Source organism: Mycobacterium riyadhense (genome assembly GCF_963853645.1).
Classification (GTDB): domain Bacteria; phylum Actinomycetota; class Actinomycetes; order Mycobacteriales; family Mycobacteriaceae; genus Mycobacterium; species Mycobacterium riyadhense.
On the sequence record NZ_OY970456.1, the window covers coordinates 2235714 to 2351056 of the forward strand.

At 67.1% G+C, this 115343-nt stretch carries 93 protein-coding genes and 7 pseudogenes (2 of these 100 cut by a window edge); 60 read left to right on the forward strand and 40 right to left on the reverse strand.

Going from position 1 to position 115343, the window contains the following annotated elements; genetic code table 11:
* Both car and AADZ78_RS10275 read right to left on the reverse strand, forming a co-directional pair.
* On the reverse strand, nt 1–3234 hold the 5' portion of the coding sequence (gene car, locus AADZ78_RS10270) for a carboxylic acid reductase (protein ID WP_085248868.1). 267 nt of this gene lie to the left of the window's left edge; the window shows 3234 of its 3501 coding nt (coding positions 1–3234); the start codon lies at nt 3232–3234; its stop codon lies off the left edge, out of view.
* Between the two features lie 122 nt (nt 3235–3356).
* Nucleotides 3357–3824 (reverse strand): MarR family winged helix-turn-helix transcriptional regulator, encoded by a 468-nt coding sequence (locus tag AADZ78_RS10275; protein ID WP_085248869.1) that lies wholly within the window; start codon nt 3822–3824, stop codon nt 3357–3359.
* 64 nt (nt 3825–3888) lie between these two features.
* Between AADZ78_RS10275 and AADZ78_RS10280 the strand changes: the two genes are divergently transcribed.
* Nucleotides 3889–4077: an alpha/beta fold hydrolase gene (locus tag AADZ78_RS10280; RefSeq protein WP_239656760.1), complete on the forward strand. Its 189-nt coding sequence runs from the start codon at nt 3889–3891 to the stop codon at nt 4075–4077.
* Between the two features lie 6 nt (nt 4078–4083).
* Entirely contained in the window at nt 4084–4707 is a 624-nt protein-coding gene (locus tag AADZ78_RS10285) for an alpha/beta fold hydrolase (RefSeq protein WP_239656759.1), read from the forward strand.
* 57 nt (nt 4708–4764) lie between these two features.
* Here the strand turns inward: AADZ78_RS10285 and gabT are convergent, their stop codons facing one another.
* Nucleotides 4765–6105: a 4-aminobutyrate--2-oxoglutarate transaminase gene (gene gabT, locus AADZ78_RS10290; RefSeq protein WP_085248870.1), complete on the reverse strand. Its 1341-nt coding sequence runs from the start codon at nt 6103–6105 to the stop codon at nt 4765–4767.
* 136 nt (nt 6106–6241) lie between these two features.
* On the opposite strand from gabT, the gene yajC reads away from it, so the two are divergent.
* The 6 genes from yajC to AADZ78_RS10320 all read left to right on the forward strand — a co-directional run bounded on the left by yajC (nt 6242) and on the right by AADZ78_RS10320 (nt 14367).
* A complete protein-coding gene (yajC, locus tag AADZ78_RS10295; protein ID WP_085248871.1) occupies nt 6242–6583 on the forward strand; it encodes a preprotein translocase subunit YajC in 342 nt (113 codons plus the stop codon).
* A 75-nt stretch (nt 6584–6658) separates the two neighbouring features.
* Nucleotides 6659–8434, forward strand: coding sequence for a protein translocase subunit SecD (secD, locus tag AADZ78_RS10300; protein ID WP_085248872.1), 1776 nt, complete (start codon nt 6659–6661; stop codon nt 8432–8434).
* Between the two features lie 4 nt (nt 8435–8438).
* The gene (secF, locus tag AADZ78_RS10305) at nt 8439–9716 is read left to right on the forward strand and encodes a protein translocase subunit SecF (RefSeq protein ID WP_085248873.1); all 1278 of its coding nucleotides are present in this window, start codon (nt 8439–8441) and stop codon (nt 9714–9716) included.
* Between the two features lie 5 nt (nt 9717–9721).
* Nucleotides 9722–11395: an ABC transporter substrate-binding protein gene (locus tag AADZ78_RS10310; protein ID WP_085248874.1), complete on the forward strand. Its 1674-nt coding sequence runs from the start codon at nt 9722–9724 to the stop codon at nt 11393–11395.
* A gap of 7 nt (nt 11396–11402) precedes the next feature.
* A complete protein-coding gene (locus AADZ78_RS10315; protein ID WP_085248875.1) occupies nt 11403–11945 on the forward strand; it encodes an adenine phosphoribosyltransferase in 543 nt (180 codons plus the stop codon).
* 43 nt (nt 11946–11988) lie between these two features.
* A complete protein-coding gene (locus AADZ78_RS10320; RefSeq protein WP_085248904.1) occupies nt 11989–14367 on the forward strand; it encodes a RelA/SpoT family protein in 2379 nt (792 codons plus the stop codon).
* Between the two features lie 83 nt (nt 14368–14450).
* On the opposite strand, the gene AADZ78_RS10325 is transcribed toward AADZ78_RS10320, so the two are convergent.
* Together AADZ78_RS10325 and AADZ78_RS10330 are read right to left on the reverse strand one after the other, a co-directional pair.
* A complete protein-coding gene (locus AADZ78_RS10325; RefSeq protein ID WP_239656758.1) occupies nt 14451–18383 on the reverse strand; it encodes a PE family protein in 3933 nt (1310 codons plus the stop codon).
* A 204-nt stretch (nt 18384–18587) separates the two neighbouring features.
* On the reverse strand, nt 18588–19466 hold the full coding sequence (locus AADZ78_RS10330) for a peptidylprolyl isomerase (protein WP_085248962.1): 879 nt from the start codon (nt 19464–19466) through the stop codon (nt 18588–18590).
* A gap of 65 nt (nt 19467–19531) precedes the next feature.
* On the opposite strand from AADZ78_RS10330, the gene AADZ78_RS10335 reads away from it, so the two are divergent.
* Nucleotides 19532–20206 (forward strand): MBL fold metallo-hydrolase, encoded by a 675-nt coding sequence (locus AADZ78_RS10335; RefSeq protein ID WP_085248984.1) that lies wholly within the window; start codon nt 19532–19534, stop codon nt 20204–20206.
* Nucleotides 20203–21474, forward strand: coding sequence for a histidine--tRNA ligase (hisS, locus tag AADZ78_RS10340; protein ID WP_085248963.1), 1272 nt, complete (start codon nt 20203–20205; stop codon nt 21472–21474). Before AADZ78_RS10335 ends, hisS begins: the two co-directional genes overlap by 4 nt.
* 250 nt (nt 21475–21724) lie before the next feature.
* Here hisS and AADZ78_RS10345 read toward each other — a convergent pair whose 3' ends face one another.
* Complete coding sequence (locus tag AADZ78_RS10345) at nt 21725–22069, reverse strand: alcohol dehydrogenase catalytic domain-containing protein (RefSeq protein ID WP_239656757.1); 345 nt, start codon at nt 22067–22069, stop codon at nt 21725–21727.
* 211 nt (nt 22070–22280) lie between these two features.
* Here AADZ78_RS10345 and AADZ78_RS10350 point away from each other — a divergent pair.
* The 4 genes and pseudogenes from AADZ78_RS10350 to AADZ78_RS10365 all read left to right on the forward strand — a co-directional run.
* Nucleotides 22281–23060, forward strand: a pseudogene (locus tag AADZ78_RS10350) (PE family protein); the annotation flags it as partial.
* Nucleotides 23061–23531: 471 nt separating this feature from the next.
* Nucleotides 23532–23618, forward strand: a pseudogene (locus AADZ78_RS10355) (hypothetical protein); the annotation flags it as partial.
* A 347-nt stretch (nt 23619–23965) separates the two neighbouring features.
* Nucleotides 23966–25318 (forward strand): HNH endonuclease signature motif containing protein, encoded by a 1353-nt coding sequence (locus AADZ78_RS10360; RefSeq protein ID WP_085248966.1) that lies wholly within the window; start codon nt 23966–23968, stop codon nt 25316–25318.
* 50 nt (nt 25319–25368) lie between these two features.
* Nucleotides 25369–26391 (forward strand): Rv2578c family radical SAM protein, encoded by a 1023-nt coding sequence (locus AADZ78_RS10365; protein ID WP_085248967.1) that lies wholly within the window; start codon nt 25369–25371, stop codon nt 26389–26391.
* 22 nt (nt 26392–26413) lie between these two features.
* Here AADZ78_RS10365 and AADZ78_RS10370 read toward each other — a convergent pair.
* The 7 genes and pseudogenes from AADZ78_RS10370 to AADZ78_RS10400 form a co-directional block, all read right to left on the reverse strand.
* A pseudogene (locus tag AADZ78_RS10370) lies at nt 26414–29269 on the reverse strand (RND family transporter); the annotation flags it as partial.
* On the reverse strand, nt 29256–30077 hold the full coding sequence (locus AADZ78_RS10375; RefSeq protein WP_085248985.1) for a methyltransferase family protein: 822 nt from the start codon (nt 30075–30077) through the stop codon (nt 29256–29258). The gene AADZ78_RS10375 and the pseudogene AADZ78_RS10370, both read right to left, overlap by 14 nt.
* Complete coding sequence (locus AADZ78_RS10380; RefSeq protein ID WP_085248968.1) at nt 30068–31093, reverse strand: fatty acid desaturase family protein; 1026 nt, start codon at nt 31091–31093, stop codon at nt 30068–30070. Before AADZ78_RS10380 ends, AADZ78_RS10375 begins: the two co-directional genes overlap by 10 nt.
* Nucleotides 31090–32358: a hypothetical protein gene (locus AADZ78_RS10385; protein ID WP_085248969.1), complete on the reverse strand. Its 1269-nt coding sequence runs from the start codon at nt 32356–32358 to the stop codon at nt 31090–31092. Before AADZ78_RS10385 ends, AADZ78_RS10380 begins: the two co-directional genes overlap by 4 nt.
* Nucleotides 32355–33395, reverse strand: a complete 1041-nt coding sequence (locus AADZ78_RS10390) for a polyprenyl synthetase family protein (protein ID WP_085248970.1) — start codon at nt 33393–33395, stop codon at nt 32355–32357. The genes AADZ78_RS10385 and AADZ78_RS10390 overlap by 4 nt, the downstream gene beginning before the upstream one ends.
* A gap of 265 nt (nt 33396–33660) precedes the next feature.
* Nucleotides 33661–35235, reverse strand: coding sequence for a purple acid phosphatase family protein (locus AADZ78_RS10395; RefSeq protein WP_239655204.1), 1575 nt, complete (start codon nt 35233–35235; stop codon nt 33661–33663).
* A 43-nt stretch (nt 35236–35278) separates the two neighbouring features.
* Nucleotides 35279–36124 carry a patatin-like phospholipase family protein gene (locus AADZ78_RS10400; protein ID WP_085248972.1) on the reverse strand — a complete coding sequence of 282 codons (846 nt, stop codon included), beginning with the start codon at nt 36122–36124 and terminating at the stop codon, nt 35279–35281.
* A gap of 63 nt (nt 36125–36187) precedes the next feature.
* Here AADZ78_RS10400 and AADZ78_RS10405 point away from each other — a divergent pair, with 63 nt between their 5' ends.
* Nucleotides 36188–36619, forward strand: a complete 432-nt coding sequence (locus AADZ78_RS10405) for a hypothetical protein (RefSeq protein ID WP_085248973.1) — start codon at nt 36188–36190, stop codon at nt 36617–36619.
* 26 nt (nt 36620–36645) lie between these two features.
* On the opposite strand, the gene AADZ78_RS10410 is transcribed toward AADZ78_RS10405, so the two are convergent.
* The 5 genes from AADZ78_RS10410 to AADZ78_RS10430 all read right to left on the reverse strand — a co-directional run bounded on the left by AADZ78_RS10410 (nt 36646) and on the right by AADZ78_RS10430 (nt 41243).
* Entirely contained in the window at nt 36646–37344 is a 699-nt protein-coding gene (locus AADZ78_RS10410) for a class I SAM-dependent methyltransferase (RefSeq protein ID WP_341343636.1), read from the reverse strand.
* A 337-nt stretch (nt 37345–37681) separates the two neighbouring features.
* The gene (locus AADZ78_RS10415) at nt 37682–38911 is read right to left on the reverse strand and encodes a cytochrome P450 family protein (protein WP_085248974.1); all 1230 of its coding nucleotides are present in this window, start codon (nt 38909–38911) and stop codon (nt 37682–37684) included.
* A gap of 23 nt (nt 38912–38934) precedes the next feature.
* Nucleotides 38935–39816 (reverse strand): KPN_02809 family neutral zinc metallopeptidase, encoded by an 882-nt coding sequence (gene ypfJ / locus AADZ78_RS10420; protein ID WP_085248975.1) that lies wholly within the window; start codon nt 39814–39816, stop codon nt 38935–38937.
* Between the two features lie 42 nt (nt 39817–39858).
* Nucleotides 39859–40362 carry an SRPBCC family protein gene (locus AADZ78_RS10425; RefSeq protein ID WP_085248976.1) on the reverse strand — a complete coding sequence of 168 codons (504 nt, stop codon included), beginning with the start codon at nt 40360–40362 and terminating at the stop codon, nt 39859–39861.
* 11 nt (nt 40363–40373) lie between these two features.
* On the reverse strand, nt 40374–41243 hold the full coding sequence (locus tag AADZ78_RS10430; protein ID WP_085248977.1) for an oxidoreductase: 870 nt from the start codon (nt 41241–41243) through the stop codon (nt 40374–40376).
* 83 nt (nt 41244–41326) lie between these two features.
* Between AADZ78_RS10430 and aspS the strand changes: the two genes are divergently transcribed.
* The 4 genes and pseudogenes from aspS (at nt 41327) to AADZ78_RS10450 (ending at nt 46021) form a co-directional block, all read left to right on the forward strand.
* Nucleotides 41327–43108, forward strand: coding sequence for an aspartate--tRNA ligase (gene aspS, locus AADZ78_RS10435; RefSeq protein WP_139828504.1), 1782 nt, complete (start codon nt 41327–41329; stop codon nt 43106–43108).
* Nucleotides 43105–43521, forward strand: coding sequence for a nitroreductase family deazaflavin-dependent oxidoreductase (locus AADZ78_RS10440; protein WP_085248978.1), 417 nt, complete (start codon nt 43105–43107; stop codon nt 43519–43521). Before aspS ends, AADZ78_RS10440 begins: the two co-directional genes overlap by 4 nt.
* Before the next feature lie 157 nt (nt 43522–43678).
* Nucleotides 43679–44921, forward strand: a pseudogene (locus tag AADZ78_RS10445) (PE family protein); the annotation flags it as partial.
* A gap of 41 nt (nt 44922–44962) precedes the next feature.
* On the forward strand, nt 44963–46021 hold the full coding sequence (locus AADZ78_RS10450) for an FUSC family protein (RefSeq protein WP_085248979.1): 1059 nt from the start codon (nt 44963–44965) through the stop codon (nt 46019–46021).
* Nucleotides 46022–46074: 53 nt separating this feature from the next.
* Here AADZ78_RS10450 and AADZ78_RS10455 read toward each other — a convergent pair whose 3' ends face one another.
* Nucleotides 46075–46464, reverse strand: a complete 390-nt coding sequence (locus tag AADZ78_RS10455; RefSeq protein ID WP_085248988.1) for an MmcQ/YjbR family DNA-binding protein — start codon at nt 46462–46464, stop codon at nt 46075–46077.
* A 96-nt stretch (nt 46465–46560) separates the two neighbouring features.
* On the opposite strand from AADZ78_RS10455, the gene AADZ78_RS10460 reads away from it, so the two are divergent.
* Entirely contained in the window at nt 46561–47508 is a 948-nt protein-coding gene (locus AADZ78_RS10460) for a transglutaminase family protein (protein WP_085248980.1), read from the forward strand.
* Nucleotides 47501–48556 (forward strand): zinc-binding metallopeptidase family protein, encoded by a 1056-nt coding sequence (locus AADZ78_RS10465; RefSeq protein ID WP_085248981.1) that lies wholly within the window; start codon nt 47501–47503, stop codon nt 48554–48556. The genes AADZ78_RS10460 and AADZ78_RS10465 overlap by 8 nt, the downstream gene beginning before the upstream one ends.
* Here the strand turns inward: AADZ78_RS10465 and AADZ78_RS10470 are convergent.
* Entirely contained in the window at nt 48504–48995 is a 492-nt protein-coding gene (locus AADZ78_RS10470; RefSeq protein WP_085248982.1) for a hypothetical protein, read from the reverse strand. The two genes, AADZ78_RS10465 and AADZ78_RS10470, sit on opposite strands and share 53 nt — an antisense overlap.
* Nucleotides 48996–49100: 105 nt before the next feature.
* A complete protein-coding gene (locus tag AADZ78_RS10475) occupies nt 49101–49727 on the reverse strand; it encodes a hypothetical protein (RefSeq protein ID WP_139828506.1) in 627 nt (208 codons plus the stop codon).
* Between the two features lie 80 nt (nt 49728–49807).
* On the opposite strand from AADZ78_RS10475, the pseudogene AADZ78_RS10480 reads away from it, so the two are divergent.
* Together AADZ78_RS10480 and AADZ78_RS10485 are read left to right on the forward strand one after the other, a co-directional pair.
* Nucleotides 49808–50275 (forward strand): annotated as a pseudogene (locus tag AADZ78_RS10480) (putative zinc-binding metallopeptidase); the annotation flags it as partial.
* Nucleotides 50276–50458: 183 nt separating this feature from the next.
* Entirely contained in the window at nt 50459–52630 is a 2172-nt protein-coding gene (locus tag AADZ78_RS10485) for a PE family protein (RefSeq protein WP_204803310.1), read from the forward strand.
* A gap of 80 nt (nt 52631–52710) precedes the next feature.
* Here the strand turns inward: AADZ78_RS10485 and AADZ78_RS10490 are convergent, their stop codons facing one another.
* The 5 genes from AADZ78_RS10490 to AADZ78_RS10510 all read right to left on the reverse strand — a co-directional run bounded on the left by AADZ78_RS10490 (nt 52711) and on the right by AADZ78_RS10510 (nt 62507).
* The gene (locus AADZ78_RS10490; protein ID WP_139828510.1) at nt 52711–55341 is read right to left on the reverse strand and encodes a circularly permuted type 2 ATP-grasp protein; all 2631 of its coding nucleotides are present in this window, start codon (nt 55339–55341) and stop codon (nt 52711–52713) included.
* Nucleotides 55342–55367: 26 nt separating this feature from the next.
* Nucleotides 55368–58694 carry a DUF2126 domain-containing protein gene (locus AADZ78_RS10495; protein WP_085248996.1) on the reverse strand — a complete coding sequence of 1109 codons (3327 nt, stop codon included), beginning with the start codon at nt 58692–58694 and terminating at the stop codon, nt 55368–55370.
* Between the two features lie 44 nt (nt 58695–58738).
* The gene (locus AADZ78_RS10500; protein ID WP_085248997.1) at nt 58739–60496 is read right to left on the reverse strand and encodes a patatin-like phospholipase family protein; all 1758 of its coding nucleotides are present in this window, start codon (nt 60494–60496) and stop codon (nt 58739–58741) included.
* Between the two features lie 162 nt (nt 60497–60658).
* Nucleotides 60659–61396, reverse strand: coding sequence for a DUF2652 domain-containing protein (locus AADZ78_RS10505; protein ID WP_085248998.1), 738 nt, complete (start codon nt 61394–61396; stop codon nt 60659–60661).
* A gap of 58 nt (nt 61397–61454) precedes the next feature.
* Entirely contained in the window at nt 61455–62507 is a 1053-nt protein-coding gene (locus tag AADZ78_RS10510) for a hypothetical protein (protein ID WP_239656754.1), read from the reverse strand.
* 137 nt (nt 62508–62644) lie between these two features.
* Between AADZ78_RS10510 and AADZ78_RS10515 the strand changes: the two genes are divergently transcribed.
* Entirely contained in the window at nt 62645–64000 is a 1356-nt protein-coding gene (locus AADZ78_RS10515; RefSeq protein ID WP_085249000.1) for a replication-associated recombination protein A, read from the forward strand.
* Nucleotides 64001–64059: 59 nt separating this feature from the next.
* On the opposite strand, the gene AADZ78_RS10520 is transcribed toward AADZ78_RS10515, so the two are convergent.
* From AADZ78_RS10520 to AADZ78_RS10530, 3 genes are all read right to left on the reverse strand, one after another.
* Nucleotides 64060–64680 carry a hypothetical protein gene (locus AADZ78_RS10520; RefSeq protein WP_085249001.1) on the reverse strand — a complete coding sequence of 207 codons (621 nt, stop codon included), beginning with the start codon at nt 64678–64680 and terminating at the stop codon, nt 64060–64062.
* A gap of 138 nt (nt 64681–64818) precedes the next feature.
* A complete protein-coding gene (locus tag AADZ78_RS10525; protein WP_085249002.1) occupies nt 64819–65442 on the reverse strand; it encodes a hypothetical protein in 624 nt (207 codons plus the stop codon).
* Nucleotides 65443–65637: 195 nt separating this feature from the next.
* Nucleotides 65638–68403 (reverse strand): PE family protein, encoded by a 2766-nt coding sequence (locus tag AADZ78_RS10530; RefSeq protein WP_204903424.1) that lies wholly within the window; start codon nt 68401–68403, stop codon nt 65638–65640.
* A 240-nt stretch (nt 68404–68643) separates the two neighbouring features.
* Between AADZ78_RS10530 and AADZ78_RS10535 the strand changes: the two genes are divergently transcribed.
* From AADZ78_RS10535 to AADZ78_RS10570, 8 genes are all read left to right on the forward strand, one after another.
* Complete coding sequence (locus tag AADZ78_RS10535; protein WP_169726368.1) at nt 68644–69033, forward strand: secondary thiamine-phosphate synthase enzyme YjbQ; 390 nt, start codon at nt 68644–68646, stop codon at nt 69031–69033.
* Between the two features lie 48 nt (nt 69034–69081).
* On the forward strand, nt 69082–71796 hold the full coding sequence (alaS, locus tag AADZ78_RS10540) for an alanine--tRNA ligase (protein ID WP_085252043.1): 2715 nt from the start codon (nt 69082–69084) through the stop codon (nt 71794–71796).
* Nucleotides 71797–72261: a Holliday junction resolvase RuvX gene (ruvX, locus tag AADZ78_RS10545; RefSeq protein ID WP_085252044.1), complete on the forward strand. Its 465-nt coding sequence runs from the start codon at nt 71797–71799 to the stop codon at nt 72259–72261. It abuts the gene before it with no gap.
* Nucleotides 72254–73498 (forward strand): endolytic transglycosylase MltG, encoded by a 1245-nt coding sequence (locus tag AADZ78_RS10550; protein WP_085252045.1) that lies wholly within the window; start codon nt 72254–72256, stop codon nt 73496–73498. Before ruvX ends, AADZ78_RS10550 begins: the two co-directional genes overlap by 8 nt.
* Entirely contained in the window at nt 73485–74291 is an 807-nt protein-coding gene (locus tag AADZ78_RS10555; RefSeq protein ID WP_085252084.1) for a shikimate dehydrogenase, read from the forward strand. Before AADZ78_RS10550 ends, AADZ78_RS10555 begins: the two co-directional genes overlap by 14 nt.
* Before the next feature lie 10 nt (nt 74292–74301).
* Nucleotides 74302–74733 (forward strand): prepilin peptidase, encoded by a 432-nt coding sequence (locus tag AADZ78_RS10560; RefSeq protein ID WP_085252046.1) that lies wholly within the window; start codon nt 74302–74304, stop codon nt 74731–74733.
* A 95-nt stretch (nt 74734–74828) separates the two neighbouring features.
* Complete coding sequence (locus tag AADZ78_RS10565) at nt 74829–75068, forward strand: CopG family transcriptional regulator (protein WP_085252047.1); 240 nt, start codon at nt 74829–74831, stop codon at nt 75066–75068.
* A complete protein-coding gene (locus tag AADZ78_RS10570) occupies nt 75065–75460 on the forward strand; it encodes a PIN domain-containing protein (protein ID WP_085252048.1) in 396 nt (131 codons plus the stop codon). The genes AADZ78_RS10565 and AADZ78_RS10570 overlap by 4 nt, the downstream gene beginning before the upstream one ends.
* An 83-nt stretch (nt 75461–75543) precedes the next feature.
* Here the strand turns inward: AADZ78_RS10570 and AADZ78_RS10575 are convergent, their stop codons facing one another.
* The 3 genes and pseudogenes from AADZ78_RS10575 to AADZ78_RS10585 form a co-directional block, all read right to left on the reverse strand.
* Nucleotides 75544–75921, reverse strand: a complete 378-nt coding sequence (locus AADZ78_RS10575; RefSeq protein ID WP_085252049.1) for a type II toxin-antitoxin system VapC family toxin — start codon at nt 75919–75921, stop codon at nt 75544–75546.
* Complete coding sequence (locus tag AADZ78_RS10580; RefSeq protein ID WP_085252050.1) at nt 75918–76175, reverse strand: ribbon-helix-helix protein, CopG family; 258 nt, start codon at nt 76173–76175, stop codon at nt 75918–75920. Before AADZ78_RS10580 ends, AADZ78_RS10575 begins: the two co-directional genes overlap by 4 nt.
* Before the next feature lie 45 nt (nt 76176–76220).
* Nucleotides 76221–76312: pseudogene (locus AADZ78_RS10585) on the reverse strand (VapC toxin family PIN domain ribonuclease); the annotation flags it as partial.
* Between the two features lie 100 nt (nt 76313–76412).
* Between AADZ78_RS10585 and aroC the strand changes: the two are divergent.
* Genes aroC through aroQ form a run of 4 tightly spaced genes read left to right on the forward strand, consistent with a single transcriptional unit; the run spans nt 76413 to nt 79674 of the window.
* Nucleotides 76413–77618 (forward strand): chorismate synthase, encoded by a 1206-nt coding sequence (gene aroC / locus AADZ78_RS10590; RefSeq protein ID WP_085252051.1) that lies wholly within the window; start codon nt 76413–76415, stop codon nt 77616–77618.
* Between the two features lie 3 nt (nt 77619–77621).
* Nucleotides 77622–78152: a shikimate kinase gene (locus AADZ78_RS10595; protein WP_085252052.1), complete on the forward strand. Its 531-nt coding sequence runs from the start codon at nt 77622–77624 to the stop codon at nt 78150–78152.
* Nucleotides 78149–79237, forward strand: coding sequence for a 3-dehydroquinate synthase (gene aroB / locus AADZ78_RS10600; protein ID WP_085252053.1), 1089 nt, complete (start codon nt 78149–78151; stop codon nt 79235–79237). Before AADZ78_RS10595 ends, aroB begins: the two co-directional genes overlap by 4 nt.
* Nucleotides 79225–79674: a type II 3-dehydroquinate dehydratase gene (aroQ, locus tag AADZ78_RS10605; protein WP_139828912.1), complete on the forward strand. Its 450-nt coding sequence runs from the start codon at nt 79225–79227 to the stop codon at nt 79672–79674. The genes aroB and aroQ overlap by 13 nt, the downstream gene beginning before the upstream one ends.
* Here the strand turns inward: aroQ and AADZ78_RS10610 are convergent.
* Nucleotides 79671–80390, reverse strand: coding sequence for a B-4DMT family transporter (locus tag AADZ78_RS10610; protein ID WP_085252055.1), 720 nt, complete (start codon nt 80388–80390; stop codon nt 79671–79673). The genes aroQ and AADZ78_RS10610 overlap by 4 nt on opposite strands.
* Before the next feature lie 33 nt (nt 80391–80423).
* On the opposite strand from AADZ78_RS10610, the gene AADZ78_RS10615 reads away from it, so the two are divergent.
* The 7 genes and pseudogenes from AADZ78_RS10615 to AADZ78_RS10645 all read left to right on the forward strand — a co-directional run bounded on the left by AADZ78_RS10615 (nt 80424) and on the right by AADZ78_RS10645 (nt 86613).
* Nucleotides 80424–81542 carry a M24 family metallopeptidase gene (locus tag AADZ78_RS10615; RefSeq protein WP_085252056.1) on the forward strand — a complete coding sequence of 373 codons (1119 nt, stop codon included), beginning with the start codon at nt 80424–80426 and terminating at the stop codon, nt 81540–81542.
* Nucleotides 81543–81557: 15 nt separating this feature from the next.
* Nucleotides 81558–82121 carry an elongation factor P gene (gene efp, locus AADZ78_RS10620; protein ID WP_085252057.1) on the forward strand — a complete coding sequence of 188 codons (564 nt, stop codon included), beginning with the start codon at nt 81558–81560 and terminating at the stop codon, nt 82119–82121.
* A gap of 2 nt (nt 82122–82123) precedes the next feature.
* Nucleotides 82124–82597: a transcription antitermination factor NusB gene (gene nusB, locus AADZ78_RS10625; protein WP_085252058.1), complete on the forward strand. Its 474-nt coding sequence runs from the start codon at nt 82124–82126 to the stop codon at nt 82595–82597.
* A complete protein-coding gene (locus AADZ78_RS10630; RefSeq protein ID WP_085252059.1) occupies nt 82594–83010 on the forward strand; it encodes an antitermination protein NusB in 417 nt (138 codons plus the stop codon). Before nusB ends, AADZ78_RS10630 begins: the two co-directional genes overlap by 4 nt.
* 82 nt (nt 83011–83092) lie before the next feature.
* Nucleotides 83093–85927, forward strand: a complete 2835-nt coding sequence (locus tag AADZ78_RS10635; protein ID WP_085252060.1) for an aminotransferase class I/II-fold pyridoxal phosphate-dependent enzyme — start codon at nt 83093–83095, stop codon at nt 85925–85927.
* A 45-nt stretch (nt 85928–85972) separates the two neighbouring features.
* Nucleotides 85973–86197: a ribbon-helix-helix domain-containing protein gene (locus tag AADZ78_RS10640; RefSeq protein ID WP_085252061.1), complete on the forward strand. Its 225-nt coding sequence runs from the start codon at nt 85973–85975 to the stop codon at nt 86195–86197.
* Nucleotides 86194–86613 (forward strand): annotated as a pseudogene (locus AADZ78_RS10645) (type II toxin-antitoxin system VapC family toxin). Before AADZ78_RS10640 ends, AADZ78_RS10645 begins: the two are co-directional and overlap by 4 nt.
* A 1-nt stretch (nt 86614) precedes the next feature.
* Here the strand turns inward: AADZ78_RS10645 and AADZ78_RS10650 are convergent.
* Together AADZ78_RS10650 and AADZ78_RS10655 are read right to left on the reverse strand one after the other, a co-directional pair.
* Nucleotides 86615–87565, reverse strand: coding sequence for an ERCC4 domain-containing protein (locus tag AADZ78_RS10650; protein ID WP_085252062.1), 951 nt, complete (start codon nt 87563–87565; stop codon nt 86615–86617).
* Nucleotides 87566–88059: 494 nt separating this feature from the next.
* Nucleotides 88060–88674, reverse strand: coding sequence for a TetR/AcrR family transcriptional regulator (locus AADZ78_RS10655; RefSeq protein WP_085252085.1), 615 nt, complete (start codon nt 88672–88674; stop codon nt 88060–88062).
* A gap of 80 nt (nt 88675–88754) precedes the next feature.
* Between AADZ78_RS10655 and AADZ78_RS10660 the strand changes: the two genes are divergently transcribed.
* Nucleotides 88755–90239, forward strand: a complete 1485-nt coding sequence (locus AADZ78_RS10660; protein ID WP_085252063.1) for an FAD-dependent oxidoreductase — start codon at nt 88755–88757, stop codon at nt 90237–90239.
* 268 nt (nt 90240–90507) lie between these two features.
* Here the strand turns inward: AADZ78_RS10660 and AADZ78_RS10665 are convergent, their stop codons facing one another.
* Genes AADZ78_RS10665 through AADZ78_RS10680 form a run of 4 tightly spaced genes read right to left on the reverse strand, consistent with a single transcriptional unit; the run spans nt 90508 to nt 96742 of the window.
* Entirely contained in the window at nt 90508–91023 is a 516-nt protein-coding gene (locus tag AADZ78_RS10665) for a GNAT family N-acetyltransferase (protein ID WP_204079693.1), read from the reverse strand.
* A 41-nt stretch (nt 91024–91064) separates the two neighbouring features.
* Nucleotides 91065–94235 (reverse strand): ATP-binding protein, encoded by a 3171-nt coding sequence (locus AADZ78_RS10670; RefSeq protein ID WP_085252065.1) that lies wholly within the window; start codon nt 94233–94235, stop codon nt 91065–91067.
* 53 nt (nt 94236–94288) lie between these two features.
* Nucleotides 94289–95506, reverse strand: coding sequence for an FAD-dependent monooxygenase (locus AADZ78_RS10675; RefSeq protein WP_085252066.1), 1218 nt, complete (start codon nt 95504–95506; stop codon nt 94289–94291).
* Between the two features lie 30 nt (nt 95507–95536).
* On the reverse strand, nt 95537–96742 hold the full coding sequence (locus tag AADZ78_RS10680) for a serine hydrolase domain-containing protein (protein WP_085252067.1): 1206 nt from the start codon (nt 96740–96742) through the stop codon (nt 95537–95539).
* Nucleotides 96743–96978: 236 nt separating this feature from the next.
* Here AADZ78_RS10680 and AADZ78_RS10685 point away from each other — a divergent pair, with 236 nt between their 5' ends.
* The 4 genes from AADZ78_RS10685 to AADZ78_RS10700 all read left to right on the forward strand — a co-directional run bounded on the left by AADZ78_RS10685 (nt 96979) and on the right by AADZ78_RS10700 (nt 101632).
* Nucleotides 96979–97800, forward strand: coding sequence for an LppX_LprAFG lipoprotein (locus AADZ78_RS10685; RefSeq protein WP_085252068.1), 822 nt, complete (start codon nt 96979–96981; stop codon nt 97798–97800).
* A 186-nt stretch (nt 97801–97986) separates the two neighbouring features.
* Nucleotides 97987–99459 (forward strand): fatty acid desaturase, encoded by a 1473-nt coding sequence (locus AADZ78_RS10690; protein ID WP_139828913.1) that lies wholly within the window; start codon nt 97987–97989, stop codon nt 99457–99459.
* The gene (locus tag AADZ78_RS10695; protein WP_085252070.1) at nt 99456–100637 is read left to right on the forward strand and encodes a type III polyketide synthase; all 1182 of its coding nucleotides are present in this window, start codon (nt 99456–99458) and stop codon (nt 100635–100637) included. Before AADZ78_RS10690 ends, AADZ78_RS10695 begins: the two co-directional genes overlap by 4 nt.
* A 5-nt stretch (nt 100638–100642) precedes the next feature.
* Entirely contained in the window at nt 100643–101632 is a 990-nt protein-coding gene (locus AADZ78_RS10700; protein ID WP_085252086.1) for a sulfotransferase domain-containing protein, read from the forward strand.
* Here AADZ78_RS10700 and AADZ78_RS10705 read toward each other — a convergent pair.
* Nucleotides 101629–102282, reverse strand: coding sequence for a class I SAM-dependent methyltransferase (locus AADZ78_RS10705; RefSeq protein WP_085252071.1), 654 nt, complete (start codon nt 102280–102282; stop codon nt 101629–101631). The two genes, AADZ78_RS10700 and AADZ78_RS10705, sit on opposite strands and share 4 nt — an antisense overlap.
* A 187-nt stretch (nt 102283–102469) precedes the next feature.
* On the opposite strand from AADZ78_RS10705, the gene pyrR reads away from it, so the two are divergent.
* The 12 genes from pyrR to metK all read left to right on the forward strand — a co-directional run.
* Nucleotides 102470–103018: a bifunctional pyr operon transcriptional regulator/uracil phosphoribosyltransferase PyrR gene (pyrR, locus tag AADZ78_RS10710; RefSeq protein WP_085252072.1), complete on the forward strand. Its 549-nt coding sequence runs from the start codon at nt 102470–102472 to the stop codon at nt 103016–103018.
* Nucleotides 103015–103962 carry an aspartate carbamoyltransferase catalytic subunit gene (locus tag AADZ78_RS10715; RefSeq protein WP_085252073.1) on the forward strand — a complete coding sequence of 316 codons (948 nt, stop codon included), beginning with the start codon at nt 103015–103017 and terminating at the stop codon, nt 103960–103962. The genes pyrR and AADZ78_RS10715 overlap by 4 nt, the downstream gene beginning before the upstream one ends.
* Complete coding sequence (locus tag AADZ78_RS10720; protein WP_085252074.1) at nt 103959–105263, forward strand: dihydroorotase; 1305 nt, start codon at nt 103959–103961, stop codon at nt 105261–105263. Before AADZ78_RS10715 ends, AADZ78_RS10720 begins: the two co-directional genes overlap by 4 nt.
* A gap of 138 nt (nt 105264–105401) precedes the next feature.
* Nucleotides 105402–105905, forward strand: coding sequence for a transporter (locus AADZ78_RS10730; protein ID WP_085252075.1), 504 nt, complete (start codon nt 105402–105404; stop codon nt 105903–105905).
* 126 nt (nt 105906–106031) lie between these two features.
* Nucleotides 106032–107150, forward strand: coding sequence for a glutamine-hydrolyzing carbamoyl-phosphate synthase small subunit (carA, locus tag AADZ78_RS10735; protein WP_085252076.1), 1119 nt, complete (start codon nt 106032–106034; stop codon nt 107148–107150).
* 82 nt (nt 107151–107232) lie between these two features.
* A complete protein-coding gene (gene carB / locus AADZ78_RS10740; protein WP_085252077.1) occupies nt 107233–110595 on the forward strand; it encodes a carbamoyl-phosphate synthase large subunit in 3363 nt (1120 codons plus the stop codon).
* Entirely contained in the window at nt 110592–111425 is an 834-nt protein-coding gene (pyrF, locus tag AADZ78_RS10745) for an orotidine-5'-phosphate decarboxylase (RefSeq protein WP_085252078.1), read from the forward strand. The genes carB and pyrF overlap by 4 nt, the downstream gene beginning before the upstream one ends.
* Before the next feature lie 402 nt (nt 111426–111827).
* Entirely contained in the window at nt 111828–112145 is a 318-nt protein-coding gene (gene mihF / locus AADZ78_RS10750) for an integration host factor, actinobacterial type (RefSeq protein ID WP_003407240.1), read from the forward strand.
* Nucleotides 112146–112165: 20 nt separating this feature from the next.
* Nucleotides 112166–112750: a guanylate kinase gene (gene gmk / locus AADZ78_RS10755; RefSeq protein WP_139828916.1), complete on the forward strand. Its 585-nt coding sequence runs from the start codon at nt 112166–112168 to the stop codon at nt 112748–112750.
* Between the two features lie 53 nt (nt 112751–112803).
* The gene (gene rpoZ / locus AADZ78_RS10760; protein ID WP_085252079.1) at nt 112804–113127 is read left to right on the forward strand and encodes a DNA-directed RNA polymerase subunit omega; all 324 of its coding nucleotides are present in this window, start codon (nt 112804–112806) and stop codon (nt 113125–113127) included.
* 20 nt (nt 113128–113147) lie between these two features.
* Nucleotides 113148–114401 (forward strand): bifunctional phosphopantothenoylcysteine decarboxylase/phosphopantothenate--cysteine ligase CoaBC, encoded by a 1254-nt coding sequence (gene coaBC / locus AADZ78_RS10765; RefSeq protein WP_085252080.1) that lies wholly within the window; start codon nt 113148–113150, stop codon nt 114399–114401.
* A 128-nt stretch (nt 114402–114529) separates the two neighbouring features.
* Nucleotides 114530–115343: the 5' portion of a methionine adenosyltransferase gene (gene metK, locus AADZ78_RS10770; protein ID WP_085252081.1), read on the forward strand. It continues 398 nt past the right edge of the window; the window shows 814 of its 1212 coding nt (coding positions 1–814); it begins with the start codon at nt 114530–114532; its stop codon lies beyond the right edge, outside the window.

Sequence of the window (115343 nt, forward strand, 5' to 3'; positions counted from 1 at the left end):
CTGAATCGGGCAGCCCGCCTCGATCAGCCAGTCGACGAACTCGTCGAACCCGATGCCGTCGTCGTAGGGGTTCATCACGTGGTAGGTCTGGAACCCGTCGCCGCGCCGGGCGCCTAGGGTAGCGATCGCTTCGGCGATGAATTCGACGGGCAGACCGTCGTAGTGGGCACGCTGCCGGTTGCCGTTGGCATCGAGCTCGTAGAACGAGCCGGGCGCGACGCCGGTGGTTACCAGGCTGAGCACCATCCGGGTGAACATGTCGGGCACGTTGAGCTGGCCGGCATAGGTGGTGTCGGCCAGGATCATGTCGCAGCGGAACACCGACACCGGCAGACCGCAAAGATCGTGGGCCTCCCGCAGCAACACCTCACCGGCCCACTTGCTGTTGGCGTAGCCATTGGCGTAACCGTCGTCGATTTTGCGGGTTGCGCTGATAACCCGAATGTCGGCGTCCTCGGTGAAAGCACCCGGCTCAAGCCCGCCCCCGACGGCGATCGTCGAGGTGTAGCTGTACGGCTTCTGCTTGCTGGTCAGTGCCAACCGGATCAGCTCGGCGGTGCCCAGCGCGTTGGGGCCGAACAGCTGGCTGTACGGCAGCACGTGGTTGACCAGGGCCGCGGGGTCAACGATCACGTCGACGGTGTCGGCCAGCCGCTGCCAGGTGGCACGGTCCAGACCCAGGTCGGCTTCGCCCTTGTCGCCGGCGAGTACCTCCAGATGATCGGCCAGCTGCCGGTAGTGCCGCAGCAATGCCGGGTCACCGCTGTCGAAGATCTTGTCCAGCCGTGCTCGCGCCTCTTCATCCGACTTGCCCCGCACCAGGCAAATCACCTTGCCGTCGACCAGGTCCATCCGCTCCAGCCAGTCCAAAGCCAAGTAGCGGCCCAGGAAGCCGGTGGCGCCGGTGAGCAGGACGGTGTGCACCTGGTCGTTCGGGGCTGGCAGGTTCGGTGCGGCGGCCAGGGTCGCGGCGTCGATGAACTTATCCAGCGTGAGGTCACTGGCGTGCACCTCGCGGGCTTCGCGACCGTGCACCGAGGCGAAGGTGGGCCGCTTGGCGCCAGGCTCGCGCTCGGCCTCGATGTAGTCGGCCAGCGCCTGCAGGTCGCTTGCCGGGCTGACGATCGCACCGACCGGCACGTCGACGCCGAAGATCTCGTGCAGCAGGTTGGCAAAGGACAGCGCCGACAGCGAGTCACCGCCCAAATCGGTGAAGTGAGCGTCGGGCTGCAGGTCAGCCGCCGCCGCGCCGAGCAGCGCCGCCGCCGCGCGGCACAGTGTTTCGAGTGCCGGTGCCTGCGCACCGCTTTGCCGCAGCGCGCGCAGCTCGTTTGCCTGGCTGTTGGCCAGCTCAACGTAGAGCTGCTCCAGCCGCTCGCCATAATGCTTCTTGGCTTGCGGTCGGGCCAGCTTGCGGATGCCGGTGAGCAAACCGTTCTCCAGGGTCCACGGCGTGGTCTCGATAATGAAGTCGCGCGGGATCTCATACGACTGCAGGCCGGCCGCCTTGGCGACCTCTTGCAGCGACTCGCTGATCAGTGGCTTCAGCTCCGCGACGCTGTGGTGAGCCAGTGCCTCTTCGGTGGGGACGATCACCGCCAGCAGGTAAGCCCGGGCGCTGTTGCCGTAGACGAAGACCTGGCGAACCAGCGGGCTGTCGCCGAAAACGGCCTCCAGCTTTGAAACTGTGACGAACTCACCCTGCGACAGCTTCAACACGTTGTTGCGGCGGTCGAGGTAGACGAACTGCTCGGGCCCGATCTGGGCCATCACGTCGCCGGTGCGGTAGAAGCCGTCGGCATCGAACACCTCGGCAGTCACTTCCGGGCGCTTGTAGTAGCCGGGGAACAGGCTCTGCGTCTTGACCAGCAGCTCGCCCCGCGGATAGGGCTGGTCGGTCAGGAAGTAGCCCAGGTCGGGCACGTCGACGAGCTTGTAGTCGATGACCGAGGGGCGCCGGATCTGGTCATCGATCAAGACCATGCCCGCCTCGGTAGAGCCGTAGCCCTCGACCAGATGCATGTCGAGCAGGGACTCGACCCACGCCTTCATCTCTGCCGAGATCGGCGCGGAACCCGTCAGCGCCGAGACGAAGCGCCCGCCGAGAACGTCGTCGCGCACCTCTCGCTTCACCTGGTCTTCAATGTCGACAGCGGCCGCCCGATCGCTCTCGTCGGGCAAGCGACGGTCGACCTCGCTCTGGAACTGCTGGAACACCATGTCCCAGACGCGTGGCACAAAGCTCAACTCAGTCGGCCGCACCAGCGCGAGGTCTTCGAATAAAGTCGACAGGTCGCTCTTGGCCACGAAATATGCGGTGCCGCCGTTGGACAGCGTCCCGTAGAGCACCTGGCGTCCCATGACGTGGCTCATCGGCATGAAGTTCAGCGTGATCGACGGCTGCACAGTCGGCTCGAACCAGGCGCTTGACCTGCGCCAAAAGTTCACTACGCGGTTTTGGGGATACATGGCGCCCTTGGGTGCGCCGGTGCTGCCGGAGGTGTAGATCAGCAACGCGAGGGCGTCGTCGGACCGATCGGCGGCTGCTGCGCGTGGCAGCGCCTTCCCGCGCTCGATCACCTCGGCAAGGGTAACCACGGTGACGCCGGTGTCGGCCAACCGTGCGCGGGCTGCTTCGAGGACTTCGCGCTGCTCGTCAACCTCGGGGCGGTAATCGAACACGACCAGCCGAGCGGGAGCGTGACCAGTCAGCACCAAGTCGGCGGCGTCCGCCAGGCTGTCGATGCTTGCCGCGATCAGTGTTGGCTCGGTCTCGGCAACGATGGGTCGCAGTTGGGCGGGCGCCGCACTGGTCTGTAATGGAACCGACACCGCGCCGAGCTGTACCAGCGCGATGTCGATCGTTGTGTAGTCAACGCTGTTGAAGCCCAGCACGCACACCCGATCACCGGACCGGACGGTCTGGCGCAACGCCGTGGCGCAGGCGCCGGCGCGGTCGCACAGCTCGCGGTAGGTAAGGGTCTCGAACTTCGGCATGAGCTGAAGCACTGTGCGGCCGGTGTTGGCGGTGGCGAGTTGGACTGCACGCTGGCCGAGCGCCGGGCGATCAGCATAGGCCTCCATGATCGTGCGAATGATCTGCGGTAGCGGGATCCCCGGTTGGCTGATTGCCTGTGCGATCGATTCGTCGGGCTTCGCGGCGGCGAACTGCTCGTCGTTGGTGTAAAGCTCCTCGATGCGGCGTGCGAGCCGCTCCTCACGGGTGGTCGACATGGCAGATCCCTTGAATGACGAAGAATTTAGAACCCGCGCGACGCTGCGCTGATGGGTAAAACGTTAGTAACAGTAACTATCTTCCGGAAGAGAAGCCAGCTGTGAGATGCGTTACGCGCGGGCTAGCGGCGCGAATCCTCCGGATCGAGCATGTCCAGCAGCCGCTGCATGGTGGCGCACATGTGCGCGAAATCCGCAGAGCCCAGCAATTCCGACCATCGCGCCTCGATATCCGCCACCCGGTTGCCTGCGTCGGCGAGCAGGGCACGTCCGCGATCGGTGAGTTCGATGAGCTTGGCGCGCCCATCCTGTGGGTCGGGCCTGCGGGTCAGGTATCCAAGCGCGACCAGGTCGTTCACCAACTCCGAGGTTGCTGCGAGACTGAGCTGCGCCCGTGAGGCGAGCTCGGTCAGCCTGATGCTCCCGGTTCGAATGTTGCCGAAAATTTGCAGATGGGTGTCACGGATGTCGCCGTACCCTCGCTCCGCGCGAGGCGCGGCCAAGTCTCGGCGAAATTCCCTGATAAGTCTCACCAATAACTGACCGACGGCCTGCCGATCCGTCGGCAACTTCATTGACTCCTCTGCCATGGAGAGAGAAGATACTACGGAAGGCGAAGTTTCGGGTTCCGAAGTAATTTCCGAGGAGTTAGTGATGGCCAAGTTGACGGATGAGTTTGTCCCCACCACGTTGGGTCGCCTGCACGTGCTGCGGCGGGGGAGTGGACCGGCCACAATCCTTTGGCACAGCTTGTTCATCGACTCCCGTTCCTGGCTGCCAGTGATTGACGCGCTCGGCGAGCTGGCGTCCGATCGCACGGTGGTTGCGATCGACGGACCGTAGCACGGAATGAGTGACCCGACCACCCGCGACTTCACCTTCGACGAATGCGCTCAGGCCGCTGCCGACGTCTTAGATGGCATCGGCATCGGCGAGCCGGTCGACTGGGTCGGCAACGCCTGGGGCGGACATATCGGCATCCTGCTGGCCGCCACCCAACCGCACCGAATACGCACGCTGACCACGATCGGCACTCCGGTACCCGGGTTGACCATGCGATTCCGCGTGACGAAGGGCTGGCCGCTGGTAGCGCTTTACCGACTGGCCGGACCGACCCAATTTGTGTGCAGTCGGCTTTCCGATGCCCTGATGGGACAGGACGCCTCCGAAGAAGTCATCGACGCCTTCCGACAAGCCGACCGGCGCGGGATGTATCACGCGATGCGCTCGATGATGCTCAAGCGGCCGAGCCTGCAGGACCGGCTGCCGCACATCGGCGCCCCAACCTTGATGCTGGCCGCTCACGACGACGACGAAGGCTGGCCTCTGCACGAGGCCGAGGCTGCCTGCGCCACCATGCACAACGCGCGTGCGGACGCGGTGTTGGGTGGCGGTCGAGTGGCGCCACTGTTGGTGGACGCGAGAGTGGTCGCGCAAACTCTGGTCGACTTCTGGGCTGCACCGCGACATTGACACCAGGCACAAGACTCGCCGCTGGGGGTGTGCGTGGTTTGAGCCTGGGCGTGGGCGTCAGAGTTCGGCCAGAATCCCGGCCAAAACCTCCAGGCCTTCGAGAAGCAGTTCGTCACCGATCGTCAGCGGGGGCAGCAGCCGGATGATGTTGCCGAACATGCCGCACGTCAGCACGATGACGCCGGCGGCGTGAGCCGTATTCGCCAGCTTGAACGTCAGCTCGGGGTCGGGGTCGGCCGTTCCGGACTTCACCAGCTCGATGGCGATCATGGCGCCGCGGCCCCGCACGTCCCCAATGCGGTCGTCGGTGGCCTGCAGCCGCAGCAATGGTTCGGTCAGCAGTCGTTCGATCTGCAGCGCCCGCTCGACTAGACCGTCGCGTTCGATGGTTTCCAGGGCTGCGAGGGCGGCCGCACAGGCCACCGGGTTGCCGCCGAAAGTGCCGCCGAGGCCTCCGACGTGCGGGGCGTCCATAATCTCGGCCCGTCCGGTCACCGCAGAGAGCGGCAATCCGCCGGCGATGCCCTTAGCCGTGCAGATCAGGTCGGGCTCGATCCCTTCGTGGTCGCAGGCGAACATCGATCCGGTGCGGGCGAATCCGGTTTGCACCTCGTCGGCGATGAACACCACGTCGTTGTCGCGGCACCAGCGCAGCAGCGCGGGCAGGAAACCTTGGGCCGGAACGATGAAACCGCCTTCGCCCTGGATCGGCTCGATGATCACGGCGGCGAGGTTTTGCGCGCCTACTTGCTTCTCGATCACGCTGATGGCACGCGCCGCGGCCAGCTCGCCGTCGGTGGCCAGGTCTTTGTCGAGGAAGCCGTCGCGATACGGGTAGGACAGCGGCGCCCGGTAAATCTCCGGGGCGAACGGACCGAAGCCGCTCTTGTAAGGCATGGACTTCGCGGTGAGCGCCATCGTCAGGTTGGTGCGGCCGTGGTATGCGTGGTCGAACGCGACGACGGCGGCCTTGCGGGTGTATGAGCGCGCGACCTTGATAGAGCTCTCGACCGCCTCGGCACCGGAGTTGAACAGCACGGAACGCTTCTCGCCGGAGCCGGGGGTGATCCGATTGAGGTGTTCGGCGACGGCGACATACGGCTCGTAGGGATTCACCATGAAGCAGGTGTGGGTGAATTCGGCGACCTGGGCGCGCACCGCGTCCACCACACGCGGTGCCGAGTTGCCGATGGTGGTAACCGCGATGCCGGACCCCAGGTCGATCAGCCGGTTCCCATCGACGTCTTCGACGATGCCGCCGCCGGCGCGGGCTACGAACACCGGCATGGTGACCCCAACGCCGTGGGACACCGCCGCCGCCCGGCGCTTGTTCAGCTCCACCGACGCGGGACCCGGGATTTCTGTGACCAGGTGGCGACTCTGTTCGAGGCTGGCCACCGATCCTCCTTCCGCTCCGCAGCGGTCACGTCGCGGATAAAGCGTAGCCGGTCGGTTTGCCAGTCGCGGTGCTGGCAGACTGGACCGTTACGAGCAGCGCGATACCGATACGTATGACACACGAAAGACAGTGGTGATGGAGAGCTTCGTCTTGTTCTTGCCGTTCCTGCTCATCATGGGTGGGTTCATGTACTTCGCGTCGCGGCGCCAGCGGCGCGCGATGCAAGCGACGATCGACCTGCACGACTCGCTGCAGCCGGGCGACCAGGTGCACACCACTTCGGGTCTGGAAGCCACCGTGGTCGGTATCGCTGAAGACACCGTCGACCTCGAGATCGCACCGGGCGTCGTAACCACGTGGATGAAGCTGGCGGTACGCGACCGGATCGCTCCGGATGAAGACGAGGATCTGGATGCCGATCTCGACGAGGAGGACGAAGACAGCGACGACGAGAGCCGCGCGACCAAAGATTCCTGACACTAGGCTCTGTCGGGGGCTTCTCGGCGACCTCTGTCGGCAGCACGAACCGATTTTCAAGGAGATATAAGGAACGTGGCATCGTCTTCGGCGCCGGTGCAACCTGCCCGCTACCTGTCGGTGTTCCTGCTCATGCTCGTCGGCGTCTACCTGCTGGTGTTTCTCACCGGGGACAAGAAGGCCGCCCCCAAACTGGGTATCGACCTGCAGGGCGGCACCCGCGTGACGCTGACCGCGCGTACTCCGGACGGCTCGCGGCCAAGCCGCGAGGCGTTGGCGCAAGCACAACAGATCATCAACGCGCGCGTCAACGGGCTGGGGGTTTCGGGTTCCGAGGTCGTCGTGGATGGCGACAACCTGGTCATCACGGTTCCCGGAAGCAGCGGCAATGAGGCCCGCAACCTGGGACAAACCGCACGCCTGTACATCCGGCCGGTACTCAACTCGATGCCGGCGCAGCCCGCCCAGGAGGAACCGAAGCCCACGCCCCAGCCGCCCGCCGAAACACCACCTGGCGCCCCGCCGCCCGCGGGTCCTCCCGGCGCCGAACCGGGCGCGCTGGCGCCTGGCAAGCCGGGCGCCCAACCGCGGCCCTACCCGCAGGAACCCGCGCCGTCACCAAGCCCAGCACCCAGTCCAGCGCCCGCGCCGGCTCCGACGGGGGCGCCGTCGCCAGAGACGCCGCCCACCGAGCAGCCCGCGCCGCCCGACCCGCGCAAGGATCTCGCCGAGCGGATCGCGCAGGAGAAGAAGTGGCGGCAGAGCACCAGCCAGTACATCCAGATGGTGGCCCTGCAATTCGAGGCCACCCGATGCGACAAAGACGACATCCTGGCCGGCAACGACGACCCGAAGCTGCCCCTGGTGACCTGCTCCACCGACCACAAGACCGCCTACCTGCTGGCGCCGTCAATCATCAGCGGTGACCAGATTCAAGACGCCACTTCGGGTATGGATCAGCGCGGCATCGGCTACATCGTCGACCTGCAGTTCAAGAGCGGAGCGGCAACCGTGTGGGCCGACTACACCGCCGCCCACGTCGGCACCCAAACGGCGTTCACGCTGGACTCGCAGATCGTCAGCGCACCCGTCATCAACGAAGCTATCCCCGGCGGGCGGACCCAGATCAGCGGTGGCGACCCGCCGTTCACGGCGGCAACCGCACGCCAGCTCGCCAACGTCCTGAAATACGGGTCGCTGCCGCTGTCCTTCGAATCATCGGAAGCCCAAACTGTTTCGGCGACTTTGGGTTTGACCTCGCTACGGGCCGGGTTGATCGCCGGGTCCATCGGTCTGGCCCTGGTGCTGGTGTATTCGTTGCTGTACTACCGGGTGCTGGGACTGCTCACGGCGTTGTCGTTAGTCGCTTCCGGCGCAATGGTTTTCGCGATCCTGGTGCTGCTGGGACGATATATCAACTACACCCTGGACCTGGCGGGTATCGCGGGTCTAATCATCGGTATCGGCACCACCGCCGACTCGTTCGTGGTGTTCTTCGAACGCATCAAAGACGAGATCCGCGAAGGCCGTTCGTTCCGTTCGGCGGTGCCGCGCGGGTGGGTACGGGCGCGCAAGACGATCGTGTCGGGTAACGCCGTCACCTTCCTGGCCGCTGCTGTGCTGTACTTCCTGGCGATCGGCCAGGTGAAGGGTTTTGCGTTCACCTTGGGGCTGACCACGATCCTGGACCTCGTGGTGGTGTTCCTGGTGACGTGGCCGCTGGTATACCTGGCGTCCAAGTCTGCGAGGCTCGCGAAGCCGGCCTACAACGGCCTGGGAGCTGTTCAGCAAGTAGCACGCGAACGCCGCGCCGTGGCTCGTGCGGGGGCAGCAAAGACGGGACAGGGATAACGCGATGGCGTCGAAGGCTAAAACCGACAAAGCCACCCAGGCGGTCGAACCGACCGAAACCGCGGTGCAGCTGACCGACAGCGACACCTCCACGGACACCGCCGTGACGCTGCCGCACCACAGCTTCCTCTCGCGGCTCTACACCGGCACGGGCGCGTTCGAGGTGGTGGGGCGTCGCAAGCTCTGGTTCGGCATCAGCGGTGCGATCATCGCGATCGCCATCCTGTCGATCGTCATTCGCGGCTTCAGCTTCGGGATCGACTTCAAGGGCGGCACTACGGTGCAGTTCCCGCACGGCGATATTGGGGTCGCGCAGGTCGAAGACGTTTTCAAGAAGACCATCGGCAGCGAACCCGAATCGGTGGTCATCGTCGGTGCGGGCGCCTCGTCAACGGTGCAGATTCGTTCGGAAACCCTGTCCAACGACGAGACGGCGAAACTGCGCAACGCCTTGTTCGACGCGTTTCAGCCCAAAGGCACTGACGGCAAGCCCAGCAAGCAGGCCATCAGCGATTCGGCGGTTTCGGAGACCTGGGGCGGCCAGATCACCAAGAAGGCGGTCATCGCGCTGGTGGTGTTCCTGGTGCTTGTCGCGCTCTACATCACCGTGCGCTACGAGCGGTATATGACCATGGCCGCGCTCGCGGCCATGGTCTTCGATCTGACGGTCACCGCGGGCGTGTATTCGCTGGTGGGCTTCGAGGTCTCCCCGGCCACGGTCATCGGATTGCTGACCATCCTCGGTTTCTCCCTTTACGACACCGTGATCGTCTTCGACAAGGTCGAGGAGAACACCAACGGCTTCCAGCACACCACCCGGCGCACCTTCGCCGAGTGGGCCAACCTGGCGGTCAACCAGACGTTCATGCGCTCCATCAACACCAGCCTGATCTCGGTGCTGCCGGTGCTGTCGCTGATGGTGGTTGCGGTGTGGCTGCTGGGCGTGGGCACCCTGAAGGACTTGGCCCTGGTGCAGTTGATCGGCATCATCGTGGGCACCTATTCATCGATCTTCTTCGCGACGCCGCTACTGGTCACGCTGCGGGAGCGCACGGATCTGGTACGCGCGCATAACCGCCGGGTAGTCAGGCGGCGCAAGACGGGTTCGTCGGCCTCCGATGCCACCACCGAGGAGCCGGAGGCCGCCGCCGGGGCGGCCCCCCAGACCGAAACGCCGCCCAGCAAGCCGGCGGCGACGAACAAGCCCGCGCCGGGTGCGCGGCCGGTGCGACCCACCGGCACCCGCCGTCCGACCGGCAAACGAAACGCCGGCCGCCGGTAGTCGCGATGGCCACCCGGTGTCGGTTGCGGGGTGCCCCGCAAGCCCTGGCGGGTGTTGGTCTGGCGGCGACGCTGGCGGTATCCATGCTGACCGCATGTTCGGGTAGCGCCGCGGGCCAGATCGACTACGTGGTCGACGGCACGTTGTCCACTTACAACACCAACACCGTCATCGGGGCCGCATCTGCCGGAGCGCAGGCATTTGCGCGCACGCTCAGCGGGTTCGGTTACCACGGACCAGATGGCCAGGTGGTCGCCGACCACGATTTCGGAACCATCTCGGTGGTGGGCGGGGCGCCCTTGGTGCTCGACTATCAAATCGCCGACAACGCAATTTATTCCGACGGCAAGCAGGTGACCTGCGACGACCTGGTGCTAACCTGGGCCGCCCAGTCCGGGCGCTTTCCCGGCTTCGACGCCGCGACACAGGCCGGCTACATCGACATCGCCAACATCGAATGCATGCCGGGGCAGAAGAAGGCCCGAGTGTCGTTCATCCCGGACCGCAGCGTCGTCGACTACACCCAATTGTTCACCGCGACATCGCTGATGCCGTCGCACGTGATCGCAGACACGCTGGGCATCGATGTCACCACGGCGCTGCTGACCAACAAGGCGCCCTTGGTGGAACAGATTGCGCGACTGTGGAATACCACCTGGGACCTCAAGCCGGGCCTCAAACCCGACGAAGTCCGCAAACGCTTTCCCTCGTCGGGCCCGTACCGGATCGACTCCGTGTTGGACGGAGGTGCGGTGGTGCTCGTCGCCAACGACCGTTGGTGGGGCGCAAGGGCGATCACCAAACGGATCACCGTATGGCCGCAGGGAGCCGATATCCAAGATCGGGTCAACAACCGCAAAGTGGACGTGGTCGACGTCGCCGCGGGGTCGTCGGGGGCGCTGGCCACGCCGGATAACTATCAGCGCAGTGACTCGCCCTCGGCGGGAATCGAGCAGCTGATCTTCGCTCCGCGGGGACCGCTGGCCGATGTCCGCAACCGCCGCGCGCTCGCGCTGTGCACGCCACGGGACGCGATCGCGCGGGACGCCGGGGTGGCAATCGCCAACTCGCGGTTGAGCCCGGCCACCGAGGACGCCGTCGCCTCCGCGGACGGCGTGACCGAGGCCGGTCCATTCAACAAGGCCGATCCGGCCGCCGCCCGCGATGCACTGGGCGGCGCGCCCCTGACGGTGCGCATGGGCTACCGGGGGCCCAACGCGCGCTTGGCGGCCACCATCGGGGCCATCGCCAAGTCGTGCGCCCCGGCCGGAATCACCGTTTCCGATGTGACTCTGGATACATCGGGACCCCAGGCGATCAGGGACGGCAAGATCGACGTCCTGATTGCCAGCACCGGCGGAGCCGCCGGTAGCGGATCCACCGGATCGTCGGCGATGGATGCCTATGACCTGCACAGCGGCAACGGAAACAACCTGTCGGGCTATGCGAACCCTCAGGTGGACAGCATCATTGGCGCGCTGGCGGTGTCCGCCGACCCCGCTGAGCGTGTCAGGTTGCTTGCCGATGCCGCGCCGGTACTCTGGGCGGAGATGCCAACGTTGCCGTTGTACCGGCAGCAGCGGACGTTGCTGACGTCGAAAAAGATGTATGCCGTGAGCAGGAACCCGACTCGTTGGGGAGCGGGTTGGAACATGGACCGATGGGCGCTAATGCAATGAGGTTGCAGTGACAACAGTCAGGGGGAGCGCCCCCGTTGCCGACGTGATCGCGTCGCTGACCCGGGATGTCGCCGATTTCCCCAAGCCCGGTATCCAGTTCAAAGACCTCACCCCGCTGTTCGCCGACCGCGAAGCGATGTCGGCGGTAATCGACGCGCTGGCCGACGTCGCATCCGGTGCCGATCTGGTAGCCGGCATCGACTCTCGCGGTCTGTTGGTGGCGGCGGCCATTGCCGCGCGGCTCGGCACCGGCATGGTGGCCATCCGCAAGAGCGGCAAGCTGCCTCCGCCGGTGCTCAGCGAGGACTACGACATGGAATATGGCTCCGCCACCATGGAGATTCCCGCAGACAGTCTCGAGTTGCGCGACCGCAGGGTCGTGATCGTTGACGACGTGTTAGCCACCGGAGGCACTCTCGGCGCCGCCACCAGGTTGTTGGAACGCACCGGTGCCAACGTGACCGCCGCAGCCGTGATCATGGAATTCACCGCGCTGGGTGGTCGCGAGGCAATCGCGCCGCTGCCGCTGCACAGCCTGAGCAAGGTCTAGCTCGCGGGCTTTCGCGATATCCTCGAGGCCGGAGGTGACGAGCGTGGCGGATGATCAGAGTTCGACGCAAGCCGTTGCGCCGCCACCTAGTGAAGCCGCCCCAGTGCCCGTCGAGCCGGTTATCGAAACGCCCGAGCCGCCGGTAGAGACCCTCAAGACCACCAGCAGCGCGTCTCGCCGCGTCCGGGCCCGGCTGGCCCGGCGGATGACCGCCCGGAGCGGAGCCATCAATCCGGTGCTCGAGCCGCTGGTGGCGGTGCACCGGGAGATCTATCCCAAGGCCGACCTTTCGATGGTGCAGCGCGCCTTCGAGGTCGCCGACCAACGGCACGCCAGCCAATTGCGACACTCCGGTGACCCCTACATCACCCATCCGCTGGCGGTGGCCAACATTCTCGCCGAGTTGGGCATGGACACTACGACTTTGGTGGCCGCGTTGCTGCACGACACGGTCGAGGACACCGGTTACACGCTGGAGGCGTTGTCCGAGGAATTCGGCGAGGAAGTCGGCCATCTCGTCGACGGGGTGACCAAGCTGGACCGAGTGGTGCTGGGCAGCGCCGCCGAGGGCGAGACGATCCGCAAGATGATCACCGCGATGGCCCGCGATCCACGAGTGCTGGTGATCAAGGTGGCCGACCGACTGCACAACATGCGCACCATGCGCTTCCTGCCGCCGGAGAAGCAGGCCCGCAAGGCCCGCGAGACGTTGGAAGTCATTGCGCCCCTTGCGCATCGGCTGGGCATGGCCAGCGTCAAGTGGGAGCTGGAAGACCTGTCGTTCGCGATCCTGCACCCCAAGAAGTATGAGGAGATCGTGCGCCTGGTCGCCGGCCGCGCGCCGTCCCGCGACACCTATCTGGCCAAGGTCCGCGCCGAGATCATTGCCACCCTGAGCGCGTCGAAAATCAAAGCGACCGTGGAGGGTCGGCCCAAGCACTACTGGTCGATCTATCAGAAGATGATCGTCAAGGGGCGCGATTTCGACGACATCCACGACCTGGTCGGCATTCGCATCCTGTGCGACGAGATCCGGGACTGCTATGCCGCTGTAGGGGTGGTGCATTCGCTGTGGCAGCCGATGGCCGGGCGGTTCAAGGACTACATCGCCCAGCCCAGATACGGTGTGTACCAGTCACTGCACACCACGGTGGTGGGGCCGGAGGGCAAGCCGCTGGAGGTGCAGATCCGTACCCGGGACATGCACCGCACCGCGGAATACGGCATCGCCGCGCACTGGCGCTACAAAGAAGCCAAGGGCCGCAACGGCGTTCTGCATCCGCATGCCGCCGCCGAGATCGACGACATGGCGTGGATGCGTCAGCTGCTCGACTGGCAACGGGAGGCCGCCGACCCCGGCGAGTTCCTGGAATCGTTGCGTTACGACCTCGCAGTGCAAGAGATTTTCGTGTTCACGCCCAAGGGTGACGTGATCACGCTGCCGACAGGTTCGACGCCGGTGGACTTCGCCTACGCGGTGCACACCGAAGTCGGCCACCGCTGCATCGGCGCCAGGGTCAACGGGCGTCTGGTGGCGCTGGAACGCAAGCTCGAAAACGGGGAAGTTGTCGAGGTTTTCACCTCCAAGGCGCCCAATGCCGGGCCGTCCCGCGACTGGCAGCAGTTCGTGGTGTCGCCGCGGGCCAAGACGAAGATCCGGCAGTGGTTCGCCAAGGAGCGGCGTGAGGAGGCGCTGGAGACCGGCAAGGACGCGATGGCCCGCGAAGTCCGGCGCGGCGGACTTCCGTTGCAGCGCTTGGTGAATGGCGAATCCATGGCGGCGGTGGCCCGCGAGCTGCACTACGCCGACGTGTCTGCGCTGTACACCGCGATCGGTGAGGGCCATGTTTCCGCCCGTCATGCCGTGCAGCGGCTGCTGGCCGAACTCGGTGGCATCGACCAGGCCGAGGAGGAACTCGCCGAGCGGTCCACGCCGACGACGATGCTGCGCCGCACCCGCAGCACCGACGACGTCGGGGTGTCGGTCCCCGGCGCCCCTGGCGTGCTGACCAAGCTGGCCAAGTGCTGCACGCCGGTGCCCGGCGACGCGATCATGGGGTTCGTCACCCGCGGCGGCGGGGTCAGTGTGCACCGCACCGACTGCACCAACGCCGCCTCCCTGCAGCAGCAGGCCGAGCGCATCATCGAGGTGCTGTGGGCGCCGTCGCCGTCGTCGGTGTTCCTGGTGGCGATCCAGGTGGAGGCGCTGGACCGACACCGGCTGCTGTCGGACGTGACGCGGGTGCTGGCCGACGAGAAGGTCAACATCCTGTCCGCATCCGTCACCACCTCGGGGGACCGGGTGGCGATCAGCCGGTTCACCTTCGAGATGGGTGACCCCAAGCACCTGGGGCATCTGCTCAACGTGGTGCGCAACGTCGAAGGCGTCTACGACGTCTACCGCGTGACGTCGGCGGCATAACGTTCCCGACTTTCCCGGCGAGCAGACGCGAAAGTCCCCATTTTCGTGCCGAAAATGGGGCTTTCGCGTCTGCTCGGCCGGGCCTACGAGGCGCCGATTCCGCCAGTTCCGGCGGTGCCGCCGGTGCCGCCAAAGATGCCGTCGGGGGGGCCGCCGCTGCCACCGCCGCCGCCGATGCCACCGGGGATGATCAGGTCCCCGGAGAATTTGGTGCCGCCGTCTCCGCCGCTGCCACCGGTGCCTCCGGTGCCGCCGGGGCCGCCGAAAGGCGGTACGTTGGCGCCGATGCCTCCGGTGCCTCCGGTGCCGCCATTGCCTCCGTTGCCGCCGCCGGCGTTTCCGCCGCCGCCGTCACCGCCGACGCCGCCCAGGCCGCCTTTACCCCCACCCGATAGGGGGTTGGCACCGCCGGTGCCCCCGGCACCGCCGTTGCCGCCGTTGCCGCCCTTGCCGAAGCCGCCGTAGCCGCCTTGGCCGCCGGGACCGCCCCAGCCGCCGTCGCCGCCAGTTACGTTGATGGCCGAGGTGCCGCCGGCACCGCCGTTGCCGCCGTTGCCGCCAGTGCTGCCCCAGCCGCCGGCGCCGGCGGCCCCGCCGGTGCCGCCAGTCGGGTATTCGATGATCGCCTTGCCGCCGTTGCCGCCGTGGCCGCCGTTGCCGCCGACGCCGCTGGATGCGCTGGCGCCGGTAGCGCCGGTGGTGGAGCCGGCGCCGCCCGCGCCGCCATCACCGCCCCAGCCGGCCCAGCCGCCGTCGCCGCCGAAGCCGCCCCGACCAGGGGGCTGATTCGGGTGAGCGGCGCCGCCATGGCCGCCGTGGCCGCCGTCGCCGCCGTTGCCGCCGACTCCACCAGTGCCGCCGTCCCCACCAGCGCCTTGACCGCCGGCCTTGCCCGCCGGCGCGGCGCCGCCGGCCCCACCGGCGCCGCCGGTGCCGCCGGTCCCGCCCTTGCCACCGTCCTCGCCGCGCTGGGCGTCGCCGCCGTCGCCAACGCCAGGCGACGCCCCGTTGCCGCCGTTGGCACCGGTGGCGCCCTTGCCGCCGGTGCCGCCGGTGCCGCCGGCCCCGCCGTCCCCACCGTCGCCGGCGAAGATTCCGCCCGTGCCGCCGGTCCCGCCGACCCCACCTTGTCCGCCGGTGTCGGCGGGCGTGGTAGGTGAAGCTGGGGTGGCGCCGGTGCCGCCGGTGCCGCCGGTGCCGCCCTTGCCGCCGTTGCCAACCCAGCCGCCGTCTCCGCCGTTGCCGCCAGCCCCACCGGTGCCGCTCGCGGTGGCGGCGTCAGCGCCCTTGCCACCGTTGCCGCCGTTGCCGCCGGAGCCGACGATGTCGCCGGCCGCGCCGGTCGCGCCGGTGCTAGACCCGCCGCCGCCGAGCCCGCCGGCGCCACCCGTGCCCGGGTTGCCGCCGCTGCCTCCGTTGCCGCCGGCGCCATCGTTGAGACTCATCGTTCCGGTTGCGCCGTTGCCGCCGTTGCCGGCGACTCCGCCGGTTCCGCCTTTGCCACCGGCCCCGCCGGCGCCGTCACTAGCTTGCACGCCGGCGCCAGCCTTCGAAAAACCGCCGGCCCCACCGTTGCCGCCGGTCCCGCCCGGGCCGCCTTCGCCGCCGTCGCCGCCGGCGTGGCCGTCGGCGCCCAGCGTCGAGGCGGGGGCGCCGTCGGCGCCTTTGCCGCCAGTGCCGCCGATGCCGCCGGTGCCGCCCGTCCCGCCCACCCCGCCGTTGCCGGCCAGGGCTCCGCCCGACCCACCGGCCCCGCCGTTACCGCCGGGAGCGCCGATGTCGCCGACCTGACCGGGCGCGCCCGGTTGGTCACCGGCCTCGCCTGTGACGCCGGTGCTGCCAGTTCCGCCCATACCACCGGCGCCGCCGTTGCCGACCAGGCCGCCGTTGCCGCCCTTGCCGCCGTCCCCGCCTTCCTGCTCGTCGAAGAAGCCGTCGCCGCCCTTGCCGCCGTCGCCGCCATTGCCGCCGCTGATCGGGGTGTCTCCGGCGGCGCCGGTCGCGCCGGTGCTGGAGCCGGAACCTCCGACGCCACCGGCGCCACCCTTACCGGGGTTGCCGCCATTGCCGCCGTCACCGCCGACGCCGCCGAGGATATTGTCGCCGCCTCGGCCGCCGTCACCGCCGACGCCACCGGCCCCGCCATCACCGCCGTCGCCGCCGGCGCCTTGGCTGCCGGCCTTGCCCGCTGACGCGGCGCCGCCGGCCCCGCCGTTACCGCCCTTACCGCCGGCCCCACCGTCCCGACCGTCGCCGCCGTCGCCGCCGTTGCCACCGAGGAAGCCGTTAGTGCCGGTGGTTCCCTTATCGCCCGGCCCGCCTTCGCCGCCGGTGCCGCCGGCGCCGCCGGCCCCTCCGTTGCCGGCCTGGGCTCCGCCGGACCCGCCAGCGCCGCCGGCTCCACCCGCTCCGCCGTCCTGGCCGGCCTTGCCGAATGTGCCAGCCGAGCCGAGGCCGCCGTCGCCGCCTTCGCCGCCGGCGCCGCCGTTGCCGACCAGACCGCCGTTGCCGCCGTTGCCGCCGGCCCCACCGTCGCGGCCCAACCAGATGCCGGGGTTGCCTTCGGCGCCGTTGCCGCCGTTGCCGCCGCTGTTGGGTGTGTTGCCGGTCGCACCGGTCGCGCCGGTGATCAAGCCGGCACCGCCGACCCCGCCGGCCCCACCCGCGCCGGGGTTCCCGCCGTTGCCGCCATCGCCACCGTTACCGCCAACAGCTGCCGATATCGCGCCGTTGCCGCCGTCGCCGGGGGCTCCGGCGGCCCCGCCCGCTCCACCAACCCCACCGATGCCGAACAGTCCGCCGGCCCCGCCGTTGCCACCGGTCCCGCCCGCACCGCCGTTCCCGCCGTCGCCGCCGGCCGCGCCGCTGAGGAAGGCAGCGTCCAGGCCGTGTGCACCGGCCCCGCCAACTCCGCCCAAGCCGCCGGCCCCGCCGCCGCCGGTTAGCAGGCCGGCGGCGCCGCCGTTGCCGCCGGCGCCGCCGGCTCCGCCGTGGCCCCCGCCCGCGGCACCGGCGAGGCCGTTGCCCCCGGCCCCGCCGAGTCCGCCGTTACCAATCAATCCCACGGCTCCGCCGTGGCCACCAACGCCGCCAGCCCCGCCCGCGGCGCCGGACGATCCGCCGCTGCCGCCGTTACCTCCTTGACCCAATACCAACCCGCCGTGGCCGCCTCCACCGCCGGCCCCGCCGTTGCCGCCGGCGCCCCCGGCCCCACCAGCCCCACCTTTGCCCCAGAGCCCGGCATCACCACCGGGCCCGCCGGCGCCGCCGGTCGCTCCGCCGTTGCCGCCGTCACCCCCGTTGCCCCCGTTTCCGAACACCCCGCCGGTGCCGGCCGCGCCACCCGCCCCGCCGCCGACGCCGGCGCCACCGGCTCCGCCGTTGCCCCAGAGCCAGGCGCGACCCCCGATGCCGCCGGCGCCGCCGGCCGCCCCGTCGCCGCCGTTACCCCCGCTGCCGAACAACAACCCGCCGCTGCCACCCGCACCACCGGCCGCACCCGCTCCACCCGCACCGCCCCGGCCGCCGGTCCCGATCAGGCCCGCAGCGCCGCCGGCGCCGCCGGTCACCCCCGGATTGATACCGGCCATTCCATTGCCACCATTGCCGTACAGCAACCCGCCGGCCCCGCCGGCCTGCCCGGGCGAGGTTCCGTCAGCGCCGTTGCCGATCAGCGGTCGGCCAAACAACGTCAACGTGGGCGCGTTGACCGCATTCAGTAGCACCTGTTCTGCATTGGCCGCTTCGGCCTGGCCATAGGCACCCGCGCTGTCGGTCAAGGTCCGCACAAACTCGTCGTGATAGGCAGCCGCCCGGGTGCTGAGCAGCTGGTACTCCCAGGCGTGCGCCTCAAACAGTGCCGCGATGGTGGTCGACACCTCGTCGGCGGCCGCCGGCAGCAAGCCTGCGGTGCGGGTGGCTGCCGCGGCATTCGCCGCATTCATCGTCGAACCGATTCCTGCAACATCCGTTGCCGCCGCCACCAGCAGCTCGGGTACCACGTTCAGCAATGACACCAGCCACCTGCCGTTTCGTGCCGACGCTGTGTGCGATGGCGAGGAAGTCGAGGGTCCGTGCCAGTAAAGGCGAGGGTCCGTGCCAGTAAAGGTAGGTATTGGGAGCCTGCGACGGGCGCGGAATGCCCAACTTTCCCGGCGAGCAGACGCGAAAGCCGCCATTTTCGTGCCGAAAAGGGGGCTTTCGCGTCTGCTCGGCCGAACTCAGTCGAGCAGCACCGACTTGATGATGACTTCGGCGGCGGGTGGGCCGTCCTCGCCGCCGCCGGCGACGCCCGCCTGGGCGATCTTGTCCAGGGTGGCCAAACCGTCGGCCTGGATGGTGCCGAACACCGTGTACTGCGGCGGCAGCTGCGAGTCCCGGTAGACCATGAAGAACTGGCTGCTATTGGTGTTCGGCCCGGCGTTGGCCATCGCCAGTGTGCCGCGCGGATACAGGACCGGCTCGTTCAGCTTGGGATCGTTGGGCGGGTACTGATCGGTCGGGTACTCGTTGGCGAACTGGTAGCCGGGGCCGCCGGTGCCGTCGCCCTTGGGGTCGCCACATTGCAATACCGCCAGCGTGGGCGAGGTGGTCAGCCGGTGACATTTGGTGTCGTTGAAAAACCCTTGGTTCGCCAGGCTGGCGAAACTGTTTACCGTGCAAGGAGATTCGTTGTTGGCCAGCATGATGCCGACCTTGCCCTGGTTGGTCACCATGCTGACGCTCACCTGAGCGGGTTCGGTAGGCACCTTGCCGGTCCGCGGCGGCTTGACCGGTTTGACGGCCTTGTCCGGCGACGGCGGGTATTGGCAGTTGGCGCCCACGTTGGCCGACGGCTGGAAGGGCGGCATCGGCTGAACGGGCGGGGTTTGCGGGGGAGTGGTCGAGGCCGAGCTGCTGGGGGACGCCGCGGGCTTGTTCTTGTGGTCGTCCTTGTTGATGACCACGGTGACCACCACCGCGACGATCACGGCTACGGCAGCGACCGCGCCGCCGACGATCGTCAAGATGCGACGACGTTTGGCTTGCTTGGCGCGGCGCTCCAGTTGCCGCTCGAGTTTGCGTTTGGCTGTGGCACGTCGCTGAGCATTGGTCGGCACGGCCGATATCTTCCCATGGCCGCCCGGTGCGGCGAGCCGGGTGGGCAGCTGGGAAACTGGGAACCGTGTTGATCACCGGATTTCCCGCCGGGTTGCTGCAGTGCAACTGCTATGTGCTCGCCGAACGGCCTGGCAGCGACGCCATCATCGTCGACCCGGGCCAGCGTGCGATGGGCCCGCTGCGACAGATCTTGGACAAGAACCGGCTGACTCCGGCGGCGGTGCTGATCACGCATGGGCACATCGACCACATGTGGTCGGCGCAGAAGGTCTCGGACACCTTCGGCTGCCCCACCTACATCCATCCCGAGGATCGGTTCATGCTGAAAGACCCGATCTACGGCATGGGCCCGCGAGTGGCGCAGCTGGTCGCGGGCGCGTTCTTCCGCGAGCCCAAACAGGTCGTCGAGCTGGATCGTGACGGCGACAAGATCGACCTCGGCGGCATTTCCGTCAACGTCGACCACACACCGGGACACACGCGCGGGTCGGTGTGCTTCCGGATTCTTCAGGCCGCCAAGAACGACGCCGACGTCGTGTTCTCCGGTGACACCCTGTTCGAGCGCTCGATTGGCCGTTCCGACCTTTTCGGCGGCAGCGGCCGGGATCTGCTGCGCTCTATCGTCGATAAATTGTTGGTGCTCGACGACAAGACCGTGGTACTACCCGGGCATGGCGACTCCACCACCATCGGCGCCGAACGCCGGTTCAACCCGTTCCTCGAGGGCTTGAGCCCGTGACGCAGTTCAGCGCACCCAAGGGCGTCCCGGACTACGTGCCGCCCGACTCGGAGCAGTTTGTTGCGGTGCGTGACGGGCTGCTCGGGGCGGCCCGCCGGGCCGGTTATGGCCAGATCGAGCTGCCCATCTTCGAGGACACCGCCCTGTTCGCCCGCGGCGTGGGCGAATCCACCGACGTGGTGTCCAAGGAGATGTACACGTTCACCGACCGCGGTGACCGCTCGGTGACGCTTCGTCCCGAGGGCACCGCCGGGGTGGTGCGCGCGGTGATCGAGCATGGCCTGGACCGCGGCGCGCTGCCGGTGAAGCTGTGCTATTCGGGCCCGTTTTTCCGCTACGAGCGCCCGCAGGCCGGTCGGTATCGCCAGTTGCAGCAGGTCGGTGTCGAGGCAATCGGCGTGGACGACCCGGCGCTGGACGCCGAGGTGATCGCCGTCGCCGACGCCGGATTTCGGTCTTTGGGGCTCAACGGGTTTCGTTTGGAAATCACCTCGCTAGGCGACGACAGCTGCCGGCCGCAGTATCGGGAACTGTTGCAGGAGTTCCTATTTGGGCTCTCGCTTGATGACGAGACGCGGCGGCGCGCGGAGATCAACCCGCTGCGGGTGCTTGACGACAAGCGCTCGGAGGTGCGCGCGCTGACGGCCGAAGCGCCGGTATTGCTGGATCACCTCTCCGATAGCGCCAAGCAGCATTTCGACACGGTGCTGGCCCACCTGGATGCACTCGGGGTGCCGTATGTAATCAACCCGCGGATGGTGCGCGGACTTGATTACTACACCAAGACCACATTTGAGTTCGTGCACGACGGGTTGGGCGCGCAGTCGGGGATTGGCGGTGGCGGCCGGTACGACGGTCTGATGCGTCAGCTTGGCGGGCAAGACCTTTCAGGAATTGGGTTTGGGTTGGGAGTGGACCGAACCCTGCTCGCGCTGCGGGCCGAGGGCAAGAGCGTGGGGGAGACCACCCGCTGCGACGTGTTCGGGGTGCCGCTGAGCGAGGCGGCCAAGCTGCGGCTCGCGGTGCTGGCGGGGCAGCTGCGGGCCGCGGGTGTGCGGGTTGACCTCGCCTATGGTGACCGCGGGCTCAAAGGGGCGATGCGGGCCGCCGATCGATCCGGGGCCCGGCTGGCGCTGGTCGCGGGCGATCGCGACCTCGAGGCCGGCAGTGTTGGCGTCAAGAATCTCGCGACCGGCGAGCAGGTGTCGGTGGCGTTGGATTCGGTTGTTGCTGAGGTGCTTTCGCAACTGGGTCCGCCCCGTATTTGAACACGGAATGTCGCTCTTGGGGTTTGCACCAGCCGAAGACCGTGCCCCGCAAGGTCTTGTATATCAAGATGAAGTCCTGGGATTGGACGGCGATTGAGTCGGCCGCCGGCGATGGCAGGCCGGTAAGCACACAGGTGCCGCCCTTGCGCGTGAGCGTCAGTGCCGTCCCGACATCGGCCGCGCCGACCATGGCGGGGGGAGAGGACCGCAACGTCGGCCATCGCGTCAAGGGTCAGATCCCGCACCATTGCTAATGCGTCTGGTGCCGTTGCCGCGGTGCGGGTGGCGCCGAAGCCCTGCGCGGAGTATGTCCGGCGAACGCCCCAATCTTAGCTAGGTGCCCAAGGTTTCGACGGTCCACGGCCTGGCGAACGGTGCCGTAGGTCGGCATTCCGGGTGTGAGCGTCCCGGATCCTTTGTCGCACAGGTATTCCATCCCCGAGGCGCACCACCGGCACTGCCCGCAGGCCGCGACGAAGGACGCCACGACGTGATCGCCGGACGCGAAACGGCTGACCCCGGCCGACCTCGACCACGAGGCCGGAGCCCTGGTTTCCGCAGATCGTCGGTGACATCGCCCGCAGCCCGAGAGCATAGGCCATCTGCCGGCGGGTCCACGGACGGCCGTACCGGTAGAGGATCGCCGTGCGGCTTCTCATCGGTGCTTTGCCTGTTCGGGCATGGTCGCCGAATCGATGTCGCCGGAAACGGCCTAACACCTGTCGAGACAGGTGTACTGTCAGCCGATTGATGTGGCTTGACTTTCAACTGATTGGTGCGCTGAGCGCTTGGCGGAAGGACTGGCAATGTCGTATGTGGTAGCGGTTCCGGAGTGGGTGTCGGCGGCGGCGAGGGACGTGGCGGGCATCGGTTCGGCGCTGAATGCCGCCAACGCGGCCGCGGCGCTTCCGACTACCGAGGTGCTGGCCGCCGCCGCGGACGACGTGTCGGCGGCGGTGGCGTCGCTGTTCGCCGGGCACGCCGCCGAGTACCAAGCGCTGAGCAGCCAGGTGGAGGCGTTTCACCAACAGTTCGTGCGGTCGCTGACGGCGAGTGCAGCGTCGTATGCGGCCGCCGAGGGGGGCAACGCCGGCCCGCTGCAACAAGCGCTCGACCAGATCAATGCGGTCTCCCTGGCATTTACGCCGCGCCCAATTATCGGCGACGGCAGGGACGGCAAGCCCGGGACCGGCGAGGCCGGCGGCCCTGGTGGGTGGCTTATGGGCAACGGTGGGAACGGCGGGTCGGGCGGTCCCGGACAGAACGGCGGTGCCGGTGGTAGCGCCGGGACATTCGGCAACGGCGGCAAGGGCGGGGACGGCGGCGCCGCCGTGACCGCCAACTTCGCCCCCGCCGGTGGTCGCGGCGGCGACGGCGGGTTCTACTACGGCTCCGGCGGTGCCGGCGGGCGGGGCGGGGCCGGTGTGACGGGCGGCGTGGGTGGCGTCGGTGGCGCCGGCGGCGCGGCCCTGATCATCGGCGACGGCGGCAGCGGCGGTGACGGCGGGTCCGGCGCCATTCCCGGTGCCGGCGGGGCCGGTGGCGCCGGCGGGTCACTGTACGGTCATGCCGGTTCGAACGGGGCAACCGGCCCGGTGGTCACTGCTCCTGGCGATCCCGGCGACCCGGTCGATCCCGAGGATCCGGCCGGCCCGACCGAACCCGGCTAGAATGCGGTTGATGCCGCCCGGGACGGCGACATCGTTTCGTCGAACGGCGGAAGACTCACTAACAGCGCGCTTCATGAGATTTCGGGCATCGATGCCGGCATCAGAAATCCGAATGTTTATTGGGTCCGCAATGATTCGGGCGACTCGGAGCGTAACTTCGCGGTCGACGCCAAGACCGGCCAGATGCTGGGCACGTAATACTGAGCGGCGAACGGCCATCGATTGGGAGGGCATCGAGGTCACTCCCGGACTGGTGGCAAGTCCTGCAGCTAGGTCGGCGATATCGGCGACAACGGGCTCTTACGGAGCTCGGATACCGTCTACCGCGTGCCCGAGCCGGTTCTGAGGGGCACTGCGCGCAGTCCCGTGAAGGCACGCTGCGGGTCGCTCATGCTGTACCACACCAAACGATCGGCCTCTCCTGGGCAGCGAATTGTGTTGTACGCCAAGGACCGACGCTGGACAGTGCCCAATGCCGTTAAGTTTGGGGGAGGATGAGCCGGAGTTCCGGTGGTCCGTGATGGTTGATGTTGTTGTTGTGGTCGGGGGTTTTTCGTGGGAATTTTTCGGCAGGAGCGTTTGGTGACGCGTGGGCAGGTACGGTGGCGTCTGGCAGGGTTGGGCCGTTGGAGAATCTCGGCGATGGCGTGGCTGAGACGGTGGCACCAGATCCTGAAACTGGCCGCTTCCCACGCCGCGTCGTGATTGCAGATCGCGGCCACAGCAAGAGCCGGTCTTAGTGCCGAAATCACTTGTGTAACTGCAGTTTCAGCAGTATCAGGGTGGGGATTCTTGTCGGTGGGTGCTCATAGCATTTGGGTATGGGTTCGAGCACGCGTGAGGAGATCGTGGGGGTCTTCGATGCGCTCGATGCCGAGCTGGACCGGTTGTGCGGGTTGACGTTTGAGGTGTTGACCACCCCGGAGCGGTTAGCGTTTCTGGAGCGCTTGGAGCGGGCGGCGCGGCGGTTGCCGGTGCCCGGGCACGCGTTGATCAATCAACTCGCCGAACAATCCAGCGAGCAAGAGCTGGGCGGAAGGTTGTCTGCCGTGCTGGCCGATCGGCTGCGCATCACCCGCGCCGAGGCCGGCCGGCGGGTGGCCGAAGCGCAGGATCTGGGGCAGCGTCGGGCGTTGACCGGTGAGCCGTTGCCGGCGCGGCTAAGCGCCACCGCTAAAGCGCAGCGGGATGGCCTGCTCGGCGGGAACCATGTGCACCAGATCCGCGGGTTCTTTAAGCGGTTGCCCGACGCGGTGGACCTGTTCACCCGCGAGGCCGCCGAAGCCGACCTGGCACACAAGGCCACCCAGTACCGGCCCGACCAGGTGGCCAAATACGCCCAGGTGCTCATGGATTGCCTCAATCCCGATGGCACCTACACCGACGACGAGCGGGCCCGCCGGCGCGGGATCAGCATCGGTAACCAGGGATTCGACGGCATGTCGCGCCTCAGCGGGCTGCTCACTCCGGAGCTGCGGGCCACCCTGGAAGCGGTGTTGGCCAAGCTGGCCGCCCCGGGCATGTGCAACCCGACCGACGAAAACCCTGTGGTCGACGGGGAAGCCCCGGAGGAGGCGGTGCGCCGCGATATCCGCAGCCAGGCCCAACGCAACCATGACGGGTTGCTGGCCGGGCTGCGCGGGCTGCTGGCCTCAGGGGAGTTGGGTCAGCACAACGGGTTACCGGCCAGCATTATCGCGACCACCACGCTGCAAGAGTTGCAGGCCGCCGCCGGCCGGGGCCTGACCGGTGGGGGCACCATCTTGCCGATGTCCGATGTCATACGTTTGGCCCGCCACGCGAATCACTACCTCGCGATTTTCGACCACGGTCAAGCCGTTGCGCTGTACCACACGAAGCGGCTGGCCTCGCCCGGGCAGCGAATTGTGTTGTACGCCAAGGAGCATGGCTGCTCGTCACCGGGATGCGACGTCAAGGGCTACTACTGCGAAGTGCACCACTGCATCCCCTACGCCCAGTGCGCTACCACCGACGTCAACGACTTGACCTTCGCCTGCGGCGGCCATCACCCGCTCGCCGAAAAGGGCTGGACCACCCGAAAGAACGCCAACGGCGACACCGAATGGATACCGCCTCCGCACCTGGACCACGGACAACCGCGAACGAACACTTTCCACCATCCCGAGGATCTGCTAGCAGGCGACGACCCCTGAGCCGTCGCGCCCGCTTGACACGCTATCGAACTATTGTTCGAATAGAAGGTATGCGCTGGGCTGGTCAGGCCGTCGCAGTCGACGGGGTCCCCGTCGACGACGGAGCGCTTCCCGGACTGCAGCGGGTCGGCTTCGCCCGCAGCCTGCGCGTCCCGCATTTCGAGGGCATCACCTTCCACGAGGTGCTGTGCAGGTCTGCGCTGAACAAGATTCCCGAGGCTGCCGCCTTGCCGTTCCGCTACACGGTCAACGGCTATCGCGGCTGCTCGCACGCCTGCCGCTACTGCTTCGCCCGTCCCACCCACGAATACCTGGACTTCAATCCAGGCCACGACTTCGACACCCAGATCGTCGTCAAGACCAATGTCGCGGAAGTCCTGCGCCGCGAGCTGCGGCGCCCGTCGTGGCAGCGCGAAACCGTGGCGCTGGGCACCAACACCGATCCCTACCAGCGCGCCGAGGGCCGCTACGCACTGATGCCGGGCATCATCGGCGCCCTCGCCGGATCCGGTACGCCATTCTCCATCCTGACCAAGGGCACGCTGCTGCGCCGCGACCTACCACTCATTGCCGAAGCGGCTCAACAGGTCTCGGTGTCGGTGGCCGTATCGCTGGCAGTAGCTGACCCGCACCTGCATAGGGACGTCGAGCCCGGCACGCCGACACCCCAGGCGCGTCTCGGACTGATCAAGGCAATCCGCAACGCCGGCCTGGATTGTCACGTGATGGTCGCGCCGGTGCTGCCATATCTCACTGACTCAGTCGAGCACCTCGATCGGCTGATTGGCCAGATCGCCGCCGCCGGTGCCACCGGGGTGACGGTGTTCGGCTTGCACCTGCGTGGTTCGACGCGCGGCTGGTTCATGTCCTGGCTGGCGCGCGCGCATCCCGAACTCGTTGGCAAATACCGCGAAATGTACCGGCGCGGAGCATATCTGCCGCCCAGCTACCGCGAGATGTTGCGGCAGCGGGTGGCGCCGCTGATTGCAAACTATCGGTTGGCAGGCGATCGTCGTCCGGCGCCGCCGGCGACCGAAGCGATGGCAACGTCCAGCCAGCCCACCTTGTTTTGAGTGGTAGTGCGCCGGCGCGCCGCCTGGCTAACGGTCCCAGCAGGAAGGCCGGCGGCGACCACCAGAACCATCGGCCCAGGAGCCCTGCGATGCCGGGCACCACGAAGGTGCGCACCACCAGGGTGTCGATGATGAGCCCGACCCCGATTGTGGAACCGACCTGCTCGATTGCGAGCACATCGCTGGACAGCATCGCTAACATGGTGATTCCGAAGACGATTCCCGCCGTGGTGACCACACCACCGGTACCGCCGAACGCGCGGATCATCGCAGTGCGTAGTCCCGTCCCGCCGCGCGCGCCGCAGAATGCCTCCTCGCGCATGCGCATAGTCAGCAGGAGGTTGTAGTCGGCGCCCACCGCCACCAGCGCGATCAGCGCCATCGACGGCACCGCCCAATGCAGATCTCGGCCCAACATGTCACGCCAGATGAGAGTGCTGATACCCAACGCCGATAGGTACGAGGCGACGACCGTTCCGATCACCGCCGCCGCGGCAACCGGACTTCGCAGCATCACGAGCACGATGAGGAACACCAACGCGAGCGCCACCGCGGCGAGTGACAGGAAGTCGTTGTTGACGTACCCGCGCAACTCGGCGGTCCCGGTCCCAAAACCGGTGATATCCACCGTGCTTCGCGCGAGGGTTCCTTCCTTTGTTGCCTCGTGCACGGCCGCAACGATCTGCGGTGACCTGCGGGCGCCGTCGGTACCGAAAACCTTTCCGTCCCCATAGACCAAGATCCGTGTCACCTGGCCACCCGGGGCAAAGTACAGGTCGGCCGCTCGTCGGAAGCCGGGGTCATCCCAGGCGCGTTGCGGCAGGTAGTAACCGCCCTCGCCGCTGCCCTGGAAGTCGCGCCGCACGTCCTGGAGGTATTCGATGAGACCGGAGAACGTGGTGCGAGTGTCGCCAACGGCGTCGGTGAGTTGTGCGGTCATCGAGCTGAGCTGCGCCACGAGGGTACGCATTGTTCCTACGGACTGGTCGGCATCGGCCAGCGCTTTGGCCATGCCAGACGTGCTCACGCTCAATCGCGATGCGCCCTGGGTGAGTGAATCCGTTGCCGCTACAAGGGAATCCATCGGCTCGACGATCTTGAGCACCAGTGAGCAGATCGGATCGTTGTGGCAATTGGGATTGCCGTTGGTGAAGTTCCGTAGCGGATCCAGGTTGCTGGACACCTGCACCAAAGTGTCCTGCAGCTGCCGCATTCCGGAGCCCATGAGGTCAGCATCGGAATTGAGATCGCCGAGTCCGTTCACGCCACCCGATAGCCCCGCCTGCAGCCGCGATAGCGCCGTCGAGAACTGAGCCAGAATCGGTCCGAGCCGGTTGACCGCGGTAAGGCGCTGGTCCAGTTTGGCAATCCCGTCGTCGAGCTGGTCACCGATTGCGCCCACCTGGCTGCTGAACGTGGCCTCTTCGGGGACCGAACCCGCCGGGCGGGAAGCGGACTCGACCATCGTGACCCCCGGGATCTCCATGAGCTTGCGGGTCACTCGCTCGATGGCGATGACGCCACCGGGATTGCGCAGATCGTGGTCGGTCGTGATGGACACCACCTCCGGCAGCAGCCGATTCGGCGGGAAGTGGCGGTCCATCGCTTGATATCCCCGGTTGGCGTGCGTCGAATCCGGTTGCGCGGCAAGCTCGTCGAACCCGAGTCGCAACCCGGCGAGGGGTAACGCACAGATCGCCAACACGAGAGCCGAGGCCACGAGCACGGGGCCTGGCCATCGCGCCACCATTGTGCCCACACGCCGCCAGCGGCGCCCGGCCCGCGGGTTCAGTCGGCGCGGTTGCGCGAGGCCGTGGCGCCCCGCGAGGGCAATCAGGGCCGGCAGCAAGGTAAGTGATGCCAGCATCCCGGTGAGAATGCCTATGGCACAAGGCAACCCGGCGCTGCGCAACATCCCGACTTTCGCAAAAGTCAGGCACGACAGCGCTGCGGCGACGGTGAGTGCCGAGGCCACGATAACCGGCGCGACGTTGCGGTTGGCGGCGCACAGCGCCCCTTCGTGGCTAGCGCCGCGGCGCCGTGCCTCGTGGTAGCGCCCGATCAGAAAGATTCCATAGTCGGTGGCTCCGCCGAGCACCACGGCGCCCAGCAGGGCCACCGAGAAGATGGACACTTCGAAGACGTCGCGCGCGCCGAGCAGGGACACTATCGATCGCGCGACCCCAAGGGCGAGTCCCACGGTCAGCAGGGGAATCGCGGCGGTGGTCACCGACCGGTACACCGCGATGAGCAGTAGCGCGATGAGAATGACTGTCACGCAGGTCATCAGGAGCATTTGCCGGTCAACCGCACCAAGCTCGTCGGCGATGGTGGCACCCGGCCCGGTGACGTAGGCGCGCAGCCCGGGCGGGGCGGGCTGGCTCGCGACGATCCGCCGCACCGAGGCCAGAGCGGCGTTCGCCGGTCCGGCCCCAAGATCCCCGGTGAGCCGCAGCATGGTGTAGGCGGCCTTGCCGTCGGCGCTGAGCGCGGCCCGCGCGGTCACCGGGTCTGACCACAGGTCCGTCGCCGACTCCACATGCGCACGATCGGCGCGAAGTTTGGCTAACAGCTGATCGTGGAAGGCGCGCTCGGGCGGGCCGAGCTTGTGGTCGCTTTCCAGCACCAGGTAGTTGACGTTGCCCCCCGCTCCGTCACGGAACTGTGCGCCCATTCGGTCGCCCGCGATATTCACCGGCGCGTCGGCGGGAAGGAACCCTCGGGCATGCGCGCGGGCCGTGCTCTCCACCTGCGGCACCAAGAGAGTGCCCAGCCCGGCGGCGACGATCCAGAATCCAATGACGACCAGCGCGTAGCGGCTCGCGAACCGGGCGACGGCGTCCCACGGACCGCGACGCTCCTGGTTAAGCGCGACCATCGTGGACCAGCCAAACTGGGCGACGGCGTAATACTCGGAGCACCGACGGGACGAAGGCCGGCACCTGGGTGGCGTAGCTGCGGTAGGCCGCGCCAAACCGAGCGACGAGGTCACGTTCCTCCAGGACAGTGCCCAGCAGGATGTAGCCCGTCAGTCCCGCCGCCCACAGCAGATGTCCGGCCGTGAACGTGCTCGCGCACCAGAAGCACAGCAAGAGGCCGGTCATCAGCGGATGGCGCACCAAGCGGTAGGGCCCGTGTACTTGCAGCCGGTCAACGGAGGTGTCCGCGGACCCGATCACGTAGTGGCGGTAGGCCTGACTGATGCCGAGTAAGCGGAAGTGATTCAGCAACAAGGTGGCCACGTAGACCAATACGAAGCCCAACCAGAACCCGGCGTCGAGAACCGCTGCCAAGGCGTCGTCAGCCGACCAGATCCGCTGCGGCAGTGGCTGCCAGCCCAGACACAGTACCCAAACAACCAGGCAGGTCATGACGATGTAGACCGTGCGCTCCAGAGTTTGGGGCACCGCGCGGGTGATGAAAGCCTTGACCGAGGGCCGCGCCATGCCGGAGTGCTGCAGGCCGAACAGCGCCAGTAGCAAGACGTCGACCACAACCGAAGGCCCGGTCGGCAGATGGCTACCCACGTCGACCGACTTGGGCAGCCACCACCCCCCGGCAAACAGCAGCAACAGCGGCACGGTTACCCCGGCGAAGGCGTATCCGGCGAAGGCCAGCAGGAACGGCACGAGCCGGCGACGGTCCGACAGCACGTCCCGCACCTGGTGTGAGGTGATCAGATCCATGCGAACCACGGGAGGTAGCGGGAGCGGACGGTACCTTGCTCAATTCGCTTCTCTAGCTTGGCCTTCCATCGCTCGCCGTAGGGGGCGTCGAGGAATCCTCCCGGCACGAACAAGCGCCAGGACGAGGTGAGGGTCATCCAGTAGGGCACGATGACGTCGGGCTCGACTTGCCGCATGAGGTCCAGCTTGTCGGGGATCTGGCTCCAGTGGATGCCCGGATAGCGGTGGTGCACGCTGTGATAGCCCTGGTTGAAGATGAAGAAGTTGAGCCAGTTGCCCACCGTGTTCAGCGATTTGCTCGGGTCATTGTCGAAGACCCGGGCCGGGGCGTGGGTCAGCCAGGCGAAGTACCCGGAGGTCGCCTGGGTCACCAGGAAGGGAATCCAGTAGAAGAGCGTGAACCGGACCGGGTCGGTGGTGAAAAAGGTGGTCCAGATCAGCGCGCAGATCAGCGTGAAGTCGAATACGAATTGGTGACGCCGCTTTCGCCGACTCGCCGACGGATTGGCTGCGAAAACCGTTCGCGCGGTGTGGTTCTTGACGATGGAGCTGTACCGCATCCAGTACCAGACGGCGCGCAGCCCCCGGTCGCGGCCCGCGGTGGAGGTAACGTCTCCCGGCCCGTCGTCGAATCGATGGTGGTTGATGACGTGCACTTCGTACATGTCGGCGGCCGTCAGCGCGGCGGGCATGCAGCACAGCAGGTCGACCACGCGGTTGGCCCGCCGCGATACGAACAGCGGTCGATGGGTGTGCATGTGCAGGACGCCGATGGTGACCGAGAAGTTGAGCAGTGACAGCGTGGCGATCAGCGGCGCCGCCAGGTACCAGTCGGTGGCGGCCGGCACGAACAGCCCGAAGGCCAACAACGCGATCCAGCACGCGATGTGCAGCAGTGGACCGACATTCGCCGGGTGCTCAAGCTTGAGTACCCGGCGGCTCAAGGGCACTTGGTGGGCGGACGCGGCGGGTGTCGTGGTGCCGGGGACACCGGGGACAGTTGAAACGGTTGTCATGGGTTGATTCCGGGGTTAGTGGTGTCGAGGGCGGCGAGTTGGAATTGTGTGGCGAGCGCGTTCATCGCGTCGGTGTCACGGGGGCGCAATCGCTCTACGGCGCCGAAGGCGAGATGATCGGCGATCATCATCCGGCGCTTGTCATGGCCGGGCAGCTTGCCGCACAGCGGTTCTGCCGGCAGGGCCGCTACCAGGGCGAAGGCCCGGTCGACGACCAGCGGCGCAATCGAAGGCGTCGGCGAGCGAGAGGCGCCCAGACCGAGTACCTGCGCAGCCGATCCGGTTGCAGCGAGATCCGACGACGCATCGAGCAGCCGGTGGACCGCCCCGTCGGCGGCACGCCGCACACGCTGCAGCATCGCGGTCCAGTGCACGGGTGAGCGGGCGGCCAGCACGGCCGCACCGAGCCGCAGCCGGCGACGGTAGGGGACGGGTGCCCCGACCGCGTGGCACAAGAAGGCGGTCGTTGTGATGGTCATGTAGGCCATCGCCGTCCGGGCGCCGCGGCTGGGGGTGCGCGGGCCGAGACGGGCCAGCAGGGCGAAGCTGCCCAGCGCGGGGACCAACAGCCGCAGCATTACCGCGCGCGTCAATTCCGCACGGTCGCCGGCGTCGTAGAGTGCCAGCTCGCCGTCGCGCAAGTCGTTGGCCAGTTGGGCGGTGACACCGACGCATCCGGCCAGCTCGGCCAGGTCTGCCTCGGTGAACGCACCTTCGGCGACCAGCGAGCAGGCGTAGCGTGTCACCCGCCCGAGCACGCCCTCGCCGTAGCCGGTCCGCGGCAGCGGTTTATCGAGGTTGCCGGCCATCACGCGGCCGAGGTCGACCAGCAGCTGGCCTACCCGTTGCTGTCCTTCCCGGGGCAGCGCCGACAGTAGCGCCCGAACGTCGTGGATGCGCGCGGCCAGCACCAGGTCGACAGCTTCGCTGTCGCGAACGGTGACCGCGTGCAGCGGCGGAGGAGGGGAGTCGGTGGCTCCGCTCAGATACCCCGCCGCGGACTGCACGGCGTATTTCGCGCGCCGGCGGTCGATGAGGTCTTCGTAGGCGTCGAGCACCCGGCAGGCCAGCAGGGCGGCGGTGGCCTCCGCCCGCAGGTGCGCGGGCAGGAAACCGATCGCGATGCCCAGGTTGCGGGCCGCCGGGACCAGTGCCCGTCGCGCCAGCTGCTCAGGTGAGGTTGCCGCCCGCATCGCGGCAAGGTCTGGTCCGCGACGCAGCCGCCACAGCCCGGAGGCCAGGGCGCCGACCCGCCCGCCGCTCATCGGGAGACCACCCGCACCGACAGTTCGCGCAGGTGCTCACGCGCGGCGGAGGGCGGAAACACGTCCAACGTCCGGCCGGCGGTCTCGGCGGCGTGGACGGCGACGGCACGGGCCGCCCGGGTGGCGCCGCTGTGCACCAGGTCGGCCTGCAGTGCGGCGCTAGATGTCTGCCCCGAGAGCCACATCTCACGAGCACCGGGTCGCATGGCCAGCCATTCGATCACCGGCCAGGTCGGGATCCGACGCTCGAGGTCGCCGCAGGCCTTCTTGCCGAGCACGGCGCCGCCCTCGACGTCGCGCACGTCGTCCATGATCTGGAATGCCAAGGCGAGTTGGTCGGCGTACCGCATCAGAGCGCGCAACCGATCCGGGTCGACGCCGCCCGCTGTGCCGCCGTACGAGCAGGCCAACCGGAACAGGGTGCCGGTCTTCGCGCCGGCCACGAGTTGATAGTGCCGGCGCAGGGCGGACGCGTTGATCGCCGGTGGCAGGGTCTCGACGAGCTGGCCGAAGGACAGGTCCGAGAGCCGATCGAGGTAGCTGACGCCGGGCACCTCGCCGAGACGCGCGAATACCGCCGGGTTGTCGTCTAACACCCGCGCGAGTATTTGTAAAGCGGTGCCCGCCAGATGAAATCCGGCCCGCGCGGCGACCCGGACGCCGAACCCGGCGGGCACCGACGCCGCGTCGCGCCGTTGCAGCGACCCGTCGCAGACGTCGTCGTGCATCAGCGATGCCTCATGGAACATCTCGATCGCGCAGGCCAGGTCGACGGCGTCGCGCAGCGGCACCGCGGCGGCCATTGGCAGCAGGCGGGTACAGGCCAGCCCCAAGCCGGCCCGGATCCGCTTGCCGGGGGCGGCGAGGAGATGGCGGTAGACAGCGTCGAAAGTGCCACCAGTGATGAGGATTTCGTGTAGGCGATCGGTGACTAGAGCCAATTGATCGGTGACCGAGTCGGGCGCCAACGTGGTTGGGGCCAACGTGACTGGATCCAACGTGGCTGCGTGGGCTTGCTGTCTGGCTGTCGTGTACATGATGGTTAACGCTTGGGCGCCCGCTGGCGCAGTCTGGGCACGGCCACCGACGAAAGCGTGTTCTCCTCCCCCGATTAGAAACAGAACCTGATGTGCTACGCGCCGTTCACCAGCAGCGTTGTGCAACATTGGGTATGCGTTCCATGGTGCATGTGGCCCGGAGCAGTCGCCATCCCACGATCGGGCAGAAGCATTGTCCACCAATGGGAGTAACCCCGTCGTCCCCCTGTCGGGGCCGAGGATCCGTCAGCGAGCCTCTTGCGGCCTAACCAGACGCACCGCCGCGCGGCTTGGTCAGGGTGAACTGATCGACCATCGTCACTCCGCCAAACGGCCCAGTCACCGCATAATACGTAGCCTTGATCGACGTGTTGCCGCCTGGCGGACCCGGGTCGACGTCGAAAACCACGAAGCCGTACGGATTATCGCGGTCGCGGAACGCCGACCACGGTGCATCCTCGACCACACGGATCGGCGGCCTGCGTCCGGTTGCGGGGTCGACATCGCCGACTCCGGTGATCACGCGGCATCGAGGCTGGGCGAACAGCACGGCGTTGCTGGGATTGGCTGTCCCGCCACCACCGATCACGAGGTGGACCGTTCCCCGGGTGGCGTCGATAAGGTCGGTGCGGGTGTCGGCGGGTACCGGCGTTCGGGTTGCGGTATCCAGCGTGCCACGCAATGGATGTGATCGTTCATAGTGGTGTTCGTGGCCGCAAACCACCAGATCGACCCGGTACTGGTCGAACAGCGGCAGCCATTCCTGCCGGATCCCGAGATCGGCACCGTTGGAGCTGCCGCGTTCGGCGGTTGATATTGCCGTTTGATGCATGCAGACGACCACCCAGTCGACCGACGGGTCCCGCCGCGCTTCAGCGAGTTCGGCTTGCAGCCAACGCTTTTGCTCGCCTGCGGAGTACCCATGCACGTAGGAGTTGCCACCGTCCTGGTAGCACACGTCGTCGTTGTTCAGACTGATTATGCGGACCGAGCCGGCGGCAAATGAGTACCAAAGGCCGCGCAGTTCCTGACTCGATCCCGAATCAGGTACCGCGAAGTAGGTCTGGTAGGCGCCGTAACCGATTGGCCCGTTGCCCAATTCGTTCTCGTGATTGCCCGCCGCCGGCATCCACGGCCGATAACGTGCCGAGCGGGTGTTGTTGTCGAACCAGTCCGACCAGGTGCGTATCCGGTCCTGCGCGAGGTTGGCATAGCACAGGTCCCCGTTGACCAGGTTGAACAGCGGGGCCATCCGTTCGATCGCGACCGTGGTATCGCCGGCCGCGGGTGTCCCGTTGCTGTCGGTGACATACGTGCCGTTCACCAACTTGCCTAGCGACGGGGTGCCTTGATCGCCAAAGCTGGTAAATCGCAATGCTTTTCGACCTGACGGCGCGGTCCGTACGGTTCCCAGCTCCGGGTTGGTGCCGTCGTGAACCGCGGCATATACGTAGTCGGTGTCCGGGGTCAGGTTGGTCAGGCGGGCATGGTTAACGCGAATCTCGGTGTTGGACTTCGCATCCCGGTATGTTCGGGTTTCGGCTGCGACGCTCCGGCCAAAGCCCGACGTCGGCGCACCCAGCATCACGCGCGGATTGCGGACGGCTTCTATGGTATGCCATGACACCACGACCTCGGTGCTTGCGTTACGGCCGAATTGCAGATGCAGACCGCCCACCGGCGGCGCGCCACTTCGATCGGGCTGGTACCAGACCAAGGGTCCGCGTGGCCGCGACCACAACAACGAAGCCCCGCCCACTCCGACTCCGCCGAGAACCGCGGAGGCGGCACCCGTCGTCAGCAATCTGCGTCGGCTGATGCCGTGGCTGTCGTCGGTCACGAATGCTTCATACCTGCACCGGATTACTCGCCGGTAAACGCCCCTAATGGCGATGCGGCTCCAGCAAGGCGGCCTGGTCCACCGCCGGAGGGTTGGCGGCCAACCACGAGCTGGTCGCCGCATGCGAGCGCTCGATCAACGATGCCGCGTGCGAGAAGTCCACTCCGGAGATGGCGACCGGACACAGCGGCCGAATAACGCGCAGGTCGACGGCTTGCTCGAAGCGGGCGACGTCGACGGCGAGGCGATGATTGACGGCGATGGTCATGGCATGCAACGCCATGTTCATTGCCGTCTTTGGGGACGCGGGTAGGTCGCACGAGTAACCGGTCGGCAATACCCAGACTCGGTCGGCGCCGAGCGTGACGGCGTGCGACACCGGGGTGTTGTTAACCACGCCGCCGTCCATGAAATCGCGCCCGTCGATGGTCACCGGCGGAAATACGCCGGGGATGGCCGCGCTGGCCGCGATCGCGTCGACCGCGTTTCCTGACGACAGCAAGACGTCGGTGCCCGATACCACGTCGGTGGCCACCACATGCAGCGGGATGGGTGCGTCCTCGAGCCGGGTGAACTGAAGGTTGTCCACCAGCACCCGGCGCAATCCGCTGTTGGGCACCAGGTGCGACCGGCGACCCAACATCCCCAACGCCCCGGCGATCGGGTGGGTGGGGAAGATGTCCTTACGCGACAACGACACCCACAGGTCGGCGAGCCCGCGAATTCCCGCGGCATCGGGCCGTGACGCGATCCAGCCGCCGTTGACCGCACCAACGGACGTGCCGACGATGAGGTCCGGCGTTATCCCTTCATCGGCCAGGGCGAGCAGCATCCCAACGTGAATCGCACCGAGGCTGGCCCCGCCGGACAACACGAATGCAGTGGTCACACGCGCATCGTAAAGACTTTTGCGTCAAATTCCGCGGGTAACAAATCCGGTAGCGTCTTCGACATGACGAACGTGCGAAAAGTGGCAAGCGCAGTCGCGGCTGTTGCAGCAACCCTCGTGCTCACGCCCGCGACCTCACACGCGGACCCGGCCGGGCATCAGGTGACCTACACGATCACCAGCACCGGCAACCTCACCGGCAACGTCCGGTATATGAACAGCGACCCGCCCAGCCAGGCGGCCTTCAACGCCAACTCGTCGCAGTACCTGAGCACCGTGCAGACGGCGTTTACCCCGGACCAGCCATTGGTCTACACCGCCACCCTGGCTAACCCGAACCAGTGGGCGTTCGTCGCCGCCAGCGGTGGGTGCAAGTGGCCCGACTGTAGCTCCGGGGCCATCGCCGAACTGCACTGCGAGATCGCGGTGGACGGCCAGGTGGTGGTGACCCAAAACGCGACCACCGGCGTGACCTGCGCGACGCGGCCCTGGTAAGCCGGTGATGACCTGCTGCGTGCCGGTCAGTGCGCCAGTGATGCTTCGAGCCATTCCTTCGATTCCGGATCGTCGCTGTCCAGACGCATGCCGACCTGTTCGAGGAGGGATTTGAGTTCGTCGCCGCTGACCCGATGCGCTTGAAACTGTTGGGTCAGCTTGCCTTCGTCGTCCTCCATTGTGAATTCGCCGGCGACAAACCCGTCCTCGTTGGTGACGATGGTCATGGTCTGCCGCATCGTGCCTACGGTTCGGTGGTAAGTGCCCGGCGGCCACAGCGTGAACCAATGCGGCGACCTCCACTGGATGATGGCTTTGCCGGTCGGCTTGAGATGGTGTGCGACAGTGGCCAACATGTCGCGGCGCACTTGCGTACCCGGATAGTTGAGCAGGCTGCTGCAGAGCAGGACGGCGTCAAATTTCTCGGCCAGCCGCAACTCCTCGATGCGGGATTGGATGGTGCGGGCGTACTGAACATGGGCGAGCATGTCGGCTGAGTCGTCTACCGCGGTAAGTCGGTGCCCGAGTTCGGCGAGCGGGTCGGCGATCCGTCCGGCGCCGGCTCCCAGGTCCAACACGGTGCTGCTCGGCTCGAGCTGCGCGGCGATGGTTTCGACCTCGGCCGTTACCGGCGCCCGACGATAGATCTCGATCAGGCTGCCATCACTGGCTACCGGGCTGGCTGCCGGGCGCACCGGGTGCTCGTCCATCTTGGTGGGCATCATGCCATCCACCTGCCGTCAATGCGGCTTGGGGAGAACTCCCGTGGCCGCGCGAATCACCCAGGCCGGCGAGGCCGACCCGGGTGATTCGTTCTCAATCGGCGAGGTCGTCGACGATGAACGAGATCAACGAGTACGTCGTTTCCTCTGCGTTGAACAACACCTCGTGGGCCATGTCCCGCCTCCTCAACTCTTTGTTCCACATCGTTCATGTGAATCAATCAAATGATCGTTATGTTTCGCAGCGACGGGTATCCCCCGAGCGGACGGCATTCGCGTCCTCCGATCGGGGGACACGGATGTCCCCCCGGTCGCGCGCGTCGGTCAGCGGCCGCCGGCTTCACCCCAGTACCACGGGGACTGCGTCGTAGCGGTTGAGCAGGGGGAGTGGTGCTAGACGCAGTTCGTTGGGTGCGACAGCGAGTTTGAGATTGGGGAAGCGGGCGATCAGGTTGCCGATCGCGATCCGCGTTTCCAACCGCGCGAGATGCGAGCCCAGGCAGAAGTGACTGCCCCTGCTGAAGGCGAGGTGGTTGTTCGGGCTGCGGGTGATGTCGAAGCGGTTGGGGTTCTCGAACACGGCCGGGTCGCGGTTGGCCGACGTCAATAGCGGCGTCACCATCGCCCCGCGCGGGATGGTGACGCCGTGCAAGGTGATGTCCTCGGCGGCGAACGTGGTCGCCTCGGTGCTTCCGACGGTGCCGGAGTAGCGCAGGATTTCCTCGACGGCGCCTTCGATCAGTTCGGGCCGTTGCCGCAACAGGCCGAGTTGCTCGGGGTAGGTGAGCAGGGTCGCAACGCCATTGGTGATCAAGTTCGGGGTGGTCTGGTAGTCGCCGGTGATCAGCAGAAACACCATTGCAATGACGTCGTCGTCGGACAGGCGCTCGTCATGGGACAGGCCGTCCACGCCGGCGTGGATCAAGCCGCTGATGATGTCGACACCGGTTGCCGGGGCGGGGTCGGCTCGGCGTTGTTCGATCAGGTTTCGTAGATAGTCGACGAAGCCGTCCATCTGCTTCGCGGTGCCCTCGAGGTCTCCCTGGTGGCCCAACATCACCTCGAAGAGCAAGTCGATGTAGTGGTAGAAGGTGGACCGGTCCCGCTCGGGTATGCCGACCATCTCGCTGATCACCGCGGTCGGGATGGGCCGTGCATAGGCCTGTTGCAGATCAATGCGTTGACCCGGTTTCAGCCGGTCGAGCACTCCGCGGGTGATCGTCTCGACTCGATCGGCCAGGCGGGCGATCGCGCGCGGGGTGAACTGCCGGCTGACCAGCCTGCGTAGCCGCATGTGCGCCGGGTCGTCCTGATAGACCATCGTGCCGGTGGTGAGCGTGCGAATCGCCTTCGGCAGCACCGAGGTCTCGCCGTGCGCCCCGTCTTCCGCGACGCGGCAGATCCGCGGATCGGTGACCAGGTTTAGGCAGTCCTGGTAGCGCGAGACGAAATAGACGTCCTGGTCGGGTGGCCTCAGTGCCAGCCGTCCCCGGTAGACCGGTGCGTTTCGACGCATCCAGTCGTAGTAGCGGTGCTGGTCGGCGTTGAACTCCTCAGTCCCGACCGTCATCGGGTGGTCGATGTGCAACCCGCCTACCCCAGGTCGGTTGTGGTGAAGGTGTTGCACTTGTTCGGGTCGCCGGTCTGATACCCAACGGTGAACCACTTCTGTCGCTGCGCGGCCGAACCGTGCGTCCAGGATTCGGGGTTGATGCGCCCGGTCACCTGCTGCTGGATGCGATCATCGCCCACTGACGCCGCGGCCGAGAGGGCGTCTTGAATATCCTTGTCGCTCAACGGTTCCAAGTAGGGAACTCCGGTGCTTTCCTGCTTGACCGTCGACGCGTAGTGTGCCCAGACCCCCGCGTAGCAGTCGGCCTGCAATTCGGTGCGCACGCCGTTGCCGCCGGCCCCCTGCGCACCCTGCTGGGCGCGGCCGAGTACCCCCATCAGGTCCTGCACGTGGTGGCCGTATTCATGAGCCACCACATACTCTTCTGCGAATGGTCCACCGCTGGAACCGAATTGGGTGACCAGCACGTGGAAGAAGTCGGTGTCGAAGTATGCGGTCTTGTCCACTGGGCAGTAGAACGGCCCGACCTCGCTGCTGGCCGGTCCGCATCCGGTGCTCACCTGGCCGCTGAACAGCCGCATGTGCGGCCGTGTGTAACGGTTGGGCATTAGTTGCTTCCACACCGCATCCACGGAGTTTCCGGTGGCTACCACCCGGCACTGGACGTACTTGTTGGCGTCGGCCCCGGTCTTGCACTGGTTCAGGTCGAAGCCCGGTGCCACATCGTCGCGGGTGTCGACCGGCGCCTGACTAATAATGCCCCCCGGATCGACCCCGAGAAACATCGCGACCACCACCACCAAGAGCCCGCCGAGCCCACCGCCGATGGCGATGCGCCGGCCGCCGCCGCCCGACGACGACGCGGTGCTGGTGTCGATTTGCATACCCTCGTTGAAGGTCATCGCATCGCTCCCAAATCGGGCCTGGTACGGGCTGGCACCAGCCTATCGCTGCTGCGTTGCGGCGAACCGGGCGTCGGTGTAGCGGCGCAGATTCGTGAGGAACCGGCGCAGCGCCACGTTCAGCAGCGGCGCGAATACCCGCATCGCCAGCCGCGCCGGGCCGGCGGGCTGCTGCGCCATGGTCCAGGTCAGCCGGCAGCCACCCGGGATGACCTCGACTCGGTAGTCTTCGGCGAACGCGGCGACGGCTCGTGTCGAGCATGCGTTGAACCGAAAAGCCATGTGGGTGAACGGTTCCCATGCCAGGAACTCTTCGTCGCCGACGATACCTCCACGCATCTCGACGGTGCGCGTGGTACCGACCCGGTATGGCTCGGGACTGGTCCAGGTCACCTTGGTGATCACCTTCGCCCAGCGCGGCCAGGCATCGGCGTCGGCAAGCACCTCGAACAATTGCTCGGGCGTGATCGCGAGGTCGACGCTATTGCGGAAGAGGTGAGGCGCGGTTTCGATGAAGCTCAGGTCGACGCGTTCGCAGGGGTGCATGACTGTAGACATTAGCCAGGCCCGTCGCTGGCCGCCGCCAACAGCGGGACCAACACATCGCCGATCGGGGTGCCCAGGCCATGGGTGCGGGCCTTACGGATGATCACGCCGTTGCGAAGATCCCATTCCAGCCGACGCTGGTTTTCTCGGTCCGACAGCATCGAGGTGGTCATATCTTCGGGCGCCGACCGGAAAAGCTGGACCAGTTCGTCGATTACGTCGTCGTCGAGCCGCGCTCCCTCGGCGCGCGCGACCGTCAAGCACTCGGCGAGATAGCGTCGGGACAATTCCGCGATGTCGTCGCGTCGGAACATTCCAGACCGGCGCCCCGACAGCACCATCAACCCGGCCAGCGCGTTGACCACAAGTTTGCGCCAGGTCACGGTGGTGAAGTCGGGATCGCAGTCCACTTGGCAGCCTGCGCCGCGTAGCAGCTCGGCGATTGTCTCGGCGGCCGCCCCGGTGGGCAGAATTACTGCGGGTTCACCGCGCAATCGCACCCAGCCTTCCGGTTGGGTCTCGGCCGAAAACCAGACGCTGGCGGGGACGATCGCCGAGGACGGGCAGTGCGGCTGGACCTGCTCGACCTGTTCGACACCGTTTTGCAGGACCGCTACCACGGTGTGCTCGTCGCACAGCCGGGCCAACCAACCCCGGGTGGCGTTGTTGTGGGTGGCTTTGACCGCAAGTATCAGCACCTCCACCGGGCCGGACACGTCGCTGGGATCGGTATGCACCGGGCCGGGAACCACGATCGGTGCTGCGCCGTCGGGGCGCAGTTCGAGGCCGTCACGGGGGGTGTGGCCGCAGAGCAGCACCTCGTGGCCGGCGGCGTGCAAGAAAGCGGCGACCGTCGTGCCGACGGCGCCGGGACCGACCAGTGCTATGGAGGAGATGCAACCAAAACTACCGGGGCAGAACCGGCCCTCTAGACTGGGCAGTCATTCAAACCGGGTGAAGGGGAGTGTTTGTGCTGCGCAGCCACGCCGCCGGTTCGCTACGGGAAAGCGACGCCGGGCAGCAGGTGACATTGGCGGGCTGGGTTGCTCGCCGCCGAGACCACGGCGGGGTGATCTTCATCGATCTGCGGGACTCCTCGGGCGTCTCGCAGGTGGTGTTTCGCGACCCCGACGTGCTGGCACAAGCGCACCGGTTGCGCGCCGAGTTCTGTATCGCGGTGGCCGGCGTCATCGAAATTCGCCCCGAGGGCAACGCCAACCCGGAGATCGCCACCGGCGAAATCGAGGTCAACGCCGCGTCGCTGACCGTGCTCGGTGAATGTGCGCCGCTGCCATTTCAGCTTGACGAGCCCGCGGGCGAGGAATTGCGGATGAAGTACCGCTACCTCGACCTGCGCCGCGACGGCCCGGCAGCGGCAATTCGGCTGCGTTCCAGGGTCAATGCCGCCGCCCGTGCCGTGCTGGCCCGGCACGAGTTCGTGGAGATCGAGACGCCGACGATCACCCGCTCGACGCCGGAAGGCGCGCGCGACTTCCTTGTCCCCGCCCGCCTGCACCCGGGTTCGTTCTACGCGCTGCCGCAGAGTCCGCAGCTGTTCAAACAGCTGCTGATGGTGGCCGGGATGGAGCGCTACTACCAGATCGCCCGCTGCTACCGCGACGAGGATTTCCGCGCTGACCGCCAACCCGAATTCACCCAGCTCGACATGGAGCTGAGCTTCGTTGACACCGAAGACATCATCGCGATCTCCGAACAGATCCTGACCGCGCTGTGGGCGCTGATCGGCTACCAGATTTCGACGCCGATCCCGCGGATCAGCTACGCCGACGCGATGCGCCGGTTCGGCTCGGACAAGCCGGACATGCGGTTCGGACTGGAGCTGGTTGAGTGCACAAAGTTCTTCAAAGACACCATATTTCGCGTCTTCCAGGCGCCGTATGTCGGTGCCGTCGTGATGCCCGGCGGGGCGTCGCAGCCGCGCCGCACGCTGGACGGCTGGCAGGAGTGGGCCAAACAGCGCGGACACCGCGGGCTGGCCTACGTGCTGGTCGGTGACGACGGCACGCTGGGTGGTCCGGTGGCCAAGAACCTGTCCGATGGTGAGCGCGACGGCCTTGCCGCGCATGTCGGGGCGCAGCCGGGGGATTGCATCTTCTTTTCGGCGGGTCCGGTGAAGTCGTCACGGGCACTGCTGGGTGCGGCCCGCATCGAAATCGCCAACCGGCTGGGCCTGATCGATCCCACGGCGTGGGCGTTCGTTTGGGTGGTCGACCCGCCGCTGTTCGAGCCGGCCGACGAGGCGACCGCCGCCGGCGACGTCGCCGTCGGCTCCGGTGCGTGGACGGCGGTGCACCACGCCTTCACCGCGCCGAAACCGGAGTGGGAGGACCGCATCGAATCCGATCCCGGCAGCGTGTTGGCCGACGCCTACGACATCGTCTGCAACGGCCACGAGATCGGTGGCGGCTCGATTCGTATCCACCGCCGCGATATCCAGGAGCGGGTATTCGCGGTGATGGGTCTGGACAAGGCCGAGGCCGAAGAGAAGTTCGGATTCCTGTTGGAGGCCTTCATGTTTGGTGCACCGCCGCATGGCGGGATCGCGTTCGGCTGGGACCGTATCAACGCGCTGCTGACCGGCATGGACTCGATCCGCGAGGTGATCGCATTCCCCAAGACCGGCGGCGGCGTCGACCCGCTGACCGATGCGCCCGCGCCGATCACCGTCCAGCAGCGCAAGGAGTCCGGAATAGACGCCAGGCCCAAATCGGTTGACGGGGCATGAATCCAGATCTGCAGGGCTTTAACAACAACATCATCGATGAGTTCCGCTCCAATGACGGCAAGGTAGGCGGTCAGTTCGCCAATGCCGACCTGCTGCTGCTCACCACGATCGGAGCCAAGTCCGGGCAATCCCGGGTGTCGCCCCTGGCGTATTTCCGGATCGACGGCAAGCTGATCATCATCGGATCCTTCGCCGGCGCTGACGTGAATCCGGCCTGGGTGCACAATCTGCGCGCCAACCCGCGGGCGCACATCGAGGTCGGCACGGAATCGTTCGATGTCGTTGCCCGCGAGTTGCCGCCGCAGGAACGCGACGAGTTGTTCCCGAGGGTCACCGCCGCGGCCCCCGGCTTCGCTGAGTATCAGGCCAAGACCAGCCGGGTCATTCCGTTGTTTGAGCTGCAGCGCGCCTAGTTACCGCGAGCAGACGCAAAATCCCCCGAAACCCCTGGTTTTGGGGGATTTTGCGTCTGCTCGGCGGAGGCTGCAATCGGCGTTAGAATGCTGCGCACAGGTGGTTCGCGACATTGGTCGAGCCAGGGGGGCGTGCCGACCTGGCGGGAGGTGTCCGATGTCGTTTGTGATCGCGACCCCGGAATCGGTGGCAGCAGCAGCAACGGATTTGGCGAGCATCGGCTCATCGCTGAGCGCCGCTACACAGGCAGCGGCGGCTCCGACGATGGGAATTGTGTCCGCTGGTGCGGACGAGGTGTCGGTGGCCATTGCGGCGTTGTTCGGCGCATGCGCAGAGCTATCAGGCGCTGAGCGCCCGAGCGACGGCGTTTCATGACCAGTTTGTGCAGGCCCTGGCCCGAGGGGCGGGAGCGTATGCGGCCGCTGAGGCTGCCGCCGCGTCGCCGCTGCAGCCGCTGCTAGACGCGGTGAATGCACCCACACAGCTATTGTTGGGGCGCCCGCTGATTGGCGACGGCGCCAACGGGGGCACGGTCGGCGGGGTGGGCCAACCGGGCCAACCGGGAGGACTGTTGTTCGGTAACGGCGAGGCCGGTGGTGCCAGCACCGCCGTCGGGGTCGGCGGCGGCCGCGGCTGAGACGCCGGGCTTATCGGTACCGGCGGTGCCGGCGGGCAGGGCGCATTCAGCGGGAACGGCGGCGCCGGCGGCTCTGGTGGGCTGTTCTTCGGCACCGGCGGTGCCGGCGGGCCGGCCGGAGCAGGCGGGATCGGCGGTGCCGGCGGTGCCGGCGGGTTGTTGTTCAGCGCCGGGGGTGTCGGCGGAACCGGCGGGACCGCGGCGGCTGTAGCCGGTGGTGCCGGCGGCGTCGGCGGCTCTGGTGGGCTGTTCTTCGGCACCGGCGGTGCCGGCGGGCTTGGCGGGGCCGGTGCGACCAGCTTTTTCACCGGTGGTGTCGGCGGTGTCGGCGGTGCGGGCGGTGCCGGCGGGTTGTTCTTCGGCACTGGTGGTGTCGGCGGTACCGGTGGCGTCGGCGGGACCGCGCTAGATCCAGGCATGGGTTTCGGCGGTGCCGGTGGCACTGGTGGTGTCGGCGGCCCGGGCGGGCTATTCGGTAACGGCGGGGTCGGCGGAACCGGTGGGCTGGGTGGGCTCGGTTTCGCCTTCGGCGGTGCCGGTGGCGCCGGTGGCGCCGGCGGTACCGGGGCGCTGATCGGCAACGGCGGCGTGGGGGGGATCGGGGGACTCGGCGCAATCGGCGCCGCTGGCGGCGCCGGTGGTCACGGTGGCAATGCCCAATTTATCGGCAACGGCGGTAACGGCGGGCCCGGCGCCAGCGGAGCGATCGGTGGCGCCGGCGGTACCGGAGGGAAGCTGCTGGGCCTGCCGGGCGCGCACGGGTAGGGCAGCCGCCGACCCGGAGAATGCGGTAAGCAAGCGTGATGAGCGCTTTGCTGTTTGCAGCTGTCCAACGGTTGCGCGCCGTGTTGTGGCCGATCACCCAGACATCGATCGCCGCGGGCCTCGCGTGGTACCTCACCCACGACGTCCTTCACCATCGGCAGCCGTTCTTCGCCCCGATCTCCGCGGTGGTGTGCATGTCGGCGACCAATGTGCTGCGCAGCCGGCGCGCGGCGCAGATGATCATCGGGGTGGCGCTCGGGATCGTCTTGGGCGCGGGTGTTCACGCCGTCCTCGCGTCGACATCGCTCGCCATGGCAGTGGCTGTTTTCGTCGCGCTGAGCGTCGCGGTGCTGATCGGGCGCGGCTTCATCGCTCAGGGGCTGATGTTCGTCAATCAGACCGCTGTTTCTTCGGTTCTCGTCCTGGTGTTCGCCCCCACCGGTGGAGTGGTCGGCGAGCGCCTCTTCGATGCGCTGATCGGCGGTGGTCTGGCGCTGGTGTTCGCCATGCTGCTTTTTCCGGCCGACCCGATGGCGATGCTCTGCGATGCGCGCGCCGTCGTATTAGCGGGTCTGCACGACACCCTCATCGAGGTGTCGAAGATGGTCAAGGATCCCGGCTGCGCCGCCCCCGACTGGCCACTTTCGGCCTTTGATCGAGTGCATAACCAGCTGGGCGCGCTGATCGAGGCCCGGCAGACGGCTCATCTGGTCGTGCGACGGGCGCCGCGCCGGTGGATGGCGCGCAACATAATTCGCGACGTTGATCAACAGTCAGCGCGATTGGGCATGCTGGTCAGTTGCGTGTTGCAGCTGGCTCGCGCTGTCACGCGGCCTCTCGACAAGGAAGTTCCGCAGCCCGTGCGGGACGCGCTTGGCGAACTCGCGGCCGGAATCGCCCTTGCCGACAAGGACGCAGTGGCGGCGGCAGCACGCGCCGCCGCCGCCCGCGGCCTGGCTGTGGAGCTTCAGTCGCGGGCCGATGACAGGACCGAGGTGGTTCTCGCCGACATCGTTTACGCCTGCGCCGACGATCTGCAGCGGGTGATCGAGCTTCCCGCCCGCAAAGCGCCGCGGGGAAGCGCGAGCAGACGCTAAAGCCCCCCAAAACTGCCGTTTTGAGGGGCTTTAGCGTCTGCTCGCCAAACCGCTCACGATGAATTGGCGAGAAACTCCTGGACCAGCTTTTTCGGCGCCTGGACCAGCCATGCCTCGGTGATCAGCTCCTGGAGCTGGATGACGTCGATCTCGGCGAGTCTGACCAGCACGGCCGGATAGCCGTCGAAATGTGGGGTGGTGAAATAGACCGCCGGCTCGTCGGCGATCAGCGCGAACTTGACGCCCTCATCCGATACCCGTACCCCGAGGATGTCGCCGGACGGCGGTTCCACGCCGGCCCTTTCCATCGCTTCCCGATCCGACTTACGCAGCGGGCGTTCCCATGCCATCAGCTTCTTGCCGACCCGCCAGTCATGCGGTGACTGCTCGGAGGTCAGCGGCAACTCACCGACGATGCGGTCGACGTCGTCCCAGGTGGCCACGTCTCGATTGTGCGCCGGATAGGGTGCGCTTGGTGCCACTCTCGTGGATTAACAGGGTGGACGATCGGTCGGCGTCGACGTGTCAGGAGGTATTTCTTGCCTGAAGCTCCGCATGAAGCCTCGACTGACCTTTCAGATCGGCACCGCTTCCGAGTCACCCACCGCACCGAATACCGCTACTCCGACGTCGTAACCAGCTCGTACGGCCGCGGGTTTCTCACCCCGCGGGATTCGCTGCGGCAGCGCTGCGTCGCGCACCGGCTGACCATCGATCCGGCCCCGGCCGACAGCTCCACCAGCCGCGACGGCTACGGCAACATCAGTTCCTATTTCCATGTCACCGAACCGCACAGCACCTTGACGATCACCAGCGATTCCATCGTCGACGTGGCCCCGCCAGCACCTGGGCTGTACACCAGCGGGCCGGCGCTGGAACCGTGGGAGGCCGCCCGTCCGACCGGACTGCAGGGCGCACTCGCGGTCGATTTCACCCTGGACTTGAATCCGCCGGAGATCACCGACGAAGTGCGCGAGTACGCGGCGCCTAGCTTCGTGCCCGAACGCCCATTGGTCGAGGTGTTGCGCGATCTCGCCTCGCGGATCTTCCGTGATTTCACCTACCGTTCCGGGTCGACAACCGTTTCCACCGGTGTCAATGAGGTTCTGGCGGCTCGGGAAGGGGTATGCCAAGACTTCGCGAGGCTGGCGATCGCCTGCCTGCGGGCCAACGGTCTGGCAGCCAGCTACGTGTCCGGGTATCTGGCTACCGACCCGCCTCCCGGAAAGGATCGGATGATCGGCGTCGACGCCACCCATGCCTGGGCGGCGGTGTGGACTCCCCAACGACCCGGCCAGTTTGAATGGTTGGGGCTGGACCCGACCAACGACCAGATGGTCGACCAGCGGTACATCGCCGTCGGGCGCGGCCGGGATTACGCCGATGTGCCGCCGCTGCGCGGCATCATCTACACCAACTCCGAGCACAGCGTGATCGACGTCGCCGTCGACGTCGTGCCCTTCGAAGGTGATGTGCTGGATGCGTGACTTCCACTGTCCCAACTGTGGCCAGCGCCTGACGTTTGAGAACTCCGCGTGCCTGTCGTGCGGGAGCTCACTGGGGTTTTCGCTCGAGCAGATGGCGCTGCTGGTGATCACCACGGACGACGAAGTCGAGCACGCCGGCGCCGTGCCCGCCGGAGACTACCAATTGTGCGCCAATCTTCATCTCGCCGAATGCAATTGGCTGGTACCAGTCGATCACCCCGGCGGGCTCTGCGTGTCGTGCGAGCTGACTACCGAACGCCCCAACGACGCCGACGCGGTTGGCCTGGCCGAGTTCGCCCGGGCCGAGGCGGCCAAGCGCCGGCTGATCGCCGAGCTGCACGAGCTGAAGCTGCCGATCGTCGGACGCGACGCGGACCCCGACTACGGATTGGCCTTCCGGCTGTTGTCCAGTGCGCACGAGGAGGTGTTGACCGGGCACGAAAACGGGGTCGTCACACTGGATTTGGCGGAGGGTGACGACGTCCACCGCGAGCAGCTGCGGGTCGAGATGGACGAGCCGTACCGGACCCTGCTGGGGCATTTCCGGCATGAGGTCGGGCATTACTATTTTTATCGGCTGATCAGCCCGTCACCCGATTACCTGCAGCGCTTCACCGAGCTGTTCGGCGATCCCGACGCCGACTATCAGGCGGCGCTGGACCGCCACTACAGCGACGGCCCACCAGATGGTTGGCCGGAGTCTTTCGTGTCGTCGTATGCGACCATGCACGCCAGCGAGGACTGGGCCGAGACATTCGCGCATTACCTGCACATCCGCGACACCCTGGACACCTGCGCCTGGTGCGGTTTCGCGCCGGCGTCGGCAACGTTCGATCGGCCGGCGTTGGGCCCCAGCGCTTTTCCCGCCATCGTCGAGATGTGGCTGCCGTTGTCATGGTCGCTGAACATGGTCAACCGCTCGATGGGCCACGACGACCTGTACCCCTTCGTGCTGCCCGCGGCGGTGTTGGAGAAGATGCAGTTCATCCACACCGTTATCGACGAGGTGACCTCGGATTCGAAAGGGCCCGCGGCGGTAAACGGCTAGCGACGAGGCTGGTCTGGGTGGAGCCGTGCGGATGCTTGGGTTCGGCGTAGGTACGGCGGCCGCCGTTATCGGGAAACAATGCCGATGCCAGAGGGTAGCGGCGCAGCTTCCGCTGGATTGAACGCAGCAGAGGGGCTGCTTGCTCGTCTCGGTAGCTGGTTCCGAAGTCCAGCCCCGAGCCGATTAGATCGCTTGCCCAGCATGTTTCGGTGAGCAGCTGTGCGCGCGCCCAGTCCAAGGCGGATAGCGGTTCGCTGTGCCAGATCGCTTTTCGGAGCCGGATCAGCAGCTCGTCGAATTCGTCGGCGGTCGATATCCCCAGGATCTTGATCGGGAAAGGTGTATAACTGGCCGGACCCCCAAACTCGCTGAGCACGCCTAGCATGAAATCGCGCTCGTCGTCGGTCAGGTCGATGGAGATGAGCTCTGGCTGGGTCATTGGCTCAGCCTAGCTTGCGAAGCGTATCGACACCGTTGCCTAAAGTAGTGGAAATCCCTTGCCGTGAAGGCCGCCGCCGTCCCAATTCGCTTCGTATCGTCGCAGCTATGGATCTTCGATTTCGTCTGGAATCTCGCCCAATACCGGCAGCCGATGATGGTGGTGTGGCGGGTAGACGGGGTGAGGCCCCGTCGCGGGCGAATCCCAGGGAGTCCCGATACCTAAGGGCAGCCTCGGAAGTCCCGCACCACCGTCTGCGATGCCGGGTGCCGGTCTAGCCGGCGGGGCCGCCTCGACCGGCGCACGGCGGGGACGTTTGGCTGGCCCGGGTTCGACGGCTGGCCTCGGACCGGCAGGTCGCGGTATGTCTTCAAGCCGGCTGGGTGGGAATGCATCGATGCGTTCGGCGATCTTGGGCTTCCAGCCTGTATTTGGGTTGCCCAAGATGTAGTCGATGCCGGGCCCAGGTTTGAATACCGTCCCCGCATCGGAGCCCCTGGCTGCTCCCGTAGCGTCGCGGATCACGACGATGTTGGTTTTCGGGTCGTAGATGACGGGCGCGCCGTCGGACACGCTGTTGCCCAGGGTCAAGTCCTTGGGGTTGTTGATGCTGTCGCGTAACATGGTGTAAATGCGTTCGGCCAGTTGGTCTTTGGTCATCCCGGGGAAGTCGGCCATGTGTCCGCCTGGCCCGCTGGCGTGCCCGTAGGCGATTTTCTGGGCGGCCCGCATCAGTGGATCGCTGCTCCAGCCGCCCGGCGGCGGATCGGGTGCTGGGTTCGGCGCCTCTTTGAAAAGTGTGGTTGTCGACGTTGTCCAGTACGCACGAGGAGGTGTTGACCGGACACGAAAACGGAGTTGTCACATTGGATTTGGCGGGAGGGTGACGATGTCCACCGCGAGCAGCTGCGGGTCGAGATGGACGAGCCGTACCGGACCCTGCTGGGTCATTTCCGTCATGAGATCGGGCATTACTAGTTCTGTCGGCTGATCGGCCCGTCACCCGACTATCTGGAGCGTTTCACCGAGCTGTTCGGCGATCCCGACGCCGACTATCAGGCGGCGCTTATCTGTACATCCGCGACACCCTGGACACCTGCGCGTGGTGCGGTTTCGCGCCGGCGTCGGCAATGTTCGATCGGCCGGCGTTGGGCCCCAGCGCTTTTCCCACCATCGTCGAGATGTGGCTGGCGTTGTCGTGGTCGCTGAACATGGTCAACCGTTCGATGGGCCACGACGACCTGTACCCGTTCGTGCTGCCCGCGGTGGTCGGCACGTAGCTGCGGTTGGCACGGCCCGGACGTGGGCGCAGCGTCGGCGGATTTGACGCACAGCCATTGCGCACGGCGCAAGAGTTCATTCGAAATGTTCTGTTGGACGCCGATGTATGGGCTGCATAGCCTGACTTGGTCGATAAGGGGGTCACGTGCGGCGCGAGTGATCCCCGAGTGATCGGAGCGGAAATGTCGTCATTTGTGATCGCTGCACCTGAGGCTTTGGCGGCAGCGTCGAGGGACTTGACCGGGATTGGGTCGACGATTTCGGCGGCTAACTCGGTGGCGGCTGCCTCGACGACCGAGCTGCTGGCCGCTGGCGGCGACGAGGTGTCGGTGGCCATCGCGCGGCTGTTTGGCAGCTACGCGCGGGACTATCAGGCGCTCACCGCGCAGTCGGCGGTTTTTCATGACCAGTTTGTGCGGGCGTTGGCTGCGGGCGGCGGGGCGTATGCGGCCACCGAGGCCGTGAACGCGTCGCCGCTGCAGGTCCTAGAGCAGGAGATCCTGAACCTGATTAATGCGCCCACCAACATCTTGTTTGGGCGCCCGTTGATCGGCAATGGTGCCGATGGCGCGCCGGGGACTGGGCAGGGGGGCAGGCCCGGCGGGTTTTTGATTGGCAACGGCGGCAATGGTGGGTCCGGTGCGGTCGGTCAGGCTGGCGGACCCGGAGGGGACGCGGGGCTGCTTGGCGCGGGCGGGGTCGGTGGGGCTGGCGGGGTTGGCGCGGCGGGCCGGCCCGGCGGGGCCGGCGGCGCTGGGGGCGCCGGTGGGCTGCTGGGCGGTAATGGCGGGGCCGGCGGGATCGGTGGGACCGGCGGGGCCGGTGCGATCGGCATGGCTGGCGGCGCTGGCGGCGTCGGCGGTACCGGCGGGGTCAGCAGGGCGTTGGTGGGTTGGTCCGGAGGGGCCGGGGGCGCTGGCGGCGATGGTGGCGTGGGGGGCGCGGGTATTGCGGGCAGCACGGGCGTTGCCGGCGGTGCGGGGTTTGCCGGCGGGGCTGCCGGCGCCGGCGGCGCCGGCGGAGCACATGCGGGTCTGTTGGGCGCCGGTGGGTTGCTCGGCGCTGGGGGTGCCGGTGGTAGCGGCGGGGTGGGTGGCGTCGGCGGGCTCGGTGGGACCGGCGGCGCCGGTGAGGCCTTCGGTGGGGAGGGCGCTGCCGGCGGTATGGGCGGTGTGGGTGGTAGCGCCGGTGCTGGCGGGGCCGGCGGGTCTGGCGGGTTGTTTGGGTCCGCCGGGCACGCGGGCGGCATAGGCACGGGTGGGGTCGGCGGCACCGGGGGCACCGGGGGTCAGGGTGGTAACGGCGCTGCTGGTGTCGACGACCCGACCGCGCCCACCGGGGGCGCCTCGGGTGGTGTCGGCGGAGACGGCGGTCGGGGCGGTGCCGGTGGCGCGGGCATCGACGGGGTCGGCGGCGGTGCCGGTGGCCAGGGTGGCGTGGGCGGTCAGGGCGGTACCGGCGGGACCGGGGGCGCCAACACGGGCATCGCGATCGGCCCGGGCAGCGGCGCCGCGGGGGGGCAGGGTGGTACCGGTGGCACTGCCGGTAGCGGTGGTTTGGGAACCGACGGCGGCGCGGTCGGCCGCGCGGGTGTCGGCGGCGTCGGCGGCACCGGGGGGCAAGGTGGCCAAGGTGGTATCGGCGCCGACGCCACGTCACCGTCCGACCCTGGTAGCCAAGGTGGCCAGGGCGGCACCGGCGGCGCCGGCGGCACCGGCGGCGGCGCGGGCGCCGACGGAACCAACGGCAGCGGCGGCCAAGGCGGCCAAGGCGGCACCGGTGGCGCGGGCGGCGCCGGTTATAGCGACGACGGCATCAACGGCGCCGGCAACGGTCGTTTCGGTGGCGTCGGCGGCACCGGCGGAGTCGGCGGCGCGATCGGTACCGGCGGGACCGGCGGCAGCGCCGGCCAAGGCGGGACCGGCGGGAGCGGCGGCGTCGGCGGCCAAGGTGGCAGCACCACCTTCGCCGGTCACAGCGCCGGTGCGGGCGGCTGGGGCGGCGTCGGCGGCACCGGCGGCGACGGTTGGGCCAGCCCCACCGACCCCGGGAACGGGGGCCAGGGCGGCCAAGGTGGCCAAGGCGGCACCGGAGGTTCCAACACCCTCGGCACGGGTGGCACCGGCGGCCAGGGCGGCCAAGGAGGGGTCGGTGGCACCGGCGGCAGCGACGACCACGACGGCTCCGTCGGCGGCAGCGGCGGCACCGGTGGTACAGGCGGGACTGGCGGCATGGGGGAACGCGAAAGCCCCGGCACCGAAGGCGCCCCGGGCGCGGCAGGGATGGGCCCCTGGGGAAGGGTCGGTGGTTTCGGCGGCGACGGCGGCGCCGGCGGGGCCGGTGGCGCCGGGTAGGTCGAGCGGGCGAACGCTCGGCTAGAGCCGGATCGCCTCGCTCCTCCTCGCCCCGCTGCGCGGGCCGCATCGTCGCTCGGCTAGGCCGGCATAACCCGGCGTTCGTCGGGACCCCACAGCGGCTGCATACCGCCGGGCAGCGTCAACTGTGTCGCGGTGATGACCTCGGCCAGATCGCGCAGCGCGGTGTGAATCGCGGTCAGCAGGTCCGCCAGGTCCGCACGACGGCCATCACTGACCTCCTCCAGCTCGGCCGGGTCTGATCGGCGCAGCCGGGTGCTGATCTCTTCGGCCATCCGCTCCGGGCGTGACGAACCCGATGAGCCAGGGAGGTCGCGCAGGTTGGCCCGCAGCCGCTCCAGCTGATACACCAACGACCGCGGGTTGTGCGCGTCGAACAACATCAGCTCGGTCACCGCGGCGACGCTGACCTTGCCCACCGTGCGCCGTCGGTAGATGACCGACGATTCACACGCCACCAGGGTCGATTCGGTGATGGTTTGCTCGGCAGCGGGACTGCGGACGGTGGTCAGCGTGTCGCGCAGCAATGCGGTCAGCCAGAGGCCTCGTTCGATGCGTTTACCGATGTCCATCATCGTCCAGCCCACGTCGTGCACCATCGACTCGCTGGCCACGCCCGACAGGGTCAGCATCCCCGCTAGCGTTTGCGACTGGGCCGAGGCGAGCAGGGCATCGGCCTCGGTCAGCGATTCCGGTGGCTCGGAGTTGTGCATTAGCGCGCGCTCCACGCTGGCCAGCACCATCCAGGTGTCGTTGGACAACTGGTCGCGCACCGCCCGAGCGGCCAACGCCAGCCCCTCCACAGACTGCAAAAGGGATCCGGGCCGGCCCGGGTCCACCGTCATCGACCACAGCGTCGACGGGACCACGGCGATCGTCTCCGCATGGTCGTGATCCACACCGGTGTCGGTCCCGGTGATGCGGCCCAGCGCGGCCATCAGCACCGGCACGCATTCGCTTTCTTCGGCGTCCTGATGGTGCCGGAACACGTGGTAGCGCTCGCGGGCGACGATGAGCAACCGGGCCATATTCTCGGCGCGCTCGCCGTAGCGTCCCATCCAGAACAAATCCGACAGCACACGCGGCGAACTCACGCCCCAAGTACCCGCGCCGGACTTGGCCGGCGGGCCCATCGACGGCAGTGTAACCGCCTCGGCCAGCGCACGTTCCGTCGGACGCACCCAGATATCTTTTGCCGCAACCGTTTTCAGCGTGTATGCGGCGGGTCCGGGCGCCAGCACGTAGCCGAGGCCGCCGATCATCGGCGCGAAGCCGCCGCGTTGGGCGACCGTGAACAACCGCATGCCGACGCCGGCCGACGACAACACGGCGGCATGGTCGGTAGGTGCCGACGAGAACGTCGGCAGCTCCTGTCCCACCCACTGCCACGGCATGGTCTCGATGCGTGCCGCCAGGTCAGCCAGCTGAGCGGACGAAAGCGTCGGCCCGACCAGGGTTGGTCCGCCGGTGGTGGGCTTGAGCAACAGCGACGAGAGGTTGACCAGCAGGTGCGCTCGCTCGCTGGCGATGCCACCCCAGTAGACCGGTGCGGTCTGCAGCAGCGGGCCTTCACCGAGGAGACGCTCGGCCAGTTCGGGCATGAAACGCAATAGCCCAGGGCTTTCCAGGATGCCGCTGCCCAGCGTGTTGACCACGGTCACCGTCCCGCGGTGCTGGGCCTCCACCAAACCGACCACGCCCAGCCGCGAATCGGCGCGCAGATCCAGTGGGTCGGCGTAGTCCGCGTCGACGCGCCGCAAGACGACGTCCACCCGTTTCAGCGTGCCCAGCGACCGCATCCACAGCTTGCCGTCGCGCACCACCAGATCCGCGCTTTCCACCAGCGGGAACCCCAGCAGCGTAGCCAGATACGCCTGATCGAAAGCGGTCTCGGAGTAGATGCCCGGGCTCAGCACGACCACCACCGGGTCCTGGGCGACATCGGGTGCCGCGTCGATCAGCCCCAGCCGCAGCGCTTGAGCGAACGGGGTGTTCGGCCGCGGCGCGATTCTTTCGTACAGGTCGGGAATCGCGTGCGCGACAACACGACGATCGGCCAACGCGTAGCCGGCGCCCGAGGGGGCCTGTGTCCAGTCGGCGTTGACTTGAAAGCTGCCGTCGGGCAGTCGGCTGATGTCGCAGGCGTGCATGAAGAGCTGGTGGCGCCCGGGCACCTTGATTCCGTTGGCGGCTCGTACGTAACCGGGGTGGGCGAACAGCAGTTCCGGCGGCAGGATGCCCTCGAGGATCAAGTTGCAGGGGCCGTAGAGGTCGGCGAGCACGGCGTCGAGCAGCCGCGACCGCTGGACCAGCCCGGCCTCGAGCACGTCCCAGTCGGCCGCGGAGACCACCAGCGGCAGGGTGTCCAGCCTCCAGGGCCCCGGCTCCAGGCCGTGGCCACCGGCGAGGGCGTCGCCGTTGGCGTCGATCCCGGTGTAGGTGATGCCGTCGTGGTCGATCAGGCTGTGCACGACCGAGCGCAGCCGGTCGAGTCCGGCCCGGCCGCGCTCGGCGACCGCGTCGGCCAACTCGGTCCAGGCCGGCCGCACATTGCCGACTTCGTCGACGAATTCGTCGTAGCCGATCCCCGGGCCGTCCCGCAGGTCGAACAGCGCTTCCTGGGCGCGCGCGGTGCGGTAGCCGGCCAGCAGGCGATCGACGTCATACCTCGCGGCCGCCGATCCACGCATGCTCCGTGCCAATTCTGAGAGGGCCATTACTGCTGCACGGTACGCACCCGTCGCAGGTCGAGGATGCCGGGCGCGCCGATGTCGGTGAATATCCGGGCCTGCTTTTCCCGAATGTCGGATAGGTCAAGCTTGCCCGGCGTGAAGCCGGTCGCCTCGAAGCGGCGCGCGCGGCGCGACTCCGCCTCCACCGCATTGATCGGCGGTTCGTCGTAGGCGCGCCCCCCGGGATGGGCGACGTGGTAGGTGCAGCCACCGCGCGACGTTCCGGCGGTCAGATCGATGAGCTCGAACTGCAACGGGCCGTCGGCCGATATGGTCGGGTGCAGCGCGCTGGGAGGTTGCCAGGCCTTGAACCGCACCCCACCCACGTGGATGTCGGGGTTATCGGTTGCCAGCAAGGGCACTGGGTAGCCGTTGCAGGTCACCACGTAGCGGTGCCGGTCGGCGCCGATGACGCGGACCTGGATGCGCTCGACCGACGAGTCGACGTAGCGGGCGGTGCCGGTGGCGGTGGCTTCCTCGCCGAGGGTGTGCCACGGCTCGATTGCCCCGCGCAACTCGATCTCCACGCCGTCGAAGACGGCGGTCCCGATGCGTGGGAAGCGGAATTCGGTGAACGGATCCAGCCAGCTGGTCTCAAACGCGATGCCGTGTGCGCGCAGGTCGGCGGCCACTTCGGCGATGTCATGAATCAAGAAGTGCGGCAACAGATATCGCCCGTGCAAGTTGGCGCCGTGGCGAATCAGCGGGGCGCGCAGCGGTTCGCCCCAGAACCACGTCACCAGGGAGCGCACCAGCAGCGACTGCACCATGGCCATCCGCAGGTGTGGCGGCATCTCGAACCCGCGCAGCTCCAGCAGGCCGAGCCGGCCGCGGGGGCCTTCGGGGCTGTAGAGCTTGTCGATGCAGAACTCGGCGCGGTGGGTGTTGCCGGTGATGTCGGTGAGCAGGTGCCGCAGCGCGCGGTCGGTCACCCACGGTTGTGGCCGGCCGCCCCCGAACGACGGGGACAGCCGCGCGATCTCGGCGAACGCGATCTCCAGTTCGTAGAGCGCCTCGGTGCGGCCCTCGTCAACCCGCGGCGCCTGCGACGTGGTGCCGACGAACCGCCCGGCGAACAGGTAGGACAGTGACGGGTGTCGCTGCCAGTAGGTCAGCAGCGAGACCAGCAGGTCCGGGCGGCGCAGCAGCGGCGAGTCCGCCGGCGTGACGCCGCCGAGCGTGATGTGGTTGCCCCCACCGGTGCCACCGTGGGTGCCGTCGATGTCGAACGACTCCGTTGAGAGCCGCGCCAACCGGGCCTGTTCATACAGGGTTTCCAGCTGTTGCAGTTGCTCGGCGAAACTGGCGGTGGGCGCGATGTTGACCTCGATGACACCCGGGTCGGGCGTGATCGTCGTCGACGTCAGCCGCGGATCCGGTGGCGGGCCGTAACCCTCGATGACCACCGGACAATCGGCCGTCGCCGCCGATGCCTCGATCCGGGCGATGAGATCGATGAAGTGCTCCAGCGCCTCGGTGGGTGGCAGGAAGATGTACAGCAGCCCGTCGCGAACCTCGGCGACCATCGCGGTCGTCGGCGCGGTTTCGGGCTCCTCCATTACCGCGCCCAAGCCGACGGGGTCCGTCGGGAGTGCGTACCCAACGCTGATCGGGTCGACGTCGAACGATGGCCGGGGCGGCAGCCAGCTGATCGAATCCAGCGGCAGCCGCAGACCCGCCGGCGAATCGCCCTCGAGCAGCACGATGCGACCGCGGCGCAACCGCCAGTCCGCGCTGGCCCAGCCTTGGCCGTCGGCACGGCGGTGCAGTGGCAGCACGAAAGCCGTTGGGGACGTGACAGATTCGTCGAGGCGGGCCAGCAGCGCGGCGCGTCCCGTGGCGGTGTCGTCGGCGAGGTCGTCGCCGGGATCCACCGGGTCGCCGGACGGCAGTCGCACGGCGGCCGCCAGCCGGCTCAGCGGATCTTCGTAGGCTGGCCGCACCTGCGAGAGCGGCAGTCCTAGACCCTCGGCAACGCCGGAGAGCACCTTCTGGGCCGCTGCGACGTCGACCAGGGGCGGTTGGTCCAGCCACGGGTCGGCCAGCAGGGCGTCGTTGGTCCACAGCGGGCGTCCGTCGGTGCGCCAGTACAGCGCAATCTGCCAGCGCGGCAACGGTTCTCCCGGATACCACCTGCCTTGACCGCGCTGAATCAGCCCCTGCGGAGCCCACTGGGCTCGCAACCGGGTGGCCAAGTCCGAGGCCAGCCGGCGCTTGTGTGGGCCGTCGGCGGCCGTCCGCCACTCTTTGTCGACCTGGTTGTCTACCGAGACGAACGTTGGCTCGCCGCCGACGGTCAGCCGGACATCACCGGCGGTTAGCCGCTCGTCGACCCTGCGTCCGACCTCGCAGATCGTCCGCCACGCAGTGTCGGTGTAGGGCAACGTGACCCGCGGGTCTTCGTGGACGCGGGTAACCGTGTTGGAGAACTCCAGCACGCACTCGCACGGGTCGGTGCCGCCGGTGATGGGGGCCGCGGTCGCGGGATGCGGCGTGGCCGCCAGCGGGATATGACCCTCGCCGGCGAACAGTCCCGACGTCGGGTCCAATCCGATCCAACCGGCACCGGGGATGTACACCTCGGTCCAGGCATGCAGGTCGGTGAAGTCGGCGGCGGGCCCCGACGGCCCGTCGAGCGCCTCCACGTCGGAGGCCAGCTGCACCAGATAGCCGGACACGAAGCGGGCGGCCAGCCCGAGCTGACGCAGGATCGACACCAACAGCCACGCCGAGTCCCGGCACGAGCCGATACCCGTGCGCAGCGTGAAATCCGGTGTCTGGACACCGGGTTCCATGCGCACGCTGTAGCCGACGTCGATGTTGATCGCGCGGTTGAGCGCGACCAGGAAGTCGATGGTGCGGGTGCCGTCGGCCACCGAGAAGTTGCGCACCCAGGCCCGCACCAGCTCGCCCGGGCCGGAACCGTCGCCGTCCTCGTCGACGGGCCGCAGGTATGGCTCCAGGTCATCGGCCAGCGCCTTGGGGTAGGTCAATCCTGCCGATGGCCACGTCTGGGCCCAGTCCTCGATAAAGAAGTCGAACGGGTTGATGACCTTGAGGTCGGCGATGAGCCCGACCGTGATCGTCAGTTGCCGCATCGGCTTCGGAAAGACCAGCCGCGCAAGGAAATTACCCACCGCATCCTGTTGCCAGTTGATGAAGTGGTCGGCCGGGTCGACGCGTAGCGAGTAGGCCTCGATGGGGGTACGCGAGTGGGGCGCCGGGCGCAGCCGCACGATGTGCGGATACACACCGACCAGCTGGTCAAAGGTGTAGCTGGTGCGGTGCTCCAGCGCAACTTTGATGCTCATAACCGCTGATCAGATCACACCGGTCAGACCACCGCATTCCGTAGTCAGCGAACGAGGTCCGGCTGTGCTTCCAGAGCTGCTCGGGCTGCGATCCGCCCGGCCTCCAGGGCGGCATCAATCTGCCTAAAGTTCAACACACCGATCTTCGAGACGTCCGGCTCGATGATGGCCGCAACGCGAGGGAGCTCGCGCAGGTTGGCGGTGGAGGCCGCAAGGTCGAACGTACGAAGCAATGTCTCTTGCAACGGAGGTAAGGCGACATCAGTGCCGGTGAAGAGCCGCCGGACGAACCCGGGAGGCTGAACGATCGACGGCAACAAGCCGAAGCCTTTCGACGGCACGAACGTTCGACGTAGATCCACGCAGATGACGTCGCCATCTTGGTCGGCGCACATCACGTCGGCAGGGAGGTTGTTCAACAGTCCACCGTCGACGAGCATCTGTTCGCCATGTTGCACCGGCGGAATGAGACCGGGGATCGAGATCGATGCGCGCACGGCGAGCCACACCGGCCCACGCCGGTGGACGATCTGATCGCCTGTGATCATGTCCGCGGAAACGGAGAAGAACCCTTTGGGCAGATGCTCGATCAAAGTGCTGCCGAAGAATTGCTCAATCAGACGATTGACGCGCCCACCTCGAGTCAGGGCTACCGCAGGGATCGTGTAGTCGCCGAGTGGATCGCTGTACGCCATGAACTCTCGCGCCGCGGCGATCGCGTCACTGGCGTCCATCCCCAGCGCGAACGCCGCGGAAGCGATTGCACCGGAACTCGTTCCGCCAAACCGGTCGATGACAACGCCCGCCCGGGTGAGCTCTTCGTAAACACCAAAATGGGCAAATCCGCGAGCCCCGCCGCCGGCCATCACAAGACCGATCGATCGGCCGGCGATTCTGCGTGCTAGAGCACCGAAGCCATCCTCGGTGGCGGGGTGATGCGAAACCGGCGCCAGCCGATCCCACCAACTTGGATCCGGTTCCGCCGTGCAGGTGACCAGGTGGACTGGCCGTTGGGTAGCTAGCGAATCAACCTCTTCCGGCGGAGAGTGGTGATCCGCAAGCACCACGAGGCGGTCGCTTTGCGCGCCAACATATTGACGCCAGAGGCCGCTGGAGCCTCGGTCGGCTACCATCAAAACCCAATCGTTGCTGTGCTCCGCCCGATCAAGGGTCTCGCTGAACGCTTCGACGAACTCGCCATAAGTCTGAACTTCTGCGATGGTGTCGACGGGCGCAGCGACGACGGCAGTCCGACCGTGAGAGCCCAGTCGAGTCGCGATCGCGTCAACGATCGGGGCCGCCGCGGTGTCCTCAGTTGATAGCACGCCGATAACCCGAGGACGCCCAGATGTCTTGACGCGTCGCGACTCACGCAGCATCCTCGCCATCACCCGCAGCATTGCCGCTTGCATTTGCGGAGCTCTCGCAAGTATCTCGGTGAACGTGTCAGCGGCGATCCGCCAGACGACGCCGTCTCGAAGGGCTTGTACACCGGCCGAGCGAACACCGCCGGCGATCACGCCCAGGTCTCCGATCGAGTCACCGGATGCCATCTCAGCGATCACGTGTCCATCCGCGCCGATAGCTGCGAATCGCCCCGAGTCGACGATGTAGATGGAGTCCGATTGGTCTCCCGCATGAAAGAGCCACTCGTTGGTGGGCACGTGGCGACGATCTACGGTGGTCGAGAGTCGTTCGAGTTGCTCGTCATCGATGTCGGCGAGTATCGGAATGTTCCGCAGTGCGGCTCGCACATCGGCACCACGCCGCTTGGCCAATCGCTCTTCATTCCTCAGTGACATCTCTCCCAGCTCTACCGTCAGATGCGTTCCTCAGTGTTCCGAGATGAATTTACCTGCTACGTGTAGGTGGTTTGTTCACCAATTTGGCGTCACCGCAGCAAAGACAGCGTCCATGTCGACCAGATGAACTCGGTTGTGCGCCACGCCAACTGCCGCTCCGGCTCAGCCCATTGTGGCTGGCTGTTCGTCTGCGCCGCGGTCCAGGCTGCGAAAGCCCGCACAGGCTTTCTTGAAACCCAGCAGGTACGGCAACGCGTGCCACTCGAACTTCAGATAGGCCCAGAGACGGCCGAAGAAGCTGCGCTCTGGCGGCAGGGGTGGCACCTCCGAGGTCGCGAGATCGATGTAGTGAGTTGGGGTATGTCCGAGGCCCTCGAAGTCGTGCGTGAGCGGCTTGCATAGCCCGCGCACCGGCTCGTCGAGGCACTGTGCCACAACGTCGGTCATCAGCAGGTACTCCGACACGGGGACGTTATTTTTCAGCATGCGGTGCACGAGAATGACGTCGACACCGGCGAGCTCGACGTTGCGTTTCACCCGCTGCTCCGCCACCTCGCCCTCGTGGGTGACGAATTTGATCGTCAGGTTGTCTCGCTGCTCACAACTCTTACAGTCGCAGGGATGGTCCTTTTTGATCCGCTCCCGCCGCGCACGGAACGCGTGCCGCATCCGGGATGGCCGGTCGCATACCAGCACGTTGGCGTCGCCGTCTGGTGCCCAAAAAAACGCGGCGTCGCCCTCCAGCTTCGCCAGCTTCATGCCTTTGCCGGCGTCGATGACTGATTCCAGTAGCTCCGCCACCGTCCATTGCGCGTGGGCCAGGTGCTTGCGGTTCCAATGCATGTAGTTCGTGTATCCGCCGATGTCGGCGATGAGGAGAACAGCGCGTTGAATGCCCATACGTCGGGCAGTGTAGCGAGGGCCGCAGCGCGCTGCGACCTCCGTCACTCGACCGTCGCTATGCCATCTGGGGGCCCGGCGGCATACCGACCGGGGGGCCAGGCTGGCTGACCGCGACGACCTGGCCGCCGGACAGCTTGCGGTACGTGTAGGTCTGGATGAGCGAGGCGATCGGAACACCAACGAGCATGCCGACGTAGCACAGCAACTCGCCGACCAGCACCGCCGCCACCTGCACCAGCCAGGACAGCGCGCTGTTGCCGAGTTGGGCCCTGACGGTGGCGATACTGGCCTTGATGGAATCGACGGGAGACAAGGACCTGTCGACGGCAAAGACGATTGCGAACTGCGCCGCGAAGCCAAAGATCAAGCCCGGAATGATGCACAGCACCGTCCCGATCGTGGTGCCAATGGCGACCAGCAGCGCCGTGACGGCGACCTTGCCCAGATTGCGCGGCTTGAAGAACGTTGCGATGGTCACCGGCTTTCCGTCGGCGATGTCAAGGCAGCCCGTTGCAAGTCCGGCATGCATGTAGATCGCCACGCAGAACAACGCGATGTAACCGAGGAACAACACGATGCCGCCAACGGGGGTGATGTTCGCGGTCGTGGTTTCGCCCGTGACGCCGTAGGTGTCGGTGTAGCTGGTAGTCGTGCTCTCCGACGTGGCGAGAACGATGCCTACCATCGCACCGATCACGGCGGCCAGCGCGACGGCATACACGAGTAGCGGAACAACGAGCGCCGCGGCGTTCTGCGTGAACTTGTTCCACGACCAACTAAACGCATCGCCCACGCTGAAGACCGGCGTCGGTGCGACACCGTAGCCGGGCTGGGGCGGGTAACCGGGAGGCGGCGCACCCCCTGGTGGGCCATAACCGGGGGGCGGGGGAGTTGGGGGGTAACCGGGCGGCGGGTAGCCCCCGGGGGGTGGGCCAGGAGGTGGGGGATAGCCGCCTGGTGGTGGGCCATAGCCAGGTGGTGGAGGTGGTGCGCCGTAGCCGGGGGGCGGGGGAGGCGGGGGAGGCGGGGGAGGCGGGTAGCCCTGGGGGCCGTGATTGCCACCTTCGGCGTCGGCTGGGTTACCTGGATACTCCGGGGGCTGGCTCATAGCGGTCCTAGCTTCTAGTCGGTACGCGCGCAGAACTAAGCAAATCGGAACTTAACAAATATCGGGTGGAGGCGCGCGGATGGGCTCGCCCCACTTCACGTCGGCCTGGCCTCCGGCGGGTGTCGGTGCCGCATGGTATGCCTGAAACCGTGTCCGACGGTCTGTTCGACCTGCCCGGCGCACCGAAGGCGACCGGTGATGATCTGGGCGTGTCGGCCGGGGCGCCGCTGGCGGTGCGGATGCGTCCGGCGTCGCTGGATGAGGTAGTTGGGCAGGATCACCTGCTGGCACCCGGATCGCCGCTGCGCCGCCTGGTCGAGGGCTCCGGCGCGGCGTCGGTCATCCTCTACGGCCCGCCCGGAAGCGGTAAGACGACGCTGGCGGCGCTGATCTCACAGGCGACTGGCCGCCGCTTCGAGGCGCTATCGGCGTTGTCGGCCGGCGTGAAGGACGTCCGCGCAGTGATCGACTATGCGCGTAAGGCCCTCCTCGCCCGCGAGCAGACGGTGCTGTTCATCGACGAAGTCCATCGATTCTCCAAGACCCAACAGGACGCCCTGCTGTCGGCGGTGGAGAACCGGGTGGTGTTGCTGGTGGCGGCGACCACCGAGAATCCGTCGTTTTCCGTGGTGGCGCCGCTGTTGTCGCGGTCGCTGATCCTGCAGCTGCGGCCGCTGACCTCCGACGACATCCGCACGGTGGTGCAACGCGCCATCGACGACTCCCGCGGCCTGGGCGGGCGGGTCTCGGTGGCACCTGAGGCGCTCAAGCTTTTGGTGCAACTGGCGGCCGGGGACGCCCGTCGCGCCCTGACCGCGCTGGAAGTGGCCTCAGAAGCCAACGAGCATGTCACCGTCGAGACCATCGAGCAATCGCTGGACAAAGCCGCGGTCCGCTACGATCGCGACGGCGACCAGCACTACGACGTCGTTAGCGCCTTCATCAAGTCGGTGCGCGGCTCCGACGTCGACGCTGCGCTGCACTATCTGGCCCGCATGCTGGTCGCCGGCGAGGATCCGCGGTTCATCGCCCGCCGGCTGATGATCCTGGCCAGTGAGGACATCGGGATGGCCGACCCCACCGCGCTGCAGACCGCCGTTGCCGCCGCCCAGACCGTGCAGCTGATCGGCATGCCCGAGGCTCAGCTGACGCTGGCGCATGCCACCGTCCATCTGGCCACCGCGCCCAAGTCGAACGCGGTCACGACCGCCCTGGGCGCCGCGATCAGCGACATCAAGGCCGGCAAGGCCGGTCTGGTGCCGGCACATCTGCGTGACGGGCACTATTCGGGTGCGGCGGCGCTGGGCAACGCGCAGGGTTATAGGTACTCCCACGACGACCCGGATGGCATTGTCGCCCAACAGTATCCGCCGGACGAGCTGATGGACGTGGACTACTATCGGCCGACCGGCCGAGGCGGCGAACGGGAGATCGTTGGTCGGCTGGAACGGTTGCGCGCGATTATCCGTGGGAAGCGGGGGACTTCCGCGTGAACGTGACGCTCGTCGCCGAGCGTCACGCCAACATGACGCTCGGCGACGAGCGACGCAGCTTAGACCAGCTCGGGTGCGCGCAGGTGAGCGAGCGCGAGGTCAAATTCGCACTCATCGAGTTCTTCGACGCCCGCTTCGCGGATTTTCGCGTTCTTGATGGCCCGCGATTGTTCCCTGTTTCGCTCCATCGCTTCGTGGCTATCGAACGCCGCGCAGGACACGGCGCGACCGGACGAACGGTCGACCATCAGGCTGGCGCTGCAGAATCCCTCTAGACCTTCCAACTCGGGCAGCACAGACGTCTTGAAGTACTCGATGTTTTGGTCCGCGCGAGCCGGGTCGCCCTTGACCCACGTGGCCCGCACGCATGCGCCCTCACGTGAGGGGTGGTCACGGTGCAGCACCGCGAGCTCCCACTCTTCGACATTCGGCGTACCCCCGAATGCCTCCGCGGCCCGGTCCCGGATCGGCCGGATCTCGTCGGCGCTTGCCCGCATCGCCGCGTCGGTTTCCCAGGCACTGGTGGCGATACATCTGCCCGATTGCCGGTCCACCAGCAGCGACACTCCCACACACCCGTTGATCTGCTGAAGGGCGGGCATGACGACGTCGCGAATGTGTGCAATCCCCGCATCGATGTCGGTTGATTTCGCCTGAATTGTGGTAGAGCGTGCGTACACGATCCACCCCCCTCACCTGTCAGGGTGGCGCCCCGGCGGCGCCACCGGTGCACCCACTACCTTCCTCCATTGATCTTTGCGCGGCAAGAGGGCGGCAAGGGGAATGCCGTTGTGATTGCCCGGGATTGAGCCGCGAGTTCAGACCAGCTCGGGCACTCGCAGGTGGGCGATCGCCAGCTCGAACTCGGCTACGTCGATTACCTCGGCCCCGAGTTCCCGGACCCGGCGGCTGCGCAGCTCGGTCGCCTGGTCGCGGTTTCGGGCCATCGCATCAATGCTGTCGAAAGTCGAGCAGGACACGGCACGCCGACACGACGGGTGGTCGACCATCATGCTGGCACTGCAGAAGCCGTCGAGGCGCTCCATCTCGGGCAGCACGTACGTCCGGTAAAAATCCAGGGATCGGCTGAGCTGATCGGGCACCACCTTGAGCCAGGTGGCCCGCACGCACGCCCCCTCATGCGAGTGGTGGTCGCGGTGCACCAGTGCGATCTCCCACTCCTCGACCTTGACGCTGCCGTCGAACATCAGCCCCGCCCGGTCGCGGATGGGTGCCACCTGTTCGGCGCTGGCGCGCATCGCCGCCAACGACTCCCACGCGCTGGTGGCGATACATCTGCCGGACTGCCGGTCGACCAACAGCGACAACCCGACACACCCGTCGATTTCCTGCAGGGCGGGCATGACGACATCGCGAACATGCGCAATTCCAATGTCGACCGACAAGGGTTGCGCCTGGATGGTGGTAGAGCGTGCGTACACGATCGGCCCCTCCTGTGTCGGGGCAGCGCCCCGGTGGCGCCACCGGTCTAATCAGATACCTTCCTCCTACCGAATGGCGCTGGCAATGCTTGTCTGGGGTGGGTCGGCATCCGCAGTCGGAGTCGGTATCGGCACATGAGGACTGCGACCATTGGCGACCCGGATTATGGGCGACCCGTGTTTGCCGCCGGCCGCCTACGGAAACCCGTTGTTGCCGTCACTGCCGAGCAGCACCCCGCCGGTGCCGCCCGCGCCGGCCTTGCCCGCGGTCGTGCCGGTCCCGCCGTTGCCGCCGTTGCCGCCAGCGCCGATAAACACGCCGGCCCCGCCGACCCCGCCGGCGCCACCGGTGCCGACACCCCCCGCGGCGGCGCCGCCGGCGCCGCCGCTACCGCCGTTGCCGATCAGCCCGGCCTTGCCACTGGACCCGCCGGCACCCCCGGTGCCGGCCGCCGCACCGGAGGCGCCGCCGGCCCCGCCGGCGCCGCCCGAGCCGAACAGCAGGCCGGCGTTGCCGCCGGCCCCGCCGGTGCCGCCGGTATTGCCGTTAACGTTGAACCCGCCGGCGCCGCCGGCGCCGCCGGAGCCGAACAGCAGGCCGGCGTTGCCGCCGGCCCCACCGATGCCGCCGGTGCCGACGTTGGCTTCCCCGCCGGTGCCGCCGGTGCCGCCAGCGGCACCGAGGGCGAGCGGGCCGGCGTTGCCGCCGGCCCCGCCGGTCCCGCCGCCCTTGCTGCCGAACCCGCCGGAGCCGCCGGTGCCGCCGGCGCCGAACAGCCCACCCGCCCCGCCGGCCCCGCCGGCCCCGCCGGTGTTCGGGCTGAAATGGCCGGCCCCGCCGGCCCCGCCGTCGGCGAATAGCCCGCCGGTCCCGCCGGCCCCGCCGGCCCCGCCGGCATCGCTGCCGAACCCGCCGCGCCCGCCGGCCCCGCCGTCTGTGAACAGCCCGCCGGCGCCGCCGGCCCCGCCGGCCCCGCCGGTGGCGTTGGTAGTGCCGAAGCCGCCGGGGCCGCCGGCGCCGGCGGCGCCGAAGAGTGCCCCGGCGTTGCCACCGGTCCCGCCGTTCCCGCCATTCCCGCCGGCGGTCGTGCCGCTGCCGCCGGGTCCGCCGGTGCCGCCGGCGCCGATCAGCAGGGCGGCCCCGCCTGCACCACCGGCGCCGCCGTCGCCCGCGGTTCCGGCCCCGCCGGCCCCGCCCGTCCCGCCGGTGCCGAACAAGATGCCGCCGGCCCCGCCGGCCCCGCCGGGCCCACCGGTGGCGCCGGCGGCGCCGGACCCGCCGTTTCCGCCGTTGCCGAACAACCACCCACCGGCACCACCGTCAGCCCCGGTCCCCGGAGTCCCGTTGGCGCCGTTGCCGATCAACGGGCGCCCGGTCAGTGCCTGGGTGGGCCCGTTGATCGCGCTGAGCGCCTGTTGCTGCAGGGTGTGCAGTGGGTCGGTGCTGGCCGGCGCGTTGGATCCGTCGGCACCCAACAGCAGCCCGCTGATGCCGCCGGCGCCGGTGCTGCCCGCGGTTGCGCCGGTACCGCCGTTGCCGCCGTTACCACCGTTGCCGATCAGCACAGCATTGCCGCCGTCCCCGCCGACGCCGCCGGTACCGGTCGCCGACGCGCCGCCGTTGCCGCCGTTGCCGGCGTTGCCGATCAGCCCGGGCTTGCCGCCGGCCCCACCGGCCGCACCGGTGGCGCCGACACTGAAGCCGGCACCACCAGTGCCGCCGGCGCCGCCGGAGCCGAACAGCAGCCCGGCGTTGCCCCCGGCGCCGCCGGCCCCGCCGCCGGGGCCGAACCCGCCGGCGCCGCCGGCGCCGCCGGAGCCGAACAGCAGCCCGGCGTTGCCTCCGGCCCCGCCGGCCCCGCCGCCGGGGCCGAAGAAGCCGTCCCCGCCGGCGCCGCCGTCGCCGCCGGGGGCACCGAAGGCGAGCATGCCGGCGTTGCCGCCGGCCCCGCCGGCCCCACCGCCAGCTTGGCCGATCGCCCCGGCTCCGCCGACACCGCCCGCGCCGAACAGCCCGCCGTCCCCGCCGGCCCCACCGGCCCCACCGATGCCGATTTCGCCGAGCCCGCCGGCCCCACCGGCCCCGCCGGCGCCGAACAGCCCGCCGGTCCCGCCGGCCCCTCCGGCGCCGCCGGCGACGCCGCCGGCGGCGAGGCCTCGCCCGCCGGGCCCGCCAGGCCCGCCGTTGCCGAACAGCCCGCCGGGCCCGCCGGCGCCGCCAGCCCCGCCGATGGCGTCGCCGAACCCGCCGGCGCCGCCGGCGCCGCCGCTGTTGAACAGCCCGCCCGCCCCGCCGACCCCGCCGGCCCCGCCGGCGGCACCGCCGCCCCCGAACCCGCCGGCCCCGCCAGCGCCGCCTGCCCCGAACAGCAAGGCGCCCCCGCCCGCCCCGCCGGCCCCGCCGGCCTTACCGGCGCCCGATGCGCTCCCCCCGGCGCCGCCGGCCCCACCGCTGCCGAGCAACCCGCCGGGCCCGCCGGCCCCGCCGGGCCCACCATCGCCAACGGCGCTCGGCGCGCCGGACCCGCCGGCCCCGCCGTTGCCGATCAACCACCCGCCGGGCCCGCCATTGGCCCCGGTCCCCGGAGCGCCATTGGCGCCATCGCCGAACAGCGGGCGCCCGGTAGCCGCCTGGACGGGCGCATTGAGCACGTCGAGCGCATTCTGCAGCACCGAGGCCGCGGTGGCCTCGGCACCGGCATACGAGCCCGCACCCGCGGTCAAAGTCTGCACAAACTGGTGATGAAATGCCGTCGCCTGCGTGCTAAGCGCCTGATAGGCCTGACCGTGGGCGCCGAACAGCGCTGCGATGGCCGCCGACACCTCATCAGCGGCCGCGGCCGCTACCTGGGTAGTAGTGGCCGCCGCCGCTGAGTTGGCCACGCCGAGTATCGATCCAAGATTGGCCAAATCCGACGCCGCCACTGCCATGGCTTGTGGGGTCGCGATCACAGACGACATCTGACACCTCCCACTCCGACATGACGACCAAGGGTGATACCGGCTAGGGAGCGCCTGGCCCCCGGCCAGGAATCGGTGGGGTCAAATGTATCGCGGTCGGGGCACCGGATCCGGCGGTTTCCCCAACAACGTTGTCCACTTTTACCGTCCCCCTGACAGTCCTTCGACCGATAAGCCCTGGCAACAGCGGATTGGCAGGTCGCCGAGCCGCCCCCGTAGGCTTGACAGGTGCATACCGACGTGCTGGATGTGGACACCTCGCGGCGCCGCATTGTCGATCTCACCGACGCGATACGCAGGTTCTGCTTCTCGTACGGGGATGGTCTGTGCAATGTGTTCGTTCCCCATGCGACCGCCGGGGTGGCGATCATCGAGACCGGCGCCGGGTCCGACGACGACCTGGTCGACACCCTGGAGCGGCTGCTGCCACGCGACGACCGCTACCGGCACGCGCACGGCTCCGAGGGGCACGGCGCCGACCACGTGCTGCCGGCGCTCGTCGCGCCGTCGGTGACGGTGCCGGTCGCACAGGGCGAGCCGATGCTGGGCACCTGGCAAAGCGTCGTACTGGTCGACCTGAACCGGGACAATCCGCGGCGGTCGGTGCGTTTGAGCTTTGTAGAAGGCTAGGTTTACGTCTGGCAATTGACCTGCGAACAAAGAAAGAAAGCAAACAGAGTGCAAACACACGAGATCAGGAAGCGGTTCCTTGATCACTTCGTGAAGGCGGGCCACACCGAGGTGCCGAGTGCCTCGGTGATCCTCGACGACCCCAACCTGTTGTTCGTCAACGCCGGCATGGTCCAGTTTGTGCCGTTCTTCCTCGGGCAGCGCACGCCGCCATACGCGACGGCCACCAGCATCCAGAAGTGCATCCGCACGCCCGATGTCGACGAGGTGGGCATCACCACCCGGCATAACACCTTCTTCCAGATGGCCGGCAATTTCTCGTTCGGCGACTACTTCAAGCGCGGGGCCATCGAACTGGCCTGGGCGCTGCTGACCAACAGCATTGCCGACGGGGGATACGGGCTTGACCCCGAAAAACTCTGGGCCACAGTATATCTCGACGATGACGAAGCCGCTGGCCTATGGCAGGAGACCGCCGGGCTGCCGCCCGAGCGGATCCAGCGCCGCGGGATGGCCGATAACTACTGGTCGATGGGCATCCCCGGGCCATGCGGTCCGTCGTCGGAGATTTACTACGACCGCGGGCCCGAGTTTGGCCCCGAGGGCGGTCCCATCGTCAACGAGGACCGCTACCTCGAGGTGTGGAACCTGGTGTTCATGCAGAACGAGCGCGGTGAGGGAACCACCAAGGAGGACTACCAGATCCTGGGGCCGCTACCGCGCAAGAACATCGACACCGGCATGGGCGTCGAACGGATCGCACTGGTTTTGCAAGGGGTGCACAACGTCTACGAGACCGACCTGCTGCGGCCGGTGATCGACTTGGTCGCCACTCGTGCGCCGCGCCCCTACGATGTCGGCAGTCACGAAGACGACGTGCGCTACCGCATCATCGCCGACCACAGCCGCACCGCCGCCATCCTGATCGGCGACGGCGTCAGCCCCGGCAACGACGGCCGCGGCTATGTGTTGCGCCGGCTGCTGCGCCGGGTCATCCGCTCGGCCAAGCTGCTGGGCATCGACACCCCCATCGTCGGTGATCTGATGGCCACCGTGCGCGACTCCATGGGCCCGTCGTATCCCGAGTTGGTTAACGACTTCGAGCGGATCAACCGCATCGCCGTTGCCGAGGAGACGGCGTTCAACCGCACGCTGGCGTCGGGCTCGAAGCTGTTCGACGAGGTTGCCGGCGCGACCAAATCCGCAGGCGCCACGGTGGTTTCCGGCTCGGATGCCTTCACCCTGCACGACACCTACGGGTTCCCGATCGAGCTCACGTTGGAGATGGCGTCTGAAGCCGGCTTGACCGTCGACGAGGCGGGCTTCCGCGAACTGATGGCCGAGCAGCGCCGGCGCGCCAAGGCTGACGCCGCCGCGCGCAAGCACGCCCACGCCGATTTGAGCGCCTACCGCGAGCTGGTCGACGCCGGCCCCACCGAGTTCACCGGATTCGACGAATTAACCTCCCAAGCAAAGATTTTGGGCATCTTCGTCGACGGCAAGCGGGTTCCGGTGGTCGCGCACGGCGACACCCTCCACGCGGACCGGGTGGAACTGGTCTTGGACCGCACACCGCTGTACGCCGAGTCCGGCGGGCAGATCGCCGACGCCGGGACCATCACCGGGACCGGTGCCGGCGGGAGCGCCAAGGCCGCGGTTACCGATGTGCAAAAGATCGCCAAAACCCTTTACGTACACCGAGTCAACGTGGAATCGGGAGAGTTCGTCGAGGGCGACACCGTCGTCGCGGCGGTGGACCCGGGCTGGCGCAAGGGTGCCACCCAGGGTCACTCGGGCACCCATATGGTGCACGCGGCGCTGCGACAAGTGTTGGGGCCCAACGCGGTTCAGGCCGGGTCGCTGAACCGGCCGGGCTATTTGCGCTTCGACTTCAACTGGCAAGGGCCGCTGACCGAAGAGCAGCGCACCCAGATCGAAGAGGTGACTAACGAGGCGGTGCAGGCCGACTTCAAGGTGCACACGTTCACCGAGCAGCTCGACAAAGCCAAGGCGATGGGAGCGATTGCGCTGTTTGGTGAGAGCTACCCCGACGAAGTGCGGGTGGTGGAAATGGGCGGACCGTTCTCCTTGGAGTTGTGCGGTGGCACGCATGTGCCCAACACCGCGCAGATCGGCCCCGTGACGATTCTGGGCGAATCGTCGATCGGCTCCGGGGTGCGCCGGGTGGAGGCCTACGTCGGCCTGGATTCCTTCCGGCACCTGGCCAAGGAGCGTGCGCTGATGTCCGGGCTGGCCGCGTCGCTGAAGGTGCCCTCCGTTGAGGTGCCCGCCCGGGTGGCCAACTTGGTGGACCGGCTCAAGGCCGCCGAGAAGGAACTCGAACGCGTGCGGCAGGCGAGCTCCCGGGCGGCCGCGGCAAATGCGGCCGCCGGAGCCGAGCGCATCGGTAACGTCCGGGTGGTGGCACAGCGAATGTCCAGCGCAATGTCGGCGGCCGACCTGCGCTCCCTGGTCGGCGACATCCGCGGCAAGCTGGGCAGCGATCCCGCGGTGGTCGCGTTGATCGCTGCGCCTCCTGGGGACGAGGGCTCCACCGTGCCGTATGCGGTTGCCGCCAATCCCGCCGCTCAAGACCTGGGGATCCGTGCCAACGATCTGATCAAACAGCTCGCCGTGGCGGTCGACGGCCGGGGCGGCGGTAAGCCCGACCTGGCGCAGGGCTCAGGAAAGGATCCGACCGGCATCGACGCCGCGCTCTCGGCGGTGCGCTCCGAGATCGCCGTGATAGCGCGGGTCGGTTGAGTGGTCGAAATACAGCGGGGACCTAGACGTGGGAGGAGCCTCGGCATCGACGTCGGCAAGGTGCGCATCGGCGTGGCGTCCAGCGACCCCGACGGTATCCTCGCCACCCCGCTGGAAACAGTGCGCCGGGACCGTTCCGGTAAGCACCTGAAGCGGCTGGCCGCGCTGGTCGCCGAGTTGGAGGCCGTCGAGGTGATCGTCGGACTGCCGCGCACCCTGGCCGACCGCATCGGCCCCTCGGCGCAAGACGCGATCGATCTCGCCGATGCGCTGGCAGAGCGGATCGCCCCGACACCGGTGCGGCTCGCCGACGAACGGTTGACGACGGTCAGTGCGCAGCGCTCATTGCGGGAGGCGGGGGTGCGCGCCCGCGACCAACGCGCCGTGATCGACCAGGTGGCCGCGGTGGCCATCCTGCAGAGCTGGTTGGATCAACGCCGCGCCGGGGCAGGTTCCGATGTCTGATGAAGATGGGCACCGTCGGGTCGAGCCCGTGGCGGTCGGGCCGGCGAGACATCGGAGAACCCGTGCCGAGCGCAAACGCGCGCAACGAATCCGCCGTCGGCGCCGCATCGCCGGCGGATTCGCGATTGGCTCGATCGTCGTCGTAGGAGTTGCAACCGTCTTCCTCGGCTCGAAACTGTGGCACCTGCTATCCGGCGCCAACGACGACTACACCGGCAACGGCAAGCGCGACATCGTGATTCAGATCGAGGCCGGTGACTCGACCACCGCGGTCGGGGAGACGCTGCACAACAAGGGCGTGGTGCGCACCGTGCGGGCGTTTGTCGACGCCGCACACGGTAACGCCGCGATCTCGTCGATTCAGCCCGGCTTCTACCGGATGCGCACCGAGATCCCGGCGGCCAGCGCGGTCGCGCGGCTCGCGGACCCGCGGAACCGGGTGGGCAAGCTCGTCATTCCGGAGGGTCGACAGCTCGACGACACCACGGACATGAAGACCGGCAAGCTGAATCCTGGGATCTTCTCGCTGATCTCCCGGGCCACCTGTGTGGATCTCGACGGTAACCAGCGCTGCGTTTCGGTGGCCGACCTGCGCACGGCGGCAAGCAAGAGCACCCCGGCGATGCTGTCGGTGCCGCCCTGGGCGGTCCAGCCGGTGCTAGAGCTGGGTGACGACCACCGCCGGATCGAGGGCCTCATCGCACCGGGGACCTTCAACATCGATCCTGCGGCCCCGGCCGAGACCAGCCTGGCGACCCTGATCGGCGCCGGCGCCATCGAGTACACGAAGTCGGGGTTGGTGGATACCGCCAAGGCCCTGAGCTTGTCGCCCTACGACATCCTTGTGGTGGCGTCGCTGGTGCAGCAGGAAGCCAACGTGCAGGACTTCCCTAAGGTGGCGCAAGTCATCTACAACCGGCTGCGCGAGCACCGCACGCTGGAATTCGACTCGACGGTGAACTATCCGCTGGACCGTCGGGAGGTGGCCACCAGCGATGCCGACCGTGCGCAACGCACGCCGTGGAACACCTACGTGGCCGAAGGCTTGCCGGCCACGGCGATCTGTTCGCCCGGCGTGGACGCGCTGCGAGCCGCCGAGCATCCAGCGCCGGGGGACTGGCTGTACTTCGTCACCATCGACGCCCAGGGGACAACGCTGTTCACCAGGGATTACCGCCAGCATCTGGCGAACATCGAGCTGGCCAAGCGCAACGGTGTCCTCGATAGCACGCGCTAGAAGGGCGGCCGTTCTCGGCTCGCCGATCGCGCATTCCCGGTCCCCGCAGCTGCACCTGGCCGCCTACCGTGCGCTGGGTCTGGACGACTGGACCTACGAACGCATCGAGTGCGGTGCCGAAGAGCTGCCGGGTGTGGTCGGTGCTTTCGGGCCGGAGTGGGTCGGCGTGTCGGTGACCATGCCGGGCAAGTTCGCTGCCCTGCGTTTCGCCGACGAGCGCACCGCTCGCGCCGAACAGGTGGGATCGGCCAACACCCTGGTGCGCGTTCCGGGCGGCTGGCGCGCCGATAACACCGATATCGACGGCGTAACCGGCGCGCTCGGGCCGGTATCCGGGCATGCGCTGGTGTGCGGGTCGGGTGGTACCGCACCGGCGGCGGTCGTCGGATTGGCCGAACTCGGCGTCACCGGGATCACCATCGTGGCGCGTAACCTCGACAAGGCGGCCAGGCTGGTGGACCTGGGCTCGCGAGTCGGCGTCGCGACCCGATTCTGCGACCTCGACGGCCCCGGTCTGGCCGACGAAGTCGCCGTAGCGCAGGTGCTGGTCAGCACCATCCCTGCTGATGTGGCGGCGCGTTATGCCGGCACTTTCGCCACGATCCCGGTGCTGCTCGACGCCATCTACAGCCCGTGGCCCACACCGCTGGCCGCGGCCGTGTCCGCCGCGGGGGGCCGGGTGATCAGCGGCCTGCACATGCTGCTGCACCAGGCGTTCGCGCAGGTTGAGCAATTCACCGGGCTGCCCGCGCCCCGAGAAGCCATGACTTGCGCATTGGCGGAACTGGATTAGCCTGCCGCGCATGCGGATTGGGATCGCGGGTGTACTGCTGACCTGGCTCGCGGCATTGAGCTACTACGACATCAAGCAACGGCGGTTGCCCAACCTGCTGACGCTGCCCGGGGCGGCGTTGGTTCTGCTGGGCGCGGCCGTCGCTGGCCGTGGCATGCCGGCGTTGGCCGGTGCGACGGCATTGACCGCGGTGTACCTGTTGGTCCATCTGTTGGCGCCGACGGCGATGGGCGCCGGCGACGTCAAGCTGGCGATTGGCCTGGGCGGGTTGACGGGCTGCTTCGGCACCGAGGTGTGGCTGCCGGCGGCGCTGGCCGCGCCGCTGCTGACCGCGCTTGTGGGCGTGGTCGGGCTGTGGCGCGGCGTGCGCACGGTCCCACACGGTCCGTCGATGTGCGTGGCCACGGCTGTCGCGTTGGTGTTCATCAGAGGCCCGCAGTAGAGGGCCGGACGCTGGCTCCGCCGAACCGCGTCGATCGTGGCCGATGCGGGTTCGCAGAGGCACGAGGCCCATATGATGTATACATCATTAGCTTGATGACGTATATTTTGCGCGTGAAAAGGCTGCAGATCTACATCGACGAGGACGTTGACCGGGCGCTTGCTGTTGAGGCACGACGGCAGCGGAAGTCGAAGGCGGCGCTGATCCGCGAATACGTCGCTGAACATCTTCGGCACCCGGGCCCAGATCCTGTCGATGCCTTCGTTGGATCGTTCGAGGGGGGAGCGGACTTGTCCGCGTCCGTTGACGATGTGGTTTACGGAAAGCGCGAATGATTTTCGCCGACACGTCCTTCTGGGCGGCGCTCGGCAACGCCAGAGACGCTCGACACGACACAGCGAAGAGGTTGTGGGCTAGCAAACCGGCCGTAGTTGTGACTTCCAATCATGTCCTGAGCGAGACCTGGACGCTGCTCAACCGGCGCTGCGGTCACCGCGCCGCGGTTGCTGCCGCTGCTATCCGCTTCAGCACCATCGTTCGCGTCGAGCGCGTAACGGCCGACTTGGAAGAGCAGGCCTGGGAATGGCTCGCGCGGCATGATGAGCGAGAGTACTCATTCGTCGATGCGACGAGCTTCGCGCTGATGCGCAGCAAGGGCATCCATAATGCGTATGCCTTCGACGGTGACTTCAGCGCAGCAGGTTTTGTCGAGGTAAGACCCGAGTAGGCGTCGCAACCCCTGCCGGAGGACACGGCTGGGCCACCCGGGGAACCTCGGTCTAAACGGGTCGCGAAACCAACCAGCATCGCTTAGTACGGTGGCTGTAGATCCCGGAACATCGGGAAGTGACGCACATTAGTGGTCAGCAGATCGGCGTCGACGACAATTGCGGTCGCGGCGATTAGGTAGTCGACGTCGTCGATGCCACTGTGGCTGCGCCGGTATCGACGGGCGAGTTGTCCGCCTATCCGGGCAATGTCCTCGGTCACCCGGGTCCACGCCAATGCCGAGAAGAAAGCTTCAAGTGTCGCGAGTTCGCTTTTCCGCACGCCTGCGAGGAGTTCGAATCTCACCAGCTCGCTGGCCGCGATCTCCTCACCGTTATTGACCAATTCGGTGAGCAGCTCCGCAGCCGCAGGCTCGCCGCGAAGGTGGTCTACCGCGACCGAGGTATCGATCAGCTTCACGCCAGACCGAGCCGAGCGAGGCGTTCGTTGAGGTTGCTCCGAATCGCGTCGACATACTCGGCGCCGGTGAAGTCCCGTCCTCGCCACGAGCCATGGCTGTAGTCGAGCGCGGCGAGCCGTTCCTGCTTGGATCTCATGCCGTAGACGGTGTGGATTGCGCGTCGGATGAGTTCCGACCGCGATGCGCCGCTCGCCTTGGCGGCGCGATCGAGCAGCTCGAGCTCCTCTTCGCCCAGGGTTACCTGAGTCCGCATGACATCACTATACATCAAGTGATGTTCCAAAGATTGCGCTGCCTACTAAAGGCTTCCGCGAGGCGCAATCCATTCCATGCGCTGGCCCGTGATGCTGCGACCCGGTCATAGTCCTCGTCGTAGTGCCATACGACGGTTGATGGCCGTCAGCGAATGTGGACGCGCGGTTCGCGCAGCTGAGTTACTCGAGCCCCACATGCTGCCTGGACAATGCATTGCCATGGGAAGATGGGACGCGTGTTGCGCTGGATCACCGCGGGGGAGTCCCATGGCCGCGCCCTGGTGGCCGTGGTGGAAGGCATGGTCGCCGGCGTGGAAGTCACCTCGACCGACATCGCCGACCAGTTGGCCCGCCGCCGGCTGGGTTATGGCCGCGGCGCGCGGATGGCGTTCGAGAGGGATGCGGTGACCGTGCTGTCCGGGGTGCGTCACGGCACCACTCTGGGCGGTCCCATCGCCATTGAGATCGGCAACACCGAGTGGCCGAAGTGGGAAACCGTCATGGCCGCCGATCCGGTCGACCCGGCGGAGCTCGAAGGCAGTGCTCGCAATGCGCCGCTGACCCGGCCGCGGCCCGGGCACGCCGACTATGCGGGCATGCTCAAGTTCGGCTTCGACGACGCGCGCCCGGTGCTGGAGCGGGCCAGCGCCCGCGAGACCGCCGCTCGCGTCGCGGCGGGGACCGTCGCGCGGGCGTTCCTGCGTCAGGCGCTGGGGGTTGAGGTGCTGTCACATGTCATTTCGATCGGCGCATCGGCGCCTTACGACGGTCCGCCACCGCGGGCCGAGGATCTGCCGAAAATCGATGCCAGTCCCGTTCGCGCGTTCGACGAGGCCGCCGAACAAGCCATGATCACCGAGATCGAGGCGGCCAAGAAGGACGGCGACACCCTGGGCGGCGTGGTCGAGGTGGTGGCGCTGGGCCTGCCCGTGGGGCTGGGTTCCTTCACCAGCGGCGACAACCGGCTCGACGGCCAGCTGGCCGCGGTGGTCATGGGCATCCAGGCGATCAAGGGCGTGGAGATCGGCGACGGATTTCAGACCGCGCGCCGCCGCGGCAGCCAAGCCCACGACGAGATGTACCCCGGCCCCGATGGCGTCGTGCGCTCGACCAACCGCGCCGGTGGGCTCGAGGGCGGTATGACCAACGGGCAGCCGCTGCGGGTGCGCGCGGCCATGAAGCCGATCTCCACCGTGCCGCGGGCGCTGGCCACCGTCGACATGGCAACCGGCGACGAAGCCGTCGCCATCCACCAGCGCTCCGATGTCTGCGCCGTGCCCGCCGCTGCAGTCGTGGTCGAGACCATGGTGGCGTTGGTGCTGGCCCGCGCGGTGCTGGAGAAGTTCGGCGGGGATTCACTGACCGAAACCCGCCGCAATATCGCCGCCTACCAGCGCACCGTCGCCGACCGCGAAGCGCCGGCCGCACGAGCCTCGGGTTAAGCAATGGCCCCTAAAGCGGTACTCGTCGGCTTGCCGGGCTCCGGTAAGTCCACCATCGGGCGGCGGCTGTCCAAGGCACTGGGCGTCACCCTGCTCGACACCGACGTGGCGATCGAGCAGCGGACCGGACGTAGCATCGCCGAGATCTTTGCCAACGATGGGGAGCAAGAGTTCCGACGCATCGAGGAGGACGTGGTGCGCGCGGCGCTGGCCGAACACGACGGGGTGCTTTCGCTCGGCGGCGGCGCGGTCACCAGCCCCGGGGTATGCGCAGCACTGGCCAGCCACACCGTCGTCTACTTGGAGATCGGCGCCGCCGAAGGCATCCGGCGCACGGGCGGCAACACCGTGCGGCCGTTGTTGGCCGGCGGGGACCGCGCCGAGAAATACCGGGCCCTGATGTCGAAACGGGTTCCGCTGTACCGGCGCGTCGCCACCATCCGCGTGGACACCAACCGTCGCAACCCGGGGGCGGTGGTCCGCTACATCCTGTCGCGGCTGCAGGTTCCCAGTCCGAGTCAGGCCACCACATGAGCGGTATCAGCGAACCGGTCACCGTGCGGGTGGCAGTCGACCCGCCCTACCCGGTGGTGATCGGCACCGGATTGCTGGGCGAGTTGGACGAACTGCTCTCCAGCCGGCACAAGGTCGCTATCTTGCACCAGCCGGTGCTGGCGGAGACGGCAGAGGTCATGCGAAAGCGCTTGGCCGACAAGGGAGTTGATGCACATCGCATCGAAATACCGGACGCTGAAGCCGGCAAGGACCTGCCCGTCGTGGGATTCATCTGGGAAGTGTTGGGCCGCATCGGAATCGGCCGCAAAGACGCCCTGGTGAGCCTCGGCGGCGGGGCGGCCACCGACGTGGCCGGGTTTGCGGCGGCTACCTGGTTGCGCGGCGTCTCGATCGTGCACGTGCCCACCACATTGCTGGGCATGGTCGACGCGGCCGTCGGCGGCAAGACGGGCATCAACACCGACGCCGGCAAAAACCTGGTCGGCGCGTTTCACCAGCCCCTTGCCGTGCTGGTCGACCTAGCGACGCTGGAAACGTTGCCGCGCAACGAAATCATTTGCGGGATGGCGGAGGTGGTCAAGGCGGGGTTCATCGCGGACCCGGTGATCCTGGATCTCATCGAGGCCGACCCGCAGGCCGCGCTGGATCCGAACGGTGACGTGCTGCCGGAGTTGATCCGGCGCGCAATCATCGTCAAGGCAGAGGTCGTCGCCGCCGACGAGAAGGAATCCGAACTGCGCGAAATCCTCAACTACGGCCACACTTTGGCACATGCGATCGAGCGTCGGGAGCGTTATGAGTGGCGACACGGCGCCGCGGTGTCGGTAGGCCTGGTGTTCGCGGCCGAGCTCGCCAGACTCACCGGACGCCTTGACGACGCCACCGCGCAGCGTCACCGCACCATCCTGACCTCACTGGGCCTGCCGGTCAGCTACGATCACGACGCCTTGCCGCAACTGCTGGAATACATGGCAGGCGACAAGAAAACCCGCTCCGGGGTGCTTCGGTTCGTAGTCCTCGACGGGCTGGCGAAGCCGGGCCGATTGGTGGGACCGGACCCCGGGCTGCTGGTGACCGCCTACGCGGGAGTGTGCGCCCCATGATCGTCAACGTGATCAACGGCCCGAACCTGGGCCGGCTGGGTCAGCGCGAGCCCACCGTCTACGGCAGCACCACCCACGACGAGCTGGCGACCCTGATCGAGCGTGAGGCCGCCGAACTGGGACTCAAAGTCCTTGTGAGGCAAAGTGATAGCGAGGCCCAACTGCTGGATTGGATTCATCGGGCCGCCGATGCCGCAGAACCTGTGATACTCAACGCCGGCGGTCTGACGCACACATCGGTGGCGCTGCGCGATGCTTGCGCTGAACTGCGCGCACCGCTGATCGAGGTGCATATCTCCAATGTGCATGCGCGCGAGGAGTTTCGGCGCCACTCGTATCTGAGCCCGGTGGCGACCGGAGTGATCGTCGGGTTGGGAGTACAGGGCTACCTGCTCGCCCTGCGCTACCTGGCCGGATCTTCCGGTGCCGTCGGCTAGTCCTTCTTCTTCGGTGTGTCCGGCTTGGTCTGCTCGGTATCCGTGCGGATCACCTCGGTGGGTGCCTCACCCTCGGCCGTGGGAATCGTTTCGGTGGGTGACTCTTCTTCGGTCGTGCGGATCGTCTCGGTAGGTTCCTCACGCTCGGCCGTGGCCACCGCCGCGGTCCGTTCCTCAGGCTGGGCGGCGGCCGTCTGCCCGGTCGGAGTCTCGTCGGCGCGGACTGCGGCAAACACGTCGGTGTCCGCACGCTCCTTCTCAGCAGCAAGGCCGTGATGTCTAACCGGCTGTTTCGCGATCAGCCGGTCCACGCGCCACCGGCCGAAAGCCGCCCCGAGGATTCCGAACACGAACACCAGGAGAGCGGTGAACGCCGCGAAGGTCGTCACCTCGTTGAGCAGCCCGCCCGTGTAGATGGCCTTGTAGAACAGCGCAATGATCCAGGCCACCACCCCGCTGACCACTCCGGAGAACAGGCCCGCCAGCAGCCAGGTCATCGCCAGGTCCTCACGACGGTCCGGATCCGGGTTCGCCTTGGCGTCGTTGCGGCCGTCGATCACCCCCCACACGATCACGCCAATAATGAAGAACAGCAGCAGCACGATACTGATCAGCGCGGACTGTGTCTGCCACGCGTTGATCAACGCCCCTTGAAAGAGGCGGACAACCACCATGGCGGCGGCAAACACTAATCCGCGCAGCATCCAGTTCCTCATGGGGCTTCAGCCTAGCGAGTACCGTCAAGGGTCGTGACACATTCTCAGCGTCGGGACAAGCTCAAAACCGAAATTGCTGCCACCGGACTGGACGCGATGCTGGTCACGGAGCTGATAAATGTCCGATATCTATCGGGTTTCAGCGGGTCTAACGGCGCGTTGCTGGTGTTCGCCGACGATCGCGAGGCGATACTGGCCACCGATGGCCGGTATCGCACGCAGGCGGCGCGGCAAGCACCCGACCTTGAGGCGGCGATCGAGCGAGCCGTTGGGAGCTACCTGACGAGCCGGGCCGCGCACGACGGCGTGCGACGCCTGGGCTACGAGAGCCACGTGGTCACCGTGGACGGCTTGGATGCGATGTCGGCTGCCCTGGAAGGGCACGACACCGAGTTGGTGCGGGCCTCCGGGATCGTGGAGAAGCTGCGGGAGGTCAAAGACGCCGGTGAGCTGGCGTTATTGCGGCTGGCCTGCGAGGCGGCCGACGCCGCACTGACCGACCTGGTGCAGCGCGGCGGCCTGCGGCCGGGCCGAACCGAACGCGAGGTGAGCCGCGAATTGGAGGGCCTGATGCTCGACCATGGCGCCGACGCGGTGTCGTTCGAGACCATCGTTGCGGCCGGGCCGAATTCGGCGATCCCACACCACCGCCCCACCGACGCGGTGCTGGCGGCGGGTGACTTCGTCAAAATCGACTTCGGCGCGCTCGTCGCCGGCTATCACTCCGACATGACCCGCACCTTCGTGCTCGGCTCGGCGGCCGACTGGCAGCTGGAGATCTACCAATTGGTCGCCGAGGCGCAAAAGGCCGGCCGAGAGGCGCTGCGGCCGGGCGCGGAGCTACGAGACGTGGACGGCGCCGCGCGCCAGCTCATCGCCGACGCCGGTTACGGCGATCACTTCGGCCACGGTCTGGGACACGGCGTCGGCCTGCAGATTCATGAAGCACCGGGCATCGGAGCGACATCCGCCGGTACACTACTGGCGGGCTCTGTGGTGACCGTGGAGCCCGGCGTCTATTTGCCCGGCCGCGGCGGCGTCCGCATTGAGGACACATTGGTAGTAGCTGGCAGGACGCCAAAAGCGCATGAAACTACCGGGCTGATCCCGGAATTGTTGACCCGGTTCCCTAAGGAACTGGCCATCTTGTAGGAGATTTAGGAGACCGTGGCGACCACTGCTGACTTCAAGAACGGACTTGTCCTGGTGATCGACGGGCAGCTGTGGACGATTACCGAGTTCCAGCACGTCAAGCCCGGCAAGGGCCCGGCGTTCGTGCGCACCAAGCTCAAGAACGTGCTGTCCGGCAAGGTCGTCGACAAGACGTACAACGCCGGGGTGAAGGTGGAAACCGCCACCGTCGACCGGCGCGACACCACCTATCTGTACCGCGACGGCTCGGATTTCGTGTTCATGGACAGCGAGGACTACGAGCAGCACCACCTCCCCGAGTCGCTGGTCGGCGACGACGCGCGATTCCTGCTGGAGAACCTGCCGGTGCAGGTGGCGTTCCACAACGGCGCGCCGCTCTACATCGAGCTGCCGGTGACGGTGGAGCTGGAGGTCACGCACACCGAGCCGGGGCTGCAGGGCGACCGGTCCAGTGCGGGCACCAAGCCGGCCACCCTAGAAACCGGTGCACAGATCCAAGTGCCGCTGTTCATCAACACCGGCGACAAATTGAAGGTCGATTCGCGCGACGGCAGCTACCTGGGTCGGGTCAACGCCTAAACATGCCTGACGGAAAGCCGGTTAAAGGACGTCATCAGGCCCGCAAGCGCGCGGTCGACCTGTTGTTCGAGGCCGAGGCCCGGGGTATGAGCCCAGTCGAGGTGGTCGATGCTCGCACCGCGCTGGCCGAAACACAGCCCGACGTGAGGCCGCTGCATCCGTATACGGCCGCGGTGGCCCGAGGGGTCAGCGCGCACGCCGCCCATATCGATGACTTGATCACCTCGCATCTGCAGGGCTGGACCTTGGACCGGCTGCCCGCGGTCGATCGTGCCATTCTGCGGGTTTCGGTGTGGGAGCTGCTGTACGCCGACGACGTGCCGGAGCCGGTCGCCGTCGACGAGGCCGTCGAGCTGGCCAAGGAGCTATCCACCGACGACTCGCCGGGCTTTGTCAACGGCGTGCTGGGTCAGGTCATGCTGGTGACGCCGCAGATCCGAGCGGCCGCCCAGGCGGTTCGAGGAAGTGCATCGTGACCCGGCTGGAGCTGCGTGTCGTCGTCGCCGCTGTGTTGGCCGCGACGGTGATATTCGGCGCCGTCATTTGCGCCGCGTTGGGGTGGGCAATCGTCGCGTCGGTCTTGTCGATCTATGCGCTTGGCGTCGGCGCCTGGCTGTATCACTCGATCGAGCGCCTGATTCTGGCCCGCCGCATCAGCACCGTTCGCACGGCGGCGAAGCCACTGCAGCCGTTGCTGCCGGTCATGGCTGCGATTATGGGCCTGACGCAAGCCGTGGTCCGATCGCTCGCCGATGTCACCGAGATGCCGTCGCGCCACTGGGAGTTTCCCCCGTTCCCGCAGCTGCCGGTGCTGCGCTGGATGGAACATCCCCTCGGTAATCGGAGCAAAGGGCGGATCGCGGAAAGCGATGACGAACTGGACGGCTGAACGGTCGAATTCCGGATCGAAATGATCGCGCTTTGAGCGGGGGCGGGACACAATAGCGGCAACCGGATGGAAAGCTGACGACATGAATCGAGACAGCGCCCGCCCGCGACGACTGCGTGTCTCCGCATTGGCGGCGGTAGCCAACCCCTCATACGCGCGCATCGACACGTGGAACCTGCTCGACGACGCCTGCCGTCATCTCGCCGAGGTTGACCTGGCCGGGTTGGACACCGCGCACGACATGGCCAAAGTCAAGCGCCTGATGGACCGCATCGGGGCCTACGAGCGGTATTGGCTCTATCCCGGCGCGCAAAATCTGGCGACTTTCCGCGCTCACCTGGAGAGTAAGTCCACGGTCCGGCTTACCGAGGAGGTGTCGCTGGCCGTACGTTTGCTCTCCGAATATGGCGACCGCACAGCGCTATTCGACACGTCGGCGCCGCTGGCCGACCAGGAATTGGTGGCCCAGGCCAAGCAGCAGCAGTTCTACACCGTGCTGCTTGCCGACGATGCCCCGTCCACGGCTCCGGACTGCCTCGCGGAAAGCCTGCGGGCGCTGCGCAATCCGGCCGACGACGTCCAATTCGAGATACTGGTGGCCCCCAGCGTCGAGGACGCCATCACCGCGGTGGCATTGAACGGCGAGATCCAGGCCGCGATCATCCGCCACGACCTGCCGCTGCGGTCCCGTGACCGGTTGCCGCTCATGAACGCGTTGCTGGGCGCCAACGAGGACATGGTCTCCATCGAGGGCGCCCACGACTGGGTCGAATGCGGCGAGTGGATCAGGGAGTTGCGGCCACACATCGACCTGTATCTGCTCACCGACGAATCGATCGCGGCCGGCAATGACGACCAGCCCGACGTCTACGATCGGACGTTCTACCGGCTCAACGACGTCACCGATCTGCACAGCACGGTGCTCGCGGGCCTGAGAAATCGTTTCTCCACACCGTTTTTCGACGCGTTGCGCGCCTATGCGGCCGCGCCCGTCGGTCAATTCCACGCTCTGCCGGTCGCGCGTGGCGCCAGCATCTTCAACTCCAAGTCGCTGCAGGATATGGGCGAGTTCTACGGCCGCAACATCTTCATGGCCGAAACCTCCACTACCTCCGGCGGACTCGATTCGCTGCTGGACCCGCACGGCAACATCAAGAAGGCGATGGACAAGGCCGCGGTCACCTGGCGCGCCAATCACACGTACTTCGTCACCAATGGGACCTCCACCGCCAACAAGATCGTCGTCCAATCGCTGACCCGGCCGGGCGACATCGTGCTCATCGACCGCAACTGCCACAAGTCGCATCACTACGGGCTGGTCCTAGCGGGCGCCTACCCGCTTTACCTCGACGCGTATCCGTTGCCGCAGTTCGCGATTTACGGCGCGGTGTCGCTGCACACGATCAAGAAGGCGTTGCTGGATCTCGAGGCGGCCGGACAGCTGCACCGGGTGCGCATGCTGCTGCTCACCAACTGCACCTTCGACGGCGTCGTCTACAACCCCCAGCGGGTGATGGAGGAGGTGCTGGCGATCAAGCCGGACATCTGCTTCCTGTGGGACGAGGCGTGGTACGCGTTTGCCGCCGCGGTGCCATGGGCTCGACAGCGTACCGCGATGGTGTCGGCCGAGCGACTGGAATCGAAGCTGGCGTCGTCGGAATACGTTGAGGAATACCGGAATTGGTGCGTGTCGATGGCGGGGATCCCGCGGGCGGAGTGGGTTAATCACCGCCTGCTGCCCGACCCGGCTCGCGCCCGGGTTCGCGTGTATGCAACGCATTCCACCCACAAGTCGCTGTCGGCGCTGCGGCAGGCGTCGATGATCCATGTGCGCGACCAGGATTTCAACGCCCGCGCCCGGGATGCATTCGGTGAGGCGTTCTTGACGCACACCTCGACATCGCCGAACCAACAACTGCTCGCGTCGCTGGACCTGGCGCGCCGACAGGTCGACATCGAGGGTTTCCATCTGGTTCGGCAGGTTTACGATATGGCGCTGGTCTTCCGGCACCGCGTCCGCAAAGACCGCCTGATCAGTAAGTGGTTCCGCATTCTCGACGAATCCGACCTGGTGCCCGAGGAGTACCGCGCGTCTGCGGTGAGTTCCTACCGCCAGGTCCGTCAGGGCGCACTGGCCGAGTGGAACGAGGCGTGGCGATCCGACCAGTTCGTCCTCGACCCGACGCGGGTCACCCTGTTCATCGGCAATACCGGAATGAACGGGTACGACTTCCGCGAGAAAATCCTGATGGAGCGATTCGGGATCCAGATCAACAAGACGTCGATCAACAGCGTGTTGTTGATCTTCACCATCGGTGTCACCTGGTCGAGCGTGCATTATCTGCTCGACGTGCTGCGCCGGGTGGCCACCGACTTCGACCGGACCAAGAACGCGGCCAGCGCGGCCGATTGGGCCCTGCACGAGCGCCGTGTTGAGGAGATCACCCAGGATCTGCCGCACCTACCCGACTTCAGCGAGTTCGACGTTGCCTTCCGTCCGGAAGACGCGTGCATGTTCGGCGACACGCGGTCGGCCTTCTATGCCGGCTACGAAGAGTCGGACCGTGAGTACGTGCTGATCGGGATGGCCGGGCGACGGCTTGCCGAGGGAAAGACGTTGGTGTCCACCACTTTTGTGGTGCCCTACCCTCCGGGTTTCCCGGTACTGGTCCCGGGTCAGGTGGTCTCCAAGGAGATCATCTACTTCCTGGCCCAACTCGACGTCAAGGAGATCCACGGATACAACCATGAACTTGGGTTGTCGGTGTTCACCCAGGAGGCGCTCGCACGGTTGGAGGCCCAGCGGAACGCGGCGACGGCCGCGGTGGGTTCGGCGTTCCCGGTCTTCGAGGTGCCGCGGGATGCTTCCGCATTAAATGGCGACCGCGTCGTGGGGACTGTGGCCGAAGATGTGTGACGGCTGATGGTCCGCCGAGAGTAGGGCCCCTCCTACGATGATGTTGTGCGCACCACTTTGCGAATCGATGACGATGTCCTAGAAGATGCGCGCAACATCGCTCGCGCGGAAGGTCGGTCCATAGGCGCGGTGATTTCTGAGCTGGCGCGCAGGTCGCTGCGGCCCGTTGGGATCGTCGTGGTCGATGGGCTACCGGTATTCGACTTTCCGCCGGATGCGCCAATCATCACCGATGAAGATGTCGCTCGCGCTCTTGAGGAAGACGTGTGACCGCACTCCTCGACGTGAATGTGCTGATTGCATTGGGCTGGCGCAAACCATGTTCAGCACACGGCGGCGCGGAAATGGTTTACGTGGTCGTCCTCGAGTGGATGGGCGACAACGCCGGTCACTGAACTGGGATTCGTTCGTATTTCGAGCAATCGCAGGCTGATGCAGGTGTCGACGACACCGGCGACTGCTATCGCACAATTGGAGGCGTTACGAGGGCATCCAGGCCGCGCGTTTTGGCCCGACGACGTGCCGTGGTGGTTGGCGAGGGTGGCGATCGTGCGGCTGTTTCGACTCACCGTCTTGTTACGGACCGCCATCTGATTGCTTTGGGCGCCCGCTATGGCGGGCGGCTGGTGACTTTCGATGCAGCACTGGCTGATTCGGCGTCGTCCGGAGTTGTTGAGCTTCTGTAGCTCAACGGTCCTGCGTGTCGTGCCAGGCCTGCAGAATCTCCGGGCGCAGACGCCCCCGGTCGGACACCGCCAGACCGACGCTCTTGGCCCATGCGCGTAGTTCGGCGTTGCTGGGCTCGGGATCAGTGGGAGCTGTGTCGAAAACCGTTGCAGCATTGGTGCTGTCGACGAACCATGCGAGGGCGGCGGCGAGATAGCGATAGGTGTACTCCTGGGCCAGCTTGCGGGTCTGGCAGAACACCATAGGCACCGTTGGGAAGCTGATCTGTAACTCTGCCAGCCCGTCGGCGACCGCCGCCGGACGAGCATAGGTGAGCGCGAAGAGTTCCGAGTAGCGGTCCTCGACGACTACGACGGCCCTTGGCAGCGCGGCGAGTTCGGTGAGTTGGTATTTCAGCCTACCGTTAAGCACCCCGGAAGCGAGGTCCGACAACGCTTTTCGCTCCACTGCGGCGACGAGTTGATCACCCACCCTGAGCCCGTAGTCGCCGCAGGGGAGTGCTTCGCGTGTCGTCGCCACCGGTTTGTCGGCGAAGTTGTACGGGTACCGTTCGTGGGTGTCGACGACGATTTCGAGCTCGGGGTTACCGGCGGCGCGAGCGGTGGGCGTCCGCACACCGGGCCGGGATTGCTTTCGCGTTTTGGGGCTTTGCCAGAACACGACCTGGCGACCGCGGGCCGTGGTGTGCACCAGTTGCGACCGGTTCTCGCGGGCGCGGGCGGCGACCACGTCGATAGCCGCGCCCCGGCGGCTGCAGCTGCGCAGCTCGACCCGGTCGACGACGACGGCGTCGTCGGGCCAGTCAGCGATGTCGAGCCGATGACAGTACAACGCTTTGGTACGCGGCCACACATCCGACGTGGCGAACACCAGCCCGCTGCCCACCGGCACCCGGATCAGGTACGGCAGCCGTGAGCCAGTGTCGGGGTTGGCGGCGACGAGCAGCTCCACAGATTGTCAGGCTACTGTGCGGCGTGGGTCGGACACGACGCGTGCATGGCCGTGTTTAGCTGACGCTTGTCGTCAGGTTGCCTTAACGAATCCGTAACAACATGTCGGACCCTTCCCTTTCGCTGCGCACGTGACGCAAATCACGCCACGATACGCGAGGCAATCTGATGGCCACACTTGTGACCTTGACGTCGATGCTCGGCCGCGGGTTCTCGCCGCCCACTCACCCAATGCCAGTGGCCGCTGGCACTCGCTTTCGGACCATTTGCTAGGAACCGGACAACGAGCAGGTGAATTCGGGGCCGCGTTCGGCTCCGCGGATGCCTGTCGACTCGTGGGGGCACTTCATGACCTTGGCAAGGCGGACCCGGCATGCCAGGGCCAGGCAGGCACTGCTGGCGACGCCGGGCTTTGCTGGGCGCCGAGGACCGAAAGGGCGAATGGTGGTGCAAACCAAGCCTTCTCAAGGCCGTGCCGGTGGTCGCCGAAAACGCCTAGGGCTGCCCGTTGAGGGCACGGTAGACGAACTCGGTCAACGCGTCGATCGCCTCATCCTCGTCGACATGGTATTCCCCGAACTGGCCACTCGACATCTGCCACTGTGACTCCAATCCTTCCAGCAACCCGACAAACATCGCCAGCACCACCTCGGGACGCCCCGGCAGCGTACGGCCGGACGCGCTGATGGGGTCGAGGTGATTGCGCAGCTGGTTGATGTCTTCGCTCATCAGGGCTTGCAGTTGGGCGCCAAACTCCGGGTTCACCAGACCCGCCTGACGTAGCGCAGTCAGCTCGACGGCGTGGCGCCGGTGAAAGCGCCAGTGCGAAGCGACGTGCCAGCGCACCGCGGCGCGATCAGTGAAGTCCGCGCTGTGCTGGGAATCGGGCGCAGCCACTTCCCGGTCGTGTTCGGCGAACATGTCCGCGAGCACCGCCCGCAGCAGGTCTTCCTTGCTGGTGAAGTGGTTGTAAAACGACCCCGCGGCGCGTCCGGCCTCGTCGGTGATGTCGGTGATCTTGGTATTCAGGTAGCCCTTTCGCGCGAACACCCGCCGAGCCGCGTCCTTGAGCGCAACCGCGGTGCCAGCCGCCCGTTCCGCCCGTTTCACCAGCACCTCCTTGACAGGCAAGCTAGCACTAATCACACTGAATTAAAATTCAGTGAATCATACTTCAGTATGGGAGGATTATGGACACCCAGGTGCTGATCGTCGGAGGTGGGCCCACCGGACTCACGCTGGCGATCGAATTGGCGCGCCGCGGTGTCCACGTGCGCATCCTCGATAAGGCCGAGCGGTTCGCCATCGGCTCCCGGGGTCACGGCTTGCAGCCGCGCACGCTGGAGGTCTTCGAAGACCTCGGTGTCCTCGACGAGGTGTGTGCGGACGGCATGGGTGCACCGCAGGTGCGCATCTATGACGGGCTGGCGGTGGTCGGGGAGCGTCGGATCGGCGCCAAGGAGCTGCCGAGCGCCGAGACGCCTTTCCCGAACCCGTGGTTCCTGCCGCAGTGGCGTACCGAGGAGATCCTGCGCTCTCGGCTGTCGAGGTGCGGGGTGCAGGTGGAGCTGGGCGCTGAAGTGGTGGCGGTGAGGCAGGCCGACCGGCCGGACGGGCATGCGGTGACGGTGCGCCTTGGCAACGGTGAACTCGTCCGGGCCGGTTATGTGGTTGGTGCTGACGGCGTCCGCAGCACGGTGCGCCGCGCGCTGGCGATCCCATTCGTCGGCATCACCGACGACAAGCTGCGGGTGCTGCAGGCCGACCTACGGCTCGAGGGTCTGGACCATGACTACGGGCACGTGTGGATGCTGGATGGCAGCGGCTCTTTCGCACTCATGCCGCTCCCCGGAGCGACCGACGCCTTTGTCTTGAGCACCACAGTGCTCAGCACCATAGGGGACGCCGCGGAACCCACCGTTTCGGGGTTGCAGGCGACCCTGAACGCCGTCTCCGAGCGCGCCGACATCCAGTTGCGCGAGATAACCTGGGCCACCACCTGGCGACTGAATGTCCGCATGGCGCAGAGCTTTCGCGCCGGACGGGTATTGCTGGCTGGCGATGCGGCGCACGTGGACCCGCCCAACGGCGGGCAGGGACTGAACACCGGTGTGCAGGACGCCTACAACCTGGGCTGGAAGCTGGCGGCCGTGCTCGCCGGAGCTCCCGATGAACTGCTGGACAGTTACGAAGCGGAGCGTATGCCTGCTGCTGAGCGCGCCCTTGCAATCAGCGCCGAGATGTTGGCCAAGACCATGCGTGGCAGCGCCGATGCGCTTGAGCGCAGTGCGAAAACCCGACAACTCGAGTTGAGCTACCGCGATGGGCCACTGACGCTCGATGACTGCTCCAGCGCCGCGCTGGCTGCCGGTGATCGCGCGCCGGACGCGCCGATGCTCGCCAATGGCCGCCGTGCTCGGCTATTTACGCTGTTCGCCGGCGCGCATTGGACGCTGCTGCGATTCGGGCGTGGTGCGCCCTATCTGGACCACTCATGCGTCCACTCCTACGAAATCGGCAACGACATCCTCGACACCGATCGGCATATCCGGCGGGTCTACGACATCGACGACGACGCGGCCGTCCTGGTACGCCCCGACGGCTACATCGGCGCTATCACCAGCGACCTCGCGTCGCTGACCGCCTACCGCAACTGGTTGCTACCCCGCGGGTAGTGGGCAAGTCGCCGGGATACCCAGACCGCCGGTTAGCCGAGCGCAGCGTGGCGCGGCGGAAGCAATCAATCAGGACAGGAAAGGTGGTGAATACATGGCGCACGAAGTTTTGTTTCAAGAAGTGGAGACGGCCCAATCCGTGATCTCCTTCGTTGTTGGCGAAGTCCCCGAGTGAGGATCTGACTCGTAACCCGACATAGTCGGTTCGCCAGTGCCGGCGGGATTTCATGACGCAGTGGTGGATCCCGTCGGCTCCATAACACCGGCCTCAGCGCAGGATTTTGGCGTAGAGCAGGCTGTCGCAGGGTTCGGGACCCATGGCCGGGTAGACGGCCTCACGCGCCAGCCGGCCCTCCAAAACGAACCCGATGTGCACCATCATTCGCGCCGCCGGTGTGTTGTCGACGTGACAGGTGGCCCAAACGCGGTACACCTCAGGATCATCGGCCAGTGCCGCCAGCTGCAGGTTGAGTGCTTCCGGCAGATAGCCCGCGCCCCACCACCGTCGGCCGACGCAGCCACCCACTTCGGCGGAGTGGGGCGCATGGCGTTGGTAGCTGGTGAGGCCGATGACGTCACCGGTACTTTGCAGCGCGATCGCCCAGGTCCGGCTATCCGCGCTGGTATTGAGCTTCTCGGTGATCACGCGTCGGGTGTGCAACACGTCCGGATGGACTGCCGACACCAGATAGCGCATGACCTCGACGTCGCTGCCGATGCGTTCGAACAATGCGTCAGCGTCGTCGAGCACGGGCGCGCGCAGAAGTAGCCGCGGTCCTGTCATCCGTTCAGGCGGGTGCTTGGTCACGAGTCATGAGCCCGCATTCACGGCATCGCCTCGGCCAAGGCTCGATGCCCCTCGAAACTCGCCGCTGTCGCCATCTCGCGGTAGCGATCCCGCAGACTTGTGTACGTTGCGACATCGCCGTGCGCCCGCGCCAGTAGCGCGCGCAACCGCAACAGCAGGACGTCGCGCACGCCCAGACCCTCGTCGGTTGCGGCCGCCGCCGCCAACAGCTCGATCATGGTGTGGGCTTCGGCCACATCGCTCTCGGTGCCGCGCTCGAGCAGCGTCTGCACCAGAACACCCGTCGCTGGCACGCCCCAGGCCAGCAGTTGTCCGTCGCGGAACAGCTTGTCGACGGCGGCGCGCATCAGCGGTATGGCGCGGTCCGGGTCTCCGCCGCGAGCTAGCTCACGCGCCAGGTAGACGTTCACCAGCGGCAACTCACCCAGATTGTGGCCTCGACGTACGAAGACTTCGGCCACCTCGGTCAAAACCGCTTGTCCGCGTTCACGTTCGGCGACCGTTGGTCGCTCCACCAGCGCGACACCCAATGTCATCCGCGCGAAGGCCAACGCAAGGTCGTCGCTGGAACGTTCGGCAACTCGCAGGGCATCCTCGATCTCGCGCACCGCGGCATCGTCGGCCGTCAAGACTCCAATCGGTATCCCCATGAAATAGACGTAGCTGACAACCGTGGCGTAGGACATGTGGTCGGCGCGGCGGGCCATGGTCAGGCCCTGTAGTAGGTCGTCGCGCCAGTCCGGGAGACCCAGCCAATACCGGGCAATTCCGCGCGTCGTGAAGGCAAGCGCCAACGGCGACCCGAAAATCACTTTGCCTTTAGACGGATCGCCGTCGGCCAGTTCGATAACCCGCTCTGACCACCGCAGCGTGTCAGGCCACTCGTTGTTCAAGGCCTTGGCGTAGATGCCCGCAAACGACAGTCCCACCGTCAAATTCGGATCGTCGATCGACTCGATGAGGGCCATGGCTTCGGCCGCCAGCCGCGAGGCCTCGGGTGTGCGAGCCTGATACGCGTGATGCATCACCAACCCCGCCATCCCGATGGCCAGCGACGGCTTGTCGCCGGTGCCGGCGCACAACTCCCGCAATTCGTCGAGGCGGGCGCCCGCAATGTCCGCACGGGCGACAAACGCGAGCCCGCACAACATGGTGCGCGGGGCGATGCGCATGGCCGCCAGGTTGGGGTGTTCGACGGGTAAGGCATCGGCGATCCGGATGGCGCGCTCCCAACTCAGTCGCGCCGCGGTGATGTCGCGCTTGGCCGCCCACGACGCGGCGCGCATGTGCCAGCCGTAGGCGACCTGCAAATCACCGGCGACCTCTAGATGTTCGGCGATCAGCGCCGCGTTTTGGTCGGCCAATTGCGGTGCGCGGGATTCGATCGCGGCGGCCAGCCGCCGATGCATCTGGACCCGATCGGACTTGAGTTGTGATTCGTAGGCCACGGCGTGAATCAGGTTGTGCCGGAACGCATACTCGGCGCCGGGGGCGAACCGCACCTGATCGATGAGCTTCGCGGAGATCGGCTCCTCGACGGATGCATCTGCGCGCAGGCTGGTCAGCAGATCGGAGCTGAAGCGGGGCCCGATGACCGCCGCCGCGCTGAGCGTGTGTTTGGCCACCGGGCGCAGCCGGTCGATGCGGGCGGCGATGGTTGCCTGCACCGTGGCCGGCACGCGGATCTCCCCGACGTCGGTGGCGCAGGCGTAGCTACCGCGCTGGCCCACTAGCACCCCCCGTTCGGCGAGCTCACGGATCATCTCCTCGGCGAAGAACGGGTTACCGGCAGCGCGGCCGGCGACGATCTCGCCGATCTGGCTCACCGAGGGATCGGCGCCCAACAGCTCGGCAACCAGCGTTGAGGTCTCCGAATCATTCAGCGCCCCCAACGCGATGGTTTGCCCGTCGGCGACACGTCCCAGTGCTCCGTGATACTCGGGACGATAAGTCACCAGCACCATCGAGTGGGTCTGTGGAATAACCGCAAACAAGTCCATCAGCAGGGATTCGCTGACCTCGTCGATCCAGTGCGCGTCCTCGACGACAAAGACCGCGGGTTCGGCGCGGGCCAGCTGGGCCGCGTTGATCAGTGCGGTCAACCGCCGCCGCCGTGCATCGGGGTCGATCTTGGGCGGCTTCGTGCCGGGATCAGCGATACCGAGCAACTCATCCAGCAGCAGCAGGTCTTGCGGATCGACGTCGGGAACTAGCGCTCGCACCCGCGCTCGCGCCGCCTGGTCATCAAGACCGCGCAAGTGGCCGAACGCGCGCAACAGGCGCGCCACCACTCGGAACGAGACGTCGGTGGCGTGCGATTCGCAGAAGGTGGTGAACACCTCGACGCCGCGGCTTTTCGCCAGCTGCATGACCTCGCGGACCAGTCGGGTCTTTCCGACGCCGGCCGGGCCCGCCACCGAAACCACCGACCCACGCCCACCGATCGAGCGGTCCAGCATCGCGGCCAACGCGGACACTTCCCATTCGCGGCCCACCAACCTTGAGTCCGAGCTGCGCTCGAGCTGCCCGGGCACGCTGACCAGCTGCCGCGCCGGGACCGCCTCCTCGGCGCCCTTGATGCGTACCATCTGCGGCTCTCCCAGCACCGCGGCGCCCTCAACCAGCCGCGCCGTGGACTCGCTCAGCATTGCCGTGCCGGGCTGCGCGACCGACTCCATCCGCTGAGCCATGCCGACCTGCACACCGATCGCGGTGTAACGCAAACCGGCAGAGCCGATCTTGCCGGCGACAACCTGTCCGGAATTGAGACCCACCCGAAGCCGCAGCTCAACACCGTCGCGGCGATCGATCTCGACGGCCAGGGCCTTGGCCTCATCCTGGACGCCGAGCGCAGTCAAACACGCCCGCAGCGCGTGGTCCTCCAACGCGGTCGGCGCACCGAACACGGCCATGATGCCGTCGCCGGTGAACTGGTCGAGCGTGCCGCCGTAGCGCTGCACCACCGTCGCCGAGCGGGTAACTAGCTCGGCCATGATCTCGCGCCACCGCTCCGGGCCCACCGCCGCCGCCATATCCATCGAACGCACGACGTCGGCGAACAGCACGGTCACCTGTTTGTACTCGGCCGGCGGGTCGTCCTGGACAACTGGTGACCCACATCCGTGACAAAATCGAGCGTTCTCAAGTGGTTCGATCCCACAGGCGCGACACACGATTGCGGCCGTCATCCGCCCCTCCGCCGATTCGGACCAAAGTTTCCAGCTCTCCCAGAATAGGGTTGCTACGCGCGCCGGGTGCTGAAACGCGCGGCTGGGTAGTCGGGCAGGCGGACGGCCTCCGCGGTGGTGAACCACTTCCGCTCGGCGAACGGCCGAAACGGCCAGCGTTGCATGTATTTCATCACCAACGCCGTCATGCGGATATCGGACGCCGATTTCGGGACATATCCGTCGATGCCGTTGGGCAGCTTCTGGCATCTGTCGACATAAGGCCGCATCACCGTCTCGTAGCGGTCTAGCGCGGCCGGGATGTCGGCGCCCTGGCCCAGCTCACCGGCCAACACATAGGCCCCCACCAGGGCCAGGCTGGTGCCCATTCCGCTCAGCGGCGACGCACAGTAGCCGGCGTCACCGACCAGCGCGACGCGCCCGGACGACCACCGGTCCATGTGGACCTGGGTGAACGCGTCGAAGTAGAAGTCGTCCGCCTGGCGGGTGGCGTCGAGCAGGGCGTCGCAATGCCAGCCGGCACCGGCAAAGCGAGCGGCCAGCAGATCGCGCTGGGCACCGATGTCGCCGCGGTCGTAGTGCAGCGGGTCCGACCGAAATGCGAGTCCCGCCTTGGCGATCGCCGGGTCGTGCGACGGGCGCATCGACGCGTTCAGCCCGCCAGGCGCCTGGTACATCAGGTACCAACCGTCGAGTCCGACGGTGTCGGGAGCGGTGAACCAGGCGTGGTAGCCGCCCAACGGCACGGCGAACTCCTCCTCGGGCCCAAAGACCAGCCGCCGGACGACCGAATGCGGGCCGTCGGCGCCGACGACGAGCTCGGCGCGCATGGTCGTCCCGTCCGACAACGTGGCGGCGACTCCGTTGTCGTCCTGAATCAGTTCGGTGATCCGGGCGCCGAATCGGTACTCGACGTCGGAGGCGGTGGCCCGGTAGAGCACGTCGGCCAGGTCACCGCGCAGGATCTCGAGCAGACTGACCACGCCGTTGCCGTGGAAAGCTTCGACCGGCATCTCGGCCCGGCGCCGGCCGTCGGCTTTCACCCAGGCGACGCCGCGCTGTTCGAGGCTGCGGTCACGCATCTCATCAAGTAGTCCCATCCGCTCGACGACCGCCCGCCCGGCGCCACGCAGGTCGACGGTCTGGCCCCCGGGTCGGATGTTGTCGGCGAGTTCGACGACCACCACGTGGTAGCCGCTGCGGCTGAGCCAGAATGCCAGCGCGGGTCCGGCGATTCCTGCGCCGCTGATCAGAACGGTCGGCTTTGCCACCCGCCCTACCTTAGTGTTCCCGGCCCGTCACTAGAGCCCGAGCGCCCGATAGGTGTGGCGCACGAACCGGGGCTGCGCCGTCCGCAGTTTCGCCAGTCCCGGGTTGCCCGCGATCGCCTCGGCTTCGTTCACGGACAAATCGGGACAAAACTGAATCATGTACAGCAGGATCAGGTCTGCGGACGGGTCCGCCTGCCACCATGTCCCATAGGCCCCGGGCCAGCTGAACGTCCCGACACCGCCGGGCCCGAACAGCGGGGCGGACTGCGCCGGATCGGTCACCACCGAGAGGTTAAACCCGAACCCGCGGCCAACCCAGAACGGCGACCCGAGGAAGTTGTGCCGTTTCTGTTCGCGGGTGAGTCGGTCGGTGCGCATCAGGCGCACCGACTCCGGTGACAGCACCCGAACACCGTCGACCGACCCGTTACCCAGCAGCATCCGCACGAACCGCAGGTAGTCGTCGGCGGTGGACCACAAGCCGCCACCGGCGTTGCAGAACGCCGGCGGCGTGACGTGCGGCGGGCCCATCACGTCGTGCCGCAACCGGTATTGCTCGTCGTGGCGATACATTGTCGCGGCGCGCCGCTGTGCGTCGACGGGCACAAAGAAGCCGGTATCGGTCATGCCCGCCGGACCCAGCACTCGCTCGTCGAGCACCCGGTAGAACGGCTTGTCCTCGATGCGGGACACAATGACGCCCAGCACGTCGGTGGCGTGGCTGTAGGTCACCCGATCGCCGGGCTGGTGCACCAATGGCAGGGCGGCAAGCTCGGTCAGCCACGCGTCGGAACCTTCGTCGAACGGCAGCCGCATGTAGGCCCGCGAGATCGGCCCGGACACCGAAAACCCGTAGGCCAGTCCACTGGTGTGGGTGAGCAGGTCCTCGATCAGGATCGCGCGCTGTGCCGGTTGGGTGCGGTCCAGGGGTCCGTCCGGGTCGTCCAGCACCGCCACGGCAGCGAGCTCTGGGACCCAGTGCGCGATCGGATCGCACAGCGCGAGCTTGCCCTCGTCGACCAGGCTCATGGCGGCTGCCACCGTGACCGGCTTGGTCATCGACGCGATCCGAAACAGGGTGTCCCTTGTCATCGGCAGGCCCGCGCCGACGTCTCGGTAGCCGATCTCGTTGACCTGTAACAACTTTCCGCGCTGCCAGACCACGGTCACCGCCCCCGCGAGCAGACCGGCGTCACAGACCTCGCGAATCGTTGTTTGATTGCCCTCCAGACTCACCCGGTTCAGGTTAGCTGCCCACCCAGAAACGGTTTCCCATGCACTGGCCGCGTGTTACTGTCGCGCTCTCTGGCGAATGTGGTCTGGGGAACATGCTGTGAGAGCAACGGCATGCAGTTAACGGTGGTGCCGTTGCTAGTGAACCAGGGTGCGGGTGAGCAGTCACCGAGACTCGCGACGACGAGGGTGGCGACTAGCTGCTCATAACAACCCGGATAACTCAGCAAAGGCTGGCCATGAATGGCTTGATCTCACAGGCGCAAATCTCCGACCGACGTGGCTTCCGTCGAGCCGCTGTCGCGGTCTCGGTCGCGGCGGTACTTTTCGCAACGTTCGTTGCGGGGTGCGGGCACAAGTCCTCGACCTCCCAGACTTCAGGAGCATCTGGATCCCCTGCCGCGACATCGGCATCGGGTGCCCCGTCACCACAAGCCCAGCAGCTGGTGGCGGACAGTTCCAAGGCGACCACCGCCTTGCGCTCCGTTCACGTGAATCTGCAGACAACCAACATCACGACGCTGCCGATGGAGAGCGTCAATGCCGACGTGACCAATCAGCCGGAGGGCAACGGTCAGGCCGTCGGCGATGCGATGATCAGGTTGCAACCCAGGGCCCTGGTGGTCGCCAAGCAGTTCCTGGTCACCAACAAGACCATGTACACCAAGAACGAGGCGGGTGTTTACACCTCGGTCGGGCCGGCGGAGCGGATCTATGACCCCGGCGTGATTCTCGACAAGCAGAAGGGACTGGGTGCCGTTATCGGCAAGGTCGGCAGCCCGCAGATCGCCGGAAACGAAACGATCGACGGTGTGGCCACCGTGAAGGTGACCGGAACCGTCGACGCGGCGGTAGTCGATCCGCTACTGCCTCAGATAGGCAAGAACGGGGGAACCCTCCCGGTGACGTTGTACATCGCTGACGTGAAAGCTGCGGGTGCGCCTGGGCCTACGCCCAGCCCATATCTGGTGCGGATGGTGATCGACAAGGACCAGGGCCACGTCACGATCACCCTGTCGAATTGGGGTGCGCCGGTAACCATTCCGAGCCCGACACCGTAGCGCAGCAGCGCACGCACGCGTGAAATGCGGATTGGGAACCGGCCCGCAGGGCCGCCGGTCTCCGGGCCGGTTCCTGTCCGAAGTCTTTTGAGAATTCTCCAAGGCCGTCGCCCCAACATTGGCGTCAGCTCGCCGGCACCACCGGCGAGCCCGCGATCACAGCCGATCAGACCTGGAGGAACACGAATGACCAACGACCTCCCGGAAGTTCAGGAGCGTGGGCCTGGCCCACGCCCTGGACCTCCGCCGGGTGGGCCACCCGTGATGTCAGACGTGTGGGTCTACAACGGGCGTGCCTACGACCTCAGTGATTGGATCGCCAAGCACCCCGGCGGCGCGTTCTTCATCGGGCGAACCAAGAACCGCGACATCACCGCGATCATCGCGTCCTACCATCGCGATCCGGCCATCGTCGAACGCATCCTGGAGCGGCGGTATGCGTTGGGCCGCGCCGCAACTCCGCGCGACATCCATCCCAAGCACAATGCACCGCCGTTCCTGTTCAAAGAGGACTTCAACAGCTGGCGGGACACCCCGAAGTACCGCTTCGACAACCAGAACGATCTGATGCACCGGGTCAAGGCGCGGCTGAAGGAGCCCGCGCTGGCCGCGCGGATCAAGCGCATGGACCGGCTGTTCGACGTTGTTGTCGCCGTTCTGGCAATCGCCTATTTCGCGGTTCAGGGCGTTCGATTGGTCGAACCACGGTGGATGCCGTTGTGGGCCTTCGTGATTGCAATGGTTCTGCTGCGCAGTTCGCTGGTCGGATATGGCCATTACGCACTGCATCGCGCGCAACGGGGCCTCAACAGGGTCTTCGCCAATGCCTTCGATCTGAACTACGTGGCCTTATCGTTGGTTGTCGCGGACGGACATACCCTGCTGCACCACCCGTATACCCAGAGCGATGTGGACATCAAGAAGAACGTGTTCACGATGATGATGCGGCTACCGCGGTTGTATCGCGTTCCCGTGCATACGATTCACAAGCTCGGCCACCTGTTGACCGGCATGGCGCTGCGGATCGCGGACGTGTGGAACATGACTCGCAAGGTGGGCGTCAAGGAGGGTTACGGAAGCTGGCGCAACGCGCTGCCGCACTTTCTGGGATCGGCGGCCGTACGCCTGCTCCTGCTGAGTGAGATGGTCGTCTTCGCGCTCGCCGGCGACTTCTGGGCCTGGGCACTGCAGTTCGTTGCGACGGTGTGGATCAGCACCTTGTTGGTGGTGGCAAGCCATGAGTTCGAAGACGAGGACTCCGAGCCCACCCGTGCGGGCGAGGACTGGGGCATAGATCAAGTCGAACATGCCATTGATCTGACGGTGATTGGGAATCGCTACGTCGACTGCTTCCTGTCGGCCGGGCTTAGTTCACACCGCGTCCATCACGTACTGCCGTTTCAGCGCAGCGGTTTCGCCAATATCGTTACCGAGGACGTCTTGCGCGCCGAGGCGGCGAAATTCGGGGTCGAATGGCTTCGGCCAAAGAGTTTCGTCACCGATCGGCTTCCGAAGCTCTGCCGGACGTATCTGCTGGCACCCTCTCGCCAAGCACGGGAGCGGAATTGGGGCTTTGTCCGCGAGCATCTTTCGCCCGCGGCGTGGAAAGCCAGCGCCAGTTACGCGGCTGCCGGCTTCGCCGGAATCGGGTCGGTATGAGCGCCCCGGCTCACGGCGGCGGTGTGTTCCCGGTCGAGGATGGGCCGCAGATTGACCTGGTCCAGTTGCCGCCGGCCCCGCCGACCACGGTTGCGGTGATCGAAGGCATGGCAACGGGTGCGCCGCACCGAGTGGTCGAGCAGTCCGACGCCGCCGCTCGGGTGGTTGAGCTGTTCGGAGATCCCCGGCAGCGGGAACGGATTCCGCGGGTGTATGACAAGACGCGGATCGCTACCCGCCGGATGGCGATCGACCCGCTGGACGCCGAGTTCGAGGCGTTCCGGCGGGATCCCGGAACGATCCGGGACCGGATGAACCTGTTCTACGAACACGCGGTCCCGCTTGCCGTCGATGTCAGCAGGCGTGCCCTGGCCGGCCTTCCGTACGGGGCGGACGAGATCGGGCTGCTGGTGTTTGTCACCAGCACCGGATTCATCGCTCCAGGTGTTGATGTTGCGATCGTCAAGGAGCTCGGCCTGTCGCGGTCGGTGTCGCGTGTCGTGATTAATTTCATGGGATGTGCGGCTGCAATGAATGCCATCCGCACGGCCTCGGATTACGTTCGGTCCCACCCGGCCATGAAGGCGATGGTGGTGTGTATCGAATTGTGCTCGGTGAATGCGGTTTTCGCCGACGACATCAATGATCTCGTGATACACAGCCTCTTCGGTGACGGGTGCGCGGCGTTGGTGATCGGCGCCAGCCAGGTTCAAGAAAAACTCGAGCCGGGCAAGGTGGTGATCCGCAGCATTTTCAGTCGACTGCTCGACGACGCCGAAGACGGCATCGTGCTCGGCGTCAACCATGACGGCATCACCTGTGAGCTGTCCGAGAACCTTCCCGCATACATCTACTCGGGTGTCGATCCCGTCGTTGCAGAGGTATTGCGGGACAACGGCTTACAGAAATCCGATATCGATCTCTGGGCGATCCATCCGGGTGGTCCCAAGATCATCGAGCAATCGATGCGCTCGCTGGGAATCGCCGCGGAGCTGGCGGTGCAGAGCTGGGAGGTGCTGGCCCGGTTCGGCAACATGCTGAGCGTATCGCTCATCTTTGTGCTGGAAATGATGGTGTGGCAGGCAGAGTCGGGGAAGGCGATCTCGACGGGTATGGCCTTCGCGTTCGCACCGGGCGTCACCGTCGAAGGCGTGCTTTTCGACATCATCCGGAGGTGAATGCGATGAACGGGAAGCAGCTGGTGACCGACCGGGTCTTGTATCGCGAGTTGATGACCGACAATCTGCGTTGGGACGCGCTGCAGTTGCGCGACGGCGACATCGTCATTTCGACGCCGCCAAAGTGCGGCATGACCTGGACGCAGCGTCTGGTGTCGCTGCTCATCTTCGACGGGCCCGAGCTGCCCGGGCCATTGTCGACGGTGTCCCCCTGGCTTGACCAGACCATCCGGCCCATCGAGGAAGTCGTCGCCACCCTCGATGCGCAGCGGCACCGGCGGTTCATCAAGACCCACACGCCGCTGGATGGCCTCCTGCTCGACGACCGCGTTACCTACCTTTGCGTGGGCCGCGACCCGCGCGACGCCGCGGTGTCGATGTGGTTCCAGACCGTCAACATGGACCGCGACCGGATGCGAGCGCTGCACGAGGCCGCGGTGCCGCCCCAGGAGCGAATGGGCCCGCCCGGTCCCGAGCCCGGTCCTGCGTCTGGTGCGCGCGGCCCGGAAGAAGAGTTCCGGCACTGGATGGAAGGACCGGCCTTGCCGCCACCGGGGATGGGGTTCACGCCCCCCAAGGGGATTGGCACGCTCGCGAATGTCCTGCACCAATACGGCAAGGTCTGGGAACGGCGCCACCTGCCCAACGTGACGCTGTTCCACTACGCCGACTACCAGGCCGACCTGGTGGGAGAGCTACTCCGGCTGGCTGCGGTCCTGGGTATCGAGCTAAGCCGTGATCGCGCGCAGGAGCTGGCCCCGCACGCCACGCTCGGCGCGATGCGGTCGCGCGCGTCGGAAATCGCGCCCAACACCACCGACGGCATCTGGCATAGCGACCAGCAATTCTTCCGCAGGGGCAGCAGCGGGGAGTGGCAGGAATACTTCGGCCACGACGAGCACCGGCGCTACTACCATCGCATCAACCAGCTCGGCTCGCCGGACATGCTTGCCTGGGCGCACGAGGGTCGTCGCGGGTACGACCCGACCCGCTAATCGCGCCGCTGCGCGCGGACGTACCAGAACGCCATGTCGACTTCGTTTCCGTACAGTTCCCGGCGGACTGTGACGGGCTCCAGCGACTCGATATCCCAACCGGCGCCACCGAGGACGTCGCGCACCGTCTCTTCGGGCACCACCGGCAAGGGGAACTCCTCGTTGGGCGGGTTGGCGTCAGAGAAGCAACTGAGCAGCAAGGTGGCACCCGGCCTGGTGGCGCGGTGTACCGCGGTGGCGTACCTGCGCTTGCCGTCGTCGTCGAGGCAATGGAACATGCCGCTGTCGATGACCGTGTCGAATGCGTCGGCGTAGCCCTCGAGCTTGGTGGAGTCGGCCACCGCGAATTTCACGTCCACTCCGGCGTCGCTGGCCCGCCGTTCGGCGGTGATCAGCGCGGTCGGCGAGATGTCAAGTGCGGTCACTCGGTATCCGTTCTTGGCCAGAAAGACCGCGTTGTCGCCCAGCCCGCAGCCGATGTCGAGCACGTCACCGTGGACCCAGCCGCCGGTATGCCAGGCGATGACATTCTCCTTGGGCGCCTTGGTATCCCAGGGCGGTGTCGGCACCGCGGGGAGGCCCTCACCCGGGCTTTCACCGCGGTAGAGAGCGTCGAAATCTATGCGTTGGGAGGAACTCGAGCCTGTCATTTTCGCCAGCGTAGCCCTGCGGCGTCGAGACTGCGCCCAGAGTGCCGCCGACGGCCTTGGGCTAGCACTGAGTGCAGTCTCGATGGCATGGGGTCGACGCCGCGGCGGCGCTGGATGCTACGCTGCCGGGCAGTCGACATCCTTTAACGATCCGTCCAGAGAGGCGGAGAAGGAGGTCAAGGTTCCCATGGGGGCCACCGACAGGGAATTGATGTCTGCGGCCGATGTCGGACGCACGATTTCCCGGATGGCGCACCAGATCATCGAGAAGACCGCGCTCGATAGTCCTGAGGCGCCGCGGGTGGTGCTGCTAGGCATTCCGACTCGCGGCGTGATCCTGGCCACCAGGCTGGCCGCCAAGATCGCCGAATACATCGGCGTTGAGGTTGGCCACGGCGCGCTGGACATCACCCTGTACCGCGACGACCTGATGAGCAAGCCGCCGCGCCCGCTGGAAGCGACGGCGATCCCGGCCGGCGGCGTCGACGACGCGCTGGTGATCTTCGTCGACGACGTGCTGTACTCCGGGCGCTCAGTGCGATCGGCCCTGGACGCGCTGCGCGACGTGGGCCGGCCGCGGCTGGTGCAACTGGCGGTGCTGGTCGACCGCGGCCATCGCGAATTGCCGGTGCGCGCCGACTATGTGGGCAAGAACGTGCCCACCTCCCGCAGCGAAAGCGTGCACGTGCTGCTGCACGAATCCGACGGTCGCGACGGCGTGGTGATCACCCGATGACTCCCAGACATCTGCTGGCCGCCGGCGACTTGAGCCGCGACGACGCCATCGCAATTCTAGATGACGCCGATCGGTTCGCCGAGGCGCTGGTAGGCCGCGAGATCAAGAAGCTACCCACGTTGCGAGGCCGCACCGTCATCACGATGTTTTACGAGAACTCGACACGCACCCGGGTGTCGTTCGAGGTGGCCGGCAAGTGGATGAGCGCCGACGTGATCAACGTCAGCGCCGCCGGATCGTCGGTGGGCAAAGGGGAGTCGCTGCGCGACACCGCACGTACCCTGCGTGCGGCCGGCGCAGACGCGCTGATCATCCGGCATCCGGCGTCCGGCGCCGCGCATCTGCTGGCCGAGTGGACCGGAAGTAAGGACGACGGTCCGTCGGTGATCAATGCCGGCGACGGCACTCACGAGCATCCGACGCAGGCGCTGTTGGACGCGCTGACCATCCGGCAGCGGCTGGGCGGCATCGAAGACCGGCGCATCGTGATCGTCGGCGACATCCTGCACAGTCGGGTAGCCCGCTCCAACGTTGTACTGCTGCACACCCTGGGCGCCGAGGTGGTGCTGGTGGCGCCGCCGACGCTGCTGCCGGTAGGGGTCGACGGTTGGCCGGCCACCGTCTCCTATGACTTTGACGCCGAGCTGCCCGCTGCGGACGCGGTGTTGATGCTGCGGGTGCAGGCCGAGCGGATGAACGGCGGCTTCTTCCCGTCGGTTCGTGAGTACTCGGTACGTTATGGCCTTTCCGATCGGCGTCAGGCGATGCTTCCCGACCACGCCGTGGTGCTGCATCCAGGCCCGATGGTGCGCGGCATGGAGATCGCATCCTCGGTCGCTGACTCGTCGCAATCGGCTGTGCTGCAACAGGTTTCTAACGGCGTCCATGTGCGGATGGCGGTGCTGTTCCATGTCCTGGTGGGAGCGCAGGAGGCCGCGGCGTGAGCGTGCTGATTCGTGGTGTCAGGTTGTACGGCGAGGGGGAGCGGGTCGACGTGCTGGTCGACGACGGTCAGATCGCCGAAATCGGTGCGGGACTGCAGCGGCCCCGATCTCTCCAAGAAGATCTGGACGTCATTGACGCCACCGGACACGTGCTGCTGCCCGGGTTTGTCGACCTGCACACCCACCTGCGCGAACCCGGCCGCGAATACGCCGAGGATATCGAAACAGGTTCGGCGGCAGCGGCTTTGGGTGGCTACACCGCGGTGTTCGCGATGGCCAACACCAACCCGGTCGCCGACAGCCCGGTGGTCACCGACCACGTCTGGCACCGCGGCCAGCAGGTCGGCCTGGTCGACGTGCATCCGGTCGGTGCGGTCACGGTCGGGCTGGGCGGAACCGAGCTCACCGAAATGGGCATGATGGCTGCCGGTGCCGCCCAGGTGCGGATCTTCTCCGACGACGGCATCTGTGTTCATGACCCGCTGGTGATGCGCCGCGCCCTGGAATACGCGAAGGGTCTAGGGGCGCTGATCGCTCAGCACGCGGAGGAACCGCGGCTGACCGCCGGCGCGGTCGCGCACGAGGGCCCCACGGCCGCCAGGCTGGGGCTGGCCGGTTGGCCCAGAGCCGCGGAGGAATCGATCGTCGCTCGCGACGCGCTACTAGCCCGCGATGCCGGTGCCCGGGTGCACATCTGCCACGCCTCCACCGCGGGCACCGTCGATCTTCTGAAATGGGCTAAGGGACAAGGTATTTCGATCACCGCCGAGGTCACTCCGCATCACCTTTTGCTCGACGACAGCAGACTGGCCGGCTATGACGGGGTGAACCGGGTCAACCCCCCGCTGCGCGAGGCCGCCGACGCGATCGCGCTGCGCCAAGCGCTAGCCGACGGAATCATCGACTGTGTGGCCACCGACCATGCGCCGCACGCAGAGCACGAGAAATGCGTCGAGTTCGGCGCGGCGCGCCCCGGCATGCTGGGGTTGCAGACCGCGTTGTCGGTGGTGGTGCAGACGATGGTGGCACCGGGGCTGCTGACCTGGCGCGGTGTCGCCCGGGTAATGAGTGAGAACCCGGCCCGCATCGCATGTTTGCCCGATCATGGCCGGCCGCTGGAGGTGGGCGAGCCGGCCAATCTGACCGTCGTGGACCCCGACGCGACCTGGACGGTCGCCGGGACCGACCTGGCCAGCCGCTCGGCCAACACGCCGTACGAGTCGATGACCCTGCCCACCACCGTCACTGCCACGCTGCTGCGTGGGAAGGTCACCGCCCGGGACGGAAAGAGCCCGGTATGAACCGCGCCGGTGACGATGCAGAGGGGGTGCCACCCGCTTGCGGGGGACGAAGCGATGAGGAGGAGCGGCGCGCATGAACCGCGCCGGCGACGATGGACAGGGCGGTGCGATCGGGGAAAGCAGGGAGGAGCGGCGCGCATGAACACCGGCACGCTGGTGGGGTCGCTGATCTTCGCGGCCGTGCTGGTGGTGGTGATCGCGGTGATGATCCAGCTGATGATGCGGGGTTGGCGGCGCCGTTCGCAGCGCCAGCAGGAGCTGATCGGAACCCTACCCGGCGTGCCCGATACCCTCGGCTCGGCCAGCGCCACCACCCGCGGGCTCTATTGCGGCTGCACGCTGGCGCCAGAGTGGAACGAACGAGTCACCGTGGGTGACCTCGGCTACCGCAGCAAGGCGGTGCTCACCCGCTATCCCGAGGGGATCATGGTGGAACGCCCACGGGCTCAACCGATTTGGATTCCCGCGGAATCGATCACCGCCATCCGGATGGAGCGCGGCATTGCCGGCAAGGTGGTGGCCCGCTACGGGATCCTGGTGATCCGGTGGCGGTTGCCGTCGGGCGCCGAGATCGACACCGGATTTCGGGCGAACAACCGCGACGAGTACTCGGATTGGCTACAGGAGGAGCGGCGCCCATGAGTCGCGCCGTCGACCATGCAGAGCGAAGCGATGTGGGGGTACCTCCCGCTTGCGGGGGAGAGGAGCGGCGCCCATGAGTCGCGCCGTCGACGATGCAGAGCGAAGCGATGGAGAGGAGCGGCGCCCATGAGTAAAGCGCTGCTGGTACTCGAGGACGGCCGGATCTTCACCGGAAAGGCGTTCGGCGAGATCGGCCAGACGCTCGGCGAGGCGGTGTTTAGCACCGGCATGTCGGGTTACCAGGAGACGCTGACCGACCCCAGCTATCACCGCCAAATCGTGGTCGCCACCGCACCGCAAATCGGCAACACCGGCTGGAACGGAGAGGACGCCGAAAGCCGCGGTGACAAGATCTGGGTCGCCGGCTACGCGGTGCGCGACCCGTCGCCGCGCGCCTCCAACTGGCGCGCCACCGGCACCCTGGAGGAGGAGCTCATCCGCCAGCGCGTCGTCGGCATCGCCGGTATTGACACCCGGGCCGTGGTGCGCCATCTGCGCAGTCGCGGGTCGATGAAGGCCGGGGTGTTCTCCGGGGCCGCGCTGGCCGACCCCGTCGAGTTGCTCGAGCGGGTGCGGTCCCAGCAGCCGATGCTGGGTGCCGATCTCGCCGGCGAGGTCAGCACGTCGGGCACCTATGTCGTGGAACCCGAAGGGCCGCACCGATTTACAATCGCAGCGCTGGACCTCGGCATCAAGACCAACACGCCGCGCAACTTTGCCCGGCGCGGCGTCCGTAGCCACGTCCTGCCGGTTTCGGTCACCTTCGAGCAGATCGCCGAGATCAAGCCACACGGTGTGTTCCTGTCCAATGGGCCCGGCGACCCGGCTACCGCCGACGAAGTCGTCGCCCTCACCCGGGAAGTGCTGGGCGCCGGAATCCCGTTGTTCGGCATCTGTTTCGGCAACCAGATCCTGGGCCGTGCGCTGGGCTTGTCGACCTACAAGATGGTGTTCGGTCACCGTGGCATCAACATTCCAGTCATCGACCACGCCACCGGGCGGGTCGCGGTGACCGCCCAGAATCACGGCTTCGCGCTGGAAGGGGAGGCGGGTCAGCGATTCGACACGCCGTTCGGCTCGGCCGTTGTGAGCCACACCTGCGCCAACGACGGAGTGGTTGAAGGCGTGAAACTCAAAGATGGACGGGCGTTTTCGGTGCAGTACCACCCCGAAGCCGCCGCCGGCCCCCACGATGCCGAGTATCTGTTCGACCAATTCGTTGAGCTAATGGAAGGCCGGCGGTGATCGCGAGCGTGCGTGTCTGTACGGCGACACGCTGTAGACGCCGTACAACTGTGCACCCTCGCGCCCAGAAAGGGGGCCGCTAGTGCCGCGTCGCACCGACTTGCACCATGTGCTGGTGATCGGCTCCGGGCCGATCGTCATCGGGCAGGCTTGTGAGTTCGACTACTCCGGCACCCAGGCATGCCGGGTGCTGCGGGCCGAGGGCTTGCAAGTGAGCCTGGTCAACTCCAACCCGGCCACTATCATGACCGACCCGGAGTTCGCCGACCATACGTATATCGAGCCGATCACGCCGGCCTTCGTGGAGCGGGTGATCGCCCAGCAGGCCGAGCGCGGCAACAGGATTGACGCTCTGCTGGCCACCCTGGGCGGGCAGACCGCGCTCAACACCGCGGTCGCGCTGTACGAGAACGGCACCCTGGAGAAATACGGCGTCGAGCTCATCGGCGCCGATTTCGAGGCCATCCAACGCGGCGAGGACCGGCAGCGGTTCAAAGACATCGTAGCCAAGGTCGGCGGTGAGTCCGCCCGCAGCCGGGTGTGTTTCACCATGCACGAGGTCCGCGAGACGGTCGAGGAGCTGGGCTTGCCCGTCGTGGTGCGGCCAAGCTTCACCATGGGCGGGCTGGGCTCGGGCATGGCTCACTCCGCCGGGGAGGTCGACCGGATGGCCGGCGCTGGGCTGGCCGCCAGCCCCAGCGCCAATGTTTTGATCGAGGAATCGATTTACGGCTGGAAGGAATTCGAACTCGAGCTAATGCGCGACGGCCACGACAACGTGGTGGTGGTGTGCTCGATCGAGAACGTCGACCCGATGGGTGTGCACACCGGCGACTCGGTCACCGTGGCGCCGGCAATGACGCTGACCGACCGGGAATACCAGCGGATGCGGGATCTGGGCATCGCGATCCTGCGCGAGGTCGGTGTGGATACCGGCGGCTGCAACATCCAGTTCGCCGTCAACCCGAAAGACGGCCGGCTCATTGTCATCGAGATGAACCCGCGGGTATCGCGGTCCAGTGCGCTGGCGTCCAAGGCCACCGGCTTCCCGATCGCCAAGATCGCAGCCAAGCTGGCCATCGGTTACACGCTGGACGAGATCCTCAACGACATCACCAAGGAAACACCGGCCTGCTTCGAACCCACATTGGACTACGTCGTGGTCAAGGCGCCGCGGTTCGCGTTCGAGAAGTTCCCCGGCGCCGATCCCACGCTGACCACCACGATGAAATCGGTCGGCGAAGCAATGTCGTTGGGCCGCAACTTTGTCGAGGCACTCGGTAAGGTAATGCGGTCGCTGGAGACCGGCCGCGCCGGCTTCTGGACGGCGCCGGACCACAAGGGCCCGGAAGAAGACGTCGCCGCCATCCTGGCCCGGCTGCAAACCCCGACCGAAGGCCGGATGTATGACATCGAACTGGCGCTGCGGCTCGGCGCTTCGATCGACGAGGTGGCACAGGCGAGTGGCGTCGACCCGTGGTTCGTCGCGCAGATCAACGAACTCGTTACGCTGCGAACCGAGCTCGTCGACGCGCCGGTGCTCGATGCCGACCTGCTGCGGCATGCCAAGCACAGCGGACTGTCCGACCGCCAGATAGCGGCACTACGGCCGGAATTGGCCGGAGAAGACGGTGTGTGGTCGCTGCGCGAGCGATTGGGCATCCACCCGGTGTACAAAACCGTGGACACCTGCGCGGCCGAGTTCGAGGCTAAGACGCCCTACCACTACAGCAGCTACGAACTCGACCCGGCCGCCGAGACCGAAGTAGTGCCGCAGACCGAGAAGCCGAAGGTGCTGATCCTGGGGTCCGGCCCCAATCGGATCGGTCAGGGAATCGAATTCGACTACAGCTGTGTGCATGCGGCAACGACGTTGTCGCAGGCGGGGTTTGAGACCGTGATGGTCAACTGCAACCCCGAGACGGTTTCCACCGACTACGACACCGCAGACCGGCTGTACTTCGAGCCGCTGACATTCGAAGACGTCCTCGAGGTGTTCCACGCCGAGGCGCAGTCAGGCAACGGTGGCCCCGGCGTGGTCGGCGTCATCGTGCAACTCGGTGGCCAGACGCCGCTCGGGCTGGCGCAGCGACTCGCCGACGCCGGCGTACCGATCGTCGGAACCCCGCCGGAGGCCATCGACCTGGCAGAGGACCGCGGCGCATTCGGCGACCTGCTGACCGCCGCGGGATTGCCGGCTCCTAAGTACGGCACCGCAACGACTTTCGCGCAAGCACGCCGCATTGCCGACGAGATCGGCTACCCGGTGTTGGTGCGGCCGTCGTATGTGCTGGGCGGTCGCGGCATGGAGATTGTTTACGACGAGGAGACGCTGAGGGCCTACATCACCCGTGCCACCCAGCTGTCGCCGGAACATCCGGTGCTCGTCGACCGCTTCCTCGAGGATGCGGTCGAGATCGATGTCGACGCGCTTTGCGACGGCACCGAGGTCTACATCGGCGGGATCATGGAGCACATCGAGGAGGCCGGTATCCACTCCGGTGACTCGGCCTGCGCTTTGCCGCCGGTCACGCTGGGGCGCAGCGACATTGAGAAGGTACGCAAGGCTACCGAGGCCATCGCACACGGTATCGGCGTGGTGGGCCTGCTCAATGTGCAGTATGCGCTGAAAGACGATGTGCTCTACGTGCTGGAGGCCAACCCACGCGCGAGCCGCACCGTGCCGTTCGTTTCCAAGGCAACCGCGATTCCGCTCGCTAAGGCGTGCGCGCGGATAATGTTGGGCGCCAGCATATCTGCGCTTCGTCAGGAGGGAATGCTGGTGGCGTCCGGAGACGGTGCCAGCGCGGCCCCGGACGCCCCGATCGCGGTCAAGGAAGCGGTGTTGCCGTTCCACCGGTTCCGGAGCGCCGATGGGGCGGCGATCGACTCGCTGCTGGGTCCGGAGATGAAATCGACGGGCGAGGTGATGGGGATCGACCGCGATTTCGGCAGCGCGTTCGCTAAGAGTCAGACCGCCGCCTACGGTTCGCTGCCGGCGCAGGGCACCGTGTTCGTCTCGGTAGCCAACCGAGACAAGCGATCACTGGTGTTTCCGGTCAAACGGTTGGCGGACCTGGGCTTTCGTGTTCTCGCGACTGAGGGGACCGCAGAGATGTTGCGCCGCAATGGAATTCCCTGCGACGAGGTTCGCAAGCATTTTGAGTCGCCGCAGGCGGGCCGTCCCGCGGTGTCGTCGGTGGATGCAATCCGGGCCGGTGAGATCGACATGGTGATCAACACCCCTTACGGCAACTCCGGGCCACGGATCGACGGCTACGAGATCCGGTCGGCCGCGGTCGCCGTCAACATCCCCTGTGTCACCACGGTGCAGGGGGCCTCTGCCGCGGTGCAGGGCATCGAAGCGGGGATCCGCGGCGACATCGGGGTGCGGTCGCTGCAAGAGCTGCACCGCGCGATCGGTCCCCGGAGTGCACAGCAATGACCAGCTTTGGCGTCCGGCTGGCCGACGCGAAGTCGCGCCGCGGGCCGCTGTGTCTGGGTATCGATCCGCACCCCGAGCTGTTGCGGGCCTGGGACCTGCCGGCGACCGCCGATGGTTTGGCCACCTTCTGCGACATCTGCGTGCAGGCCTTCGCCGGTTTCGCCGTCGTCAAACCGCAGGTGGCGTTTTTCGAGGCCTACGGCACCGCCGGCTTCGCGGTGCTGGAACGCACCATCGCCGCCCTGCAAGGCAACGGGGTGCTGGTGCTGGCCGACGCCAAGCGCGGGGACATCGGGTCAACCATGTCGGCCTACGCGGCGGCGTGGGTGGGTGACTCTCCGCTGGCCGCCGACGCCGTGACGGCGTCGCCCTATCTGGGCTTCGGCTCGCTGCGGCCGCTGCTGGAGGTCGCCGCGGCACACGACCGGGGGGTGTTCGTGCTGGCGGCTACGTCCAACCCGGAGGGCGCGACCGTACAACGTGCGGACGCCGACGGCCGCACGGTGGCCCAGCTCATCGTGGACCACGTCGCTGCCGCGAACGCGGCGACCCAACCCGAGCCAGGATGCATCGGCTCCATAGGCGTCGTGGTCGGGGCGACGGTAATCGAGCCGCCCGATCTCAGTGCCCTGGCCGGACCGGTACTGGTGCCCGGTGTGGGTGCCCAAGGTGGTCGGCCCGAGGCGCTGGCCGGCTTGGGCGGCGCTGCGCCGGGCCAACTGTTGCCCGCCGTCTCGCGGGAAGTCTTACGGGCTGGTCCCTCTGTGTCGGAGCTGCGCGCGGCGGGCGAGCGAATGCTCGACGCCGTTGCCTACCTGTCGGCGGGGTAGGCGCCCAACGGCGCGAGACGGGCGCGACACGCGCGAACCGTGACGAAAATGCGTGACCCGCGGCACTGTGGCGAGTGGATGTTTGCCGTTGGGCACCCCAACCGTCCGGCATCGCGGGAGGTGAGCCGGCTCGACACGACAAAACCGCTGCTAGAGACGGTTATTTGGGTCCATAACCGGCACATCGGGGGCATGCCGCGGTGAGCCATCCGGCGGCTGTCAATGTCGCGCGGCGGAGCGCTGGCCGGCGGCACACGCCGCGCCCACGCTGGACAAATGTCCCCGAAACAGGGGGGTCGGGTTAGATTTCGTTCTAAAGCGTGGGTACGGTCGTCTGCGCTGGCTGGATTACCGGCCAAGACAAACAAATATCGATTGTTATCGATGAGAGACGGAGGAATCGTGGCCCTTCCCCAGTTGACCGACGAGCAGCGCGCGGCCGCGTTGGAGAAGGCTGCTGCCGCACGTCGAGCGAGAGCAGAGCTCAAGGATCGGCTCAAGCGCGGCGGCACCAACCTCACCCAGGTGCTCAAGGACGCCGAGAGCGACGAAGTTTTGGGCAAGATGAAGGTGTCTGCGCTGCTTGAGGCGTTGCCGAAGGTGGGCAAGGTCAAGGCGCAGGAAATCATGACCGAGCTGGAAATCGCGCCGACGCGTCGCTTGCGTGGCCTCGGTGACCGTCAGCGCAAGGCCCTGCTGGAAAAGTTCGGCTCCGCCTAACCCCCGGCAACCAAGCACCCGTGAGCGGGGGACCGGACACCGGACGAGTGGTCGTGCTGTCCGGTCCTTCCGCGGTCGGCAAGTCGACCGTGGTCCGGTGTCTGCGTGAGCGGGTCCCAAAGCTGCATTTCAGCGTTTCGGCGACGACGCGGGCACCGCGGGCCGGGGAGGTCGACGGCGTCGACTACCACTTCGTCAGTCCCGGCCGTTTCCAGGAATTGATCGACGGGGGCGAGCTGCTGGAATGGGCAGAAATCCACGGCGGGCTGCACCGATCGGGCACCCTGGCTGAGCCGGTGCGGGCCGCGACCGCGTCCGGTGTTCCGGTGCTCATCGAGGTCGATCTGGCCGGCGCCAGGGCGATCAAGAAGGCCATGCCGGAGGCCATCACCGTGTTCTTGGCGCCGCCCAGCTGGGAGGATCTGGAGGCCAGGCTGGTCGGCCGCGGCACCGAGACGCCAGACGTAATCCGTCGCCGTTTGGACACCGCACGGATCGAAATGGCCGCCCAAGGCGACTTCGACCAGGTCGTGGTGAACCGTCGATTAGAGTCTGCGTGCGCCGAATTGGTATCCTTGCTGGTGAGCAACCTGTCGAGTTCTTAACCTTTTGAGCCGCCCCTTCTAAGCAGCTCCGCGCAGCCAGGAGAAATTCTGAAGTGACTATTCCGCAGTCCGACGCGTCGTTGGCCGCCCTGGATCAGTTCGATCCCTCCGCAGGTGGTCTGGGCGCCTACGACACCCCACTGGGCATCACCAATCCGCCCATCGACGAGTTACTGGACCGCGTGTCGAGCAAGTACGCCCTGGTCATCTACGCGGCTAAGCGGGCTCGGCAGATCAACGACTACTACAACCAGCTCGGCGAGGGCATCCTCGAATACGTCGGCCCGCTGGTCGAGCCCGGGTTGCAGGAAAAGCCGCTGTCCATCGCGATGCGTGAGATCCACGCCGACCTGCTCGAACACACCGAGGGCGAGTAACGGGCAGGGCCGGGCGCGCTGTGGACAGCAAGCGGATCCCCAAACGCGTCATAGTCGGCGTCTCCGGCGGTATCGCGGCCTACAAGGCCTGCACCGTTGTCCGTCAGCTCACCGAGGCCGGCCATCACGTCCGGGTCATCCCCACCGAGTCCGCGCTGCGCTTCGTCGGAGCCGCGACCTTCGAGGCGCTTTCGGGTGAGCCGGTGCGCGCCGGTGTTTTCGACGACGTGCCGGAGGTGCCGCACGTCCACCTCGGCCAGCTGGCCGACCTGGTGGTGGTGGCACCTGCCACCGCCGACCTGCTCGCCCGGGCCGTGGCGGGCCGGGCCGACGATCTGTTGACCGCAACCCTGCTGACGGCCCGATGTCCGGTGATGTTCGCGCCGGCGATGCACACCGAGATGTGGTTGCACCCGGCTACCGTCGACAACGTCGCCGTTTTGCGCCGCCGCGGCGCGGTAGTCCTAGAGCCCGCATCCGGGCGGCTCACCGGCGCCGACAGCGGGGCCGGCCGGCTGCCGGAGGCCGAGGAGATCACCACGCTCGCGCACCTGCTGTTGGAGCGCCACGATGCGCTGCCCTACGACCTTGCCGGCCGCAAGATGTTGGTGACCGCCGGCGGAACCCGCGAGGCGATCGATCCGGTGCGCTTCATCGGCAACCGCAGCTCCGGTAAGCAGGGCTACGCGGTCGCGCGGGTGGCCGCACAGCGCGGCGCCGAGGTCACGCTGATCGCCGGGCACACCGCGGGCCTCATTGACCCCGCTGGCGTCAATGTGGTGCATGTCAGCTCGGCGCAGCAACTCGCCGACGCGGTGTCCAAGCACGCTCCCGAGGTGGACGTGCTGGTGATGGCCGCGGCCGTTGCCGACTTCAGGCCCGCACAGGTTGCCGCCGCCAAGATCAAAAAGGGTGCCGAGGGGCCGCCGACCATCGAGCTGGTGCGCAACGACGATGTGCTGGCCGACACCGTGCAGGCCCGTGCACACGGCCAGCTGCCCAACATGCGGGCCATCGTCGGTTTCGCGGCCGAGACCGGCGATGCCAACGGTGACGTGCTGTTTCATGCCCGAGAGAAGCTGCAACGTAAGGGCTGCGATCTGCTGGTCGTCAACGCCGTGGGCGACGGCAGGGCCTTTGAGGTAGACAGCAACGACGGCTGGCTGCTGGCATCCGACGGAACCGAGTCGGCGCTGCAGCATGGTTCGAAGACGCTGATGGCGAGCCGTATCGTTGACGCTATCGTCGCGTTCCTGGATGGCGGTAGCGGGTAGCGGCCCAGCGGGCCTGGGTCTGTACGGCTCCTGGACAGGTGCTGGACGATCGCTTGCCCGAATGGACGGGCGGGGATTGTTGCCAGAGGATATAATTCGGCTTACTAATTATTGGAAGGACAGAGATTGTGAGCGAAAAGGGTCGGCTGTTTACCAGTGAGTCGGTGACAGAGGGACATCCCGACAAGATCTGCGACGCGATCAGCGACTCGGTCCTCGACGCGCTTCTCGCGGAGGATCCGCGCTCACGTGTCGCGGTCGAGACGCTGGTCACTACCGGGCAGGTCCACGTCGTGGGTGAGGTGACAACGAACGCGAAGGCGGCGTTCGCCGATATCACCAACACGGTCCGCCGGCGAATTCTCGAGATCGGCTATGACTCGTCTGACAAGGGCTTCGACGGGGCGTCATGCGGGGTGAACATCGGCATCGGCGCGCAATCACCCGACATCGCCCAGGGCGTGGATACCGCGCACGAGGCCCGCGTCGAGGGCGCGGCGGATCCGCTGGACTCTCAGGGCGCCGGCGACCAGGGCCTGATGTTCGGCTACGCGATCAACGACACCCCGGAACTGATGCCGCTACCGATCGCGCTGGCCCACCGGCTGTCGCGGCGGCTGACCGAAGTCCGCAAGAACGGCGTGCTGCCTTACCTGCGGCCCGACGGTAAGACACAGGTGACCATCGCCTATGAGGACAACGTCCCGGTGCGGTTGGACACCGTGGTCGTGTCCACCCAGCACGCGGCCGACATCGACCTGGAGAAGACGCTGGATCCCGACATCCGGCGGCACGTGCTGCAGACCGTCCTCGAGGACCTGGCCCACAAGACGCTGGATTCGTCGTCGGTGCGGGTGCTCGTGAACCCGACCGGCAAGTTCGTCCTCGGCGGGCCGATGGGCGACGCCGGGCTCACCGGCCGCAAAATCATCGTCGACACCT

Coding starts and splice junctions, on each gene's coding strand:
- AADZ78_RS10275 (WP_085248869.1), bottom strand. CDS start 3,824: ATGGCAGAGGAGTCAATGAAGTTGCCGACGGATCGGCAGGCCGTCGGT.
- AADZ78_RS10280 (WP_239656760.1), top strand. CDS start 3,889: ATGGCCAAGTTGACGGATGAGTTTGTCCCCACCACGTTGGGTCGCCTG.
- AADZ78_RS10285 (WP_239656759.1), top strand. CDS start 4,084: ATGAGTGACCCGACCACCCGCGACTTCACCTTCGACGAATGCGCTCAG.
- yajC (WP_085248871.1), top strand. CDS start 6,242: ATGGAGAGCTTCGTCTTGTTCTTGCCGTTCCTGCTCATCATGGGTGGG.
- secF (WP_085248873.1), top strand. CDS start 8,439: ATGGCGTCGAAGGCTAAAACCGACAAAGCCACCCAGGCGGTCGAACCG.
- AADZ78_RS10310 (WP_085248874.1), top strand. CDS start 9,722: ATGGCCACCCGGTGTCGGTTGCGGGGTGCCCCGCAAGCCCTGGCGGGT.
- AADZ78_RS10345 (WP_239656757.1), bottom strand. CDS start 22,069: ATGCTCTCGGGCTGCGGGCGATGTCACCGACGATCTGCGGAAACCAGG.
- AADZ78_RS10360 (WP_085248966.1), top strand. CDS start 23,966: ATGGGTTCGAGCACGCGTGAGGAGATCGTGGGGGTCTTCGATGCGCTC.
- AADZ78_RS10365 (WP_085248967.1), top strand. CDS start 25,369: ATGCGCTGGGCTGGTCAGGCCGTCGCAGTCGACGGGGTCCCCGTCGAC.
- AADZ78_RS10375 (WP_085248985.1), bottom strand. CDS start 30,077: ATGGATCTGATCACCTCACACCAGGTGCGGGACGTGCTGTCGGACCGT.
- AADZ78_RS10380 (WP_085248968.1), bottom strand. CDS start 31,093: ATGACAACCGTTTCAACTGTCCCCGGTGTCCCCGGCACCACGACACCC.
- AADZ78_RS10385 (WP_085248969.1), bottom strand. CDS start 32,358: ATGAGCGGCGGGCGGGTCGGCGCCCTGGCCTCCGGGCTGTGGCGGCTG.
- AADZ78_RS10390 (WP_085248970.1), bottom strand. CDS start 33,395: ATGTACACGACAGCCAGACAGCAAGCCCACGCAGCCACGTTGGATCCA.
- AADZ78_RS10405 (WP_085248973.1), top strand. CDS start 36,188: ATGACGAACGTGCGAAAAGTGGCAAGCGCAGTCGCGGCTGTTGCAGCA.
- AADZ78_RS10410 (WP_341343636.1), bottom strand. CDS start 37,344: ATGATGCCCACCAAGATGGACGAGCACCCGGTGCGCCCGGCAGCCAGC.
- AADZ78_RS10415 (WP_085248974.1), bottom strand. CDS start 38,911: ATGACGGTCGGGACTGAGGAGTTCAACGCCGACCAGCACCGCTACTAC.
- ypfJ (WP_085248975.1), bottom strand. CDS start 39,816: ATGACCTTCAACGAGGGTATGCAAATCGACACCAGCACCGCGTCGTCG.
- AADZ78_RS10425 (WP_085248976.1), bottom strand. CDS start 40,362: ATGCACCCCTGCGAACGCGTCGACCTGAGCTTCATCGAAACCGCGCCT.
- AADZ78_RS10440 (WP_085248978.1), top strand. CDS start 43,105: ATGAATCCAGATCTGCAGGGCTTTAACAACAACATCATCGATGAGTTC.
- AADZ78_RS10450 (WP_085248979.1), top strand. CDS start 44,963: ATGAGCGCTTTGCTGTTTGCAGCTGTCCAACGGTTGCGCGCCGTGTTG.
- AADZ78_RS10465 (WP_085248981.1), top strand. CDS start 47,501: ATGCGTGACTTCCACTGTCCCAACTGTGGCCAGCGCCTGACGTTTGAG.
- AADZ78_RS10470 (WP_085248982.1), bottom strand. CDS start 48,995: ATGACCCAGCCAGAGCTCATCTCCATCGACCTGACCGACGACGAGCGC.
- AADZ78_RS10475 (WP_139828506.1), bottom strand. CDS start 49,727: ATGCGGGCCGCCCAGAAAATCGCCTACGGGCACGCCAGCGGGCCAGGC.
- AADZ78_RS10485 (WP_204803310.1), top strand. CDS start 50,459: ATGTCGTCATTTGTGATCGCTGCACCTGAGGCTTTGGCGGCAGCGTCG.
- AADZ78_RS10490 (WP_139828510.1), bottom strand. CDS start 55,341: ATGCGTGGATCGGCGGCCGCGAGGTATGACGTCGATCGCCTGCTGGCC.
- AADZ78_RS10495 (WP_085248996.1), bottom strand. CDS start 58,694: ATGAGCATCAAAGTTGCGCTGGAGCACCGCACCAGCTACACCTTTGAC.
- AADZ78_RS10500 (WP_085248997.1), bottom strand. CDS start 60,496: ATGTCACTGAGGAATGAAGAGCGATTGGCCAAGCGGCGTGGTGCCGAT.
- AADZ78_RS10505 (WP_085248998.1), bottom strand. CDS start 61,396: ATGGGCATTCAACGCGCTGTTCTCCTCATCGCCGACATCGGCGGATAC.
- AADZ78_RS10510 (WP_239656754.1), bottom strand. CDS start 62,507: ATGAGCCAGCCCCCGGAGTATCCAGGTAACCCAGCCGACGCCGAAGGT.
- AADZ78_RS10515 (WP_085249000.1), top strand. CDS start 62,645: ATGCCTGAAACCGTGTCCGACGGTCTGTTCGACCTGCCCGGCGCACCG.
- AADZ78_RS10530 (WP_204903424.1), bottom strand. CDS start 68,403: ATGTCGTCTGTGATCGCGACCCCACAAGCCATGGCAGTGGCGGCGTCG.
- AADZ78_RS10550 (WP_085252045.1), top strand. CDS start 72,254: ATGTCTGATGAAGATGGGCACCGTCGGGTCGAGCCCGTGGCGGTCGGG.
- AADZ78_RS10560 (WP_085252046.1), top strand. CDS start 74,302: ATGCGGATTGGGATCGCGGGTGTACTGCTGACCTGGCTCGCGGCATTG.
- AADZ78_RS10565 (WP_085252047.1), top strand. CDS start 74,829: ATGACGTATATTTTGCGCGTGAAAAGGCTGCAGATCTACATCGACGAG.
- AADZ78_RS10570 (WP_085252048.1), top strand. CDS start 75,065: ATGATTTTCGCCGACACGTCCTTCTGGGCGGCGCTCGGCAACGCCAGA.
- AADZ78_RS10580 (WP_085252050.1), bottom strand. CDS start 76,175: ATGCGGACTCAGGTAACCCTGGGCGAAGAGGAGCTCGAGCTGCTCGAT.
- AADZ78_RS10595 (WP_085252052.1), top strand. CDS start 77,622: ATGGCCCCTAAAGCGGTACTCGTCGGCTTGCCGGGCTCCGGTAAGTCC.
- aroB (WP_085252053.1), top strand. CDS start 78,149: ATGAGCGGTATCAGCGAACCGGTCACCGTGCGGGTGGCAGTCGACCCG.
- AADZ78_RS10610 (WP_085252055.1), bottom strand. CDS start 80,390: ATGAGGAACTGGATGCTGCGCGGATTAGTGTTTGCCGCCGCCATGGTG.
- nusB (WP_085252058.1), top strand. CDS start 82,124: ATGCCTGACGGAAAGCCGGTTAAAGGACGTCATCAGGCCCGCAAGCGC.
- AADZ78_RS10635 (WP_085252060.1), top strand. CDS start 83,093: ATGAATCGAGACAGCGCCCGCCCGCGACGACTGCGTGTCTCCGCATTG.
- AADZ78_RS10660 (WP_085252063.1), top strand. CDS start 88,755: ATGGACACCCAGGTGCTGATCGTCGGAGGTGGGCCCACCGGACTCACG.
- AADZ78_RS10665 (WP_204079693.1), bottom strand. CDS start 91,023: ATGACAGGACCGCGGCTACTTCTGCGCGCGCCCGTGCTCGACGACGCT.
- AADZ78_RS10670 (WP_085252065.1), bottom strand. CDS start 94,235: ATGACGGCCGCAATCGTGTGTCGCGCCTGTGGGATCGAACCACTTGAG.
- AADZ78_RS10685 (WP_085252068.1), top strand. CDS start 96,979: ATGAATGGCTTGATCTCACAGGCGCAAATCTCCGACCGACGTGGCTTC.
- AADZ78_RS10690 (WP_139828913.1), top strand. CDS start 97,987: ATGACCAACGACCTCCCGGAAGTTCAGGAGCGTGGGCCTGGCCCACGC.
- AADZ78_RS10695 (WP_085252070.1), top strand. CDS start 99,456: ATGAGCGCCCCGGCTCACGGCGGCGGTGTGTTCCCGGTCGAGGATGGG.
- AADZ78_RS10700 (WP_085252086.1), top strand. CDS start 100,643: ATGAACGGGAAGCAGCTGGTGACCGACCGGGTCTTGTATCGCGAGTTG.
- AADZ78_RS10705 (WP_085252071.1), bottom strand. CDS start 102,282: ATGACAGGCTCGAGTTCCTCCCAACGCATAGATTTCGACGCTCTCTAC.
- pyrR (WP_085252072.1), top strand. CDS start 102,470: ATGGGGGCCACCGACAGGGAATTGATGTCTGCGGCCGATGTCGGACGC.
- AADZ78_RS10715 (WP_085252073.1), top strand. CDS start 103,015: ATGACTCCCAGACATCTGCTGGCCGCCGGCGACTTGAGCCGCGACGAC.
- AADZ78_RS10730 (WP_085252075.1), top strand. CDS start 105,402: ATGAACACCGGCACGCTGGTGGGGTCGCTGATCTTCGCGGCCGTGCTG.
- carA (WP_085252076.1), top strand. CDS start 106,032: ATGAGTAAAGCGCTGCTGGTACTCGAGGACGGCCGGATCTTCACCGGA.
- pyrF (WP_085252078.1), top strand. CDS start 110,592: ATGACCAGCTTTGGCGTCCGGCTGGCCGACGCGAAGTCGCGCCGCGGG.